Below are 115343 nucleotides of genomic sequence, written 5' to 3'. Positions count from 1 at the left end.
GTTTCAGCGCGGCGCGGAAGGCGAGACTCGCTTCCTGCCACTCGCCGTGTTTCATCAGCGACTGGCCCAGCGTGCTCCACAGCAGTGGACGATCGCCCACGCTCTTAATCTGTTGGCGCAGCATTTTTTCCAGCTGTTCCGGGTTATTGGTGCGCAGACGCGGGATCAACAACACCAGACGATCGTCATACTGACGTTTCAGCCCGTCGATGATGATCTGCTGCGCGGTGTCATGATCGTCACACTCAATGAGGTGCTCAGCCATCGCCACCTGAAGCGGCACTTCGTGGCGCGTTTTCCGGCTCTGGTTTTTCCACCAGTTCCGCAACCCTTCGCTGCCCTCGTCGGCACGCGCTTTATCCATCAGGCCAATCCATGCCTGTTGCTCCAGCGCCGCGCGATGAGCTTCATCACTTACGTTGGCTTTTGCCATCGACGGGATGATATCCAGCAGCGAACTCCATGCACCGGTGCGAATATATGCCTGCTCGGCGAGACGCAGTACTTCCGGATGACGTGGGGTAATTTCCAGTAACTTATCGACGCCGTGGCGAGCGGCGTGATCTTCATTACGCGCGAGCTGTAAACGTACGCGGGTGATTTCGACCGGAATCAAATCATTGCCGGCGTTCTCTTCCGCGCGTTGCAGATGCTGGTTGGCGCGCGCTTCATCACCGCGCTGTTGTGCGGCCTCGGCGGCCAGCAGATAGTTAACCACCGGCTGTTCCGCGTGATCGGCATTTTTCGCCATCAGCTTCTCAACCTGCTGATAATCACCTTCCGCCAGTTTGAGCAGTGCCTGTTCCGTTTGCTTACGCGCACGGCGACGTTTGCGGCCGACGAACCAGCCGCGCGTATGCGCACCGGTGCGGAAGATGCGGCGCAGCACCCATTCGAGGGCAAACAGCACCACCATGATAAGGATCATGATGATCACTAACCCGGTGACGCTGGTTTCGACGTTGTAGTTATCCGTCTGGATCAGCACGTACCCCTGGTGCCCGGCGATCATTGGGCCGACGACAATCCCGGCGATCAGCAGTGCGAAGAGTAATAAGACTTTCAACATAATTACTCTCCTTGAGCCGCGGCAGGGGCGGGCGCGGGCGTTTCAGCCTGTGGAGCCGGTGCCGCCGCAGCGGGCTGCGCCATCAGATTACGCACGCGCGTCTGCATCAGTTTTTCCAGAATCGACTGGCTTTGCAGCGTTTCCGGCACGTTCATGGTGATGCTCTGCTGGCTAAGTTTGTCCACGTCATCGAGGAAGCTCTTGGTGGTGGCATCGTCGGTGTCGTAGTAGGCGCGAACCCACGTCGAAACGTTATCCAGCGCCTGTTTGTAGGTCTCTTCCTGATGACGCGGTACGGCCTGCGCGGCAACCAACAGACGTGAGCGAATGTTTTCACGCAGGTAGATATCCTGATTGGGCGCTAACAGCGGTACGGCGGTTTCATCACGACGGCGGATGGTAATAAAGCTGTCCATAAAGTTCTGCCAGCTTTTTTGCAGATTTACGCGCCACTCGCCAATTGAGCTGGAGAGCTCATCGCTATCGGAATCCATCGGGGAATCATCGGTGTTGTTATCCGCCAGACGTAGGTTATCCACCTGATTTGCTAACTGATTTACTTTCAGGATGATGCCGTCGTAGTCCACCTGAGAAACCGCGCCAAGGCTTGCGATATCTTCGGTGATGGCGCGACGGGCGCTAATCAGGCTTGGGTCGTTCATGTCGGCCAGGCTGGCGTCGGCGCTTTTCAGCAGCGCGGCGGCGGTAGTGACATCCTGATCGCTCCACAGCTTGCGGCCCGCCAGCTTCACGAGGAAGTCAGACTGCGCCAGCAGCCAGGTTTTGGCATCGGTACCGGAGATGGCCGCCACTTTTTGCTGCACTTCATCGAGCTGTTTCGCCAGCGTATCGCGCTGGTTCTGCGCCTCGGCAAGCTGTGCGGCCTGCTGTTTCAGCAAGGTGTCGAACTGCGTTTTCTGGTCGTCCTGTGCTTTTTGCAGCGCGACGAGTTGATTCGCCAGCGTGTCATTGGCGGTGGTTTGATTTACGGCCTGCTGTTTCCCCCAGCCATACAGCCCCACGCCCGCCGCCAGCGCAATCGCGATCGCCACGGCGCTCAGCACCAGGCTGGTTTTCGCGCCGCCGGTTTTCTTTTCGGCGTCAGTGGGTTTTTGTGCTTCTGGCTGTGGCGTGGTCTCCACGGCCTCCCTGGTCTCTTCAACCACGGCGGAGTTTTCTTTTTGATCCGTCATTATGGCTTCCAGTTTTGAAGTTATTGTAGTGCGCGCAGCAGCGCATCGTTGTCAGCGCTATCGGCAACCTGAATTTCCTGCCAGCCCAGCTCCCGGGCCAGTTGTGCAAGACGCTCACTGACAACCAGCAAACGGCAGCGCAGCAGCCAGTGCTCGCGATACCATTGCGGAATGAGTGCCCAAAGTTGGTGTAACATTTCCCCGCTGGTGACGACGAGGGTCGACACCTCACGTTTCTGCCAGCGCATGGCTTCTTCCGCCCCATCATAATGGACAGCACTGCGTTGATAACATTCACAGAATGTGACTTCAGCGCCGCGTGCGGCCAGCGTTTCGCCTAACAGTTCTCGCCCGCCATTGCCGCGTAAGATGAGCGCTTTCTTACCCGCAATATTTTGTAATTCAGGTAATTGTAGCAAGACTTCGCTGATTTCCCGATCCAAAGGATACCGCACCTGGCAACCACTCACCTGATGCAACGCCAGCGCGGTGCTGCGCCCAATAGCGAAACAGGCCGCCTGCTGCGGCCAGTGCTGGCCCTGTTGCTGCAATTGTGACTGGGCAAATGACACAGCGTGCGGCGATAACGCGAAGAGCAAATCGCCAGAGCTTAGGGCGTTCAGTGCGGGAGAGAGGCGCGCAAGTTCGCGACCGGGGGTGATTTCAATCAGCGGAAAGCTCCAGGCCACTCGCCCCAGTGCGCGCAAACGGCTCACTAATTCTTCTCCTTTTGGAGACGGGCGGGTGACCAGGATACTCATTCGGGCTTCTCTCCGTTGTAGACGGCGGTGAGGATCTCGCGTGCACCGTTGTTCAATAGCTCCTCAGCGAGCTCAACGCCCATGCGTTCAGCGTCTTCCGGCTTGCCGCGTCGTTCGCCGCGCACCATCTGAGAACCATCCGGCGCGCCAACCAGCGCACGCAGCCACAGTTCGCCGTCAGTCAGTTCGGCGTAGCTGCCAATCGGCACCTGACAGCCGCCTTCCAGACGCGTGTTCATGGCGCGTTCCGCCTGTACGCGCGTGGCCGTTTGCGCATCGTTGAGCGGTGCAAGCAGCGTCCGCGTAACGTCATCATCCAGGCGACATTCGATGCCGACGGCACCCTGGCCGACAGCCGGTAATGATTGCTCAGGCGGCATCGCCTGTCGAATGCGATCGTCAAGTTTCAGACGTTTCAGACCGGCGACGGCCAGAATAATAGCGTCGTAATCGCCGTTATCCAGTTTTCCAAGACGCGTGCCGACGTTGCCGCGCAGAGAACGAATCTCTAAATCGGGACGATATTCCGCAATCTGGCACTGGCGACGCAGGCTGGAGGTGCCGACGATGCTGCCTGCCGGTAAATCGTCCAGCGAGGCATAGTGGTTGGAGACGAATGCATCACGAGGGTCTTCACGCTCACAAATGGTCACCAGCCCCAGGCCTTCAGGGAAATCGACGGGAACATCTTTCATGGAGTGAACGGCGATATCGGCCCGGTTTTCCAGCAATGCCAGCTCAAGCTCTTTTACAAAGAGCCCTTTACCGCCCACTTTTGCCAGCGGGGTATCCAGGATCACATCGCCGCGCGTCACCAGCGGCACGAGTTCAACCGTCAGCCCTGGATGACAGGCCATCAGGCGGTCTTTAACATAGTGTGCCTGCCAAAGTGCAAGAGGACTTTGGCGTGTGGCAATTCTCAAAACTTTGTCTAACATGCTTGTTACCGTCATTGTCGTCCACGGACCATCCTAACATTGTTGCTTTAATGATGTTAGTTTTCACGGTGTTTGGCTAATGTCTGGGTGGCCCGTATTTTCTGGAAGTTTCCAATATAGACCTAAACGTATTGTGGAATTTACAGATAACAAACGATGCTACACTTGTATGTAGTGCAACTTTCTTTACGGTCAACCAGCAAGGTGTTAAATTGATCACGTTTTAAACCATTTGTTCGTCCGCACCACCATAATCATAAGGACGGGCGACAAAGGCCACGATTCTTGTTGAAATTCTAAAAACCTCCGTACTTCCCTTCACGGGCGCTACGCCAGGTTTTGAACATCAGGCGATATGTCTTGTACCTCTATATTGAGACACTGAAACAGAGACTGGATGCCATTAATCAACTGCGTGTGGATCGCGCGCTTGCTGCCATGGGACCTGCGTTCCAACAGGTTTACAGTCTGCTGCCGACATTATTACATTATCATCACCCACTAATGCCGGGTTACCTCGACGGTAACGTTCCCAAAGGCATTTGCCTCTACACGCCTGATGAAACCCAACGCCACTACCTCGACGAACTTGAACTGCACCGTGGTATGCCGCCGCAGGTCTCGCCAAAAGGCGAGCTGCCGATAACCGGCGTCTACTCAATGGGCAGCACCTCGTCCGTGGGGCAAAGCTGCTCTTCTGACCTCGATATCTGGGTTTGTCACCAGTCCTGGCTCGATAACGACGAACGTCAACTTCTGCAACGCAAATGCAGCCTGCTGGAAAGCTGGGCTGCCTCGCTGGGCGTGGAAGTCAGCTTCTTCCTGATCGACGAAAACCGCTTCCGTCATAACGAAAGCGGCAGCCTGGGCGGCGAAGACTGCGGCTCCACGCAGCACATCTTGCTGCTGGATGAATTTTATCGCACCGCCGTGCGCCTCGCGGGGAAACGTATTCTATGGAATATGGTGCCGTGCGAAGAAGAAGAGCATTACGACGACTACGTCATGACGCTTTACGCGCAGGGCGTGCTGACGCCGAACGAGTGGCTCGACCTTGGCGGGTTGAGTTCGCTGTCGGCGGAAGAGTACTTTGGCGCCAGCCTGTGGCAGCTGTATAAGAGTATCGACTCACCCTACAAAGCGGTGCTGAAAACCCTGCTGCTGGAAGCCTACTCCTGGGAATACCCCAATACGCGCCTGCTGGCGAAAGATATCAAACAGCGCCTGCACGATGGCGAGATCGTCTCCTTCGGTCTCGATTCCTACTGCATGATGCTGGAACGCGTTACCGACTACCTCAAAGCGATTGACGATGAGACGCGTCTTGACCTTGTACGCCGCTGCTTCTATCTGAAAGTGTGCGAAAAGCTGAGCCGCGAACGTGCGTGCGTCGGCTGGCGTCGTGAAGTGGTCAGCCAACTGGTGAAAGAGTGGGGTTGGGACGAAGCGCGTCTCGCCAAACTGGATAACCGGGCGAACTGGAAAATCGATCAGGTGCGCGAGGCGCACAACGAATTGCTCGACGCGATGATGCAGAGCTACCGTAACCTGATCCGCTTCGCGCGTCGCAACAACCTGAGCGTCTCCGCCAGCCCGCAGGATATCGGTGTACTGACCCGTAAACTGTACGCGGCGTTTGAAGCGCTGCCGGGTAAAGTGACGCTGGTTAACCCGCAGATTTCACCGGATCTCTCCGAGCCTAACCTGACCTTCATCCACGTGCCGCCGGGCCGTGCCAACCGTACCGGTTGGTATCTCTATAACCGCGCGCCAAATATGGAAGCTATCGTCAGCCATCAGCCACTGGAATATAACCGCTATCTTAATAAGCTGGTGGCGTGGGCCTGGTTTAACGGCCTGCTGACCTCACGCACCCGCCTGTTTATTAAAGGCAACGGTATTGTCGACCTGGCAAAATTGCAGGAGATGGTGGCGGATGTTTCCCATCACTTCCCGCTGCGTCTGCCTGCACCGACGCCAAAAGCGCTCTACAGCCCGTGCGAAATTCGCCATCTGGCGATTATCGTCAACCTCGAATATGACCCGACGGCGGCTTTCCGCAATCAGGTCGTCCATTTCGACTTCCGTAAGCTCGACGTCTTCAGCTTTGGTGAAGAGCAAAACTGTCTCGTCGGCAGCGTTGACCTGCTGTATCGCAACTCGTGGAACGAGGTGCGTACGCTGCACTTCAACGGCGAGCAGGCGATGATTGAAGCGCTGAAAACGATTCTCGGCAAAATGCACCAGGACGCTGCTCCGCCGGATAGCGTGGATGTGTTCTGCTACAGCCAGCATTTACGCGGCCTGATTCGTACCCGCGTCCAGCAGCTGGTGTCGGAATGTATCGACCTGCGCCTTTCCAGCACGCGCCAGGAAACCGGGCGTTTCAAAGCGCTGCGCGTATCCGGCCAGACCTGGGGCCTGTTCTTTGAACGCCTGAACGTGTCGGTGCAGAAACTGGAAAACGCCATCGAATTCTACGGCGCTATCTCGCACAACAAACTGCATGGTTTGTCGGTGCAGGTGGAAACCAACCACGTCAAACTGCCGCAGGTGGTGGACGGCTTTGCCAGCGAAGGGATCATTCAGTTCTTCTTTGAAGATTCCGGCGAAGAGCAGGGCTTTAACATCTATATTCTGGATGAAACCAACCGCGCGGAAGTGTATCACCACTGTGAAGGCAGCAAAGAGGAGCTGGTGCGCGACGTCAGCCGCTTCTACTCGTCTTCGCACGATCGCTTTACCTACGGCTCAAGCTTTATCAACTTCAACCTGCCGCAGTTCTACCAGATTGTGAAAGTGGATGGCCGCGCGCAGGTTATTCCTTACCGCAGCCAGGCGATTGGCACGATCCCGCCGAGTAACCAGGATAACGACACGCCGCTGTTGCAGCAGTATTTTTCGTAATACCGGATAGCAATACCTGTCGGTTTTCCCGCCATGCACTTCACGCAGACTTCATTTTTCCGCATTAATGTCACTCTCTGAAACGGGTCAGGGGGGGAGAATAATGCGTAACGGTTTCGGCGGTGACGCGCTATGCGCGATTCTGCTTTTTATTGTCGCAGGGTGGGTCAGAATCGTTGTTGCCGCTGTGAGCTCGCTTGCCGGATGGCGACGCTAGCGCGTCTTATTCGGCCTACTGATCGCATTTGTAGGCTGGATAAGGCGTAGCCGCCATCCGGCAACAAACCTCAGCGGAAGCTCACCGCTTCACCCGCCTGCTGCGTCGCGGCCTGTTCCAGTAAATCCCAGAAGGTTTCACCGCTGCGATCGCAAATCCATTCGCCGCCTTTCATGTCAAAATGGTAGCCGCCCTGTTTGGTTGCCAGCCATACCTGGTGCAGCGGCTCCTGGCGGTTGATAATGATTTTACTGCCGTTCTCAAAGGTAATGGTCAGCACGCCGCCGTTGATTTCACAGTCGATATCGCTGTCACCATCCCAGTCGTCAAGGCGCTCTTCGATGGTCATCCACAGGGTGTCGGCAAGGCGATGAAATTCACTGTCGTTCATTGTTGTATCCTGTTTTTAAGTGATGGCGGCAGTATAGCGGCATGGGGTCAGGGCTTCAAAGTTTGCTCAATGTCTGGTGTTTTGCGGCACTCTTCCTCCGTCTTCAAGATGATGATGTCATCATTGGATGAAAACATGTTCTGATCCAGATTACGTGTCCTGGCCGGACAGGGCGATGCGGTTCGATAAAGTTGGCTACCTATCCAGGTATAAACATAGCGATTGTCATAAGCGAAACGTTCGGTGGTCTTCAGTGGTCCATCAATGGCAAAAATTTGAATATCGTCGCGTAATCGGGAAGATCGCATAAAGTAGCCATGGTCTTTCCCGGCGTTAATTCGTTGTTTCAGGAAAGGTGCAGAAGAGTCGAGCGTTATGATTTCCAGGGTGTCTTCACCAAAAGGAGACAATTTCGCAATGTACAGATGATTTTTGTACTGCGCGACACGATCGGTGATGGGATGAAATGCTTTTGGGTCAATATCGGGGAGTTTCTCCCATTGACTCCATTCCTGGTCTGTAGAGCGAAGCTTACGCCAGCTAACATCGGTTTCGCCGACGAGAAAAGAGCTTTCGCCATCAGAGTATTGAGCAATGTTAACGGATGAGTTATAGGGGATTCCCGTTGGAATAAACGCACCATCCTCAAGAAGTCTGCCGTCCAACTCTCCACTACGGTAGTCTGCCCAGTAGCCATAACCTGAATGTTCGGTTTTCCATTTCACCCGCACGGCTTTGGTATTGGGTGTTGGGTAGCGCCACAGCTGTGAGCCATCGAATGCGTAAACATAACGATCGTCGTGTGCATACCATTTCTTGTAATGGGGGCTATCGCCAAGGTGAGCCTCATGCTCATCGGGAACACGATAATCCATCAGGATAAGCGGCCCGGAAGACTCGAATACCTGGAGACCATCTTCTTCTTCACCATTAGCTTGTAATTTGGTCAGTAAATAGCCGTGAGTTCTTCCCGCGTTAAAGCGTTTATCTATCACCAAACCAGGATTATCCAGCGTGACGATATCCAGCCTATTTTCGCCAAATTCCGTTTTTTTGAAGGTGAACAGCTTGTCCTGATACTGAGCAACGGTATTACTAAGAGGGTGAAATTGTTCTGGATCGAGGCCGGGTAGGACTTCTTGCTGGCATTCTGGCCCTTTACGCCATGAAACGTAGTGTTCCTGTAAATTGAACGCTGCGCAGCTATTTGCCCTATCTTGGTCCAGATTTCCCTGATTCAGCACCTTCCGGTGCAGGCCGCTTTTATCTCGCCAGCTCAATAGCGAACCGGGCATCCAGCGCACGACAGCGAATGTCTCCGGGTCGGCATCAAGCTGTTCGCCGTTGATCATAATTTCCGTGTGTGTACGGGCTAATGTATCCCAGGGGCCGAACGGCACAGCAACGCAGGGGTTAAAAGCGGTGGAAAACTTTCCTCGCCGATCCCAGGGCTTTTGCGCCAGCACGCGGAAACTATCGGGGTCAGCGAGGCGATGACCATTGACATACAAGAAGTTAGCGTCACGTAATATCAGTCCGAGAAAGTCAGGTTTCCAGGGTAAATGGAATTTCACCTGATGCAGCGTTTTAATATCTAAACTATTTTCTCCGCCATAGTCATCGGTGCGCTTGCCTTCGAAATAGAGACTGTGTTTATCCGCGGCAAAATCACCCCATGCCTTGAACGAGGCGACATCGACGGGAGGTTTGTCTGGCGGGTTTTGCACTACTTCACCCGCGTAGAGGATATAGCGACCATCGCTATGCCAGGAATAATGAGGATACCAGGCCTGTGCGCCCTCATAGAGGTAGTCGGTTGTCAAATCAGTCAGAGGCGGTTCTTTATCCCATTCGTCTAGTGTTGCCGGGTCTATTAATAAATTGGGTAACCGACGCAATCTCTTGTAATTCACGCCAGGTAGAGAAAGATTTGTTTCCTGATAAGGGCGCAGGTACACCACGCCTTTGCCTTGTTTCTGGTAAATATTATGCTCAGGCGCGGAAAGCCGACATCCCCATGCCGATGATAAGAACAACGAACAAGACAACAAACAAACCACATTGCGATAGTGCATAAAGCCATCCTGGCGCGAGGTGTTGATCATGAAACTACCCGTAAAAAATAATGACCCATTTTACGGCGTGCGGTGGCACTCTGATGCTTCGGTCTTAATGACTATGCCATCATCCTGCTCAACGGTTTGCTCCGGACATGGCGACTCAGTTCTGGCAGGACGCTGGCCCCGCCAGGTATATACATAGCGATCGTCCCAGGCGAAACTCTCAGCCATGGTGAGTGGACCGTGGGTGGCAATCACATGAACATCCTGCACCCACGTTCTGTCCTTGATAATATAAATGTGCTTTTTCCCACCATTGAAGACGTGATCAACCACTAAATCAGGGGTATCCAGGGTGATAACGTTAAGCTGGTCTTCGCCAACTGGCGACAGTTTGACGATATACAGACGATCCTGATACTGCGCGATGCGGTCAGTAATCAGATGGAACTGTTCCGGATCAACATTGGGAATATCCTGCCAGGCCCCCCATATGACATCCCACGAGAGTTGTGTGGGCCAGGCGTCATCCCGCGCGAGTTGCCTGCGCCAGCGGACGGTTTTTTCACCGATTTCAAACGAATTCGCATCATCGGTCGTTGCCATTTTTCCTGCCGGGTTGCCATAGGCGTAACGGTGCTCACCATGTTTGTCGCGGTAGACCAATAATGAATTGGGGATCCATCGAATGATGTGAAAGGTGTCAGCATCAACGTCTGCAATGCGCTGACCATTGAGAAACACATCCTGGCGATGACGAATAAGCAGGTCGCGGGAGGTAGCCCCTTCATTGCGTGGGCGGAACCGCTCGATATCCCCCCACAATTTACTTTGTAGTACGCTGAAATCGTCGCTACTGGCCTGCCTGCGTCCCAATAAATAAAGGTTATGTCGGTCAACCAGCGTGCTGCTGTTATCTTCGATAGCTTTTAGGGTTGCCAGGTCCACCTTCGAAGCGCCGCTATTGCTTTCGGTGCGCTGACCGTCAAAATAGAGACTGTATTTATCGACGGCGAAGCGGCCCAGAGCCTTAAAGCTGGCAACATCGACCGTTGGCGTACCGGGAGGATTACTCACGATTTTCCCTCGCCAGAGAATGACGTGACCGTTCGTTATCCAGTGGTACTCCTCTTTAATTGTGGTGACTTCATCTTCGATAATATATCGTTCCTGCTCGCCAGAGATATTTTCCACAGGGTACAAATCGCGGCTGTTAATTCCCGTAAACTTGGCAATGATTTTCTTTTGTCCCCCGAAGTTTGAACCGTAAACCAGGGCACCCTGGCTAGAGTAGTATTCGTACCCTTCAGCCTGGACGGCCGGAATTGCCACCGTGTACCCCAGCAGGATGAGCGCCAGTGAGATACTTTTTTTCATCACTTTCATTTTTTAGCCTCATCGCGCGGAGTGGGTATAAACTCGCCATCACCGTTAATTTTGCCATCGAGTTGATCGTTCACGACGCGCACGGCTCGGGGATCTGCGGTGTGATAGCGCCAGAGCTGCATGCCATCGAAGCGATAAACATATTTGTCGTCGCGGGCTAACCATTTTTGGATATAAGGGTTGCTGCTACCCTGATGCGCTTCCCGTTCGCTGGGGATGTGGTTATCAAATAAAATGAGTGGCCCGGCGGATTCAAACACCTGTAAACCAGAATCCCCAAACTCGTCTCCCTTTCTTGTGAGCAAGTAACCGTGACGCTTCCCGGCGTTGAAGCGTTTATTAATAATCAGTTTCGGGTCATCAAGCGTAACAATATTCAGCTTGAGCTCGTCGAATGGCGTTGTTTCGATGACGTACAGCTTGTCCTGATACTGCGCGACAGCATCGCTAATTGGGTGAAACTGTTCAGGATCGAGGCCGGGAATCTCTTCTTGTTGGCATTCTGCTCCCTTACCCGGGAAGCTACTACGCCAGGTGACGCGGTGTTCCTTTACATTGAAACTACCGCAGCTATATTCCTCATTGCTGTCCAGGGCATATTGATCCAGTACCTTTCGGTGAAAGCCGTTTTTATCTCGCCAGCTTATTAATGCTTCAGGTATCCAGCGCACAACGGTGAAGGTATCCGGGTCGGCATCCAGTTGTTCGCCGTTGAGCATAATCTTCGTCTGTGTACGAGCCAGCGTATCCCAGGGGCCGAATGGTTTGCGAATGCAGCTAAACTTCATGGAAAATTTTCCGTGCTTATCCCAGGACTTTTGCGCCAGCACGCGGAAACTATTGGTCTCAGCAATACGATGCCCGTTGATATACAGGAAGTTAGCATCACGCAATATCAGCCCGAGGACGTCAGGTTCCCATGGCGGCGGTAAATTCATCTGATGCAGTGTTTTGCTATCTAAAGGCTTGTCACCACCATTGTCATCCGTGCGTTCGCCTCTGAAATAGAGGCTATTTTTATCAGCGGCAAAATCGCCCCAAGCCTTGAATGACGTGACGTCAACCGGCGGTGTACCCGCAGGATTTTGCACTATCTTGCCAGCGTAAATAATATAGCGACCATCGCTATGCCAGGAGTAATGAGGATACCAGGCATTTGCGCCCCTCACATCATAATCAGTAGACAGATCGGTTAACGGCGGTATTTCCTCCCAATCTTCCAGTGTCGCTGGGTCAATTAACAAATTCGCCAACCGACGCAGGCGCTTGTAATTCACGTTCGGTAGCGAAAGATTGGTGTTTTGATTAGGGCGCAGGTACACCACGCCTTTTCCCTGTTGCTGATACTCATTGGGATCCACAGATGAAAGCTTACATCCCCAGGCAGGCGATAAGAACAATGAACAAGCCAACAAACAAACCACATTGCGATAGTGCATAAAGCCATCCTGGCGCGAGGTGTTGATCACGAAACTACCAGCAGAACATAAATCTCCGCACGTAAGCGTAACTTTCGCGGCAAATCGTCACTTTTCAGAATCCATAAAGGCCATCGCTATTTTCTGATAGCCGCTGGGGTAAACGTGATGTTTTCATCGTTGCGGCGATACACACCTTCGTGGGTAACCAAATCAAAATCGTCGTTGATATAGGCTTCTGTGGGTACCGCTGATTTGTAGCGCCACATCCTACCGTTCAGGAAGGCATAGATATAACGTGAGTCATGGCTGAAATAGGTGGAATTTTCGCCATCTGATTCTTTTATCGGCACCATTTTGTCAACGGTGTGCACAGTCTGAATGGCGCCATAGCTAACAACGTAAGCCCGATTATCACTGGCAACGTTGATGCCATATTCCAGGGAGATGTCTGCGTCGGCAATTGAGACGATTTTCAGGTGCTGGTCCAGTAGCTCAGTGTCCTCGACGATATAAACACGATCCCGGTACTGCGCCATGGTACGAGTGATCACGTTAAAATGTTCCGGGTTGACGTCAGGAAGGGTTTCAATGCGGCAATCATTGCCACGCGGCGAAGGCGCGCGGGTACGCCACGTAACGCTACCCAGTTGTCGCGTAAAAATAGTGTTGCAGCTCCGGCCAAATAAATGCTGCTTTTCTCCGTTTTTATCGCGATAAATAAGCCGCGAGCCGGGCATCCAGCGCACGACCTGGAAGGTATCAGGATCGGCTGGAATGGGAGCGCCATTAAGAAAAACTTGCCGGGTATTGCGTATCAGCGTATCCCACGGCCCGGCGTTGGTGGCAGATTCGCAAGAACTATAATCAATGAGCGAACCACGTTGATCCCACGATTTTAGCCCTAAAAGCGCAAAGCCCGTGGCATCCCCAATGCGGCGACCGTGATAATAGAGACTGTGCCTGTCTTTCACGACGTCACTGGCATCGCCTCTTGCATTTTTGCCGCCGATCTCTTCCAGCGTTGCCATATCAACAGGGCTTTGCCGGGGATTATCGTCAGTGCGTTCACCATCATAATAGAGACTGTATTTATCGGCAGCAAACCGCCCCCATGCATGAAAACTGGTGGCATCAACAGCCGGTGTATTGGGAGGATTACGCACGATTTTTCCCGCCCACAAAATATGCCGACCGTCCGTCATCCAGTTGAAATACCAGCCTGCATATTCCCGGTACGACAGCATAATGTCATCAACCAAACCATCTCTGCGTTCCGAGTCCGGTTTTGCCTGGTTCGGAACAGGGCGTAACCGATGAAAAGGCACGTCAGGTAATTGCGAGACATAACGGGCAACCACTGTTTTTTCAAGGTCACGGTCATAGTCCACCGTTGCATAGGCGCTGCCTTTGCCCACTTTGCGGTATTCAAACGAGGTTCCTCCGCGCCCGGAGCAGGCCAGCGCGTTGGCGGATAGCAGTAAAACTATCCCTGCGGATAATAGGGTTCTCTTCAACATAAAATCATCCTTGATTGCGCTGTGCTGGCTGCCACTGTTTGTTGATGGGATCGTATTGCTCTTCAATTGCATCCATCTTTTTGCGCGTCGCGTCATCATCAGGATTTACGCTGCCCGGCGCAGGCAACAGGTAACGAAAAAGCTGGTCCCCCGGTTCGAAGGCGTAAACGTAGCGATCATCGTGGGCGTAGATATAGCCATAGTAGGGTAGCTTTTTTCCCATCACGGTTAACCTGCTGAAAGTGGCGACCTCCCACAGCGCATCGTGGGCGATAAAATAGCCGTGATGCTTGCCACCATTGATGCGTTTATCTATAACCAGTTGCGGGTCATCCAGAGCGATAGTGGTAAGTTGCTGGTCCTGGGCTGCGGAAGCTTTCACCTGCCAGAACCACCCTGGCGATGAAGCCATGGAGGCTTTGACCCGGTAGAAATGTTCGGGATCAACGCCCGTCAGCGTCTCAACCTGACAGTTCTTATACTCACTGACAGGGCGTCGACGCCATGTCACCTGGCGGGACTGAATATCAAAAATAACGCTACAATCTTGTTCTTCGTTGCCGATGGGATAATGGTGCTCGCCATGTTTATCGCGATAAATCAATAAGGTTCCCGGTAGCCAACGTACAATCTTGAAGGTTCTGGTATCAGCGGCGATAGGTTTACCGTTCACGAAAATATGTTCTGCGGTGTGGACAATAAAATCTACTCCCCTGCGGGTGCGTAACGGATTCGCTTCCCGCGTGTCATTGCTGCTCCAGCTTTTCTGGCCCAGTACGCGAAAGCCCTCTGCGTGACCAATCCAGCGGCCTTCGTAATAGAGATTACGCTTATCTTTCAGCAGATCCTCGACATCCGTTTCGGTCAGCGTTGCCATATCGACGAGTTTAAAATCGTGATTCGTATCGGTACGTTTGCCGTCAAACCAGAGGCTGTCTTTATCTGCCGCAAATCTACCGAAGGCGCGAAAACTGGCGACGTCAGGGTTATCCATTTTTTTCCCGGCCCAGAGGATCTGTTTTCCATCAGTGAGCCAGGCGTAATGGTTATTACAGGATGAGATTACTCCGCTGAAGCTTTCCCGGCAGGCGCGGGTGTCGGTATTGATTGTGGTAAGCGCCGTGGACTCTTCGGATTGTGAGAGATCCCGGATGCGCTGCAATTTGGGAAAATCGACGTCCGTTATCCGGGAAAGTATCTCAGGAGATTTAGCTTCGGTAACGTAAAGCGTTACCTCCCCTTGTTGCTGATAGTTGAGTTTCTCTGCAAAAGCTGTGGGGGCTATAAGCGGCAGGAGTAAGACCGCGAGGTTGACACCGCGTGATGGTAATAACAGATTGCGATAGTGCATAAAGCCATCCTGGCGAGGTACATGACCCACAAAACCCCTAGTAAACCCTATTTCTCCACCTGAATACGTTACAATCATGACAATCCGCTGCTTTTCGGATTCCATAAAGAGGTGCTAAACGCTTGCTTTTACGCCTTCTCCTGCGATGATAGAAAGCAGAAAGTCTTGAACTACAGGTACCCTGGAATGAAGAACATTTTCCGACCGCTGGCCGTGTTGGCTGTGCTGTTTAGCCTTACCGGTTGCGGCCTTAAAGGCCCGCTCTATTTCCCACCGGCTGATAAAACGGCGCCGACGCCAACCAAGCCCGTGGATAGCCAGATCCAAACGGATTCGCCGGATCGTAACGATCGCGGTGATGACGGCGGCCCGACGCAAGTCAACTATTGATATCACCGTTCTGTTCCGCGTAACTGGAGTAGATAATGCAGTTCTCTAAAATGCATGGCCTTGGCAACGATTTTATGGTCGTCGACGCGGTGACGCAGAATGTGTTTTTCTCGCCGGAATTGATTCGTCGTCTGGCGGACAGGCATCTGGGCGTCGGCTTCGACCAACTGCTGGTCGTCGAGCCGCCCTACGATCCCGATCTCGATTTCCACTATCGCATCTTTAATGCCGACGGCAGCGAAGTGTCGCAGTGTGGCAACGGGGCGCGCTGCTTTGCGCGTTTCGTGCGTCTGAAAGGCCTGACCAATAAACGTGATATTCGCGTCAGTACCGCCAACGGGCGTATGGTATTAAGCGTGACGGACGACGATCTGGTTCGCGTGAATATGGGCGAGCCGAATTTCGAGCCTTCGCAGGTGCCGTTCCGCGCCAACAAAGCGGAAAAGACCTATATTATGCGAGCGGCCGAGCAGACAGTATTGTGCGGCGTGGTCTCGATGGGTAACCCGCACTGCGTGATTCAGGTCGATGATGTTGAAACGGCGGCGGTTGAGTCGCTGGGCCCGGTGATGGAAAGCCACGATCGCTTTCCGGAACGCGCCAATATCGGTTTTATGCAGGTGGTTAAACGCGATCACATCCGTTTGCGCGTCTATGAGCGCGGCGCGGGTGAGACGCAGGCTTGCGGCAGCGGCGCTTGTGCGGCGGTGGCTGTGGGTATCCAGCAGGGGCTACTGGACGAAGAGGTTCGCGTGGAGTTACCGGGCGGACGTCTGGATATCGCCTGGAGAGGCCCGGGTCAACCGTTGTATATGACTGGCCCGGCGGCACACGTCTATGACGGATTTATTCACTTATGAAACAAGTCGGGGAAGAACAGCAGGAAGCATTAAGCGCGCTCGACGATCGCGCCGTCGTGGATTATCTGTTGCAACATCCTGAATTCTTTATACGTAATGCCGCGGTCGTGGAACAGATGCGTGTTCCACACCCGGTGCGCGGTACCGTGTCGCTGGTTGAGTGGCACATGGCGCGCGCGCGTAATCATATTCATACGCTTGAAGAGAACATGTCGCTGCTGATGGAGCAGGCCACGGCCAACGAAGGGCTGTTCTACCGTTTGCTGCATCTGCAAAATCGCCTGGCGAGCGCGGAAAGTCTTGACGATTTGCTGCTGCGTTTTCATCGCTGGGCGCGCGATCTGGGCCTTGCGGGCGCGTCGATTCGTCTCTTTGCCGATCGCTGGCGTCTGGGCGCGCCGTCGAAATACACCCAACTGGTGCTGTCACGCCAGGCGTTTGAACCGCTGCGTATTCAGCGTCTTGGTCAGGAGCGCCACTATCTGGGCACGTTGAACGGCCCTGAATTGCTGGTGGTGCTGCCAGAAGCGAAAGCCGTTGGCTCGGTGGCGATGTCGATGATGGGCAGCGATGCTGACCTCGGCGTGATTCTGTTCACCAGCCGCGATGCGCATCACTATGAAGCCGGGCAGGGTACGCAGCTTCTGCAGGAAGTGGCATTGATGTTGCCAGGTCTGCTGGAGCGCTGGATTGAGCGCGCATGAATGACGAACTTCTCTCTGCGGCAGTAACGCGTTTTCTGCGTTATCTGGGCGTCGAGCGCCAGCTTAGCCCGATTACGCTCCTCAATTATCAGCGTCAGCTTGATGCCATCATTGAACTGGCCCAGCAGATGGGCCTGAAGCGCTGGCAACAATGTGATGCTGCCATGGTGCGCAGCTTTGCCACCCGCAGTCGCCGAAAAGGGCTGGGGGCGGCCAGCCTGGCGTTACGCTTATCGGCGTTGCGCAGCTTTTTTGACTGGATGGTGAGCCAGGGCGAGCTGCCCGCGAATCCGGCAAAAGGGATCTCCGCACCAAAAGCGCCGCGTCATCTGCCGAAAAATATCGACGTCGATGACGTCAATCGCCTGCTGGATATCGATATTAACGATCCGCTGGCGGTACGCGACCGCGCGATGCTCGAAGTGATGTACGGCGCCGGTCTGCGTCTTTCTGAACTGGTGAACCTGGATATCAAACACCTCGACCTCGACACCGGGGAGGTGTGGGTGATGGGCAAGGGCAGCAAAGAGCGCCGCCTGCCCATTGGCCGCAACGCGGTGGCGTGGATTGAGCACTGGCTCGATTTACGTGGGCTGTTTGGTAGCGACGATGACGCGCTGTTTCTTTCCAAACTGGGGAAACGTATCTCGGCGCGTAACGTCCAAAAACGGTTTGCCGAGTGGGGCATCAAGCAGGGGCTGAACAGCCACGTGCATCCGCACAAGCTGCGCCACTCCTTTGCGACCCACATGCTGGAGTCGAGCGGCGATCTGCGCGGTGTGCAGGAGCTTTTGGGGCACGCCAATCTCTCGACCACCCAAATCTATACCCATCTCGATTTTCAACACCTCGCCTCGGTGTACGATGCCGCGCATCCACGCGCTAAACGGGGGAAATAATGCGTTTTTACCGACCACTGGGCCACATCGCCGCACTGACGTTTGACCTGGACGACACCCTTTACGACAACCATCCGGTGATTGATCGCACCCAGCAGGAATCGCTGGCGTTTGTGCGCAGCTATCATCCGGCGCTGTGCAATTTTGAAAACCGCGATTTACAGCAACTGCGCGACGCGCTGCGCAAAGCGGAGCCGGAAATTTATCACGATGTCACCGAATGGCGTCGCCGCGCGCTGGAACTGGGCATGCTCAACGCGGGCTTAACCGCGCAGGAAGCGGCGATTGGCGCAAATGCGGCGATGGCCAATTTCGCCCAATGGCGCAGCCGAATTGATGTTCCGCAGGAAACCCACGATACGCTGGCACAGCTTGCGGAAAAATGGCCGCTGGTGGCGATCACCAATGGTAATGCCCAGCCAGAATTATTCGGCCTGAACGACTATTTTAAGTTTGTGCTGCGCGCCGGGCCGGATGGGCGCTCGAAGCCGTTTGCCGATATGTATCATCTGGCCGCTGAAAAGCTGGATGTGCCGCTTAGCGCCATTCTGCACGTGGGCGATGACCTGACGACGGACGTCGCGGGCGCGATTCGCAGCGGCTTGCAGGCATGCTGGATCAAACCACAAGACGCCGACCTGATGCAGGTGGCTGATAGCCGTTTACTGCCGCATATCGAAATTTCCCGGTTGGCATCGCTGACCTCGCTGATATAATCCTCAATAGTTCTGTATAAAATTCCAGGGTTTTGGCGGATGGCGCTACGCTTATCCGCCCTACGGTAACGTAGACCCGGTAAGCGAAGCGCCACCGGGCATTTCGCAGTTTATCTATTCTTAACGCGGCGGTGCCATCAATGGACGTTTCTTACCTGCTCGACAGCCTTAATGACAAACAGCGCGAAGCCGTCGCCGCTTCGCGCACCAACATGCTGGTGCTGGCTGGGGCGGGCAGTGGTAAGACGCGCGTACTGGTTCACCGTATCGCCTGGCTGATGACCGTGGAAAACTGTTCACCGTACTCCATTATGGCGGTGACGTTTACCAACAAAGCGGCGGCAGAGATGCGCCACCGTATCGGGCAACTGATGGGCACCACCCAGGGCGGCATGTGGGTCGGCACCTTCCACGGGCTGGCGCACCGCTTACTGCGCGCGCACCACCTGGACGCCAATCTGCCGCAGGATTTCCAAATTCTTGATAGCGAAGATCAGCTGCGCCTGCTCAAACGTCTGATCAAAGCGATGAACCTCGACGAGAAGCAGTGGCCGCCGCGCCAGGCGATGTGGTACATCAACAGCCAGAAAGACGAAGGGCTGCGTCCGCACCACATTCAAAGCTATGGCAATCCGGTTGAGCAAACCTGGCAGAAGGTTTATCAGGCCTATCAGGAAGCATGCGACCGCGCAGGGCTGGTGGATTTCGCCGAGCTGCTGCTGCGCGCGCATGAACTGTGGCTTAACAAGCCGCACATTCTTCAGCATTATCGCGAGCGCTTCACCAATATCCTGGTGGACGAATTCCAGGATACCAACAACATTCAGTACGCATGGATCCGCCTGCTGGCGGGCGACACTGGTAAAGTGATGATCGTCGGCGATGATGACCAGTCAATCTACGGCTGGCGCGGCGCGCAGGTGGAAAACATCCAGCGCTTCCTCAACGATTTCCCCGGTGCTGAAACTATCCGTCTGGAACAGAACTACCGTTCTACCAGCAATATTCTGAGCGCGGCGAACGCCCTGATTGAGAACAATAACGGTCGTCTCGGTAAGAAACTGTGGACCGACGGTGCAGACGGCGAGCCGATTTCGCTCTACTGCGCCTTCAACGAACTCGACGAAGCGCGTTTCGTGGTTAACCGTATCAAAACCTGGCAGGACAACGGCGGCGCGCTGGACCAGTGCGCCATTCTCTATCGTAGCAACGCCCAGTCGCGCGTGCTGGAAGAGGCGTTACTGCAGGCGAGTATGCCGTACCGTATTTACGGCGGTATGCGCTTCTTCGAACGTCAGGAAATCAAAGATGCGCTCTCGTATCTGCGCCTGATTGCCAACCGCAACGACGACGCGGCGTTTGAGCGCGTGGTGAATACCCCGACGCGCGGCATCGGTGACCGCACGCTGGATGTGGTGCGCCAGACCTCGCGCGATCGCCAGCTTACGCTGTGGCAGTCGTGCCGCGAGCTGTTGCAGGAAAAAGCGCTGGCAGGACGCGCGGCGAGCGCGTTGCAGCGCTTTATGGAACTGATTGACGCGCTGGCCCAGGAAACGGCGGATATGCCGCTGCACGTGCAGACAGACCGCGTGGTGAAAGACTCCGGCCTGCGCATGATGTACGAGCAGGAAAAGGGCGAAAAGGGCCAGACGCGAATCGAAAACTTAGACGAACTGGTGACGGCGACGCGCCAGTTTGCGTACAACGAAGAAGACGAAGATTTAATGCCGTTGCAGGCGTTCCTGTCTCATGCCGCGCTGGAAGCGGGCGAAGGGCAGGCGGATACCTGGCAGGACGCGGTACAGCTGATGACGCTGCACTCGGCGAAAGGGCTGGAATTCCCGCAGGTGTTTATCGTCGGCATGGAAGAGGGCATGTTCCCGAGCCAGATGTCGCTGGAGGAAGGCGGGCGTCTGGAAGAGGAACGCCGTCTGGCCTACGTTGGCGTGACGCGTGCGATGCAGAAACTGACGCTGACCTACGCCGAAACGCGTCGCTTGTACGGTAAAGAGGTGTATCACCGTCCTTCTCGTTTTATCGGCGAGCTGCCGGAAAACTGTGTGGAAGAGGTACGCCTGCGTGCCACCGTCAGCCGTCCGGTGAGCCATCAGCGCATGGGGACGCCGATTTCCGAAAACGACACCGGTTATAAACTTGGCCAGCGCGTGCGCCACGCTAAGTTTGGCGAAGGTACGATCGTCAATCTGGAAGGTAGCGGCGAGCACAGCCGCTTGCAGGTCGCGTTCCAGGGGCAGGGGATCAAATGGCTGGTTGCGGCGTATGCGAAGCTGGAAACAGTCTAACTGTCCGAAAAGTATCGTGATTTTTTGAGAGTCTGCTAGCCTTACAGTGAATGAGGTAAATCTTACCATTTAGCCTTCCGTTGCGTGTTGACGCGGTTTTTTTGCTGGCGTAACATGCGCGCACGATTACGCTAAGAGGACAAATGCCTTGGACACACCCAGTAGATGCTGGCTCACTCTCCTGTCATTCAGGAACAACTCCTAAGGCTATCCTCTTATGCTGATAGCCTTAGCGGTTGTCGGCGACTCGTGTCATTTCCCCGTCGCAATGAGTCAGGCTGTTTAATGGTCTGAAACCCAATTTGTTTCTGTGTGCCCACCGGCTGTCCGATAATTTTTTGCATTGGGAGTCCCGGTCATGCTGAGCGCATTTCAACTGGAAAAAAATCGTTTAACGCGTCTTGAAGCGGACGAAATCAGCCATCTCGCCAGTTCGGTGTGGGTTGATTTAGTCGAACCCGACGATGAAGAACGAAACCGTGTGCAAAAGGAATTGGGCCAGAACCTGGCCACGCGCCCTGAACTGGAAGACATCGAAGCATCCGCGCGTTTCTTTGAAGACGAAGACGGTTTGCACATCCACTCCTTCTTCTTCTATGAAGATGCAGACGATCACGCAGGTAACTCCACCGTGGCGTTCACCATCCGCGAAGGGCGACTCTTCACCCTGCGCGAACGCGAACTGCCGGCGTTTCGTCTCTATCGTATGCGCGCCCGTAACCAGTCAATGGTGGACGGTAACGCCTATGAGCTGCTGCTCGATCTCTTTGAAACCAAGATTGAACAGCTGGCGGATGAAATTGAAAACATCTACAGCGATCTGGAAAAACTGAGCCGCGTCATCATGGAAGGTCATCAGGGCGATGAATATGACGAGGCGCTTTCCACACTGGCAGAGCTGGAAGATATCGGCTGGAAGGTGCGTTTGTGTCTGATGGATACCCAGCGCGCGCTTAACTTCCTGGTGCGTAAAGCGCGTTTACCGGCGGTGCAGCTGGAGCAGGCGCGTGAAATTCTGCGAGATATCGAATCCCTGCTGCCGCATAACGAATCGCTGTTCCAGAAGGTCAACTTCCTGATGCAGGCGGCGATGGGCTTTATCAACATCGAGCAGAACCGCATCATCAAGATCTTCTCGGTGGTTTCCGTGGTCTTCCTGCCGCCGACGCTGGTGGCCTCCAGCTATGGGATGAACTTCGAGTTTATGCCGGAGCTGAAGTGGAGCTTCGGCTACCCCGGCGCGATTATCTTTATGATGCTCGCCGGGCTGGCGCCATATCTGTACTTTAAACGGAAGAACTGGCTATAGAAATCCAGGGGCTGGCGATAAAACCGCTGGCCCCGGCATTGCTTCATGCTGAAGAATGTTCCTGCCTGACAGAAGAAATAACTGAGAGCAATAATGTCGTGAGAATTATCCAGGCGACATTGAGTTGTATACCAATGTTATCACAATCTGCTCCATGTAGTGCGACGCTGGCAGTACAAAAGATATTTACACCAATAGACAACGCGATAAAAAAACGTGCTCTGCAGCCTGAATCTCTGATTCTTTTAGCACCGATATTAATATGAATATATGTGTTGATGAAAATAAATATTAAATGAATAATTGTATTTTCAGTCATTAATGAAAGCAATATTATCCATGATAATGATGTATAAATAACAAAGCGCATTCGCTTCAATGTGTCGGTTGTGGATGGATAAAAAATATCTCTGATCAACGTCTTCATATACACTCTTTTTTATTAATAAGTAATGATGATTTTCTCGCATAAATTTATATTACACTGAATTGCCTGATGACACACATGTCGGATAATGGCATGATAAACGGGCTATACAGCAAGAAATAGATATAAGACTTTACAATTAATATGTTTAATGAATGGAACTCATAAAATGCAAGAGAAAAGTTTTTGGCAAGTTTTTTTTGGTAATAAACCTTTTTCTAAGTCTGAGTATATTAAAGCCTGGATTGGATGGTGGGTGATTAGTATCGTCCTTCTGTTTGTTCTGTGGTCTTGTACTACTCTGAATTTGAGGGGGATTGGAATAGGGTTAAGCTTCGGGTTCTGCCAGATCAATGCGCGCTATCTGATGTCCATTGGTTGGAATAAATTTATTGGTGTGCTGGGCGTATTTCCAGTAACTAATATTATATTATTTATTGTCTTGCTGTTTACCCACAAAAAATAACATTAAAGGGTAGCTAAATAATAGCTACCCTTTTCGTTTTTAACGTTTTCGCCGCTGTGTATACACCGCATCCATAATAAAGATCGCCAGTGCTACCCAGATAAAGGCAAATGTCACCATTTTATCGGCACCCGGCATTTCGCCGTAGAAGGTCACCGCCAGGATAAACATCAGGGTTGGGCCGATATACTGGAAAAAGCCCAGCGTTGATAAGCGTAAACGGGTTGCCGCGCCGGTGAAACAGAGCAACGGAATCGTCGTCACCACGCCTGCGGCAATCAGCAGCAGATTCAGCGACCAACTGTTGCTGCCCATATGGCTGGTGGCGCTGTCGGCAATGCCAAACAGATAAATGGCCGCGACAGGCAGCAGCCACAGGGTTTCAAACAGCATGCCGGTTTGTGCATCGACAGCGATTTTTTTGCGCACCAGGCCATAGAAGGCGAAGCTGAATGCCAGACCCAGAGCGATGATTGGCAGCGAGCCAAACGTCCACAGTTGCACCAACACGCCGCAGGCGGCGAGAGCCACAGCCAGCCACTGCATCCGGCGGAAGCGCTCACCGAGGAACAGCATCCCCAGCAGAATATTCACCAGCGGGTTAATAAAGTAACCCAGGCTCGCTTCCAGCATATGGTGGTTGTTCACCGACCAGATAAACAGCAGCCAGTTACCGCCAATTAGCACGGCGGAGAGCGCCAGCATGAAGATTTTCTTCGGCGTTTGCAGCAGCGTTTTCACCGCCGACCACTGACGGCTGATGCTGATCAGCGCCACCATGAAGAAGAAGGACCAGATCACGCGGTGCGTCAGGATTTCATCGGCAGGCACATAGTAGATAAGTTTGAAGTACGCCGGAGCGATACCCCAAATAAAATAGGCGGCGAGAGCGAGAAGCACGCCCTGCCGCGTCTGTTTGGCATCCATCGGAGTCATCCGTTACAAAAAAGTAAACTGATTTTACCCGATTTTACTGTTTATCCCACCATATATGTCGCGGTTGCGCTGGCGATGTGGACCTGCTCTTCGTTGTGCAGCTCCACGCGCGCGACGGCGACTTTATTGCCTGCGCGCAGCAGGGTGCTGGTGGCGGTGAAGCGATTGCCGCGCCCTGGACGTAAATAGTCAACGCGTAAATCGATGGTGCCCATCCGTGAGAGACGCTGACGCAGCTCTTCTTCGTTGATGGTGTCGTGGCGCGTCAATGTGCTGCCGACGCAGACCAGGCCTGCCGCGACATCCAGCGCTGAAGCGATCACACCGCCGTGCAGAATACTTTGCGCCCAGTTACCGACCATCATTGGCTGGTTATTAAAGTTGAGTTTGGCGAAGTCTTTCTCATAACGTTCCAGCTCCAGGCCAAGCGCCCGGTTGAACGGCATGTGATAAACAAAGATTTCACCGACCAGCTTCAGCGCGGCATCGGCAGTGAGTTCAGCAGACATAACAACCCTTTCATTCGTTAACTAAATGTTGATTTTATGCCTATGAAATGTTGTTTTCTACATTAGAAATGGATTACTGAGCATTAAATGCCTAAGTATGTAAAATGAGTGACATTCAAACATTCATCATAATAATTTATTTGTTCAGGAGAACATGACTGATGCAGCTCACCCGGAGTTGGTTATTGGCGGCAGTGCTGCCTGTTTCAGCGTTCGCGCAGGAAGCGACAATTAAATCGGTTCACGACACGCCTGCCGTAAAAGGCAGTATCATGGCTAACCTGCTGCAGGAACATGATAATCCGTTCACGCTCTATCCTTATGAAAGCAACTACCTGCTTTATACCTGGACCAGCGATCTCAATAAAGAAGCGATCAGTTCCTACGACTGGGCCGAGCACGCGCGCAAAGATGAAGTGAAGTTTCAGCTCAGCCTGGCCTTCCCGTTATGGCGCGGCATTCTGGGTGATAACTCGGTGCTGGGCGCGTCGTATACCCAGCGTTCCTGGTGGCAGTTGTCGAACAGTGGTGAATCTTCGCCGTTTCGCGAAACCAACTATGAACCGCAGTTGTTCCTTGGCTTTGCCACCGATTACTCATGGGAAGGCTGGACGTTGCGCGATGTTGAATTTGGTTTCAACCATGATTCAAACGGTCGCTCAGACCCCACGTCTCGTAGCTGGAACCGTCTTTACACGCGCCTGATGGCGCAGAATGGCAACTGGCTGGTCGAGGTGAAACCCTGGTATGTGGTGGGGAACTCCAACGATAACCCGGATATCACCAAATATATGGGCTACTATCGTCTGAAAGTCGGTTATCAACTGGGTGACGCGGTACTGAGCGCGCAGGGCCAGTATAACTGGAACACCGGTTACGGCGGCGCGGAAGTGGGCGTCAGCTACCCTATCAGCAAGCATGTTCGCCTTTATACCCAGGTTTACAGCGGCTACGGCGAATCGCTGATTGACTACAATTTCAATCAAACGCGTGTGGGCGTGGGTGTCATGCTTAACGATCTGTTTTAACGCGGGCTTTCCCATGATGTTGCGAGCATGGCCGAAGGAATTCGTCTAAAACGTTGCAGTTTAGAACGCAGGCGCTGAAAATAGCGCCTGTTTTTATTTTTTCGGTAAACGGAGTCAATGTGGCACAGGCGGAAGTATTGAATCAGGAATCGCTGGCTAAACAGGTTTTGCAGGAAACCTTTGGCTACCAGCAGTTCCGCCCGGGCCAGGAAAACATCATTGATACCGTGCTGGAAGGGCGCGATTGCCTGGTGGTGATGCCGACAGGCGGTGGCAAATCGCTCTGTTATCAAATCCCGGCGCTGGTGCTGAATGGCCTGACGGTGGTGGTATCGCCGCTGATCTCGCTGATGAAAGACCAGGTCGATCAATTGATCGCCAACGGCGTGGCGGCGGCCTGCATCAACTCAACGCAGAGCCGCGAGCAGCAGCAGGAAGTGATGGCGGGCTGTCGTAGCGGGCAGATTCGCTTGCTCTACATCGCTCCGGAACGCCTGATGCTGGATAACTTCCTGGAGCATCTCGCCCACTGGAATCCGGTGATGCTGGCGGTCGATGAAGCGCACTGTATTTCGCAATGGGGCCATGATTTCCGCCCGGAATACGCTGCATTAGGCCAGCTGCGTCAGCGCTTCCCGGCGCTGCCGTTTATGGCGCTTACCGCCACGGCTGACGACACGACACGCCGCGACATTGTTCGCCTGCTGGGGCTGAACGACCCGCTTATTCAAATCAGCAGCTTCGATCGTCCCAACATTCGCTACATGCTGATGGAGAAGTTCAAACCGCTCGATCAACTGATGCGCTACGTGCAGGAGCAGCGCGGCAAGTCCGGCATTATCTACTGTAACAGCCGGGCGAAAGTAGAAGACACCGCCGCACGCCTGCAAAGCCGGGGGATTAGCGCTGGAGCGTATCACGCCGGGCTGGATAACGCCGTGCGGGCCGATGTGCAGGAGAAATTCCAGCGCGATGACCTGCAAATTGTGGTCGCCACCGTGGCGTTCGGGATGGGTATCAACAAGCCTAACGTACGTTTTGTGGTCCACTTCGACATCCCGCGCAATATTGAATCCTACTATCAGGAAACGGGCCGCGCCGGGCGTGATGGCCTGCCTGCGGAAGCGATGCTGTTTTACGATCCGGCGGATATGGCATGGCTGCGCCGTTGCCTGGAAGAGAAGCCTGCCGGGCCGTTACAGGATATCGAACGTCATAAGCTCAACGCGATGGGCGCGTTTGCCGAAGCGCAAACCTGCCGCCGTCTGGTGTTGCTGAACTACTTTGGCGAAGGGCGTCAGGAGCCATGTGGTAACTGCGATATCTGCCTCGACCCGCCTAAGCAGTACGATGGGTTGAATGACGCACAGATCGCGCTCTCGACGATTTACCGGGTGAATCAACGCTTCGGGATGGGTTACGTGGTTGAAGTGATTCGCGGCGCCAACAACCAGCGTATTCGCGAGTTTGGCCACGACAAGCTCAAGGTCTACGGCATGGGGCGTGAAAAGAGCCATGAGCACTGGGTGAGCGTGATCCGCCAGTTGATTCATCTGGGCTTTGCGATGCAGAACATCGCCCAGCACTCCGCTCTGCAACTGACTGACGCCGCACGGCCCATTGTTCGTGGAGAGATTCCGTTGATGCTGGCGGTGCCGCGTATTGTCGCCCTGAAACCGCGCGTGATGCAGAAAGCCGCAGTGGGTAACTACGACCGTAAACTGTTTTCCAAACTGCGCAAGCTGCGTAAAGCCATCGCCGATGAAGAGAACATCCCGCCTTACGTGGTCTTCAACGATGCGACGCTGATTGAAATGGCGGAGCAGATGCCGGTTTCCGCCAGCGAAATGCTCAGCGTCAACGGCGTGGGGACGCGTAAACTGGAACGCTTTGGTAAAGAGTTTATGGCGCTGATCCGCGCACATGTGGATGGCGACGATGATGAGTAGTCAACCGCGCTAAAAAGTGCCAATATAGTTACTCACTGAATTATTCCCCGCGAGTACGTTATGTTAACTCTGTTTCTGACAGTGGCGCTGGTGCACATCATTGCGCTGATGAGCCCGGGCCCGGACTTCTTTTTCGTGTCGCAGACCGCGATCAGTCGCTCCCGCAAAGAAGCGATGATGGGCGTACTCGGCATCACCTGTGGCGTGATGGTCTGGGCGGGCGTGGCGCTGCTTGGTCTGAACCTGATCATCGAAAAAATGGCGTGGCTGCACACCATTATTATGGTCGGTGGTGGCTTGTACCTGTGCTGGATGGGTTACCAGATGCTGCGCGGTGCGCTGAAAAAAGAGAACCACGCCGCACCGGAACCGCAGGTTGAGCTGGCGAAAAGTGGCCGTAGCTTTATGAAAGGGCTGCTGACTAACCTGGCGAACCCGAAAGCGATTATCTACTTCGGTTCGGTCTTCTCGCTGTTTGTCGGCGATAATGTCGGCGCGGACGCACGTTGGGGCATCTTCCTGATGATCATTCTCGAAACCCTCGCCTGGTTTACCGTGGTGGCGAGCCTGTTCGCGCTGCCGACCATGCGTCGCGGATACCAGAAAGCCGCGAAGTGGATCGACGGCTTTGCCGGCACGCTGTTTGCGGGCTTCGGCATTCATTTGATTATTTCGCGCTAACCCATTGACCCACTCCGAACATACTGGGGTGGGTAGCCTTCTTAGTGCTGAAGCTGCTTAAGGTCATCCTGCGAAAGGCCGGTCATTTCCATGATTGTCTGAAAATCAAACCCGCGTTGCAGCATGGTTTTCGCGACGTCGAGAAGGGCTATTTGTTTGCCTTCTTTACGGCCTTCTTTACGCCCTTCCCGTCTTCCATCACTCAATAATTTTTCCGCCAGAGTCATCAGTTCTTCTCCATGTTGCGGCACGCGCTGTGCCAGCCCATACAGTAATGTTTGAACGTCTTTTTCTTCACCTGCCAGCATCATGTATTTTACCAGGGTGCGGATTTGTTGTCCGCTCATCTGCTCTAACGTTAATATCTGCGCCAGTTTATCCAGCAGAGTCGCCATGTCGCGCTGGCGGATATGCTTCTGAACCAGCGTCAGAGCCGCCATGCTGCGGTGCTGCATGATTTCGTCATCGGGGATCAGGGTGATGTCGACCAGGGGAAATGCGTGAAAATAGAGCTCGCGCGCGGTGTCCGGATCCGGAAAAGCATCGAGCCAGTTCATTGACCAGGGGTAAGGGCTGCGCTTGCCCTGATAAAACAGAATCGGAATCACCAGCGGCAGGGTTTTGTTTCCCGCTTCCAGATGTCGCTGCATGGTGGCGATGGCATAGCGAAGCAAACGAAAGGCCATATTCTCATCCGGTGAGCTTTGGTGCTCAATCAAAACATACACATATCCGCTTCCCTTACTGGTTTCCAGCGAATAGAGCACGTCGTTGTAGTACTGGCGGAGATTCTCTTCAACAAAACTGCTGGCTTCCAGGTGGAGCGTGTCGAGGCGACAGAGTTTTACCAGCGCAGGCGGCAGATGAATTTCCATAAAGTCGCGCGCCGTTTCTGGCCGGGATAAGAATGCCTTAAAGACTGCATCATGAGGAGTGGTTGCATCCGCCATTTTCCATCGTCCGTGTGTGAAGTCTGGCGGCATTCTGGCACCGAGATGAGTACGGTAACAGCGCGAAAAAAAAGTTTCAGCGCAGATTCCGAGCCGCCTCGAATGCGGGAGTTAACGTCTTTATCTGTTCACTAAAATTTGCGGGCGCGCTTCCATTTCACGCATGCCTCGCCGACGCCAGCAGCGCGCCAACCAGCATAAACAACGAACCAAAGACTTTGTTCAGCGCCTTCATCTGGCGCGGGCCTTTAATCCAGCTCGCGATGCGTTGCGCGAGGGTGGCATAGCCAATCATCACAATAATATCGACCACAATGGTGGTGATGCCGAGCACCACGTACTGCATCACCTGCGGCTGATGGGGCACGATAAACTGCGGGAACAGCGCCGCCAAAAAGACGATGCTTTTCGGGTTGGTCAGATTCACAAATACCGCCCGTCGATAGAGTTTTGAGCGTGACTGTGATTGCGCGAGGGTGTTGAGGTCAATTGCCCCCGCCGCGCGCCATTGCTGGATGCCGAGCCAGATAAGATAGGCTGCGCCCGCCCATTTCAGCACTTCGAAAGCGAGCACGGAACGGGAGAACAGCGTCCCCAGCCCGACCCCTACCAGCACAATATGAATCGCGAGCCCGGTCTGTAACCCGGCGATAGAAGCGACCGCGCCGCGATAGCCGTGGCTAATGGATGTGGTCATGGTATTGATCGCGCCGGAGCCCGGTGAAAGGCTGAGAATTATGGATGTCAGCAGGTAGGCGAACCACCACTCAAAGGTCATGAGAATCTCCCTGGTTATCTGTTTTTTATGCCACAATACGCTATTGTATGAGTGTTGTGTCAGGCCTCACAAAAAAACGATTTTCAGCGGTTAGCAGGGGTGGAAGCCCGATGTTTCAGCAGCAAAAGGACTGGGAAACAAGAGAAAACGCGTTTGCCGCGTTTGCGATGGGGCCGCTGACGGATTTCTGGCGTCAGCGCGAAGAAGCGGAATTTCGCGGCGTGGATAACGTTGCGGTGCGCTTCGTGCGTTTTTGCTCTGCGCATCACGATCGCGTGGTGGTCATTTGCCCAGGCCGTATCGAAAGCTACGTGAAGTATGCCGAACTGGCCTACGACCTCTTCCACAGTGGGTTTGATGTATTAATTATCGACCACCGTGGGCAGGGGCGTTCAGGCCGGATGCTGTCGGATACCCATCGCGGTCATGTGGTAAAATTCAGCGACTACGTTGACGATCTGGCGGCATTCTGGGAACAGGAAGTCGCGCCCGGTCATTGGCGTAAGCGGTTTATTCTCGCGCACTCGATGGGCGGCGCGATTGCCACGCTTTTTTTGCAGCGTTATCCGCATCAGTGTGACGCACTCGCGCTTTGTGCGCCGATGTTCGGTATTATCATGCGCCTGCCTGAATGGATGGTTCGTCATATTCTCGATTGGGCTGAGGGCCATCAGCGTCTTCGGGAAGGGTATGCCATTGGTACCGGGCGCTGGCGAGCGCTGCCGTTTAGCCTTAACGTTCTGACGCACAGCCGCCAGCGTTATCGGCGCAACCTGCGTTTTTATGCCGATGAGCCGCGTCTGCGCGTGGGCGGGCCAACGTATCACTGGGTCCGTGAAGGGATCATTGCCGGTGAGCAAATCATCGCCGGTGCGCCCAACGATACGTTGCCGACGCTTATTATTCAGGCGGAAGAAGAGCGTGTCGTAGATAACCGCATGCACGACCGTTATTGTGAACTTCGCGCAATGGCGGGGCATCCCTGTGATGGGGATAAACCGCTTGTCATACAGGGCGCGTACCATGAGATCCTTTTTGAAAAGGACGCCATGCGCTCGGTCGCACTCAATGCTATCGTCGATTTTTTCTATCGACATACTTAAACCGGCATTTATGCCGCCAGGCTTAAAGGTAGAATTCTCTTATGTACCAGGTTGTTGCATCTGATTTAGATGGCACGCTCCTCGCTCCCGACCACCGCTTAACGCCGTATGCGAAAGAGACACTGAAATTATTGACCCAAAAAGGGCTTCATTTTGTGTTTGCGACCGGCCGTCATCATATTGACGTAGGGCAGATCCGCGATAATCTCGGGATTCAGGCCTATATGATCACTTCCAACGGCGCGCGTGTGCACGACACTGACGGCAATCTGCTGTTTGCTCACAATCTCGATCGCGATATTGCCGCCGATCTCTTTGGCGTAATGCACAGCAGCCCCGATATCATCACCAACGTTTATCGCGACGACGAGTGGTTTATGAACCGCCATCGCCCGGAAGAGATGCGTTTTTTCAAAGAAGCGGTGTTCAACTACCAGCTTTTTGAGCCAGGCCTGCTGGAGCCGGAGGGCGTCAGCAAAGTCTTCTTCACCAGCAGTAACCATGAGGTCTTACTGCCGCTGGAGCAGGCGATTAACGCGCGCTGGGGCGATCGCGTGAACGTCAGTTTCTCCACGCTGACCTGCCTGGAAGTAATGGCGGGCGGCGTCTCCAAAGGCCACGCGCTGGAAGCGGTTGCGAAGAAACTGGGTTATAGCCTGCAAGACTGTATCGCTTTTGGTGATGGCATGAACGATGCCGAAATGCTGTCGATGGCGGGTAAAGGCTGCATCATGGCCGGGGCGCATCAGCGCCTGAAAGATTTGCATCCGGAACTGGAAGTGATTGGCTCAAACGCGGATGACGCGGTGCCGCACTACCTGCGTAAGCTCTATCTTGATTAAAAAATGACGACTGAGTATTTATTGCTCAGTTGTCAACCGTTCTCTTCGCTACAATGCGTGTTCATCTTCCTGAGAGACATTCATTGTGGCGCTACTCATTATCACCACTATTCTGTGGGCCTTCTCTTTTAGCTTTTACGGTGAGTACCTTGCCGGTCACGTCGACAGCTATTTTGCCGTACTGGTGCGCGTTGGCCTGGCAGCACTCGTATACCTGCCGTTTCTGCGTACCCGTGGCAACAGCCTGAAAACGGTCGGCTTGTATATGCTGGTGGGTGCGATGCAGCTTGGCGTGATGTATATGCTGAGCTTCCGCGCGTATCTCTACCTGACGGTGTCCGAACTGTTGCTGTTCACCGTGCTGACGCCGCTCTATATCACACTGATTTATGACCTGATGAGCAAGCGTCGCCTGCGCTGGGGCTATGCATTCAGCGCCTTGCTGGCGGTGATTGGCGCCGGGATTATCCGTTACGATCAGGTGACGGACCATTTCTGGACCGGCCTGCTGCTGGTGCAGCTCTCTAATATCACCTTTGCGATTGGCATGGTGGGCTACAAACGTCTGATGGAAACCCGCCCGATGCCGCAGCATAACGCCTTTGCGTGGTTCTATCTCGGCGCGTTCCTGGTGGCGATTGTGGCGTGGTCGCTGCTGGGCAACGCTCAGAAGATGCCGGAGACCACGCTGCAATGGAGCATTCTGGTCTTTCTTGGCGTGGTGGCTTCCGGGATTGGCTACTTCATGTGGAACTACGGCGCGACCCAGGTGGATGCCGGAACGCTGGGCATCATGAACAACATGCACGTGCCGGCGGGGCTGCTGGTTAACCTGGCTATCTGGCATCAACAGCCGCACTGGCCGACATTCATTACAGGCGCGCTGGTGATCCTGGCGTCGCTGTGGGTACATCGAAAGTGGGTCGCTCCGCGCTCTTCACGAACGGAAGATGATCGCACGCGTGGTTCCGCGCTGAACGAATAAACGCCTCCGTGACCGGCTGACGCTGCTCGCCATCGCGCACGGCGGCGTACAGTCGGCTCCACAAGCCTTCACCCAGGGTTTTGGTGACCACCAGACCCTGGCGTTCGAAACTCTCCACCACCCAATGCGGCAGCGCAGCAATCCCCATGCGGGCGGCAACCATCTGAATCAACAATAACGTGTTATCGACGCTTTTCAGCGATGGGCTGATGCCCGCCGGTTGCAGGAAGTGACGCCAGATATCCAGACGCGAGCGCTGCACCGGATAAATCAGCAGCGTTTCGCTGGCGAGATCTTCCGGCGTAATGCGCGTTTTTGCTGCCAGCGGATGGTCAGGCGCGATAACCAGACGCACCTCATAATCAAACATCGGCGAATAATGCAGCCCGCTGCGCGGCAGAATATCGGAGGTCATGACCAGATCCAGCTCGCCCTGCTGCAGCGCGGGTTGCGGGTCAAAGGTGACGCCGGATTTAAAATCCATCTCGACCTGCGGCCAGTTTTTATGGAAGTTTTCCAGTGCAGGCGTCAGCCATTGAATGCAGCTATGACACTCAATGGCGATGCGCAGACGCGTCTGCTGCGGCTCGTTGCAGGCCTGAAGCGCCTGACTGATTTGCGGCAGTACCTGGTTTGCCAACTGGAGCAGGATCTCGCCCTGCGGCGTAAAGCGCAGCGGCTGACTCTTGCGTATAAATAGCCGAAAGCCAAGGCGCTGTTCCAGATCGCTGAACTGGTGGGAAAGGGCGGATTGGGTCTGATGCAGCGTGGCCGCCGCAGCGGCGAGCGACCCGCAGTTCCGCAACGCTTGTAGCGTCTTCAGATGTTTAACTTCGATCATGAAAGTCCTTCACTTCGGCATGAACAATTTGCGCTTGAGGAATATACAGTAACCGCCAATTATGGATGTGTAAACATCTGGACGTCTAAAACATGAAAAATCCATAAGGGGCTTACCATGACAATTCTTAATCACACCCTCGGTTTCCCTCGCGTTGGCCTGCGTCGCGAGCTGAAAAAAGCGCAAGAAAGTTACTGGGCGGGGAACTCGACTCAGGAAGCGCTGCTGTCGGTTGGGCGCGAGCTACGCGCGCGTCACTGGGATCAACAAAAACAGGCCGGTATCGACCTGCTGCCGGTGGGCGATTTCGCCTGGTACGACCATGTTCTGACGACCAGCCTGATGCTGGGTAACGTTCCGGCTCGTCATCAGAACAGCGATGGATCGGTGGATATCGACACCCTGTTCCGCATTGGCCGTGGGCGCGCACCTACCGGTGAACCGGCGGCAGCAGCGGAAATGACCAAATGGTTTAACACCAACTATCACTATATGGTGCCGGAGTTCGTGAAAGGCCAGCAGTTCAAACTAACCTGGACACAACTGCTTGAAGAAGTGGACGAAGCGCTGGCGCTGGGCCATAAAGTGAAGCCCGTTCTGCTGGGGCCGGTGACCTGGCTGTGGTTGGGTAAAGTCAAAGGCGAGGCATTTGACCGTCTGAACCTGCTCAAAGACATTCTGCCGGTGTATCAGCAGGTGCTGAGTGAGCTGGCAAAACGCGGTATTGAGTGGGTACAAATTGATGAACCGGCGCTGGTGCTGGAGCTGCCGCAGGCGTGGCGGGAAGCTTATCAAGCTGCCTATGACGCTCTTCAGGGGCAGGTGAAATTGCTGCTGACCACCTATTTTGAAGGTGTCACGCCTAATCTGAATACCATTACTGCTCTGCCGATTCAGGGCCTGCATGTTGACCTGGTTCATGGCAAAGATGATGTTGCCGAACTGCATAAGCGCTTGCCTGCCGACTGGCTGCTCTCCGCCGGGTTGATTAACGGACGTAACGTCTGGCGCGCCGATCTTACGGAAAAATATGCACAAATTCGCGAGATCGTCGGTAAACGCTCGCTGTGGGTGGCTTCGTCCTGCTCATTACTGCACAGCCCAATCGATCTGAGCGTGGAAACGCGTCTTGATGCAGAAGTGAAAAGCTGGTTTGCCTTCGCTTCGCAAAAATGTGAAGAACTGGCGCTGCTGCGCGATGCGCTCAATAGCGGTAATACGTCTGCGCTGGCAGCGTGGAGCGCCCCAATCCAGGCGCGCCGTCACTCAACCCGCGTTCATAATGCGGCGGTAGCAAAACGTCTGGCGGCCATTACCGCGCAGGATAGCCAGCGTGCAAATGCGTATGACGTGCGCGCACAAGCCCAACGTGCGCGTTTTAACCTGCCCGCCTGGCCGACCACCACGATTGGTTCCTTCCCGCAAACCACGGAAATTCGCACCCTGCGCCTGGATTTCAAAAAGGGTAATCTCGATGCCAACAACTACCGCACGGGCATTGCGGAACAGATTAAGCAGGCCATTGTGGAGCAGGAACGTTTAGGGCTTGATGTGCTGGTCCACGGCGAAGCGGAGCGTAACGATATGGTGGAATACTTTGGCGAACATCTGGACGGTTTTGTCTTTACGCAAAACGGCTGGGTGCAGAGCTACGGCTCCCGCTGTGTGAAACCGCCGATTGTTATTGGTGACGTGAGCCGCCCGGCACCGATCACCGTAGAGTGGGCATCGTTCGCGCAATCGCTGACCGACAAGCCGGTGAAAGGGATGCTGACCGGCCCGGTGACGATTCTCTGCTGGTCCTTCCCGCGCGAAGATGTCAGCCGTGAAACCATCGCCAAACAGATTGCGCTGGCGCTGCGCGATGAAGTGGCCGATCTGGAAGCCGCTGGAATTGGCATCATCCAGATTGACGAACCGGCGCTGCGCGAAGGTTTACCGCTGCGTCGCAGTGACTGGGACGCGTACCTCCAGTGGGGCGTGGAAGCTTTCCGTATCAACGCCGCTGTGGCGAAAGATGACACGCAAATCCACACCCACATGTGTTATTGCGAGTTCAACGACATCATGGATTCGATTGCGGCGCTGGATGCGGACGTGATCACCATCGAAACCTCGCGTTCCGACATGGAGTTGCTGGAATCGTTTGAAGAGTTTGACTACCCAAACGAAATCGGCCCGGGCGTCTATGACATTCACTCGCCAAACGTACCGAGCGTGGAATGGATTGAAGCGCTGCTGAAGAAAGCCGAACAGCGCATCCCGGCTGAACGCCTGTGGGTCAACCCGGACTGCGGCCTGAAAACCCGTGGCTGGCCAGAGACCCGCGCGGCGCTGGCGAACATGGTGCAGGCGGCGCAGAATTTGCGCCAGGGGTAAAGGTAGAGGCCCGGTAAGCGAACGCATTACCGGGCAAAATGTTTATTTCTTCCCGCCATGCTGCGCAAACCACGCCAGCATGCGCTGCCAGCCATCTTTCGCTGATTCTTCATGATAGCTTGGACGATAATCCGCATTGAACGCATGCCCGGCATCCGGATAAACAATAATATCCGCTTTGGCATTGGCGGCGCGCAGTGCCTGGCGCATGGTTTCTACGGTATCAACCGGGATACCGGTGTCCTGACCACCGTATAAACCCAGTACCGGTGCATTGAGATCGACGGCGATATCGACAGGATGTTTCGGTGAATTCAGTGACTTATCGCCCAGCAATTTTCCATACCATGCGACGGCGGCTTTTAACTGCGGGTTATGTGCAGCATACAGCCAGGCGATGCGGCCACCCCAGCAGAAGCCGGTGATCATCAGGCGACTGGCATCCCCACCATTGCGTGATGCCCAGTTGGCAACGTGGTCAAGATCGGCCAGCACCTGTGCATCAGGTACTTTCGTGACCAGGTTATTAAAGAGGGTCGGGATATCGGCATAGTCGTTCGGATCGCCCTGACGGAAATAGAGCTCTGGCGCGATGGCCAGATAGCCTTCTAAGGCCAGGCGGCGACAAACATCGCGAATGTGTTCATGGACGCCAAAAATCTCCTGCACTACGATTACCACCGGAAGAGGGCCATCGCTCTGTTTTGGGCGTGCGTGATACGCGGGTAGCTGATCGCCCTGAGAGGGGATCGATGTTTCGCCAGCGGTAATTTCGGCCTCTGATGTGCGAACAGCGGTCGTTGCGTGAGGGGATGCGGCAGGTGCAAATCCAGATTGGTTGTTGGTGGTCATGGCATTCTCCGTACCTTTAAGTGAGCTTTTAGCGCTTCTGTAATGCTTTTTAATATAGACAAATCACAGTGCCTGAAGACGGGCGATTTTTGTGCAACAACGGAAGATATAACTTGTTAATGTGATGTGAATCACTTTTTACGTGGAATATTATGCAATATTTTTGGTTCCTGGTGACGGTGGTCACGAAATGTTGTCTTCGTCTTCTGTAAAGTGGCTTTTTGCTTCTTCTGACAAAACCGATCCACAGAGGAGTTTTCTATGTCTAAGTCTGATGTTTTTCATCTCGGCCTCACCAAAAACGATTTACAAGGGGCTACGCTCGCTATCGTCCCTGGCGATCCGGAGCGTGTGGAAAAGATCGCCGCGCTGATGGAAAAGCCGGTCAAACTGGCATCCCATCGCGAATTTACCTCCTGGCGTGCTGAGCTTGATGGCAAGCCGGTGATTGTGTGCTCTACCGGTATCGGCGGCCCGTCTACTTCTATTGCCGTTGAAGAGCTGGCGCAGCTGGGTATCCGCACTTTCCTGCGCGTCGGTACTACCGGGGCGATTCAGCCGCATATCAATGTAGGCGACGTGCTGGTCACCACCGCATCCGTTCGTCTGGACGGCGCGAGCCTGCACTTTGCACCGATGGAATATCCGGCGGTTGCTGATTTCGACTGCACCACCGCGCTGGTTGCGGCGGCTAAAGAGATTGGTGCGACCACGCACGTTGGCGTAACCGCGTCTTCCGACACCTTCTATCCTGGTCAGGAACGCTACGATACCTTCTCTGGCCGCGTGGTTAGCCGCTTTAAAGGCTCCATGGAAGAGTGGCAGTCGATGGGCGTAATGAACTACGAGATGGAATCCGCGACGCTGCTGACCATGTGTTCCAGCCAGGGGCTGCGCGCAGGGATGGTTGCGGGCGTAATTGTGAACCGTACTCAGCAGGAGATCCCGAACGCTGAGACGATGAAACAAACCGAAAGCCACGCGGTGAAAATCGTTGTGGAAGCGGCCCGCCGCCTGCTGTAAACCTTCTTCTCTTCTTAAAGGCCGACACGTTCGGCCTTTTTCTTTTTGCGTACCTCCTCGCAGGAAAAACCTTTCCAACTGGACATCTATACAGCACAATTCTATTTTTGCCGTAAGTCGTTCATGCAGGGGGCATTGTGGATATCGCCATTCTTATTTATTTTCTGGTTGCACTGGCGGGCGTTGCGCTGGGTTGGCTGGCCGCGAGCTATCGCGTCGCGCAGCAGCGGGCGGAACAACTGGCCGAAGAGCGTGATATCTACGGCGAACTGAGCGCTGCGAAGCAACAGCTGGCGCAGAACGCGCACTGGCGCGAGGAGTGCGAGCTGCTGAATAATGAACTGCGCAGCCTGCGTGAAATCAATACCTCGCTGGAAGCAGACTTGCGTGAAGTAACCACGCGGCTGGAAGCCACGCAGCATCATGCGGAAGACAAAATTCGCCAGATGATCAACAGCGAGCAGCGCCTGAGCGAGCAGTTCGAAAATCTGGCTAACCGTATCTTTGAGCACAGTAATCGTCGGGTGGATGAGCAAAACCGTCAAAGCCTCAACAGTTTGCTTACCCCGTTGCGCGAGCAGCTTGACGGCTTTCGCCGTCAGGTGCAGGACAGTTTTGGCCAGGAAGCGAAAGAGCGCCATACGCTGGCCCATGAAATTCGCAATCTGCAACAGCTGAATGAACAGATGACGCGCGAAGCCGTCAACCTGACGCGCGCGTTAAAAGGCGACAATAAAACTCAGGGCAACTGGGGCGAAGTGGTGCTGACGCGCGTGCTTGAAGCCTCTGGCTTGCGTGAAGGTTACGAATACGAAACTCAGGTAAGTATCGAAACCGATACTCGCGCCCGCATGCAGCCGGACGTTATCGTTCGCCTGCCACAGGGAAAAGATGTGGTGGTCGATGCCAAAATGACGCTGGTGGCCTATGAACGTTACTTCAATGCCGAAGACGACTACACCCGCGAACTGGCGCTCCAGGAGCATATCGCCGCGGTGCGAAACCATATTCGCCTGCTGGGGCGCAAAGATTATCAACAGCTTCCGGGGCTGCGAACGCTGGACTACGTCCTGATGTTTATCCCTGTTGAACCCGCCTTTTTGCTGGCATTAGACCGACAGCCCGAACTGATCAATGAAGCTTTAAAAAATAACATTATGCTGGTAAGTCCTACTACTTTATTGGTAGCGCTGCGCACAATTGCCAATCTCTGGCGCTATGAGCACCAGAGCCGCAATGCGCAGCAAATCGCCGAGCGGGCCAGCCGTCTTTACGACAAAATGCGCCTGTTTATTGATGATATGTCCGCTATTGGGCAAAGCCTGGATAAAGCGCAGGACAACTATCTTCAGGCGATGAAGAAACTCTCTTCCGGGCGCGGGAATCTGCTGGCGCAAACGGAAGCTTTCCGTCACCTCGGCGTAGAGGTGAAACGCGAGATTAATCCGGATTTAGTCGAGCAGGCTACGGCGCAGGATGATGAGTTTCGTTTACGGCAAGGGGCTGATTCTGACGATGATGATCCTCTGGCTGTGAAAAACGGTTAACCCTGTTTGAGGGAGTGTGACGGGGTTGAATCGTAGGGCAATTGCGCCCAATCTGTTACACTCCATGAACATTTTCTTTATAAGCAGGCTTAGAGATGGCTGAGGAATCACAAGACACGACGCACTTTGGCTTTAAGACAATCGCCAAATCCCAGAAGGAAGACATGGTTGCCCACGTTTTCCACTCTGTGGCCGCAAAATACGATGTGATGAACGACCTGATGTCGTTTGGTATTCACCGTTTATGGAAGCGTTTTACCATTGACTGTAGCGGCGTACGTCGTGGGCAAACCGTCCTCGATTTGGCAGGCGGTACGGGCGATTTAACGGCGAAATTCTCCCGCATGGTGGGTGAAACCGGCCGCGTCGTGCTGGCTGATATCAACGACTCTATGCTGAAAATGGGGCGCGAAAAGCTGCGCAACCACGGTGTTATCGGCAACGTGGAGTATGTGCAGGCGAACGCCGAAGCGCTGCCGTTCCCGGATAACACCTTCGACTGCATTACTATCTCTTTCGGCCTGCGCAACGTCACCGACAAAGAGAAAGCGCTGCGCTCGATGTATCGCGTACTGAAACCGGGTGGCCGCCTGCTGGTGCTTGAGTTCTCGAAACCGATTATCGAACCGCTGAGCAAAGCCTACGATGCTTACTCTTTCCACATCCTGCCGCGCATTGGTGAAATGGTGGCGAATGATGCAGAAAGCTACCGCTATCTGGCGGAATCCATCCGTATGCACCCCGATCAGGAAACCCTGAAAGCGATGATGCAGGATGCCGGAATGGACAGCGTTGAGTACTTCAACCTGACGGCAGGCATCGTGGCGCTGCATCGCGGTTATAAGTTCTGACAGGAGGGCCTGATGCCTTTAAAACCCTTAGTGACTGCCGGCGTCGAAACGGCACTGAATACTTTTCTGTGGCGTGAGCGGGCGCTTAAGCCTGCCCGGCAACGTCTGGTGGGAAAAGTGCTGCGCGTTGAACTCAAAGAGTTCACGTCGCCGCTGGTGCTGGTGTTTAGCGAGCGGCAGGTCGATGTGCTGGGGGCGTGGGAAGGCGAGGCCGACTGTACTGTCGCGACGCGTGTCGGCGTACTGCCGCAACTGCGTAATCGTCAGCAACTGACGGCGCTCATCCGCAACGGTGACCTCGAAGTGCAGGGCGACATCCAGGTCGTGCAAAACCTTGTCGCACTGGCCGACCTGGCCGAATTTGACCCGGCAGAACTGCTGGCACCCTATACCGGCGATATCGCCGCTGAAGGCGTCAGTAAAGTTCTGCGTGGCGGCGCGAAATTCCTGCGGCAGGGCTTTGCGCGTCAGCAGCATTACGTGGCGGAGGCTGTCACCGAAGAGTGGCGACTGGCCCCCGGCGCGCTGGAATTAGCCTGGTTTGCTGAAGAGACAATGGCCGTGGAACGCGCCGTTGACGCGCTGACGAAGCGGCTGGAAAAACTGGAGGGGAAATGACGCCAGGAGAATTACGGCGCCTGTATTTTATCATCCACACCTTTTTGAGTTACGGGCTTGATGAGCTCATTCCCAAAATGCGCATCACCCTGCCGCTGCGAATCTGGCGTCGGATGTTGTTCTGGATGCCGAATCGCCACAAAGATCGCCCGTTGGGTGAACGCATGCGTCTGGCATTGCAGGAGCTGGGCCCGGTTTGGATCAAACTCGGCCAGATGCTCTCTACCCGCCGCGATCTCTTCCCGCCGCATATCGCCGACCAGCTCAGTATGTTGCAGGACCGCGTTGCGCCGTTTGACGGCTTACAGGCGCAAAAGCTGATGGAAAAAGCGATGGGGGATATCCCTATCGAAAGCTGGTTTGACGATTTCGATATTAACCCGCTGGCATCCGCGTCGATTGCCCAGGTGCACACCGCGCGCCTGAAAGAGAACGGCAAAGAGGTGGTGATCAAGGTCATTCGCCCGGATATCCTGCCGGTTATCAAAGCGGATATGAAACTCATCTACCGTCTGGCGCGCTGGGTTCCCCGCCTGCTGCCGGATGGCCGTCGTCTGCGCCCGGTTGAAGTGGTGCGCGACTATGAAAAAACGCTGATTGATGAGCTGAATTTGCTGCGCGAAGCGGCGAACGCCATCCAGCTGCGCCGCAATTTCGAAGACAGCCCGATGCTCTATGTGCCGGAGGTTTACTCCGACTATTGCAGCGAAAACATGATGGTGATGGAGCGCATCTACGGCATTCCTGTGTCAGACACCGAAGCGTTGCTGAAGCAAAACACCAACATGAAATTGCTGGCCGAGCGTGGCGTGCAGGTCTTCTTCACCCAGGTATTCCGCGACAGCTTTTTCCATGCGGACATGCACCCAGGCAATATTTTTGTCAGCTATGAGCACCCGGAAGATCCGCAATATATCGGCATCGACTGTGGGATTGTCGGCTCGCTGAACAAAGAAGATAAGCGCTATCTGGCGGAGAACTTCATCGCCTTCTTTAACCGCGACTATCGCAAAGTGGCCGAACTGCACGTTGATTCTGGCTGGGTACCGCCGGACACCAATGTTGAAGATTTCGAGTTCGCGATTCGTACGGTGTGTGAACCTATCTTCGAGAAACCGCTGGCGGAAATCTCCTTCGGGCATGTGTTGCTAAACTTATTTAACACCGCGCGTCGTTTCAACATGGAAGTTCAGCCACAGTTGGTGCTGCTGCAAAAAACGCTGCTTTACGTGGAAGGCGTGGGGCGACAGCTCTATCCGCAGCTCGATTTATGGCAAACGGCGAAGCCGTTCCTTGAGTCCTGGCTGAAAGATCAGATAGGCATTCCGGCGCTGGTTCGTGCGTTGAAAGCAAAAGCGCCGTTCTGGATCGAAAAAATGCCCGAATTACCGGAACTGGTGTACGACAGTTTGCGCCAGAGCAAACATTTACAGAGCAGTTTGGATAAGCTTGCCGGCGACATCACCGTGCATCGTACCCGTCAGGGTCAGTCACGGTATCTCTTTGGTATAGGTGCTGTTTTATTATTGAGCGGTACACTACTGCTAATAAATCGACCGGAATGGGGCTTCATGCCCGCGTGGCTCATGGGCGCGGGGCTGGTGGTATGGTTCGCCGGCTGGCGTAAAACGCGCTGAATTTTGCATCGCTATCACGAGGGCGCATAACGTATAATGCGTCAATGGTTATTTCATCATCTATCACAGAGGAAGATGTATGGGTGGTATTAGTATTTGGCAGTTGCTGATTATCGTCGTTATCGTGGTTCTGCTTTTCGGGACTAAAAAGCTGAGCTCACTGGGGTCCGATTTGGGTGCGTCCATCAAAGGCTTTAAGAAAGCCATGGGTGATGAAGACGACAAGAAAGACAAGTCTACTCAGGATGCGGATTTCACTGCAAAATCAATCACTGACAAGCAGGAAGACGCTAAAAAAGACGAAGCGAAACGCCACGACAACGAGCAGGTGTAATTCGTGTTTGATATTGGTTTCAGTGAACTGCTGCTGGTATTCGTGATTGGCCTTGTTGTACTCGGGCCAAAACGTCTGCCGGTTGCGGTTAAAACGGTTGTTGGCTGGATTCGCGCGCTGCGCTCGCTGGCGACAACGGTGCAAAACGAGCTGACCCAGGAGCTTAAACTTCAGGAATTTCAGGACAGCCTGAAAAAAGTGGAGAAAGCGAGCCTGGACACCCTATCGCCAGAGCTGAAGGCGTCGATGGACGAGCTGCGTGAAGCGGCGGAATCCATGAAGCGCTCTTACTCTATTCACGATCCTGAAAAGGCGAGTGATGAAGCTAACACTATCCATAATCCGATAGTGAAGGACAGCGAGGAGCAGCGCGCCGGGGTTACCCCGTCGACGGCCGAACATCAGGCCAGTACCGACGAGCAGGTTCCATCCCCCGCTGAAACCCACACGCCAGAAGCGGCGGCGGTTAGCGACTCTGAAAAAGAGAAAAAAACCGCTTCCGTTCCTGATTCATCCCCTGCATCAAGTGATAAATCGTAAACATGGGCGTAGAAGATACTCAACCGCTGGTGTCGCACCTGATTGAACTGCGTAAGCGTCTGCTTAACAGCATCATGGCGGTGTTCATCATTTTTCTGGCGTTAGTCTATTTCGCCAACGATATCTATCAACTGGTCTCTGCGCCGCTGATCCGGCAGATGCCTGTTGGGGCGACGATGATTGCGACCGATGTCGCGTCACCGTTCTTTACCCCCATCAAGCTGACCTTCATGGTGTCGATTATCCTGTCGGCGCCGGTGATTCTTTATCAGGTGTGGGCTTTTGTTGCGCCTGCGCTGTATAAGCATGAACGCCGTCTGGTGGTACCGCTGCTGGTTTCCAGTACGCTGCTGTTCTATACCGGTATGGCTTTTGCCTATTTCGTGGTGTTCCCTCTGGCGTTCGGCTTCCTGACGCATGCCGCGCCTGCGGGCGTGCTGGTCTCGACCGACATCAAGAGCTACCTCGATTTTGTGATGTCGCTGTTCATCGCTTTCGGGGTCTCCTTCGAAGTACCGGTGGCGATTGTGCTGCTTTGCTGGGTGGGCGTGACCACCCCGGAAGACTTGCGCAAAAAACGTCCGTACGTGCTGGTTGGCGCATTTGTGGTTGGCATGCTGCTGACCCCGCCGGATGTTTTCTCGCAAACGCTGCTGGCGATACCGATGTACTGTTTGTTTGAGGTTGGCGTCTTCTTCGCCCGCTTCTATACCGGCAAGCGAGCGACGCGTGACGAAGACGCGGAAGCCGAAGCTGAAGCCGATAAAAACGAAGAATAAAATCACCGCCCGTCAGGGCGGTTTTCGTATGGAGCCGAGATGTTTGATATTGGCGTAAACCTTACCAGCTCGCAGTTTTCCCACGATCGTGACGATGTTATCGCCCGCGCTCAGGCCGCAGGCGTCAACGGGATGCTGCTGACCGGTACCAATCGAAATGAGAGCGAACAAGCGCAACAGTTCGCACAGCGGTTTGCCGGGTGCTGGTCCACTGCGGGTGTGCATCCGCACGATAGCAGCAGCTGGAACCCGGAGGTGGAAGCGAGCATCCGTAAACTGGCGCAGCAGTCGGAAGTAGTGGCGATTGGCGAATGCGGGCTGGACTTCAACCGCAATTTCTCCACGCCAGCAGAGCAGGAGGCGGCGTTTAGCGCGCAGCTGGCACTGGCAGCGGAGCTATCGATGCCGGTCTTTATGCACTGTCGCGATGCCCACGCGCGTTTTCTGGCATTGCTCGACCCGTGGCTGGATAAACTGCCGGGTGGGGTTTTACACTGCTTCACCGGTACACGTGAAGAGATGCAGGCCTGCGTCGATCGCGGCCTGTATATCGGCATTACCGGCTGGGTTTGCGATGAGCGTCGCGGGCTGGAACTGCGTGAGCTGCTGCCATTTATTCCGGCCGAGCGATTGCTGATTGAAACGGATGCGCCTTATTTGCTGCCGCGCGACCTGTCGCCAAAACCGAAATCACGACGCAATGAACCTGCATTTGTGACGCACATCCTGACGCAAATTGCCCACTGGCGCGGCGAAGAGGCGCAGTGGCTGGAATCCGTCACGGATAATAACGTCAAGACACTGTTTAATATTACGTTTTAGTCGTTATCGGTTTTGCGAAAGTCGGTGTTCTTCACGCTTTGCATAACCTGCTTGTTGAGCAGATTGAGCAGCAGCATCGAGCGGGCTTCGCCGTCAGGCTCAGAGAAAATCGCCTGCAGGCCTTCAAACGCGCCCTCGGTGATCACCACGCTGTCGCCAGGATACGGTGTGCTGGGGTCGGTAACGCCTTCGGGCTTATACACCGAAAGCTGATGAATAACGCTGGAAGGCACCGTGGCTGGATGCATACCAAAACGCACGAAATGGCTGACGCCACGGGTCGCATTAATGGTAGTGGTATGAATCACTTCCGGGTCAAATTCAACAAACAGGTAGTTGGGGAAAAGCGGTTCACTGACTGAAGTACGCTTACCGCGTACGATTTTCTCCAGGGTGATCATCGGCGTCAGGCAACTCACCGCCTGCCGTTCGAGATGTTCCTGAGCGCGCTGAAGTTGACCGCGTTTGCAGTACAGTAAATACCAGGCTTGCATAATGACTCGTTTCCACAATGTAGCGTGCAAGCATATCAAAAGAGTGATGCGATCGCGATGATAACTGATAGCGATAAGTCGAGCGTATTGGTTCACGTGATTTTAACAAAAATACAGCATCACAGCCGCATTCGCCGTATAATGAGGCGCTTACCAGGAGGCCATTAATTTCCCCATGAAATACCACGATCTACGCGACTTTCTGACATTGCTGGAGCAACAAGGTGAACTGAAACGTATTACGTTGCCTGTTGATCCTCACCTGGAAATCACCGAAATTGCCGATCGCACCCTGCGTGCTGGCGGCCCGGCGTTACTGTTTGAGAACCCAACGGGTTACGACATGCCGGTGCTGTGTAACCTGTTCGGTACGCCAAAGCGCGTGGCGATGGGGATGGGGCAGGAGGATGTCAGCGCACTGCGCGAAGTGGGGAAACTGCTGGCCTTTCTGAAGGAGCCTGAACCACCGAAAGGGTTCCGCGATCTCTTCGATAAACTCCCTCATTTCAAGCAAGTGCTTAACATGCCGACTAAGCGTCTGCGTGGCGCGCCGTGCCAGCAAAAAATTATCTCCGGTGATGATGTCGATTTATCGCGTATTCCGGTGATGACCTGCTGGCCGGAAGATGCGGCACCGTTAATCACCTGGGGGCTGACGGTCACACGCGGCCCGCACAAAGAGCGGCAGAACCTGGGCATTTATCGCCAACAGGTGATCGGCAAGAACAAACTGATTATGCGCTGGCTGTCGCATCGCGGCGGCGCGCTCGATTTTCAGGAGTGGTGCGCGGCGCATCCGGGCGAGCGATTCCCGGTATCCGTGGCGCTGGGTGCCGATCCTGCGACGATTCTGGGCGCGGTTACCCCGGTGCCGGATACGCTGTCGGAATACGCGTTTGCGGGTTTGCTGCGCGGCACAAAAACTGAAGTGGTGAAGTGCGTTTCTAACGACCTGGAAGTGCCTGCCAGCGCGGAAATCGTGCTGGAAGGGTATATCGAGATCGGTGAAATGGCACCGGAAGGGCCATATGGCGACCATACCGGTTACTACAACGAAGTGGATAACTTCCCGGTGTTTACCGTCACGCATATTACCCAGCGCGATGATGCCATTTATCACTCGACCTACACCGGACGTCCGCCGGATGAACCGGCGGTGCTGGGTGTGGCGTTAAACGAAGTCTTCGTACCGATTCTGCAAAAGCAGTTCCCCGAAATCGTCGATTTCTATCTGCCGCCGGAAGGGTGTTCTTACCGTCTGGCGGTTGTTACGATGAAAAAACAGTACGCCGGGCACGCGAAACGGGTGATGATGGGCGTATGGTCGTTTTTACGCCAGTTTATGTACACCAAGTTTGTTATCGTCTGCGATGACGATGTGAATGCGCGTGACTGGAATGATGTTATCTGGGCGATTACCACCCGTATGGACCCCGCGCGGGACACGGTACTGGTGGAAAACACGCCGATAGATTATCTGGATTTTGCCTCGCCGGTTTCCGGTCTGGGGTCAAAAATGGGGCTGGATGCCACCAATAAATGGCCAGGAGAAACCCAACGTGAATGGGGGCGTCCGATCAAAAAAGATCCGGCGGTTACGGCGCGTATCGACGCTATCTGGGATGAGCTGGCCATTTTTAGCGACAGCAAACGCGATTAACGCGGCTGTTCTGCCTGTTCAGGCACTGACGATTGGGGCAGTATTCAGACCCTGAAATGACTATAAGATCCGACAGAGGGAGCGCATGACAATTTTAAGCTGTAAAGTGACCTCGGTAGATGCCATCACCGACACTGTATATCGCGTCCGTTTAGTACCCGAAGCCCCATTCTCGTTCCAGGCGGGTCAGTATTTAATGGTCGTGATGGATGAGCGTGATAAGCGCCCGTTCTCCATGGCCTCCACGCCGGATCAGCAGGACTATATCGAACTGCATATTGGCGCATCGGAGCTCAATCTGTACGCGATGGCGGTTATGGATCGCATTCTGAAGGATCGCGAAATTGTCGTTGATATTCCTCATGGCGAAGCCTGGCTGCGCGACGATGAAGAACGTCCGCTGATTCTGATTGCGGGCGGTACTGGCTTCTCCTACGTGCGCTCCATTCTGCTGACTGCGCTGAAGCGTAACCCGAACCGGGATGTCACCATTTACTGGGGTGGGCGTGAAGAGAAACATCTGTATGACCTGGCTGAGCTTGAAGCGTTAACGGTTAATCATCCGAAGCTGAATGTTATCCCGGTTGTTGAGCAGCCTGATGACGCGTGGCGTGGCCGCTCCGGTACCGTGCTGACGGCGGTATTGCAAGATTACGGTACGCTGGCGGAGCATGATATCTATATTGCTGGCCGTTTCGAGATGGCGAAAATCGCCCGTGACCTGTTCTGCAACGAACGTCAGGCGCGTGAAGACCGACTGTTTGGCGATGCGTTTGCGTTTATTTAAGCAATAAAAAACCCGCCCCTGACAGGCGGGAAGAACGGCAACTAATCTTTTAATTTGTAGGCCGGGGACCCGGCCTACATGCACTTATACGCGTTCAAATACGGTCGCAATCCCCTGACCTAGCCCGATACACATCGTCGCCAGACCAAACTGGGCGTCTTTGCGTTCCATCAGGTTCAGCAGCGTGGTACTGATGCGCGCCCCTGAACATCCCAATGGGTGACCCAGGGCGATCGCCCCGCCGTTGAGGTTGATCTTCTCGTCTATCTGTTCTGTCAGCCCCAGATCTTTAATACATGGCAGGATCTGAGCGGCAAACGCTTCGTTCATTTCAAACAGGTCGATATCGCTTACCGACAGGCCCGCTTTTTTCAGCGCCAGCTTAGACGCCGGAACCGGGCCATAACCCATGATAGACGGATCGCAGCCGACAACCGCCATTGAGCGAATGCGCGCGCGCGGTGTGAAGCCCAGTTCGCGGGCGCGGCTTTCGCTCATGACCAGCATGGCGGAAGCGCCATCGGAAAGCGCGGAAGAGGAACCGGCGGTAACCGTGCCGGTGACCGGATCGAATGCCGGTTTCAGCGTCGCGAGCGCTTCAACGGTGGTTTCCGGTCGAATCACCTCATCGTAGTTAAACTGCTTCAGAACGCCGTCGGCATCGTGACCCCCGGTTGGGACTATCTCATTTTTAAACGCGCCGGACTGGGTTGCGGCCCAGGCACGCGCGTGAGAGCGGGCGGCAAAGGCATCCTGCATCTCACGGCTGATGCCGTGCATCCGCGCCAGCATTTCGGCGGTTAAACCCATCATGCCCGCCGCTTTGGCGACGTTACGGCTTAAGCCTGGGTGGAAATCGACGCCGTGGCTCATCGGCACGTGGCCCATATGTTCAACACCGCCGATGAGACAGGCGTGTGCATCGCCGGTCATGATCATACGTGCGGCGTCGTGCAACGCCTGCATCGACGAGCCACACAGGCGGTTAACGGTGTTGGCAGGCACCGAGTGCGGTACTTCCGCCAGCAGGGCGGCGTTACGCGCAATGTTAAAACCCTGCTCCAGCGTCTGCTGCACGCAGCCCCAGTAAATATCATCAAGAGACGCCGCTTCCAGCGCCGGGTTGCGCGCCAGCAGGCTACGCATCAGGTGCGCGGAGAGATCTTCCGCACGCACGTGACGGAAGGCGCCGCCTTTTGAACGGCCCATCGGGGTACGAATTGCATCGACAATGACAACCTGTTCCATTGTGACTCCTTAAGCCGTTTTCAGCGTGCCAACCGGACGGGCGGGCTCCACTGCGGGATAATACGGTTCGTTATGACGCGCTTTATTGCGCAGACCTTCCGGCACGTCATACAACGGACCGAGGTGCTGATACTGCTGCGCCATATCGAGATATTTCGCGCTACCCAGCGTATCCAGCCAGCGGAATGCACCGCCGTGGAACGGAGGGAAGCCCAGGCCGTAGACCAGCGCCATGTCTGCTTCTGCCGGGCTGGCAATGATGCCCTCTTCCAGGCAGCGCACTACTTCGTTGACCATCGGGATCATCATGCGGGCGATGATCTCTTCGTCGCTGAAGTCACGCTTCGGCTGGGAAACGTCGGCCAGCAGGCTGTCGGTTTGTGCGTCTTCTTCTTTTTTCGGTTTGCCTTTGCTGTCTTCTTTATAGCGCCAGAAGCCAAGGCCATTTTTCTGCCCGAAGCGGCTGGCATCAAACAGGGCGTCGATGGCGTCGCGATAATCTTTCTGCATGCGCTGCGGGAAACCTGCTGCCATCACGGCTTGTGCGTGATGTGCGGTGTCGATACCGACCACGTCCAGCAGATAAGCCGGGCCCATCGGCCAGCCAAACTGTTTCTCCATTACTTTGTCGACTTTGCGGAAATCCGCGCCGTCGCGCAGCAACTGGCTAAAACCGGCGAAGTAGGGGAACAGCACGCGGTTAACGAAGAAGCCGGGGCAGTCGTTGACCACGATCGGCGTTTTGCCCATCTGGCTGGCCCAGGAAACCACTTTGGCGATGGTTTGCTCACTGGTCTTTTTGCCGCGAATGATCTCAACCAGCGGCATGCGGTGCACCGGGTTGAAGAAGTGCATGCCGCAGAAGTTTTCCGGACGCTCCAGCGCGTCGGCCAGTTCGCCGATCGGAATGGTTGAAGTGTTGGAGGCCAGCACAGCATCCGGGCGGACTTTTTGCTCGGTTTCCGCCAGCACCGCTTTTTTCACCTTCGGATTTTCAACAACCGCTTCCACAACCACATCGACACGGTCGAACCCGGCGTAATCCAGCGTAGGCTGGATGGTGGAAATGACGCCTGCCAGTTTCAGACCATCAATTTTTCCGCGCTCCAGCTGCTTATTTAGCAGTTTGCTGGCCTCTGTCATGCCAAGCGTCAGCGATTTCTCGTTGATATCTTTCATGATCACCGGCACGCCTTTCCAGGCCGATTGATACGCGATACCGCCGCCCATAATACCCGCGCCCAGAACGGCGGCGTGTTTCGGCGCATCGGTGGTTTTGGCGAGTTTTTTCGCCAGACCTTTTACGTATTGATCGTTCAGGAAGATACCAACCAGCGCGCGCGCTTCGTTGGTGTGCGCCAGCGGGACAAAGCTTTGGTTTTCCAGCTTCAAGGCTTCATCGCGCCCCAGACGTGCAGCGGCTTCAATGGTTTTCACGGCGGTAATGGGGGCAGGGTAATGTTTGCCTGCGGTTTGCATTACCATGCCTTTGGCGATAGTGAAGCTCATGGTGGCTTCCACTTTACTAAGCTTCAGCGGTTCCAGTTTCGGACGACGCTTCGCGCGCCAGTCGAGATCGCCATTTATCGCCTGGCGCAATACGGACAGCGCACCATCGATCAGTTTCTCGTGTTTAACAACGCCATCCACCAGGCCGATTTTCAGCGCCTGCTCCGCACCAACATCTTTCCCGGCGGCGATAATTTCCAGCGCGCTGTCCGCGCCCAACAGGCGTGGCATACGCACGGAACCGCCAAAGCCGGGCATGATCCCCAGTTTGGTTTCCGGCAGGCCGATGCGCAGGTCTGGCGTGGCTAAACGGTAATCGGTCGCCAGTACGCATTCGCAGCCGCCGCCCAGCGCGTAGCCGTTAACGGCGGCGATGGTCGGAACCGGTAAATCTTCCAGACGGTTGAAGACGCTGTTGGCGAAATGCAGCCATTCGCTGAGCTGTTCTTCTGGCACCAGGAACAGCGAGAGGAATTCGGTAATGTCTGCGCCGACGATAAACGCCGCTTTTTCAGAGCGCAGCAGCAGCCCTTTCAGCTCTTTTTGTTTTTCGAGGACATCGAGCGCGTGACCGAGGCTGGCTACGGTCGCCGTATCTAATTTATTCACCGAGCCGGGGGCGTCGAACACCAGTTCGGCAATGCCATCTTCCAGCCAGTTGAGGTACAGGGTATCGCCTTTGTAGAGCATGTCAGTCTCCTGAATCCAGCAGTGTAATCTGGTCGTACCAGATGAGGCTGAGTGTGGTTTTTATGTTAATAAAATGCAAATTACTCTTTAAATATTTGCTGGGGAGATCACGACTGGTGGAGATCACGCAGGTTCGGCGAGGTGTGCTAAGATGCGAAAACTTGAGGGCAAAAATGTACAAGGACTAAAAATGGAATCACTGGCTGCACTCTATAAAAATCATATCGCCACCCTGCAGGAGCGCGCGCGTAACGCGCTGGACCGCTTCAAGCTGGACGCGCTGTTAATTCATTCCGGCGAACTGATGAACGTGTTCCTCGATGATCACCCGTATCCGTTCAAGGTCAACCCGCAGTTTAAAGCCTGGGTGCCCGTGACGCAGGTGCCAAACTGCTGGCTGCTGGTGGATGGCGTCAATAAACCGAAGCTGTGGTTCTATCTGCCGGTCGATTACTGGCACAACGTTGAGCCGTTGCCGACCTCTTTTTGGACAGAAGAAGTTGAGGTGATTGCGCTGCCGAAAGCAGACGGTATTGGTAGCCAACTGCCAGCGGCTCGCGGAAATATCGGTTATATTGGTCCGGTTCCGGAGCGTGCGATTGGCCTGGGCATTGCTGCCGATAAGATCAACCCGAAAGGGGTGATTGATTACCTGCACTACTATCGTTCTTATAAAACGGATTACGAACTGGCCTGTATGCGCGAAGCGCAGAAAACGGCGGTCAACGGCCATCGCGCAGCGGAAGAAGCTTTCCGTTCCGGGATGAGCGAGTTCGACATCAATCAGGCGTATCTGACGGCGACCGGGCATCGCGATACCGATGTACCGTATGGCAACATCGTGGCGCTGAATGAACACGCCTCTGTATTGCACTACACCAAACTGGATCACCGCGTGCCGTCTGAAGTGCGTAGCTTCCTGCTGGACGCTGGCGCAGAATATAACGGTTATGCCGCTGACCTCACTCGCACCTGGGCGGCGCACAGCGACAATGATTTCGCCCATCTGATTAAAGACGTGAATGACGAGCAGCTGGCGCTGATCGCCACCATGAAAGCGGGTGTCAGCTACGTGGATTACCATATCCAGTTCCATCAGCGCATCGCAAAAATTCTGCGTAAACATCAAATCCTCACCGATATGAGCGAAGAGGCGATGGTTGAAAATGACCTGACCGGGCCATTTATGCCGCACGGTATTGGTCACCCGTTGGGATTACAGGTTCATGATGTCGCGGGCTTTATGCAGGATGACACCGGCACGCACCTGGCTGCGCCGTCGAAATATCCGTACCTGCGCTGCACCCGCGTGTTGCAACCGCGCATGGTGCTGACCATCGAACCGGGCATTTACTTCATTGAATCTCTGCTGGCGCCGTGGCGTGAAGGGCAGTTCAGCAAGCACTTCAACTGGCAGAAAATTGAAGCGCTGAAACCGTTCGGCGGGATTCGTATCGAAGATAACGTCGTGATCCACGAAAATAACGTTGAGAACATGACGCGCGATCTGAAACTGGCGTAATGGAAAGCTGGCCGATACCGGCGTCGCCGGTCACGTTTACTGAAGAGATTAAAAAGAGCCGTTTCATCACCCTGCTGGCGCATACCGACGGGGTGGAGGCGGCGAAAGCGTTTGTTGAGTCGGTGAGGGCGGAACATCCTGATGCCCGTCACCACTGCGTCGCCTGGGTTGCCGGACGGCCAGATGACTCACAGCAGCTTGGCTTTTCAGATGATGGTGAACCGGCGGGAACGGCGGGTAAGCCCATGCTGGCGCAGCTTATGGGAAGCGGCGTCGGCGAAATTACCGCCGTGGTGGTTCGCTACTACGGCGGCGTGCTGTTGGGAACTGGCGGCCTGGTGAAAGCCTATGGCGGTGGTGTCCAGCAGGCGCTAAATCAACTCACAACACAAATCAAAACGCCATTAACCGAATATACTCTGTTGTGTGAATATGGTCAGTTGTCGGGGATAGAAACGCTGCTGGGGCAATTCTCTGGCGTCATTGTAACCAGTGACTATCAGGCATCGGTACAGCTACGCGTGGCGCTTCCGCAAGCGAAAGTGGATGCTTTTACAGCAAAACTGGCTGATTTTAGTCGTGGTTCATTGCAATTGTTAGCGATTGAAGAATAATCCCCCTCCTTACTTTTATACCAAAGGAAGCGCCAGAGATGCATTTTCGTGCCATAACCCGAATCGTCGGACTTCTGGTCATCTTGTTTTCGGGAACCATGATCCTTCCCGGCCTGGTGGCATTGATTTACCGCGATGGCGCCGGGCGGGCATTTACCCAAACCTTTTTTGTCGCGCTGGTGATTGGCTCATTACTGTGGTGGCCGAACCGTCGCGAGAAGGGCGAACTCAAATCGCGCGAAGGATTTTTGATTGTGGTCCTGTTCTGGACCGTACTGGGCAGCGTGGGTGCGCTTCCCTTTATCTTCTCTGAGCAGCCAAACCTCACGATAACCGACGCTTTTTTTGAATCCTTTTCCGGGCTGACAACGACCGGCGCGACGACGCTGGTGGGCCTCGATTCGCTGCCGCATGCGATTCTCTTTTATCGACAGATGCTGCAATGGTTCGGCGGTATGGGGATCATCGTGTTAGCCGTGGCGATTCTGCCTATCCTCGGCGTCGGGGGGATGCAGCTTTATCGTGCTGAAATGCCAGGGCCGCTGAAGGATAACAAGATGCGGCCGCGTATTGCGGAAACGGCAAAAACCCTGTGGCTCATCTATGTATTGCTGACCGTCGCCTGTGCGCTGGCGCTGTGGTTTGCGGGTATGCCGGCGTTCGACGCTATCGGTCACAGTTTCGCGACTATCGCGATTGGTGGCTTCTCGACGCATGATGCCAGCGTGGGCTATTTCGACAGCCCAACGATTAACACTATTATTGCTATCTTCTTACTGATCTCCGGGTGTAACTACGGTCTGCACTTCTCGTTACTGAGTGGGCGGAGCCTGAAGGTTTACTGGCGCGATCCGGAATTCAGAATGTTTATTGGCGTTCAATTGACGCTGGTCTTTATCTGTACGCTGGTGCTCTTTTTCCATAACGTTTACAGCTCGGCGCTGACGACGCTAAACCAGGCCTTCTTCCAGGTGGTGTCGATGGCGACGACGGCGGGCTTTACGACGGACAGCATCGCTCGCTGGCCGCTCTTCCTGCCGGTGCTGTTACTCTGCTCCGCGTTTATCGGCGGTTGCGCCGGGTCGACGGGCGGTGGTCTGAAGGTGATTCGTATCCTGCTGCTGTTCAAGCAGGGGAACCGCGAACTAAAGCGTCTGGTGCATCCGAATGCGGTGTATAGCATCAAACTGGGCAACCGTGCGCTGCCGGAACGTATTCTTGAAGCGGTATGGGGATTCTTCTCTGCGTATGCGCTGGTGTTCATTATCAGTATGCTGGCGATTATCGCGACCGGCGTGGATGACTTCTCTGCCTTTGCCTCGGTAGTGGCAACGCTGAATAACCTTGGACCAGGGCTTGGCGTAGTGGCGGATAACTTTGCCAGCATGAACCCGGTGGCGAAGTGGATCCTGATTGCGAACATGCTGTTTGGTCGTCTGGAAGTCTTTACGCTGCTGGTGTTGTTTACCCCAACCTTCTGGCGCGAATAAGTGGAGCTTGCGTTGAAAACATTAATTCTCTTCTCTACCCGTGATGGTCAGACGCGTGAAATTGCAGCGTATCTCTCTTCCGAGCTTAAAGAGCTGGGTATTGATTCTGAGCTGGTGAATCTGAATCGCACTCAGGACGTTGAGTGGGAACTGTATGACCGCGTTGTGGTGGGGGCGTCGATTCGCTATGGACACTTCCATTCTGCGGTCGATCGTTTTGTGAAAAAGCACGCCGCGCAAATGCAGGCGTTGCCGAGCGCTTTCTTCTCGGTGAACCTGGTGGCGCGTAAACCCGAGAAGCGCTCGCCGCAGACTAATAACTACACGCGTAAGTTTCTGCTGGCCTCGCCGTGGCAGCCGGATGCCTGCGCTGTTTTTGCCGGGGCGCTGCGTTACCCGCGTTATCGCTGGTATGACCGTTTTATGATCCGCCTGATTATGAAGATGACGGGCGGCGAAACGGATACCCGTAAAGAAGTGGTTTATACGGACTGGCAGCAGGTAGCCCATTTCGCGCGTGAAATTGCGCACATTCCGCGCAAATAGCGCACGAAAGTAGCGTGTTGCCTGGAAAGTGAGCGAATGAAAAGTTTTTTGTATTTTATGCTTGCGAGATCTCAATTACTCCCTATAATGCGCCTCCACTGACACGGAACAACGGCCTCTAAGCCGCCGGATTAGCAGGCTTCCTTCGGGAACGCCGCCAGAGAAAAGCGAAAATAAGCGCTTGACTCTGAAGGAGGAAAGCGTATTATGCGCACCTCGCAACGGTGAGCTTCATGCCGCGTTGCACTGCTCTTTAACAATTTATCAGACAATCTGTGTGGGCACTCAATGATACGGATTCTTAACGTCGCAAGACGATAAATGAATACCAAGTCTCTGAGTGAACACGTAATTCATTACGAAGTTTAATTCACGAGCATCAAACTTAAATTGAAGAGTTTGATCATGGCTCAGATTGAACGCTGGCGGCAGGCCTAACACATGCAAGTCGAACGGTAACAGAAAGCAGCTTGCTGCTTTGCTGACGAGTGGCGGACGGGTGAGTAATGTCTGGGAAACTGCCTGATGGAGGGGGATAACTACTGGAAACGGTAGCTAATACCGCATAACGTCGCAAGACCAAAGAGGGGGACCTTCGGGCCTCTTGCCATCGGATGTGCCCAGATGGGATTAGCTAGTAGGTGGGGTAACGGCTCACCTAGGCGACGATCCCTAGCTGGTCTGAGAGGATGACCAGCCACACTGGAACTGAGACACGGTCCAGACTCCTACGGGAGGCAGCAGTGGGGAATATTGCACAATGGGCGCAAGCCTGATGCAGCCATGCCGCGTGTATGAAGAAGGCCTTCGGGTTGTAAAGTACTTTCAGCGAGGAGGAAGGTGTTGTGGTTAATAACCACAGCAATTGACGTTACTCGCAGAAGAAGCACCGGCTAACTCCGTGCCAGCAGCCGCGGTAATACGGAGGGTGCAAGCGTTAATCGGAATTACTGGGCGTAAAGCGCACGCAGGCGGTTTGTTAAGTCAGATGTGAAATCCCCGGGCTCAACCTGGGAACTGCATTTGAAACTGGCAAGCTTGAGTCTCGTAGAGGGGGGTAGAATTCCAGGTGTAGCGGTGAAATGCGTAGAGATCTGGAGGAATACCGGTGGCGAAGGCGGCCCCCTGGACGAAGACTGACGCTCAGGTGCGAAAGCGTGGGGAGCAAACAGGATTAGATACCCTGGTAGTCCACGCTGTAAACGATGTCGACTTGGAGGTTGTGCCCTTGAGGCGTGGCTTCCGGAGCTAACGCGTTAAGTCGACCGCCTGGGGAGTACGGCCGCAAGGTTAAAACTCAAATGAATTGACGGGGGCCCGCACAAGCGGTGGAGCATGTGGTTTAATTCGATGCAACGCGAAGAACCTTACCTACTCTTGACATCCACGGAACTTTTCAGAGATGAATTGGTGCCTTCGGGAACCGTGAGACAGGTGCTGCATGGCTGTCGTCAGCTCGTGTTGTGAAATGTTGGGTTAAGTCCCGCAACGAGCGCAACCCTTATCCTTTGTTGCCAGCGGTTAGGCCGGGAACTCAAAGGAGACTGCCAGTGATAAACTGGAGGAAGGTGGGGATGACGTCAAGTCATCATGGCCCTTACGAGTAGGGCTACACACGTGCTACAATGGCATATACAAAGAGAAGCGACCTCGCGAGAGCAAGCGGACCTCATAAAGTATGTCGTAGTCCGGATTGGAGTCTGCAACTCGACTCCATGAAGTCGGAATCGCTAGTAATCGTAGATCAGAATGCTACGGTGAATACGTTCCCGGGCCTTGTACACACCGCCCGTCACACCATGGGAGTGGGTTGCAAAAGAAGTAGGTAGCTTAACCTTCGGGAGGGCGCTTACCACTTTGTGATTCATGACTGGGGTGAAGTCGTAACAAGGTAACCGTAGGGGAACCTGCGGTTGGATCACCTCCTTACCTTAAAGAACCGTTCCTTGAAGTGTCCACACAGATTGTCTGATGAAAAGTAAATAGCAAGGCGTCTTGCGATTGAGACTTCAGTGTCCCCTTCGTCTAGAGGCCCAGGACACCGCCCTTTCACGGCGGTAACAGGGGTTCGAATCCCCTAGGGGACGCCACTTGCTGGTATGTGTGAGTGAAAGTCGCCGACCGTCATATCTCAAAACTCATCTTCGGGTGACGTTTGAGATATTTGCTCTTTAAAAATCTGGATCAAGCTGAAAATTGAAACGACACACTTTAAGTGTGTTCGAGTCTCTCAAATTTTCGCAACACGATGGTGTTTTACGAAACATCTTCGGGTTGTGAGGTTAAGCGACTAAGCGTACACGGTGGATGCCCTGGCAGTCAGAGGCGATGAAGGACGTGCTAATCTGCGATAAGCGTCGGTAAGGTGATATGAACCGTTATAACCGGCGATTTCCGAATGGGGAAACCCAGTGTGATTCGTCACACTATCATTACGTGAATACATAGCGTAATGAAGCGAACCGGGGGAACTGAAACATCTAAGTACCCCGAGGAAAAGAAATCAACCGAGATTCCCCCAGTAGCGGCGAGCGAACGGGGAGCAGCCCAGAGTCTGAATCAGCATGTGTGTTAGTGGAAGCGTCTGGAAAGTCGCACGATACAGGGTGAAAGTCCCGTACACCAAAATGCATATGTTGTGAACTCGAAGAGTAGGGCGGGACACGTGGTATCCTGTCTGAATATGGGGGGACCATCCTCCAAGGCTAAATACTCCTGACTGACCGATAGTGAACCAGTACCGTGAGGGAAAGGCGAAAAGAACCCCGGCGAGGGGAGTGAAAAAGAACCTGAAACCGTGTACGTACAAGCAGTGGGAGCCTACTTGTTAGGTGACTGCGTACCTTTTGTATAATGGGTCAGCGACTTATATTCTGTAGCAAGGTTAACCGAATAGGGGAGCCGAAGGGAAACCGAGTCTTAACTGGGCGTTAAGTTGCAGGGTATAGACCCGAAACCCGGTGATCTAGCCATGGGCAGGTTGAAGGTTGGGTAACACTAACTGGAGGACCGAACCGACTAATGTTGAAAAATTAGCGGATGACTTGTGGCTGGGGGTGAAAGGCCAATCAAACCGGGAGATAGCTGGTTCTCCCCGAAAGCTATTTAGGTAGCGCCTCGTGAACTCATCTTCGGGGGTAGAGCACTGTTTCGGCTAGGGGGTCATCCCGACTTACCAACCCGATGCAAACTGCGAATACCGAAGAATGTTATCACGGGAGACACACGGCGGGTGCTAACGTCCGTCGTGAAGAGGGAAACAACCCAGACCGCCAGCTAAGGTCCCAAAGTCACAGTTAAGTGGGAAACGATGTGGGAAGGCTCAGACAGCCAGGATGTTGGCTTAGAAGCAGCCATCATTTAAAGAAAGCGTAATAGCTCACTGGTCGAGTCGGCCTGCGCGGAAGATGTAACGGGGCTAAACTGTGCACCGAAGCTGCGGCAGCGACACTAAGTGTTGTTGGGTAGGGGAGCGTTCTGTAAGCCGTCGAAGGTGTGTCGTGAGGCATGCTGGAGGTATCAGAAGTGCGAATGCTGACATAAGTAACGATAAAGCGGGTGAAAAGCCCGCTCGCCGGAAGACCAAGGGTTCCTGTCCAACGTTAATCGGGGCAGGGTGAGTCGACCCCTAAGGCGAGGCCGAAAGGCGTAGTCGATGGGAAACAGGTTAATATTCCTGTACTTGGTGTTACTGCGAAGGGGGGACGGAGAAGGCTATGTTGGCCGGGCGACGGTTGTCCCGGTTTAAGCGTGTAGGTGGGAAGTTTAGGTAAATCCGGACTTCTGTTAACACTGAGACGTGATGACGAGGCACTACGGTGCTGAAGTAACAAATGCCCTGCTTCCAGGAAAAGCCTCTAAGCTATAGGTAACATTGAATCGTACCCCAAACCGACACAGGTGGTCAGGTAGAGAATACCAAGGCGCTTGAGAGAACTCGGGTGAAGGAACTAGGCAAAATGGTGCCGTAACTTCGGGAGAAGGCACGCTGATATGTAGGTGAAGTGATTTACTCATGGAGCTGAAATCAGTCGAAGATACCAGCTGGCTGCAACTGTTTATTAAAAACACAGCACTGTGCAAACACGAAAGTGGACGTATACGGTGTGACGCCTGCCCGGTGCCGGAAGGTTAATTGATGGGGTTAGCGGCAACGCGAAGCTCTTGATCGAAGCCCCGGTAAACGGCGGCCGTAACTATAACGGTCCTAAGGTAGCGAAATTCCTTGTCGGGTAAGTTCCGACCTGCACGAATGGCGTAATGATGGCCAGGCTGTCTCCACCCGAGACTCAGTGAAATTGAACTCGCTGTGAAGATGCAGTGTACCCGCGGCAAGACGGAAAGACCCCGTGAACCTTTACTATAGCTTGACACTGAACATTGAGCCTTGATGTGTAGGATAGGTGGGAGGCTTTGAAGTGTGGACGCCAGTCTGCATGGAGCCAACCTTGAAATACCACCCTTTAATGTTTGATGTTCTAACGTAGACCCGTGATCCGGGTTGCGGACAGTGTCTGGTGGGTAGTTTGACTGGGGCGGTCTCCTCCCAAAGAGTAACGGAGGAGCACGAAGGTTAGCTAATCCTGGTCGGACATCAGGAGGTTAGTGCAATGGCATAAGCTAGCTTGACTGCGAGCGTGACGGCGCGAGCAGGTGCGAAAGCAGGTCATAGTGATCCGGTGGTTCTGAATGGAAGGGCCATCGCTCAACGGATAAAAGGTACTCCGGGGATAACAGGCTGATACCGCCCAAGAGTTCATATCGACGGCGGTGTTTGGCACCTCGATGTCGGCTCATCACATCCTGGGGCTGAAGTAGGTCCCAAGGGTATGGCTGTTCGCCATTTAAAGTGGTACGCGAGCTGGGTTTAGAACGTCGTGAGACAGTTCGGTCCCTATCTGCCGTGGGCGCTGGAGAATTGAGGGGGGCTGCTCCTAGTACGAGAGGACCGGAGTGGACGCATCACTGGTGTTCGGGTTGTCATGCCAATGGCATTGCCCGGTAGCTACATGCGGAAGAGATAAGTGCTGAAAGCATCTAAGCACGAAACTTGCCCCGAGATGAGTTCTCCCTGACTCTTTAAGAGTCCTGAAGGAACGTTGAAGACGACGACGTTGATAGGCTGGGTGTGTAAGTGCAGCGATGCATTGAGCTAACCAGTACTAATGAACCGTGAGGCTTAACCTTACAACGCCGAAGATGTTTTGGCGAAGAGACATCGATAAGTAAGCTTGATAACAGATTAGATTAACCGGCGATAAGCGGGTTAATGCAACAGAATTTGCCTGGCGGCACTAGCGCGGTGGTCCCACCTGACCCCATGCCGAACTCAGAAGTGAAACGCCGTAGCGCCGATGGTAGTGTGGGGCCTCCCCATGCGAGAGTAGGGAACTGCCAGGCATCAAATAAAACGAAAGGCTCAGTCGAAAGACTGAGCCTTTTGTTTTATCTGTTGTTTGTCGGTGAACGCTCTCCCGAGTAGGACAAATCCGCCGGGAGCGGATTTGAACGTTGCGAAGCAACGGCCCGAAGGGTGGCGGGCAGGACGCCCGCCATAAACTGCCAGGCATCAAATAAAGCAGAAGGCCATCCGCAAGGATGGCCTTTTTGCGTTGGTGCAAAAAACAACGCCGGATGGCGGCTGCGCCTTATCCGGCCTGCGGGTGCGGTGCACACTGTAGGCCCGGTAAGCGCAAGCGCCACCGGGCGATACCGCGCGCACAATCCCCTCATATACGGTAAACTAGCGACGTTTTTGCATCAGGAAAGCAGCTATGAACCATTCCCTAAAACCCTGGAACACCTTCGGCATTGATCATCATGCGAAGCACATTGTATGCGCGGAAAACGAACAACAACTACTGAGCGCCTGGCAGCATGCGACCGCAGAAAGTCTGCCAGTTCTTATTCTGGGTGAAGGAAGCAACGTTCTCTTCCTGGAAGATTACGCCGGAACCGTCATCGTTAACCGGATTAAAGGTATCGATGTCACAGAGTCGGCAGATGCCTGGCATCTTTATGTCGGGGCGGGTGAAAACTGGCATCAATTGGTTTGTTATACACTTGATAACAACATGCCGGGTCTGGAAAACTTAGCGTTGATCCCTGGCTGTGCCGGTTCATCACCCATTCAAAATATCGGAGCCTATGGCGTCGAGCTTCAACAGGTCTGTGAATTTGTCGACTGTGTCGAACTGGCGACCGGTAAACACCTGCGTTTATCGGCAGCAGAATGTCGCTTTGGTTATCGCGATAGCATCTTTAAACATGAGTATCAGGACAAATTCGCTATTCTGGCCGTGGGTTTTCGCCTGGCGAAAGCATGGAAGCCAGTGCTGACGTACGGCGATCTGACGCGATTAGATCCGCAGACCGTTACGCCGCGTGATGTTTTTGATTCCGTATGCCATATGCGAATGACGAAACTCCCGGACCCTAAAGTTAACGGTAACGCGGGAAGCTTCTTCAAGAACCCGGTCGTTGATCGCGAGCACGCCGATGCGCTACTGGCTTTATTCCCCAATGCGCCGCATTACCCGCAGCGTGATGGAACCGTGAAACTGGCGGCGGGCTGGCTTATCGACCAGTGTCAGTTGAAAGGCTATATTCACGGTGGTGCGGCGGTACATCAACAGCAGGCGCTGGTCCTCATCAATCAGGGTAATGCGACCAGTAATGATGTGGTTGGCCTGGCCCACCATGTTCGGGCGGAGGTTGGCGAGAAATTTAATGTCTGGCTGGAGCCTGAAGTGCGATTTATGGGGCCAACGGGCGAAGTGAACGCGGTAGAGGTCATTGCATGAAAGACAACACGGTACCCTTAACGCTGATAGCCATCCTATCCGACGGTGAATTCCATTCCGGCGAACAGTTGGGCGAAAAACTGGGCATGAGCCGCGCGGCGATTAACAAACATATCCAGACCTTGCGTGATTGGGGCGTGGATGTTTTCACTGTTCCCGGCAAAGGTTACAGCTTGCCAGAGCCTATCCAGTTACTGGAAGAAGAACGCATTCGTCAGCAAATTGAATATGGCAACGTAGCGGTCTTACCGGTTATTGATTCCACTAACCAGTATCTGCTCGATCGTATTCACGACCTGCATTCCGGTGATGCCTGCGTGGCAGAGTATCAAACCGCAGGGCGTGGCCGCCGTGGCCGTAAATGGTTCTCTCCGTTCGGGGCGAATCTCTATCTTTCGATGTACTGGCGGCTGGAGCAGGGGCCTGCGGCGGCAATTGGTTTGAGTCTGGTGATTGGCATTGTCATGGCCGAAGTATTGCAAAGCCTGGGCGCCGATCAGGTACGCGTGAAATGGCCGAATGACCTGTACCTTAATGACCGTAAACTTGCCGGGATCCTGGTGGAATTAACCGGAAAAACGGGTGATGCTGCGCAAATTGTCATTGGCGCGGGGATTAACCTCGTCATGCGCCACGTTGAAAATGATGTCATTAATCAAGGCTGGATTAACCTTCAGGAAGCGGGGATCTCCATCGATCGCAACACGCTTGCCGTCCGCCTGATTAAAGAGTTGCGTGATTCGCTACGTCTGTTTGAGCAGGAAGGGCTGACACCGTATCTGACACGCTGGAAAAGACTCGATAACTTTATTGATCGCCCGGTGAAGTTAATTATCGGCGACAAAGAGATCTTCGGTGTATCACGTGGTATTGATTCGCAAGGCGCATTATTACTTGAGCAGGATGGGGTGATTAAGCCCTGGGTCGGTGGCGAAATTTCGTTGCGTAGTGCAGAATGAAAAAAAGGGAGCCGAGGCTCCCTTTTCTATAAAAGTATTTATTTTCTCAGGCGGACCTGCTCAACCGAGTGATTTGCGCTTTTCGTCAAAATCAGGCTCGCGCGCTCGCGCGTAGGCAAGATATTTTCCTTAAGATTCACAAGGTTAATCTCATTCCACAAATTAGTCGCTACGTTTACCGCTTCATCTTTTGAAAGCTGCGCATAGTTATGGAAATAAGAATCCGGGTCGGTAAATGCACCTTCACGGAATTTCAGGAAGCGGTTGATATACCACGATTGAAGTAGTTTTTCCGGCGCATCAACATATATTGAGAAGTCGACGAAATCGGAAACAAATACATGATGTGGATCGTGTGGATAATCCATCCCGCTTTGCAGAACATTTAATCCTTCAAGAATTAAAATATCAGGATGCGTAACCGTTTTATCGCCGTCCGGGATGACATCATAAATCAGATGCGAATAGACAGGCGCCGTCACATCAGGCACGCCGGATTTCAGGTCTGAAACGAATTTCACCAGGCGATGCATATCATAAGATTGCGGGAAGCCTTTCTTCTTCATCAGCCCACGTTCTTTCAGCACCTCATTAGGGTGCAGGAAGCCATCGGTGGTAATCAGCTCTACGCGACGATGTTCAGGCCAGCGGCTTAGTAATGCCTGCAAAACGCGCGCGGTGGTGCTTTTCCCCACGGCGACGCTGCCGGCGATACTAATGATATAAGGAATACGTTGCCCGTTGGTGCCCAGGAACTGTTCCAGCACAGCCTGGCGACGCAGGTTAGAGCTGATATAGAAGTTGAGCAAACGCGATAAAGGCAAATAGATCTCGGCGACCTCTTCCAGCGACAGATCTTCGTTGATACCTTTCAACCGTTTGATTTCCCCTTCAGTCAGGGTCATCGGCACGGAATCACGAAGTGCAGCCCACTGGCTACGATTAAACTGTAGGTAAGGTGTCATTAACGTTTGCTCTTTTTTTCTCATAAGCATGTTCTGACCGCCGCCTTAACGAACACACGACGCATCAACATTCAGTTAATCAGGACAATGGGCAGGAGGTTAACACCAGATGGAAGAGAATAAGAAGAAAAAATCTAAATCAGTGGCGCTTTCGTGCGCAAACGCAACACATCACGACTCCCTTTCGAAGCGTTATTAACACACCCTTAAGCGGCAAATACCCGTTAAGGCAGATAACACGGTAAAATGCCCATTTCGTGGCGCGTTAAAAATGTCCATTTTCTGCTCTCATATTCGCCATCTTGCCGTGTTTTTACGCAGTTGCGCACAAAATATGAGCAAGAGAACATTTTATGCAAATTTTTAGTTGCATGCAGGCGCAGGTCTCCCTAGAATGCGCGCTACTTGATGCCGACTTAGCTCAGTAGGTAGAGCAACTGACTTGTAATCAGTAGGTCACCAGTTCGATTCCGGTAGTCGGCACCATCAAGTGCCTGGTGGGGTTCCCGAGCGGCCAAAGGGAGCAGACTGTAAATCTGCCGTCATCGACTTCGAAGGTTCGAATCCTTCCCCCACCACCATCTTCGGTTACGCGAAAGCGCAGCCAGAGTCGGAAGCTGTATCCACCGGCTCAAACAGGAGAGTGTTCTTCTCCTTAAACAGAAAGAACTGGGTAGCCGAGTTTCAGGATGCGGGCATCGTATAATGGCTATTACCTCAGCCTTCCAAGCTGATGATGCGGGTTCGATTCCCGCTGCCCGCTCCAGACGTGCTGATATGGCTCAGTTGGTAGAGCGCACCCTTGGTAAGGGTGAGGTCCCCAGTTCGACTCTGGGTATCAGCACCACTTCACTTCTCCTTCCCGTTTCTCTCTGTTTACTTTTAAATGCATTCAACAAGTCGGGCGTGTTGCCTGGTTGATGTGGTGATATCACCGATTTATCCGTGTCTTAGAGGGACAATCGATGTCTAAAGAAAAGTTTGAACGTACAAAACCGCACGTTAACGTCGGTACTATCGGCCACGTTGACCATGGTAAAACAACGCTGACCGCTGCCATCACTACCGTACTGGCTAAAACCTACGGCGGTGCTGCTCGCGCATTCGATCAGATCGATAACGCGCCGGAAGAAAAAGCTCGTGGTATCACCATCAACACTTCCCACGTTGAATATGACACCCCGACTCGCCACTACGCGCACGTAGACTGCCCAGGCCACGCCGACTATGTTAAAAACATGATCACCGGTGCTGCGCAGATGGACGGCGCGATCCTGGTTGTTGCTGCGACTGACGGCCCGATGCCGCAGACTCGTGAGCACATCCTGCTGGGTCGTCAGGTAGGCGTTCCGTACATCATCGTGTTCCTGAACAAATGTGACATGGTTGATGACGAAGAGCTGCTGGAACTGGTAGAAATGGAAGTTCGTGAACTTCTGTCTCAGTACGACTTCCCGGGCGACGACACTCCGATCGTTCGTGGTTCTGCTCTGAAAGCGCTGGAAGGCGAAGCAGAGTGGGAAGCGAAAATCATCGAACTGGCTGGCTTCCTGGATTCTTACATCCCGGAACCAGAACGTGCTATCGACAAGCCGTTCCTGCTGCCGATCGAAGACGTATTCTCCATCTCCGGTCGTGGTACCGTTGTTACCGGTCGTGTAGAACGCGGTATCATCAAAGTTGGTGAAGAAGTTGAAATCGTTGGTATCAAAGAGACTGCTAAGTCTACCTGTACTGGCGTTGAAATGTTCCGCAAACTGCTGGACGAAGGCCGTGCTGGTGAGAACGTTGGTGTTCTGCTGCGTGGTATCAAACGTGAAGAAATCGAACGTGGTCAGGTACTGGCTAAGCCGGGTTCCATCAAGCCGCACACCAAATTCGAATCTGAAGTTTATATCCTGTCCAAAGACGAAGGCGGTCGTCATACTCCGTTCTTCAAAGGCTACCGTCCGCAGTTCTACTTCCGTACTACTGACGTGACTGGTACCATCGAACTGCCGGAAGGCGTAGAGATGGTAATGCCGGGCGACAACATCAAAATGGTTGTTACCCTGATCCACCCGATCGCGATGGACGACGGTCTGCGTTTCGCAATCCGTGAAGGCGGCCGTACCGTTGGCGCGGGCGTTGTTGCTAAAGTAATGAGCTAATTGCTGATAACATTTGACGCAATGCGCAATAAAAGGGCATCATTTGATGCCCTTTTTGTACGCTTTCGAAGCAGAACCTGGCTCATCAGTGATTTTTTTTGTCATAATCATTGCTGAGACAGGCTCTGAAGAGGGCGTTAGTCCGAAACTTACTTTCGGTTTGGATCGCCTCGCACCCGCGGGGTGAAAATGTTTGTAGAATTCTTCTGACAGGTTGGTTTATGAGTGCGAATACCGAAGCTCAAGGGAGCGGGCGCGGCCTGGAAGCGATGAAGTGGGTTGTGGTTGCGGTGCTGCTGATTGTGGCTATCGTTGGCAACTATCTTTATCGTGACATGATGCTGCCATTGCGCGCGCTGGCCGTAGTAATTCTTATTGCTGCAGCGGGTGGTGTCGCGCTGTTAACGACAAAAGGAAAAGCGACCGTTGCGTTTGCACGTGAAGCGCGTACTGAAGTTCGCAAGGTTATCTGGCCGACTCGCCAGGAAACACTGCATACTACGCTTATCGTTGCTGCGGTTACCGCGGTAATGTCGCTGATCCTGTGGGGACTGGATGGTATTCTGGTTCGCCTGGTCTCTTTTATCACTGGCCTGAGGTTCTAAGATGTCTGAAGCACCTAAAAAGCGCTGGTACGTCGTTCAGGCGTTTTCCGGTTTTGAAGGCCGCGTAGCCACTTCGCTGCGTGAGCACATCAAATTACACAACATGGAAGAGCTGTTTGGCGAAGTCATGGTCCCGACTGAAGAAGTCGTTGAGATCCGTGGCGGCCAGCGTCGCAAAAGCGAGCGCAAATTCTTCCCGGGTTACGTTCTGGTCCAGATGGTCATGAACGACGCGAGCTGGCACCTTGTGCGCAGCGTGCCGCGCGTAATGGGCTTCATCGGCGGTACTTCTGACCGTCCGGCGCCGATCAGCGACAAAGAAGTGGATGCGATTATGAACCGCCTGCAGCAGGTTGGTGATAAGCCGCGTCCGAAAACGCTGTTCGAACCGGGTGAGATGGTTCGCGTTAACGACGGTCCGTTTGCCGACTTTAACGGTGTCGTTGAAGAAGTCGATTACGAGAAGTCTCGCCTGAAAGTTTCTGTTTCTATCTTCGGTCGTGCGACCCCGGTAGAACTGGACTTCGCGCAGGTAGAAAAAGCGTAACGCAGCGATCAAAAAAGCAGCGATTTAATCGTTGCATGGGGCGCGAAATTGGCATACAATTTCGCGCCTTTTGTTTTTACGGGCACGGCCCGTAAAACGATATTTATCACGGGGAGCCTCATCGAGGCGCTATTACCCACTTAGAGGAAATTGCAATGGCTAAGAAAGTACAAGCCTACGTTAAGCTGCAGGTTGCAGCTGGTATGGCAAACCCGAGTCCGCCGGTTGGTCCAGCACTGGGTCAGCAGGGTGTGAACATCATGGAATTCTGCAAAGCGTTCAACGCAAAAACTGATTCCATCGAAAAAGGTCTGCCGATTCCGGTTGTTATCACCGTTTACGCTGACCGTTCTTTCACCTTCATCACCAAGACTCCGCCGGCAGCAGTTCTGCTGAAAAAAGCGGCTGGTATTAAGTCTGGTTCCGGTAAGCCGAACAAAGAGAAAGTTGGTAAAATTTCTCGCGCTCAGCTGCAGGAAATCGCGCAGACCAAAGCTGCCGACATGACTGGCGCCGACATTGAAGCGATGACTCGCTCCATTGAAGGTACTGCACGTTCCATGGGCCTGGTAGTGGAGGATTAAGAAATGGCTAAACTGACCAAGCGTATGCGCGTGATCCGTGAAAAAGTTGATGCAACTAAACAGTACGACATCAACGAAGCTATTGCTCTGCTGAAAGAGCTGGCCACTGCTAAATTCAACGAAAGCGTTGACGTTGCTGTTAACCTCGGCATCGACGCTCGTAAATCTGACCAGAACGTACGTGGTGCAACTGTACTGCCGCACGGTACTGGCCGTTCCGTTCGCGTAGCCGTATTTACCCAGGGCGCAAACGCTGAAGCTGCTAAAGCTGCAGGCGCTGAGCTGGTAGGTATGGAAGATCTGGCTGACCAGATCAAAAAAGGCGAAATGAACTTCGACGTTGTTATTGCTTCCCCGGATGCAATGCGCGTTGTTGGCCAGCTGGGTCAGGTTCTGGGCCCGCGCGGCCTGATGCCAAACCCGAAAGTGGGTACTGTAACTCCTAACGTTGCTGAAGCGGTTAAGAACGCTAAAGCAGGTCAGGTTCGTTATCGTAACGACAAAAACGGCATCATCCACACCACCATCGGTAAAGTGGACTTTGACGCTGACAAACTGAAAGAAAACCTGGAAGCTCTGCTGGTTGCGCTGAAAAAAGCAAAACCGACTCAGGCGAAAGGCGTGTACATCAAGAAAGTTAGCATCTCCACTACCATGGGTGCAGGTGTTGCAGTTGACCAGGCTGGCCTGAGCGCTGCTGCAAACTAATGCCTTTACGTGGGCGGTGATTTTGTCTACAATCTTACCCCCACGTATTCTGCTAATTGCAGACGTATATCCGAGATATTCAGGCTGTGGCAAGGCGACAACTGAGTGAAGCGCCAGGAGCATAGTTTACTATGTGACTGGTGTGAACGAAGGCAGTCAACGCCGCCACAGATTGAATAGCGACGGATAGACAAGATTTGTTCGTTGGAGCCTGGCCTATCCAGGCCTCCGTCGAAGACCGCAGGAGTTTCGCAAGAAACTTAATCCCCTGCGTAGACGGTGACAGAACGCTAAGATTATTTTTTAAAGTACTCTTTGGCTTGTTTCTGCTCACCGTATTTAAGACGCTCTCTCCGTTTGGAAGAGTGAAGTGAGTTCCAGGGCATGAGCCCTGGCAAACATCCAGGAGCAAAGCTAATGGCTTTAAATCTTCAAGACAAACAAGCGATTGTTGCTGAAGTCAGCGAAGTAGCCAAAGGCGCGCTGTCTGCAGTAGTTGCGGATTCCCGCGGCGTAACTGTAGACAAAATGACCGAACTGCGTAAAGCAGGTCGCGAAGCCGGCGTATACATGCGTGTTGTTCGTAACACCCTGCTGCGTCGTGCTGTTGAAGGTACTCAGTTTGAGTGCCTGAAAGACGCGTTCGTTGGTCCGACCCTGATTGCATACTCTATGGAACACCCGGGCGCTGCTGCTCGTCTGTTCAAAGAGTTCGCGAAAGCGAATGCAAAATTTGAGGTCAAAGCTGCAGCCTTTGAAGGTGAGTTGATCCCGGCATCGCAAATCGATCGCCTGGCAACCCTGCCGACCTACGAAGAAGCAATTGCACGCCTGATGGCAACCATGAAAGAAGCTTCGGCTGGCAAACTGGTTCGCACTCTGGCTGCTGTTCGCGATGCGAAAGAAGCTGCTTAATCGCAGTTATCTTTATCAAGTATTCGCTTACGTATAAACTTATTCTGATTTTCAGGAACAATTTAAATGTCTATCACTAAAGATCAAATCATTGAAGCAGTTGCCGCTATGTCCGTAATGGACGTTGTAGAACTGATCTCTGCAATGGAAGAAAAATTCGGTGTTTCCGCTGCTGCTGCTGTAGCTGTAGCTGCTGGCCCGGCTGAAGCTGCTGAAGAAAAAACTGAATTCGACGTAATTCTGAAAGCTGCTGGCGCTAACAAAGTTGCTGTAATCAAAGCAGTACGTGGCGCAACTGGCCTGGGTCTGAAAGAAGCGAAAGACCTGGTTGAATCTGCTCCGGCCGCTCTGAAAGAAGGCGTGAGCAAAGACGACGCAGAAGCACTGAAAAAATCCCTGGAAGAAGCTGGCGCTGAAGTTGAAGTTAAATAAGCCAACCCTTCCGGTTGCAGCCTGAGCAATTAGGCTGATGGCTGGTGACTTTTTAGTCACCAGCCTTTTTGCGCTGTAAGGCGCCAGTAGCGTTTCACACTGTTTGACTACTGGTTGTCCTGACAATGCTTGTTTCTATCGACGACTTAATATACTGCGACAGGGTGCTCGCTCTGTGTAAATCGCAACGAAATGATTTAAGCGTGATAGCAACAAGCATTGCGGAAAGTGTTCCATTTTCCGGTCAACAAAATAGTGTTGCACAAACTGCCATTCAATTGGGCAGATGGGTCGACTTGTCAGCGAGCTGAGGAACCCTAATGGTTTACTCCTATACCGAGAAAAAACGTATTCGTAAGGATTTTGGTAAACGTCCACAAGTACTGGATGTGCCTTATCTCCTTTCTATCCAGCTTGACTCGTTTCAGAAGTTCATCGAGCAAGATCCTGAAGGGCAGTATGGTCTGGAAGCAGCCTTCCGTTCCGTATTCCCGATTCAGAGCTACAGCGGTAATTCCGAGCTGCAATACGTCAGCTACCGCCTTGGCGAACCGGTGTTTGACGTCCAGGAATGTCAGATCCGTGGCGTGACCTATTCCGCACCGCTGCGCGTAAAACTGCGTCTGGTGATCTACGAGCGCGAAGCGCCGGAAGGCACCGTAAAAGACATTAAAGAACAAGAAGTCTACATGGGTGAAATTCCGCTCATGACGGACAACGGTACCTTTGTTATCAACGGTACTGAGCGTGTTATCGTGTCTCAGCTGCACCGTAGTCCGGGCGTCTTCTTTGACTCCGACAAAGGTAAAACCCACTCTTCGGGTAAAGTGCTGTATAACGCGCGCATCATTCCTTACCGTGGTTCCTGGCTGGACTTCGAATTCGATCCGAAGGACAACCTGTTCGTACGTATTGACCGTCGCCGTAAACTGCCTGCGACCATTATTCTGCGTGCGCTGAACTACACCACTGAGCAGATCCTTGACCTGTTCTTTGAGAAAGTTGTTTTCGAAATTCGCGACAACAAGCTGCAGATGGAACTGGTGCCGGAACGCCTGCGTGGTGAAACCGCATCCTTTGACATCGAAGCTAACGGCAAAGTGTACGTTGAGAAAGGCCGCCGTATTACTGCGCGCCACATTCGTCAGCTGGAAAAAGACGATATCAAACATATCGAAGTTCCGGTTGAGTACATTGCTGGCAAAGTTGCGTCCAAAGACTACGTTGACGAATCGACTGGCGAGCTGATCTGCCCGGCTAACATGGAGCTGAGCCTGGATCTGCTGGCTAAGCTGAGCCAGTCTGGCCACAAACGTATCGAAACGCTGTTCACCAACGATCTGGACCACGGTCCGTACATTTCTGAGACTGTACGCGTCGACCCAACCAACGATCGTCTGAGCGCGCTGGTAGAAATCTACCGCATGATGCGCCCGGGTGAGCCGCCGACTCGTGAAGCAGCTGAAAGCCTGTTCGAGAACCTGTTCTTCTCCGAAGACCGCTATGACCTGTCTGCGGTTGGTCGTATGAAGTTCAACCGTTCTCTGCTGCGCGACGAAATTGAAGGTTCCGGTATCCTGAGCAAAGAAGACATCATCGAAGTGATGAAAAAGCTCATTGATATCCGTAACGGTAAAGGCGAAGTCGATGATATCGACCACCTCGGCAACCGTCGTATCCGTTCCGTTGGCGAAATGGCGGAAAACCAGTTCCGCGTTGGCCTGGTACGTGTAGAGCGTGCGGTGAAAGAGCGTCTGTCTCTGGGCGATCTGGATACCCTGATGCCTCAGGATATGATCAACGCCAAGCCGATTTCCGCAGCAGTGAAAGAGTTCTTTGGTTCCAGCCAGCTGTCTCAGTTTATGGACCAGAACAACCCGCTGTCTGAGATTACGCACAAACGTCGTATCTCCGCACTCGGCCCAGGCGGTCTGACCCGTGAACGCGCAGGCTTTGAAGTTCGAGACGTACACCCGACTCACTACGGTCGCGTATGTCCAATCGAAACGCCTGAAGGTCCGAACATCGGTCTGATCAACTCCCTGTCCGTGTACGCACAGACTAACGAATATGGCTTCCTCGAGACGCCGTATCGTAAAGTGACCGACGGTGTGGTAACTGATGAAATTCATTACCTGTCCGCTATCGAAGAAGGCAACTACGTTATTGCTCAGGCGAACTCCAACCTGGACGATGAAGGCCACTTCGTAGAAGACCTGGTAACCTGCCGTAGCAAAGGCGAATCCAGCTTGTTCAGCCGCGACCAGGTTGACTACATGGACGTATCCACCCAACAGGTGGTATCCGTCGGTGCGTCCCTGATCCCGTTCCTGGAACACGATGACGCCAACCGTGCATTGATGGGTGCGAACATGCAACGTCAGGCGGTTCCGACCCTGCGCTCTGATAAGCCGCTGGTTGGTACCGGTATGGAACGTGCTGTTGCCGTTGACTCCGGTGTTACCGCAGTTGCTAAGCGTGGCGGTACCGTTCAGTACGTGGATGCTTCCCGTATCGTTATCAAAGTTAACGAAGACGAGATGTACCCGGGCGAAGCAGGTATCGACATCTATAACCTGACTAAATACACCCGTTCTAACCAGAACACCTGTATCAACCAGATGCCTTGCGTATCTCTGGGTGAGCCGGTTGATCGTGGTGATGTGCTGGCTGATGGCCCGTCCACTGACCTTGGTGAACTGGCGCTGGGTCAGAACATGCGCGTGGCATTCATGCCATGGAACGGTTACAACTTCGAAGACTCCATCCTCGTATCCGAGCGTGTTGTTCAGGAAGACCGTTTCACTACCATCCACATTCAGGAACTGGCATGTGTGTCTCGTGACACCAAGCTGGGGCCGGAAGAGATCACCGCTGACATCCCGAACGTGGGTGAAGCTGCGCTCTCCAAACTGGATGAATCCGGTATCGTATACATCGGTGCAGAAGTGACCGGTGGCGACATTCTGGTTGGTAAGGTAACGCCGAAAGGTGAAACCCAGCTGACCCCAGAAGAGAAGCTGCTGCGTGCGATCTTCGGTGAGAAAGCGTCTGACGTTAAAGACTCTTCTCTGCGCGTGCCGAACAGCGTGTCTGGTACCGTTATCGACGTTCAGGTCTTTACCCGCGATGGCGTGGAAAAAGACAAACGTGCGCTGGAAATCGAAGAAATGCAGCTCAAACAGGCGAAGAAAGACCTGTCTGAAGAACTGCAGATCCTCGAAGCTGGCCTGTTTAGCCGTATTTACGCTGTTCTGGTTGCCGGTGGCGTTGAAGCTGAGAAGCTCGACAAACTGCCTCGCGATCGCTGGCTGGAACTCGGCCTGACCGACGAAGAGAAACAAAATCAGCTGGAACAGCTGGCTGAGCAGTATGACGAACTGAAACACGAGTTCGAGAAAAAACTCGAAGCGAAACGCCGCAAAATCACCCAAGGCGACGATCTGGCACCGGGCGTGCTGAAAATCGTCAAGGTATACCTGGCCGTTAAACGCCGTATCCAGCCTGGTGACAAAATGGCAGGTCGTCACGGTAACAAGGGTGTAATTTCTAAGATCAACCCGATCGAAGATATGCCGCACGATGCTAACGGTACGCCGGTAGATATCGTACTGAACCCGCTGGGCGTACCGTCTCGTATGAACATCGGTCAGATCCTCGAAACCCACCTGGGTATGGCTGCGAAAGGTATCGGCGATAAGATCAACGCCATGCTGAAACAGCAGCAGGAAGTCGCGAAACTGCGCGAATTCATCCAGCGTGCGTACGATCTGGGCGCCGACGTTCGTCAGAAAGTTGACCTGAACACCTTCAGCGATGAAGAAGTTCTGCGTCTGGCAGAGAACCTGCGTAAAGGTATGCCGATCGCAACGCCGGTCTTCGACGGTGCGAAAGAGTCTGAAATCAAAGAGCTGTTGCAGCTGGGTGGCCTGCCGACTTCCGGTCAGATCACACTGTTCGACGGCCGTACGGGTGAGCAGTTCGAGCGTCAGGTAACCGTTGGTTACATGTACATGCTGAAACTGAACCACCTGGTTGACGACAAAATGCATGCGCGTTCTACCGGTTCTTACAGCCTGGTTACTCAGCAGCCGCTGGGTGGTAAGGCGCAGTTCGGTGGTCAGCGCTTTGGGGAGATGGAAGTGTGGGCGCTGGAAGCATATGGCGCGGCATACACCCTGCAGGAAATGCTCACCGTTAAGTCTGATGACGTGAATGGCCGTACTAAGATGTATAAAAACATCGTAGACGGTAACCATCAGATGGAACCGGGCATGCCGGAATCCTTCAACGTACTGTTGAAAGAGATCCGTTCGCTGGGTATCAACATCGAGCTGGAAGACGAGTAACTCTCGCTCAAACAGGTCACTGGTGCTGGCGTAACAGCCAGCACCAGATTGTGCTAACTCCGACGGGAGCAAATCCGTGAAAGATTTATTAAAGTTTCTGAAAGCGCAGACTAAAACCGAAGAGTTTGATGCGATCAAAATTGCTCTGGCATCGCCAGACATGATCCGTTCATGGTCTTTCGGTGAAGTTAAAAAGCCGGAAACCATTAACTACCGTACGTTCAAACCTGAGCGTGACGGCCTTTTCTGCGCCCGTATCTTTGGGCCGGTAAAAGACTACGAGTGCCTGTGCGGTAAGTACAAGCGCCTGAAACACCGTGGCGTTATCTGTGAGAAGTGCGGCGTTGAAGTGACCCAGACTAAAGTACGCCGTGAGCGTATGGGCCACATCGAGCTGGCGTCTCCGACTGCGCACATCTGGTTCCTGAAATCTCTGCCATCCCGTATCGGCCTGCTGCTGGATATGCCGCTGCGCGATATCGAACGTGTTCTGTACTTCGAATCCTATGTGGTTATCGAAGGCGGTATGACGAACCTGGAACGTAACCAGATTCTGACCGAAGAACAGTATCTGGACGCGCTGGAAGAGTTCGGTGACGAATTCGACGCGAAGATGGGTGCGGAAGCTATTCAGGCCCTGCTGAAAAGCATGGATCTGGAGCAAGAGTGTGAAACTCTGCGTGAAGAGCTGAACGAAACCAACTCCGAAACCAAGCGTAAAAAGCTGACCAAGCGTATCAAACTGCTGGAAGCGTTCGTTCAGTCTGGTAACAAGCCAGAGTGGATGATCCTGACCGTTCTGCCGGTACTGCCGCCAGATCTGCGTCCGCTGGTTCCGCTGGATGGTGGTCGTTTCGCGACTTCTGACCTGAACGATCTGTATCGTCGCGTCATTAACCGTAACAACCGTCTGAAACGTCTGCTGGATCTGGCTGCGCCGGACATCATCGTACGCAACGAAAAACGTATGCTGCAGGAAGCGGTCGACGCCCTGCTGGATAACGGTCGTCGCGGTCGTGCGATCACCGGTTCTAACAAACGTCCTCTGAAATCTTTGGCCGACATGATCAAAGGTAAACAGGGTCGTTTCCGTCAGAACCTGCTCGGTAAGCGTGTTGACTACTCCGGTCGTTCTGTTATCACCGTAGGTCCATACCTGCGTCTGCATCAGTGCGGTCTGCCGAAGAAAATGGCACTGGAGCTGTTCAAACCGTTCATCTACGGCAAGCTGGAACTGCGTGGCCTGGCCACCACCATCAAAGCCGCTAAGAAAATGGTTGAGCGCGAAGAAGCAGTCGTTTGGGATATCCTGGACGAAGTTATCCGCGAACACCCGGTTATGCTGAACCGTGCACCAACACTGCACCGTTTGGGTATCCAGGCGTTTGAACCGGTTCTGATCGAAGGTAAAGCAATTCAGCTGCACCCGCTGGTTTGTGCGGCATACAACGCCGACTTCGATGGTGACCAGATGGCTGTTCACGTACCGCTGACGCTGGAAGCCCAGCTGGAAGCGCGTGCGCTGATGATGTCTACCAACAACATCCTGTCCCCTGCGAACGGCGAGCCAATCATCGTTCCGTCTCAGGACGTTGTATTGGGTCTGTACTACATGACCCGTGACTGTGTTAACGCCAAAGGCGAAGGCATGGTGCTGACTGGCCCGAAAGAAGCTGAGCGTATTTATCGCGCTGGCCTGGCCTCTCTGCATGCGCGCGTTAAAGTGCGTATCACCGAATACGAAAAAGATGAAAACGGCGAGTTTGTTGCTAAAACCAGCCTGAAAGACACGACCGTTGGCCGTGCCATTCTGTGGATGATCGTACCTAAAGGTCTGCCGTTCACCATCGTGAACCAGGCTCTGGGTAAGAAAGCGATCTCCAAAATGCTGAACACCTGCTACCGTATTCTGGGCCTGAAACCGACCGTTATTTTTGCGGACCAGACGATGTACACCGGCTTTGCTTATGCAGCGCGTTCAGGTGCATCCGTTGGTATCGATGACATGGTCATCCCGGAGAAAAAATACGAAATCATCAGCGAAGCGGAAGCGGAAGTTGCTGAGATTCAGGAACAGTTCCAGTCTGGTCTGGTGACCGCGGGCGAACGCTACAACAAAGTTATCGATATCTGGGCTGCGGCGAACGATCGTGTATCCAAAGCGATGATGGATAACCTGCAAACCGAAACCGTGATTAACCGTGACGGTCAGGAAGAGCAGCAGGTTTCCTTCAACAGCATCTACATGATGGCCGACTCCGGTGCGCGTGGTTCTGCTGCACAGATTCGTCAGCTGGCAGGTATGCGTGGTCTGATGGCGAAGCCAGATGGCTCCATCATCGAAACGCCAATCACCGCGAACTTCCGTGAAGGTCTGAACGTACTCCAGTACTTCATCTCGACCCACGGTGCTCGTAAAGGTCTGGCGGATACCGCACTGAAAACAGCGAACTCCGGTTACCTGACCCGTCGTCTGGTTGACGTGGCGCAGGATCTGGTGGTTACCGAAGACGATTGTGGCACGCTGGAAGGCATCACCATGACCCCGGTTATCGAGGGTGGTGACGTTAAAGAGCCGCTGCGCGATCGCGTTCTGGGTCGTGTAACTGCGGAAGACGTTCTGAAGCCGGGTACCGCGGACATTCTGGTTCCACGCAACACGCTGCTGCACGAGCACTGGTGTGACCTGCTGGAAGAGAACTCTGTTGACTCCGTCAAAGTTCGTTCCGTCGTATCCTGTGACACCGACTTTGGTGTATGTGCGCACTGCTATGGTCGTGACCTGGCGCGTGGCCACATCATCAACAAAGGTGAAGCTATCGGCGTTATCGCGGCACAGTCCATCGGTGAACCGGGTACACAGCTGACGATGCGTACGTTCCACATCGGTGGTGCGGCATCTCGTGCGGCTGCTGAATCCAGCATCCAGGTGAAAAATAAGGGTAGCATCAAGCTCAGCAACGCGAAATCGGTTGTGAACTCCAGCGGTAAACTGGTTATCACTTCTCGTAATACCGAGCTGAAACTGATCGACGAATTCGGTCGTACCAAAGAAAGCTATAAAGTACCTTACGGTTCTGTTATGGCGAAAGGTGATGGCGAACAGGTTGCCGGCGGCGAAACCGTTGCAAACTGGGATCCGCACACTATGCCGGTTATCACCGAAGTAAGCGGTTTTGTTCGCTTCACTGACATGATCGACGGCCAGACCATTACGCGTCAAACCGACGAACTGACCGGTCTGTCTTCTCTGGTGGTTCTGGATTCTGCTGAACGTACTACCGGTGGTAAAGATCTGCGTCCGGCACTGAAAATCGTTGATGCTCAGGGTAACGACGTTCTGATCCCTGGCACCGATATGCCTGCGCAGTACTTCCTGCCGGGTAAAGCGATTGTTCAGCTGGAAGATGGCATCCAGATCAGTTCTGGTGACACCCTGGCGCGTGTTCCGCAGGAATCTGGCGGTACCAAGGATATTACCGGTGGTCTGCCGCGCGTAGCGGACCTGTTCGAAGCACGTCGTCCGAAAGAGCCGGCAATCCTGGCTGAAATCAGCGGCATCATTTCCTTCGGTAAAGAAACCAAAGGGAAACGTCGTCTGGTTATCACCCCGGTAGACGGTAGCGATCCGTACGAAGAGATGATTCCGAAATGGCGTCAGCTCAACGTGTTCGAAGGTGAACGTGTAGAACGTGGTGACGTGGTTTCCGACGGTCCGGAAGCGCCGCACGACATTCTGCGTCTGCGTGGTGTTCATGCTGTGACGCGTTACATCGTTAACGAAGTGCAGGATGTATACCGTCTGCAGGGCGTTAAGATTAACGATAAGCACATTGAAGTTATCGTTCGTCAGATGCTGCGTAAAGCCACCATCGAAAACGCAGGTAGCTCCGACTTCCTGGAAGGCGAACAGGTTGAATACTCTCGCGTCAAGATCGCTAACCGCGAACTGGAAGCGAACGGTAAAGTTGCGGCGACATTCTCCCGTGACCTGCTGGGTATCACCAAAGCGTCTCTGGCAACAGAGTCCTTCATCTCTGCCGCATCGTTCCAGGAGACAACTCGTGTCCTGACCGAAGCAGCCGTTGCGGGTAAACGCGACGAACTGCGTGGCCTGAAAGAGAACGTTATCGTAGGTCGTCTGATCCCGGCCGGTACCGGTTATGCGTACCACCAGGATCGTATTCGCCGCCGTGCAGCAGGTGAAGTCCCTGCTACTCAGCAGGTGAGTGCGGAAGAAGCGTCTGCCAGCCTGGCAGAACTGCTGAACGCAGGCCTGGGCGGTTCCGATAACGAGTAATCGTTAAGGTAGCGCTTAAAAAGCCAGTCGGGTTTCCCGGCTGGCTTTTTTTATATCTGTAAAAAATCAATGGCTAAAAATTCTACGCATATCAAAAAACCACATTTATAAAGTGGATATAGTCGAAGCACCATAGCAATCAAATGAATGATTTATAGAACCGGCACAGTCACGCCGGGCGGGTTTTGTTTGACTTAAAAAGGGCGAGGGAGGAAAGCTAAAAACAAGAATTAACGCACGACAATATAACGGATATTAACGGACAGGATTTGGGGGATGCATGGAATTTGCTATACAACTCATTATCATCTTGATTTGTTTGTTCTACGGTGCGCGAAAAGGCGGTATCGCGCTGGGGCTTTTGGGCGGTATCGGGCTGGTTATTCTGGTCTTTGTTTTTCATCTTCAGCCAGGTAAACCGCCTGTCGATGTGATGCTGGTGATTATTGCCGTGGTGGCCGCATCGGCAACGCTTCAGGCTTCTGGCGGCTTAGATGTGATGCTGCAAATTGCTGAAAAGCTGCTGCGGCGCAATCCGAAGTATGTCTCTATTGTTGCGCCTTTCGTGACCTGCACGCTAACCATTCTCTGCGGTACCGGGCATGTGGTGTATACCATTTTGCCGATTATCTACGATGTGGCGATCAAAAATAATATCCGGCCTGAACGTCCTATGGCGGCGAGTTCTATCGGCGCGCAGATGGGCATTATTGCCAGCCCGGTCTCGGTTGCCGTGGTGTCATTAGTGGCGATGCTCGGTAATTTCACCTTCAACGGCAAGCATCTCGAATTCCTCGATCTCTTATCCATTACTATCCCCTCAACGCTACTCGGCATTCTGGCGATTGGTATTTTCAGCTGGTTCCGCGGAAAGGATTTAGATAAAGACCAGACCTTCCAGGAATTTATTGCTGTACCGGAAAACCGTCACTATGTGTATGGTGATACGGCGACGCTTTTAGATAAAAAACTGCCCACCAGTAACTGGGTGGCGATGTGGATCTTCCTGGCATCCATTGCCGTTGTGGCACTACTGGGAGCATTCTCTGAACTGCGTCCGGCCTTTGATGGCAAGCCGTTGTCGATGGTGCTGGTCATCCAGATGTTTATGCTGCTCTCCGGCGCGCTGATCATCATCATCACCAAAACTAACCCGGCGTCGATTTCTAAAAACGAAGTGTTCCGTTCGGGCATGATTGCGATTGTTGCGGTGTACGGCATCGCCTGGATGGCGGAAACCATGTTCGGCGCGCACATGTCTGAAATTAAAGGCGTGTTAGGCGAAATGGTGAAGGAGTATCCGTGGGCCTATGCGATTGTACTGCTGCTGGTCTCGAAATTCGTGAACTCACAGGCGGCAGCGCTGGCAGCGATCGTTCCGGTCGCGCTGGCGATTGGCGTGGATCCCGCGTATATCGTGGCATCAGCGCCTGCCTGCTACGGTTACTATATTCTGCCAACCTATCCCAGCGACCTGGCGGCGATTCAGTTTGACCGTTCAGGCACCACGCACATTGGTCGTTTCGTGATTAACCACAGCTTTATTCTGCCGGGCTTGATTGGTGTGAGTGTCTCGTGCGTATTTGGTTGGGTATTTGCCGGGCTGTACGGTTTTCTGTAATAAAAAAGCAGGTGCCCTACGGCACCTGCTTTAATAGGTTGGGTTACGCGGTGCGACGATAGAGTTCGATCATATCCGTCGCTAAATCCTGAATCACCATCGCGTTCATCAGATGGTCCTGAGAGTGAACGGTAATCAGGTTAACCGGCAATTTACCGGTGCCTTCATCCAGACCAATAAGCTGGGTCTGAATGGTGTGTGCGTGCTTCACGTAGTCGTGTGACTCCGCCATCGCTTTTTCTGAACCGGTGAAATCGCCTTTACGCGCCAGCTGCAACGCGGTTAATGCAGCACTACGCGCAGCGCCAGCGTTCACCAGCAGCTCCATAATGGTGGTTTCCAAATCTTCCATGCCAACTTACTCCATCAGTTTGAGGGCTTTTTCCAGAACGGCATCACCTTTCATCATGCCGTAATCCATCATGTCGATAACCGCCACTTTTTTGCCCAGCGGATCGGCCTGCGCCTGCAGCTTAGCTTGCTCATACTTGACCTGTGGGCCAAGCAGGATGATGTCGGCTTCATTGAGATTGTCTTTAAACTCCGCGACCGGCACGGCCTTGATGGAAACCTCAATACCTTTCTTCTGAGCTGCGTCTTTCATACGTTGAACCAGCATACTGGTGGACATACCTGCAGCACAGCATAAAACGATGTTCTTCATAATTCGCCCTCATGTTCCTTGATGTCACATCTTTATCGCGGGAGAGAGGGTTCAACAACTGCTTTGCGGCGATTGTGTGTAAGCCATCACAAAGAAAGGCTGAAAAAACTGAAACCGGTTACATTTTTGCGAGTTAAGTGAAATGAAGACAACCATAAATCGGCAATTTTCTCCCCTGATAGGGAATGTGTCATTTATCTACCTGCCTGTGTTATGAATGCAATAACTGCATTTTTTTCAGGAATATAAATGTATTCCTAAAGTATGCCATTCTTGCTTTCCTCTCTCATTTTTACCCTCCTGTTACCTTTAAAGTGCAGCATCAGGGAGGTTGTCAGCGGTATTTCTGACAGCTGGATGTTGTGCAATACAGGGAGTTCGTATCATGAGCGGAAAACCCGCGGCGCGTCAGGGCGATATGACCCGGTACGGCGGCCTGATTGTTCAGGGGTCGGCAGGCGTACGTATAGGCGCACCCACCGGCGTGGCCTGCTCGGTATGCCCCGGCGGATACACATCCGGTAACCCGGTGAATCCGCTGCTGGGCGCAAAAGTACAGCCCGGCGAAACCGATTTTGCGCTGCCCGGCCCGTTGCCTTTCATCCTCTCCCGTACCTACAGCAGCTACCAGACAAAAACACCCTCTCCCGTCGGTATCTTCGGCCCTGGCTGGAAAATGCCGGCGGATACCCGCTTACAGATACGCGATAACGAACTGATACTCAATGATAACGGCGGCAGAAGCATTCATTTTGAGCACCTGTTTCCCGGAGAAGACGGCTACAGCCGCAGTGAATCATTCTGGCTGGTACGCGGCGGTGTGCTGAAACTGGATAAAAACCACCGGCTTGCCCCGCTCTGGCAGGCACTACCGGAATATATTCGAACCAGTCCGCATATTTATCTGGCGACCAACAGCCCACTGGGGCCGTGGTGGATTCTCGGCTGGAGTGAGCGGGTGCCGGGCGTGGATGAGGTGCTGCCTGCCCCGTTGCCGCCGTACCGGGTGCTGACCGGTCTGGTGGACCGTTTCGGGCGCACGCAGACTTTCCACCGTGAGGCGGCAGGTCAGTTTGCCGGGGAAATCACCGGTGTGACTGATGGCGCAGGCCGTCAGTTCCGGCTGGTGCTGACCACCCAGGCACAGCGGGCAGAAGAGGCCCGGCAGCAGGCAATTGTTGCTGGAGCAAAACAGCCGGATATTCCGGATTCGCTGCCTGGCTACACGGAATATGGCCGGGATAACGGCATTCGCCTTTCGTCGGTGTGGCTGATACATGACCCGGAATATCCGGAGAATTTACCCGCCGCGCCGCTGGTGCGATACGACTGGACGCCACGCGGTGAACTGGCTGCCGTCTGTGACCGCAGCGGCACGCAGATTCGCAGCTTTACTTACGATGATAAATACCGGGGCCGGATGGTGGCGCACCGTTACGCGGGCAGACCGGAGATGCGCTACCGCTACGATGACATCGGGCGCGTGACGGAACAACGTAATCCGGCAGGCTTAAGCTACACCTATCAGTATGAGAAAAACCGTATCACCATCACCGACAGCCTGAACCGGCGTGAGGTACTGCATACGCAGGACGAAGCCGGGCTGAAGCGGGTGGTGAAAAAAGAGCAGGCTGACGGCAGCATTATCCAGAATCGGTTTGACGCTGTGGGTCGCCTTCAGTCACAGACGGATGCGGCAGGCCGGATAACAGAATACCACTCCAGTGTGGTGACGGGGCTCGTCACGTGCATCACCACACCGGACGGCAGGGAGTCGACATTCTGTTACGACGACCAGAACCAGTTAACCTCAGCCACCGGGCCCGACGGACTGGAAATACGCCGGAAATATGATGAGTACGGGCGGATGATGCAGGAAACCGCCCGCAACGGCGATGTCACCCGCTACAGCTATGATAATCCACACAGTGAATTACCGACCGCAACAGCGGACGCAACGGGCAGCGTCCGGCAGATGACCTGGAGCCGCTACGGGCAGTTGCTGGCGTTCACCGACTGCTCGGGCTACCAGACCCGCTATGAATATGACCGCTTCGGCCAGATGACGGCGGTGCACCGCGAGTTAGGACTGAGCCAGTATCGCGCATACGACAACCGTGGGCGCGTCATCTCGGACAGAGATGTCCAGGGTCAGGAAACCCGTTACGAATACAACGCCGCAGGCGACCTGACAGCGGTCATTTCTCCGGACGGCAACCGGAGCGAGACACAGTACGATGCGTGGGGAAAGGCGGTCAGCACCACGCGGGGCGGGCTGACGCGCAGCATGGAGTACGACATTGCCGGACGCGTCACCACGCTCACCAACGAGAACGGCAGTCACAGCGACTTCGGTTACGATGCGCTGGACCGCCTGGTACAGCAGAGCGGCTTTGACGGACGGACACAACGTTACCGTTATGACCTGACCGGAAAACTCACGCAGAGCGAGGATGAGGAACTCATCACCCTCTGGTACTACGATGAATCGGACCGTATCACGCACCGCACGGTGAACGGTGAACCGGCAGAACAGTGGCAGTATGACAGCCACGGCTGGCTGACAGAAATCAGCCATCTGAGCGAAGGCCACCGTGTTGCCGTCCACTATGGCTATGATGATAAAGGCCGCCTCACCGGCGAGCGCCAGACGGTGCATAACCCTGAGACGGGGGAACTGCTGTGGCAGCATGAGACGAAACACGCATACAACGAGCAGGGGCTGACAAACCGCGTCACGCCGGACAGCCTGCCGCCGGTGGAGTGGCTGACGTATGGCAGCGGTTATCTGGCGGGAATGAAGCTGGGCGGAACGCCGCTGCTGGAATTCACGCGCGACAGGCTGCACCGCGAGACGGTGCGCAGCTTCGGCGATAACGCATATGAACTGAGCAGCACCTACAACCCGGCAGGTCAGTTACAGAGCCAGCGCCTGAACAGCCTGGTGTATGACCGTGACTACAGCTGGAATGACAATGGCGACCTGGTGCGCATCAGCGGCCCGCGACAGACGCGGGAATACGGCTACAGCGTCACGGGCAGACTGGCGAGCGTACGCACGACCACATCAGACCTGGACATCTGCATCCCGTATGCCACCGACCCTGCGGGCAACCGGCTGCCCGACCCGGAGCTGCATCCTGACAGCACGCTCAGGGCGTGGCCGGATAACCGCATCGCGGAAGATGCGCACTATGTCTATCGCTACGATGAGTACGGCAGGCTGACGGAGAAGACGGACCGCATCCCGGAAGGGGTTATCCGGATGTACGACGAGCGGACGCACCACTACCATTATGATAATCAGCACCGCCTGGTGTTCTGTACGCGGATACAGCATGGCGAGCCACTGGTCGAGAGCCGCTACCTCTACGACCCGCTGGGCCGCCGGACAGGGAAACGGGTGTGGCGTCGCGAGCGTGACCTGACGGGGTGGATGTCACTGTCGCGTAAACCGGAGGTGACATGGTACGGCTGGGACGGCGACCGCCTGACGACGATACAGACCGACACCACACGTATCCAGACTGTCTACCAGCCGGGGAGCTTCACACCGCTCATCCGTATCGAAACAGAGAATGGTGAGCTGCATAAAGCGCAGCGCCGCAGCCTGGCGGAGAAGCTCCAGCAGGAAGGCAGCGAGGACGGTCACGGCGTGGTCTTCCCGGCTGAACTGGTGCGGCTGCTGGACAGGCTGGAGGAGGAAATCCGGGCAGACCGCGTGAGTCACGAAAGCCGCCAGTGGCTGGCACAGTGCGGGCTGACGGTGGAGCAACTGGCCAGACAGGTAGAGCCGGAGTACACACCGGCACGCTCACTGCATCTGTATCACTGCGACCACCGTGGACTGCCGCTGGCGCTCATCAGCGAAGATGGCAATACGGTGTGGAGTGCAGAATACGATGAATGGGGCAACCAGCTGAACCAGGAGAACCCGCATCATCTGTATCAGCCATACCGTCTGCCGGGACAGCAGTACGATGAAGAGTCGGGGCTGTGCTATAACCGGAATCGATACTATGACCCGTTGCAGGGGCGGTATATCACCCAGGATCCCATTGGGCTGAATGGAGGGATAAACCTTTACACTTATCCGTTAAATCCATTATCAGGTATAGATCCATTAGGTTTGTGTCTGGAAGATCTGTGTATAATGGAGAGTGCTATAGGTTTATCTATTCTTTGGGGAATGGGATCTTCGTATTATGCGACGCAGGCACAACAATCAGGTAATAAGACTAGTACAGCAACGACTACTAGCTTGCCTGCGTGTAATACAGCAGGTCAATGCCCTCCTTGTGACCCGCCAGTGGGAGAGAAATTCAATAAAACAACACATTATGATCATAATCATGCTGAATGCTTACAGAGAACTGGTTCGAAAGTGCATTGGCATTATCAGACACATAACCAAATGCCTTATCCTGATTGCACATGTAAACTTCAAAAACATGCATTTGGTGGCTGTGGAGTTGCGCCACCATAAATTATCAATCTATACTTTAAAATCATAATGGATTCTTATATTTCTATTATGCTGGTTGTATGTGCAGTGGTGAGTGTAGATGTAATGAATATTAAATTTTCTCTCGCCATTTAATATTCGGTGAGTATAATCTATAGTAGATAAATATGTTTTATGTGGCGATGTTAATATGAAAAAACTAGTTGAGAAAGATTTTATAGATCAAATACATGATAATAAAATGTGGGCAATTAACTTCAATTTCGATGGGAGGCAGTTCTTAATTAAAGATTATCTTGAACTTGATATTGATTATGTTATGAATGTTGATTCATCCATCGGAGATGGAATCGTGTTTCACATATGCCCTGCAAAGATAATTTTTGAATGCGTCAGTAGCTTTAATATTCAATTGTCTTCCGATACTGAATCGGAAGGCTATTTTAATGCGGATTGTTTATACATCTTGGAAATAAATAAGAAATTCATTAAGAATAGCAAATCACATTACAGTATAATTTTTTGCAATAATGTTGGATATATTGAATTTTATGCAGCCAAAGCATCATTATATATTAGTGATGAGAAGGTGTATAAAGTTGGTGATTCTGATTCTATACCTATTGAAAAAAGAATTAAGTAATTTAGAAAATACCATGTCCCGGTTAATGAATGTCCATGTTGTAATTAGTTATTTATTGAGGATGCGATCTGCCTCTGAGATAACAAATGAAATGAACAGCTAGAGATTTTTACACAGAACTATAGTGGTCTTTTGCAATATCTGGCATTGTGTATACTCTAAATAATTCAAGTCGCAGCACATGCAACTTAAAGTATAACGAATATAATACATATTCAGTCACGCATTAATTAAAATATTACCTGTTTAATGTGAATTCTTATCTGAAAGTAAATATTCCCCCAGATTAAAATAAACTCTCACCGGAAAAGTAAGAGGAAATAAAACATGACCGAAAAACCAGCGGCGCGCCAGGGGGACATGACCCAGGAGGGCGGCCCGATAGTCCAGGGTTCATCTGGGGGGCTGATAGGCGTGCCGACCGGCGTGGCGTGTTCGGTGTGTCCGGGCGGTATCACCTATTCTAAGATGATGAGGAGTCGAGAATGTACTATAACCGGAACCGGTACTATGACCCGTTGTTGGGAAGGTATATCACACAGGATCCTATTGGGCTGAAAGGGGGGATGAATTTATATCAATATCCTTCAAATCCTGTTGGATATGCAGATCCATTGGGATTGTCTGGATTATCGGGATTTGGTTCGGGATTTAGCAATTACATGCAATCAGCAAGATCGTTAGCTATGTCGATGGCCGAACAAGGAGCATCCCCCGAAGAGATTTCTGCTTCATTAGAACATTTGGCAGAAGGAGATTTGCCAAAACAGGCAAAGCAATATGTGGAAGGCTTGGTTTATGGTTCTGCCACCTTAGCATCTATATCGGTATGCCCCTCGGCATCATATGCTGTATCTGGTTCTTTAACTGGTGGAGCTAAGGCATTAAATCAGATATTTAATGGTGGAGATTTCAGTTTCAGCGATGTGTATGTAGCAACGAATGCGGGGATTCTAACTGAAGGTCGTAGTTTGATGGCAACGATAGGAATCAATGTTGCGGGGTACTCTGCCAGTAATTTGCTAAAAGGAACAACACAAACAAATGAAGGTGTCGTTTCGACAATTATAGGCACAATAACAGGTTTTGGTACAATGAAGGGGGCGGGGGCAGTAACGTTGCCACGGGAGTTGGCGCTGTTGTAACAGAGGTCACAACAAGTAAAACCAATGAAAAACTTAGTGAGTAAAAATAGAATGAATGCCAAAAAAAATGTATATAAATTTATTTTTATTTCAATGCTCAAGTGCTGTTTTGGATGTGCGTTTGCTATATATATAGGTCTACTTGGGATTGCTGTTTATCTTGGATTTAAGTCCGGGGTATTTGATTTTGATTTTTATGGCGATTTTATTATCTCTCTTAAAAAAGGTTTTCTTCTGGGTGGGGTATATGGTATGCGTGAAGCGATATTTTGGAAAAGGAAAGTTATTGGTAAGGAGTAAAATGATAAAGATAAACATTTTATAAAAAACTAATCTTGAATAAATATTGCTAACTAAAGCTTTTTTGCAATAAGCATTCAATGGAATTGATAATATGGATGTTCATCCGGTTGAATTAATTTTTAGATCATTAAGCGGCATTATTTTTCCTTACATGGATGAGCCAGAAATAGTTCAGAAAACATGTTCATGCTGTGGGCGATCTGCAAGTGAATTTAATTATGAGGGTTACAAATTTAAGAATAGCTATCAGCAATCTGTCATGCATTGTCCACAATGTCAGAGTTTTTTTGCATCTGGACCGGATATTTTAGGCACCGAAAGTCCTAAAAGACCAACCACAAGCCAGAAATTCAGTATGTGGCCGTAGGGCAAGACCCGGCAGGGGTTATCCGGATGTACGACGAGCGGACCCATCACTACCACTACGACAGTCAGCACCGCCTGGTGTTCTACACGCGGATACAGCACGGCGAGCCGCAGGTCGAGAGCCGCTACCTCTATGACCCGCTGGGCCGCCGGACAGGCAAACGGGTGTGGCGGCGAGAGCGTGACCTGACGGGGTGGATGTCACTGTCGCGTAAACCGGAGGTGACGTGGTACGGCTGGGACGGCGACCGCCTGACGACGATACAGACCGACACCACACGTATCCAGACTGTCTACCAGCCGGGGAGCTTCACACCGCTCATCCGTATCGAAACAGAGAATGGTGAGCTGCATAAAGCGCAGCGCCGCAGCCTGGCGGAGAAGCTCCAGCAGGAAGGCAGCGAGGACGGTCACGGCGTGGTCTTCCCGGCTGAACTGGTGCGGCTGCTGGACAGGCTGGAGGAGGAAATCCGGGCAGACCGCGTGAGTCACGAAAGCCGCCAGTGGCTGGCACAGTGCGGGCTGACGGTGGAGCAACTGGCCAGACAGATGGAGCCGGAATATACACCCGTGCGAAACGTTCATCTGTATCACTGCGACCACCGTGGACTGCCGCTGGCGCTCATCAGCGAAGACGGCAATACGGTGTGGAGTGCAGAATACGATGAATGGGGCAACCAGCTGAACCAGGAGAACCCGCATCACCTGTATCAGCCGTACCGTCTGCCGGGACAGCAGCATGATGAGGAGTCAGGGCTGTACTACAACCGTCATCGGTACTATGACCCGATACAGGGGATGTATATCACCCAGGACCCGACAGGGCTGGCGGGTGGATGGAACTTATATCAATATCCATTAAATCCAGTGTTATTTGTAGACCCGATGGGGTTGAATGCTGAAAAATGTGCATCGATTGAAAGAAGAATTGAAAACTTGCAGAAAGAAATTTGGGATAAACGCTATCCAGATTTGAAGAATGATCCTCGTGGATTGCCTTACAAGGCATGGCCTGGTTCTGCATTAAGAGATACCGTGCAAGGTCATGAAATATTGATAACAATTGCGCTACGTAATTTAGATAATGCTTGGAAAGAATGGCATGATAATGGATGTGGTGGCAACCCACCGGCTTCTCCAACTAACTGCCCGGCTACAGAGGAAAAGGAGAATAAGTCCGTTGAAAATGTAGCAAAAACAGGAGCAGTTGCTGTTGGCCTTTATGTTGGGTACAAAATAGTCAGAGCTGCTCTTGTCTCTGTTGTGGCCACCCCAGTGGCTGGTGCGGCTAGCCTTGCTGTTCCATAATGAAGTAACAGATTATTCTTGATTTCTAATTGAACGAGGTCGTGTATGAGCGGAAAAGATATTTTGTTAAAAAATGAAATTGAAATGATTTTACAGGGGGGGAGTATTGGTGGGGATTTAAAGTTGTATTTTGAGAGCCTTGATGATAATAATCTAAGAAGGGCTCTTTTTATATTATCAAGAATGTATCCGGTCAAGTTGATTGTTTCAGATGATGAAGTTGATTTTATTAGTTCTATGCTTTCTAGTGAGAGGATTACAAAACAAAATAATTTCTTTGAGTTTGTTCGTTCAATTAGCATTGTTGATTTTAATTGTGAGCAGAAAAATGTTATTGGTCGCGTGATAAAATCTCATTTTACAAATTTGTGTGAGAGATGTAGTTTTGAATTAGATGAGTTGTTGATGCGCATATTTAGCTCAGTGGAATTAATGGAATACATGAAGGCATTGGTTGAAAGTAGTGATGATTTGGCGGTGTTGCAGCATATATCAGACATTCTAAGGGATGAGTACTTTTATAATTCAAATGTAACTAATGAGATACTTCAGATATTAACAAAAAAAATACCAAACCTGGCAGCTAAGGAAAATAAATAAAAGACATCTCCATGACTTCTATTAATATTGCGCTCAGTCGTGACGCAGAACAGAGTGGTGTGAAATTGCGGTGCAGGAAAATAATAATTCATGCCGCAGATGCAAAGATGCAAAATAATACATTTTGTATGTAATAAGCATAAGCTTTTGAAGAGGTGGTGGCAGACCCACCAAGATCTGCTGTCGGACGTCGGTTCCAAACAACCCCGACTACTTAAGACAACCGTGGGCGGTTAATCTCGACAAAGGATACGCAGGGCCATGAAACCCGTTACGAATACAACGCCGCAGGCGACCTGACAGCGGTCATTTCTCCGGACGGCAACCGGAGCGAGACACAGTACGATGCGTGGGGAAAGGCGGTCTCCCAGCCGGGGAGCTTCACGCCGCTCATCAGAATTGAAACAGAGAATGGTGAGCTGCATAAAGCGCAGCGCCGCAGCCTGGCGGAGAAGTTACAGCAGGAAGGGAGCGAGGACGGCCACGGTGTGGTGTTCCCGGCTGAACTGGTGCGGCTGCTGGACACGCTGGAGGAGGAAATCCGGGCAGACCGCGTGAGCAGTGAAAGCCATGCGTGGCTGGCACAGTGCGGGCTGACGGTGGAGCAACTGGCCAGACAGATGGAGCCGGAATATACACCAGTGCGAAACGTTCATCTTTATCACTGCGACCACCGTGGACTGCCGCTGGCGCTCATCAGCGAAGACGGTAATACGGTGTGGCGCGGGGAGTATGATGAATGGGGCAACCAGCTGAATGAGGAGAACCCGCATCATCTGTTCCAGCCATACCGCCTGCCGGGCCAGCAGCACGATGAGGAGTCGGGACTGTGCTATAACCGGAACCGGTACTATGACCCGTTGTTGGGAAGATATATCACACAGGATCCGATAGGGCTGAAAGGTGGATGGAATTTTTATAGTTATCCGTTGAATCCGATTAAATATACAGACTCATTAGGTTTGTGTGTGGAGGATCTTTGTATAATTGAAGGTGGAATATTTCTTTCTTTTCTTTTAGGGGCGGGTTCAACAATTCAGGCTCTACAATCTCGACAGACTGATAATCGTCCGAATACTCAGGAAGATGCGAGGAATGAAGCAGAATTGCAGAAGGATCGAGAATATAAGAAGGCGAAAACCTTTTGTGATAATAAGCAGCCAGATCCATTCAGAAAGCGTTATGAGAATCGTTGTGCATTTTTATCTGATACAATTAACCATGCTCAGAAATGTATTGATTTATATAATGACTGGGATTATAAATGGTTTCCTGGTCGTCATGATGATAAAATTTCCTCTTGGGAGAATCGGATAAACAATTTCAAGGGAGAATATAATAAAACCTGTATAGATAAATCGAACAAACTTAACTAAAGAGGTAATGTAATGGGTGGGAAAACATTTCAAGAGTTAATGTCTATCAAGAAAAAAGCATCTGATATTAACTCGAAAGAAATTTTTGAGAAATATCAAAAAAGCAGTGAATTTTGGGATGTGCAAATAATAGATGTAAATCAGCATGGGTTATCTGGTGATACCATGCTGCATATTGCCGCATGGCAAGGAAGTACAGAAGATATGAATAAATTAATTTTATTAGGATCCGATGTAAACTCAGTTGGCGATTTGGGTAATACTCCATTGCATCATGCAGTGCTATTCGATCAAATGGAGTCAATTAAACTGCTATTAAATCATAACGTAAATGTAGATATAAAAAATGAATCAGGAGAAAAGCCGCTTGATATAGCAAAAAGAAATAACCGAAAAGAAATTATAAATTTAATCATAAAGAAATCTAATAAAAACACATAGAGACATAAACAGCGAAGGTACAACGGAATGGCGTGGGGAGTTGTCCTTGGAGCAGCGTCTTCTATGATGGCCGCTTCTGCTGAGGGTTTCGCTATATCAGCAGTCGATCTAGTTGGTGGGGATAAAATTCAAAATGGAACGTTTTGCATTAACCCGTCGACTTCCAATTCCATTACGGTAGGAAATCTATTAAAGGAAAAAAGATAATACAGCGTGAGTTAGTGGGTACATATAATTACGACATTAACAATCATGCGCAGCTTCGGCAATAGCACATCCCCCCCCCGCCGGGACAACTACTGTAGTGGCACAATACAACCGGCCACTACAATAACTGAACAGAGAATCATGCAGCAGTCGTGCGCAAAATCCTGTTTTTCCCCTGCTGTTTTGCTTTATAAAGCGCTTCATCAACGCTAACAATCAGCTGTTCCAGCGATTCCATATTCCATTCGCCCAGTCCGCCGCTGAAGGTCACGGTGAGCCCCTCTTCACGCCACGTGCGTTGCGCGACTTTCTCACGCCAGTTTTCCAGCAGGGTACGGGCAGAATCGATATACGTTGCCGGGAAAATTACGGCAAACTCTTCGCCGCCATAGCGATAAATCGAAATCTCATGCGGTTGCAGAATTTGTATCCCTTCGCGTGCGACGTTACGCAGTACGATATCGCCGTTCAGGTGGCCCCAGGTATCATTGATCGACTTGAAGTTATCGATATCTACCAGCGCCAGTGCGAAAGGTTGATGATCGTTCATCAGCGCGGCGATATCGCTGTCGAAGGCGCGACGGTTTTTACAGCCGGTCAGGGCATCGATTGTGGCCTGGCGGACGTAGGCAATTTCGCGTTCTTTGTTGGTTTCAATGGCTTTGCTTAACATCGCTTCAAGCTTCGGCGCGCGGTTAACGTCGCCCGTTTTGATAGCATTGATGATGTTCATCAGCACGGTACGCGAGGCGTGGCGCAAATAGAGGGCAAAGACGATGATGACAAAGGCGGCGACGGCAAATCCCCAGGCCACAATCACTGTCTCGTGATGGGCGAGGTCGGCGAGCGTATGGTCGGAGACTTTATAAATGACGAACCAGTCGGGATTGGTGAACGAGTAATAGTAGAGCCAGGTTTTACTCTTACCGTCGTGGATTTCCCCTTCCGCATTGGTCATTTGGTCCATCAGCTTTTCAGGCACCATATTACTGAACAGGCGGGTGGTATCCGGGTGAAGCACGGCCTTACCGTCGCGGTTAACCACAAAAAATTCCCCGCTGACCGGTGATTGCATTTGTCGCAGGGTATAACTCATTGACGGCAAATCCAGGTGAAATGCCAGCGTTCCTTTCAATTTCCCATCCGGAGAAACGACAGGCTTGGCCATAGTGATGGTGGTTTCGCGGGTAAAGTAGTCCGTATAAGGCTGCGTATAGCGCGCAAATAACCCAGAGTCACCCTGCGCCCGGAACCAGGGACGCGTTGTGGCATTGAACTCCCCACTGTCGGACGTCGCCATCACCTGTGGGACGCGCAAATAATTCCCATTAGGGTCGGCGACAGAGATGGACGTTACCGTCGGCATCAGCGCCAGCAGGTGCATCATCAGCTCGGTGCCTTTCTCCGGATCGCGATTAACGACGTTATCCAGCTGTTCATTGTTCGATAGAAAGGTTGTCGCGCGGCTTAAAATATAATCATCTTCGCGCAGGATCGATTCCATGTAATTCACCGCCATGTTGTGGGTGAAGTTACGGTTGATATGGTGGTAATCCTCAATGATATCTTTACGCTGATTGAGCATCACCAGGGTGGCAATAACCAGGAAGCTCAAAAGGATACCGGCGAAACTGATGATTATCGGCGTGGTAAACGACAGTTTCCTGCTATGAGTACTCATAACGTTTTCTTCGTTCCAGAAGGTGAATGGCAAAAGTATAAGGGGCCAGGAGGTGTTGTGCGGCGATATATAAAAGTTATGCTTTCCTTATTGTTTATAGGGTAATCAAATCAGAGACGCAAAAATAGTTGCCGATTATCTTAAAAGCGTAAGAGAGGCAGGGCGGTAGAGGAAGGAAGAGCCGCCCTGGTCAACATCCTGCTGACGAGGGCTAGCGTATTCCGCCACGTGCTTTTCAACAACGCGCAATGTGCTGCGCTGCGAGTCTCTTCGCAGACAAAATCATGCCCTTACATCGCTCTCTTCAGGGTTGCGAGACGCGTCCCAGCCAGCCGTCCCAGTCTTTCCACACCGGCTGTAAACCACGCTCGCGCAAGGCATCCGCCACCGCTTCCGGTCGGCGGGCATCGTGCGGGGCAAATTGCTCCAGTTCCGGATGATCGTCAGCGTATCCGCCGGGCTGCGTTTTAGAAAAGGCGCTCACGTTGTTGATTGCCAGCGGGATCACGTTGTCGCGGAACCATGGCGATTCGCGGGTGGAGAGCGACAGCTCAATTTCCGGTGAGAAAAGGCGAAACGCGCAAATCACCTGTACCAGCTGCTTTTCATCCATCAGGGACGCGGGTTCTACGCCGCCCGCACACGGACGCAGGCGGGGGAAGGAGACAGAGTAGCGGCTTTGCCAGTAGTGGTGCTGAAGCCACAGCAAATGCTCGGCCACCATAAAGCAATCCACCCGCCAGCTGTCCGACAGGCCAATCAGCGCGCCGAGGCCGATTTTATCAATCCCTGCCTGGCCCAGGCGGTCCGGTGTATCCAGCCGCCAGAAGAAATCCTGCTTTTTGCCTTTCAGATGATGATGGGCGTACTGCGCCTCGTGGTAAGTCTCCTGATACACCATCACCCCATCCAGCCCCAGCGTTTTCAGTTCCGCGTACTCTTCGGTAGAGAGCGGCTGCACTTCCATTTGTAGCGAGGAAAACTGGCTGCGGATGGCGGGAAGATGGCGGCGAAAATAGTCCATCCCGACTTTACTCTGATGCTCGCCGGTCACCAGCAGCAGGTGCTCGAAATTCATGGCGCGGATGGCGGCACATTCGCGGGCGATTTCAGTTTCGTCCAGCGTCTTACGCTTGATGCGATTACTCATGGAGAAACCACAGTAAGTGCAGTCGTTGGCGCAGAGGTTCGAAAGATAAAGCGGCACGTAAAAACTGACGGTGTTGCCGAAGCGTTGACGGGTGAGTTGCTGCGCGCGCTGCGCCAGTGGTTCGAGATAATCGGCGGCGGCGGGAGAGAGTAGCGCCATCATATCGTCGCGCGTCAGATGACGGGCGGCCAGCGCGCGTTCAACGTCGGCCGCGGTTTTACTGCTGATTTTCAGGCGCAGATCGTCCCAGTTGAGCTCGCGCCAGCGATCGCTAAAGGCGCTCATACGCTGGCCTCCAGAAAACCGGTTAACGGGCTGGTGGCGACGGCGTGCGTGCGGCGTGCGCCCGGTACTGCCTGGCGTGCCAGAATACCGGCATCGACCGCCATACGAAACGCGTGCGCCATCATCACCGGATCATCGGCAACGGCAATGGCGGTATTTACCAGCACCGCGTCGGCGCCCATCTCCAGCGCCTGCGCGGCGTGGCTTGGCACACCAATGCCCGCATCAACCACTACCGGAACATTCGCCTGAGCGATAATAATCTCTAACATCGCGCGGGTTTCCAGCCCCTGATTCGAACCAATCGGCGCCCCCAGCGGCATCACAGCGGCGCATCCCGCTTCTTCAAGACGCTTACACAATACCGGATCTGCGCCACAGTACGGCAGCACCACAAAACCCTCTTTCACCAGCAGTTCAGCGGCTTTCAGGGTTTCGATCGGGTCGGGTAACAGCCAGCGTGCGTCAGGGTGAATTTCCAGCTTCAGCCAGTTTGTGCCCAGCGCTTCGCGGGCTAACTGCGCGGCGAATACTGCTTCTTCCGCCGTTTTCGCGCCGGAGGTATTCGGCAGCAGCGTGACGCCCGCTTCGCGCAGCGGTTCCAGAATGGCATCGTTATTCTGGCGTAAATCGACGCGCTTCATCGCCAGCGTGACAAGCTGACTGCCCGATGCGCGAATGGCATCGACCATCACTTTTGATGATGCAAATTTCCCGGTACCCGTAAACAAATGAGAATCAAAGATTTTATCGGCAATGCGTAACATGTCAGCCCCCGGCTATAACCTGAAAAAGCAGGATCCGATCGCCGTCCTGCACAATGTGATGTTCCCAACGCTCGCGCGGAAGGATTTGCTGATTGAGCGCCAGCGCGACGCCCGGCTTTAACTGTTCCAGTTGGGTGAGCAGGGCGCTGACGGAGAGCCCGTCCGCACACTGCATCGATTCGTCATTAAACTGAATCTGCATGACGGCCTCCACAAACCGGGCAGCCCGCCGCGCGATGCAGCGCCAGGTTTCGCCACTGGTGGGTGCGTGCGTCAAACAGACGCAAGGTATTGCTGGTGGGCATCCCGCTCAACAGCTTGATGGCTTCCAGCGCCTGCAATGTGCCCATGACGCCCACGACCGGGCCGACGACGCCTGCCGTGCGACAGTTGCGTTCCGGTTCGGCGTCATCGGGCCACAGGCAGCGGTAACAGCCTTGCGTCCACGGCGGCGTCAGTACCATCATCTGCCCGCCAAAGCCCACCGCGCTGGCGGTAATCAGCGGCGTTTTCAGCGCCACGCAGGCGGCGTTAATCGCCTGACGCGTCGCCATGTTATCGGTGCAATCAAGCACCAGGTCCGCGTTTTGCACCGCCTGCTTTAGCGCATCGCCCGCCAGCCGCTGGGTGATTGTTTTAAGAGTGATATCCGGGTTTAACGCCGCCAACCGCGCGCGCGTTGCCTCTGCTTTTGAGCGCGCGATGTCGGGCATGGTAAAGGCAATCTGACGATGCAGATTGCTCAGATGCACCTCGTCATCGTCGGCAAGCACCAGCGTGCCGACACCCGCACCGGCAAGATACAGCGCCGCAGGCGCGCCTAAGCCGCCGAGTCCGACGATAAGCACCCGGCTGGCGAGCAGTTTTTGCTGGCCCTCCACGGCGATATCCTCCAGTAACATCTGGCGGCTGTAGCGCATGAAATCGCGATCATTCATCGCCCACTCCCGCCAGCGCCAGCAGTTTCGCGGTGGCATCGCGCCAGTCTGCGGCTTGCGTAATCGCGCTCACGACGGCGATACTGCCGACACCGGTCGCCAGCACGGCCGGAGCGCGTTCAAGGCTAATCCCGCCAATGGCGACGGTGGGGTAATCGTCCAGGCGTTTAATATGCGCGGCGAGCTGTTCCAGCCCCTGCGGCGCGGAGGGCATCTGCTTGGTTTGCGTTGGGAACACGTGACCCAGCGCGATGTACGAAGGCTGCGCCGCCAGCGCTACGTCAATTTCCATATCATCGTGGGTTGATACGCCAAGCCGTAAGTTGGCCGCGCGAATCGCATCGAGATCGGTGGTTTCCAAATCTTCCTGCCCCAGGTGTACGCCGTAAGCCTGGTGTTTAATCGCCAGACGCCAGTAGTCGTTGATAAACAGCCGCGCGTTATAGCGGCGCCCGAGTTCAATCGCGGCCACCACATCGGCCTCTACCTCGTCGTCTTTTTTGTCCTTAATGCGTAACTGAATGGTGCGTACGCCCGCTTCCAGCAAACGCGCGATCCACTCCACGCTATCAACAACCGGGTAGAGGCCCAAACGGAAAGGAACCGGGGGGAAATGAGGCTGGTACATTATAAATTCTCCTGAGGGATATAGAGTTCGCCACCCCGGGCGCGGAACTGACCGGACATCTCGTTCATCCCGGTCTCTGCGGCCTGTTTCGCCGCGTAATCGCGCACTTCCTGGGTGATTTTCATGGAGCAGAATTTGGGCCCGCACATCGAGCAGAAATGGGCAACTTTGCCCGATTCCTGCGGCAGCGTTTCATCGTGATAGGCGCGGGCGGTGAAGGGGTCGAGCGCCAGGTTAAACTGATCTTCCCAGCGGAATTCAAAGCGCGCTTTCGACATGGCGTTATCGCGGATCTGCGCGCCGGGGTGACCTTTTGCCAGGTCTGCCGCGTGGGCGGCGATCTTGTAAGTGATAAGTCCTTGCTTCACATCGTCTTTATTCGGTAAGCCGAGGTGCTCTTTTGGCGTGACGTAGCAGAGCATCGCGCAGCCGAACCAGCCAATCATCGCCGCGCCAATCCCGGAGGTGAAATGGTCGTAGCCTGGGGCAATATCGGTAGTGAGCGGCCCCAGTGTGTAAAACGGCGCTTCGTGGCAGTGCTCCAGCTCTTCAGTCATATTGCGGCGGATCATCTGCATCGGCACATGGCCGGGCCCTTCAATCATCACCTGCACGTCATATTCCCAGGCGATTTTGGTCAGCTCGCCCAACGTGTGAAGCTCGGCGAACTGGGCTTCATCGTTGGCGTCCTGAATCGAGCCAGGACGCAGGCCGTCGCCCAGCGACAGCGACACATCATAGGCGGCGCAGATTTCACAAATTTCGCGGAAGTGCTGATAAAGAAAGTTTTCCTGATGATGCGAGAGGCACCATTTCGCCATGATTGAGCCGCCGCGTGACACAATACCGGTCAGGCGTTTAGCGGTCATTGGCACGTAACGCAGCAGCACGCCCGCGTGGATGGTGAAGTAGTCTACGCCCTGTTCAGCCTGTTCCAGCAACGTGTCGCGGAACGCTTCCCAGCTCAGATCCTCGGCGATCCCGTTAACCTTCTCCAGCGCCTGGTAGATCGGCACGGTGCCGATCGGTACCGGGCTGTTACGCAGGATCCACTCGCGGGTTTCGTGGATGTAACGCCCGGTGGAGAGGTCCATCACCGTGTCGGCGCCCCAGCGCGTCGCCCACACCAGTTTTTCCACCTCTTCTTCAATCGAGGAGCTCACTGCGGAGTTACCAATATTGGCGTTCACCTTCACCAGGAAGTTACGCCCGATGATCATCGGTTCCGATTCCGGATGATTTATATTGGCCGGGATAATCGCCCGGCCTGCCGCCACTTCGGCACGGACAAACTCAGGCGTGATGTTTTGCGGTAGCAGTGTGTCGAAGCTTTGCCCCGGATGCTGCTGGCGCAATACTTCGCTGCGAATACGCTCGCGCCCCATGTTTTCGCGCAGGGCGATAAATTCCATTTCCGGGGTGATGGTTCCCTGTCGCGCATAGTGCAGCTGGGTGACGCGTTTGCCGGGTAATGCGCGTTTTGGCGTCAGCAGGCTGTTGAAGCGCAGTTCGTCGAGGAAGTCGTCCGCAAGGCGGGCCTGAGTATAGGCGGAGCTGCGGGCCGTTAAGGTTTCGCTATCGGCGCGCGCGTCAATCCACGGCTGGCGCAGTTTGGCCAGGCCCTGGCGGATATCGATTTTTTCGGCTGGATCGCCATAGGGGCCAGAGGTGTCATACACTGGAATTGCTTCGTTCTCTTCGTACTGCGGATTATCCTCGCTGCCGCCAGTGAACGTGGGGCTAAGCTGAATTTCGCGCATGGGCACGCGTACGCCAGGCTGTGTACCGGCGAGATAAATACGGCGCGAGTTAGGGAAAGCGGTGCCTTCCAGAGTATGAATAAAGCGTTGAGCCTGTTCGCGTTGTTCGCGGCGAGTCAGTTTTGTTGTAGACATAGCGCATACCAAATAAAAAAGGATATGGCTTGTCAGACGACGGATGGAGTAATGGATGCACAGCGCCCGTGAGGGCAGAGGCATAAAGCTGAATTACTCTTGTTCCCTTCGCAGGTATTAGCCTGATCAGGTTCCGCGGATCCCGAATTAACGGTCTCAGCCTGTGTTTTCACACGTGGCACTCCGACAAGATGTAGCCCCATAAATGGGACGATGAATGTAAACTACGCGTTAATGCGTAAAATCTCAAGCGGGACGTTTGATCCCGGCATTCTCATGCATTGCATCCAGCACGAGCATAATAAGCTTATCTTCGAGCACGAAACGTGCCTCCAGCGCTTCGCCAATATCCGACAATGCTTGTTGAAATTCAAAGCAATTATCGTGATCGATGGCCGTCTCCAAGCTGGAATCGTAGGCGTCCATGATCAACTGGGTGTTGGCTTCCAGCTTGGGCCAAATTTTGGTGGCGGTTAAAAGCGCGGCGTCACCTTCCAATTTATGGAGAATGCGTTCATAAATACTGAAGTGGCAGGAGGAGAGGTAGTCCACCAGTCGCTGACAAAAATCATCCAGTGCTTTTTCATTCAGCCGTATAAACGATTCTTTGCCAGGCTTAATCCCAATCAGGTTGGAATATGCGATAAGCAATTGCTTGCGAATGTTGAGCCATCGGTCGACCAGTTTGTTACTGCCTCCAACATGCTCCGTCAGGCTTTCGAGCTGGTTTAACATGTGATTGACTCCGCACAAGTGGATTTAAAGACTGCGCACTAAGATGTAACGACAATGTAAACAACATGCCAGTGAAGCAAAGGTAGTGCAATAGATATGGATCGTATAATTGAAAAATTAGACATCGGCTGGTGGGTTGTCAGCCATGAACAAAAATTATGGCTGCCGGGCGGAGAATTACCCTGGGGCGAAGCGGGAAATTTCGATCTTGCGGGGCAACGCGCGCTGCTGATTGGTGAATGGCAGGGCTCGCCGGTGTGGCTGATTCAGCAACAGCGTCGTCATGATATGGGCTCGCTGCGGCAAATTCTCGACCAGGATGTGGGGCTTTTTCAACTTGCCGGGCGCGGCGTGCAGCTGGCCGAGTTTTATCGTTCGCATAAATTCTGCGGTTACTGCGGGCATACCATGCATCCCAGTAAAACCGAATGGGCGATGCTGTGCGACCACTGCCGCCAACGCTACTATCCGCAGATCGCGCCCTGTATCATCGTTGCCATTCGTCGCGATGACACCATTCTGCTGGCACAGCATACGCGTCATCGCAACGGCGTTCACACCGTGCTGGCCGGGTTCGTTGAAGTGGGCGAAACGCTGGAGCAGGCCGTTGCGCGCGAAGTGATGGAAGAGAGCAGTATCAAAATCAAAAATCTGCGTTATGTCACCTCTCAACCATGGCCGTTCCCGCAATCGTTGATGACCGCGTTTATGGCCGAGTATGACAGCGGCGATATCGTGATCGACCCCAAAGAGCTGCTGGAAGCCAACTGGTATCGCTATGACGATTTACCGTTACTGCCGCCGCCGGGAACCGTCGCCCGTCGACTGATTGAAGATACTGTCGCACTCTGCCGGGCAGAGTATGAGTGACACTCATGTTACACTGGCGTGAAAGAGCTCAAGGAATGGAAAAATGACCGAACTGAAAAACGATCGTTACCTGCGTGCGCTGCTGCGTCAGCCTGTAGATGTCACCCCTGTCTGGATGATGCGCCAGGCGGGCCGCTATTTACCGGAATATAAAGCGACCCGTGCCCAGGCCGGGGATTTTATGTCCCTGTGCAAAAACGCCGAGCTGGCTTGCGAAGTCACCCTTCAGCCGCTGCGCCGTTACCCGCTGGATGCGGCCATTCTGTTCTCCGATATTCTGACCATCCCGGATGCAATGGGCCTCGGGCTCTATTTTGAAGCGGGCGAAGGCCCACGCTTTACCTCGCCGATCGCCAGCAAAGCAGATGTTGATAAGCTGCCGATTCCGGACCCGGAAGGCGAACTGGGTTATGTGATGAACGCGGTGCGTACAATCCGCCGCGAACTGAAAGGCGAAGTGCCGCTGATTGGTTTCTCCGGCAGCCCGTGGACGCTGGCGACCTACATGGTCGAAGGCGGTAGCAGCAAAGCGTTTACCGTTATTAAAAAGATGATGTATGCCGAGCCACAAACGCTTCATCTGTTGCTCGATAAACTGGCGAAAAGCGTCACGCTCTATCTGAATGCGCAGATTAAAGCCGGCGCGCAGTCGGTGATGATTTTCGACACCTGGGGCGGTGTGCTCACCGGTCGTGATTATCAGCAGTTCTCTCTGTATTACATGCACAAAATTGTCGATGGCCTGCTGCGTGAAAACGACGGTCGCCGCGTGCCGGTGACGCTGTTCACCAAAGGCGGCGGGCAGTGGCTGGAAGCGATGGCGGAAACCGGCTGTGATGCGTTGGGTCTCGACTGGACCACCGATATCGCCGATGCGCGTCGCCGCGTGGGCGACAAAGTGGCGCTGCAGGGCAATATGGACCCATCTATGCTTTACGCACAGCCTGCGCGCATCGAGGAAGAAGTGGCGTCTATTCTGGCGGGCTTTGGCAAGGGTGAAGGCCATGTCTTCAACCTCGGTCACGGCATCCATCAGGATGTACCGCCGGAACATGCCGGGGCGTTTGTCGAGGCGGTACATCGCCTCTCTGCGCCTTATCATCAGTAAGGAGTGATTATGGATCTCGCGTCGCTACGCGCTCAACAAATCGAACTCGCTGCTTCGGTGATCCGTGAGGATCGCCTGGATAAGGATCCGCCGGAGCTGATCGCCGGGGCTGACGTGGGTTTTGAGCAGGGCGGTGAAGTGACGCGCGCGGCGATGGTGCTGTTGAAGTATCCATCGCTTGAGCTGGTGGAGTATCAGGTGGCGCGCATTGCGACCACCATGCCCTACATTCCCGGCTTCCTGTCATTTCGTGAATACCCGGCGCTGCTGGCGGTGTGGGAAAAGCTGTCGCAAAAACCGGATCTCGTGTTTGTCGACGGCCACGGTATCTCGCATCCACGCCGTCTTGGCGTTGCCAGCCATTTTGGCTTGCTGGTGGACGTCCCGACGATCGGCGTGGCGAAAAAGCGCCTCTGCGGCACGTTTGAGCCGCTCGATAGCGAACCCGGCGCGTTATCACCGCTGATGGATAAAGGCGAACAGCTGGCGTGGGTTTGGCGCAGTAAAGCGCGCTGTAATCCGTTGTTTATCGCGACGGGGCACCGCGTGAGCACTGACAGTGCGCTTTCATGGGTGCAACACTGTATGAAAGGCTACCGTCTGCCGGAGCCAACACGCTGGGCGGATGCCGTCGCTTCTGAACGCGCCGCCTTTATGCGCCTTACAGCAAAATAACCACAATTCAGGTAAACTGCGGCTAATTTCCGCATTTGAGAACTCATCATGTTACAAAACCCGATTCACCTGCGTCTGGAGAAGCTGGAAAGCTGGCAGCACGTCACCTTTATGGCCTGCCTGTGCGAGCGTATGTATCCGAACTACGCCATGTTCTGCAAAGAGTCAGAGTTTGGCGACCCGCACGTTTATCGTCGTATTCTGGATCTCATCTGGGAAACGCTGACGGTAAAAGATGCCAAAGTGAATTTCGACAGCCAGCTCGAAAAGCTGGAAGAAGCGATCCCGGCGGCGGACGATTTCGACATGTACGGCGTTTATCCGGCGATCGATGCCTGCGTCGCATTGAGCGAACTGGTGCATTCTCGTTTGAGCGGTGAAACCCTGGAACACGCCATCGAAGTGAGTAAGAGTTCTATTACCACCGTCGCGATGCTGGAGATGACTCAGGCTGGTCGCGAAATGACCGATGAAGAGCTTAAAGAGAACCCGGCAGTGGAACAGGAATGGGACATTCAGTGGGAAATTTTCCGAGTTTTAGCCGATAGCGAAGAACGGGATGTTGAACTGATAAAAGGCCTGCGCGCAGACCTCAAAGAGGCTGGCGAGAGCAATATTGGTATAAATTTTAAGCAATGAGACAACAAAACGTGATTTACCGCCTGAATTGTCGTGCCTGAAGGCTTCCCTTCCGCCCCCCGTCTGGTCTACATTTGGGGGGCGAAAAAAAGTGGCTATCGGTGCGTGTATGCAGGAGAGTGCTTTTCTGGCATTTTCGTCGCACTCGATGCTTAGCAAGCGATAAACACATTGTAAGGATAACTTATGAACAAGACTCAACTGATTGATGTAATTGCAGACAAAGCAGAACTGTCCAAAACCCAGGCTAAAGCTGCTCTGGAATCCACTCTGGCTGCTATTACTGAGTCTCTGAAAGAAGGCGATGCTGTACAACTGGTTGGTTTCGGTACCTTCAAAGTGAACCACCGCGCTGAGCGTACTGGCCGCAACCCGCAGACCGGTAAAGAAATCAAAATCGCCGCAGCTAACGTGCCGGCATTTGTTTCTGGCAAAGCACTGAAAGACGCAGTTAAGTAAGACCGCGTGGCAGTGAACAGTTTTAGCGAAGGGGTGGTCTCACCCCTTTTGTCTATCTGGTGCTCCGTGGCGGCGTTGGGTGGCGTACTGTTGCTGTCTGCCTGTAGCCATAACAGCGCGTTGCCGCCATTTACCGCCAGCGGCTATGCCGACGACCAGGGGGCTGTACGCATCTGGCGCAAAGACTCCGGCGGAGAAACCCATCTTCTGGCTGTTTCCAGCCCGTGGCACAATGGGGCCACTACAACCAGCGAATATCGCTGGCAGGGCGATCAGCTGTCGCTGATTGAACTGAATATCTACAGCAAACCTTCCGAACACATTCGTGCCCGTTTTGACAGCCGCGGTGAACTGAGCTTCATGCAGCGGGAAGTCGACGGACAGAAACAGCAGCTCTCCAGCGACCAGGTGGCCCTTTATCGCTACCGTGCTGAGCAAATCCACCAGACCAGCGACGCGTTGCGTCAGGGGCGCGTGGTGCTGCGTCAGGGGCGTTGGCATGCGGATCATAGCGTAACGACCTGCGAAGGCGAGGTGGTGAAGCCTGACCTCGATAGCCGCGCGCTGGCGCATGTTGAGAATCGCCAGCGTTGTTCATCGGTAGAGGTGAGCATTGCCTGGCTGGAGTCGTCTGAAGGGACACAACTGCTGCTGGTGGCTAACCAGGACTACTGTACCTGGCAGCCAGTGGAAAAGAGCTTCTAGCGAACCTGAAGAGGTTCCTCTCCCTTGCGGGAGAGGGTGTGGGTAATTACTCGCCTTGCTCGCGCGCAATTGCTCGGTAACCGATATCCGAGCGGCTGAAACTGCCATCCCAGTGAATATCGCTCATCAGCGCGTAGGCACGTTTCTGCGCTTCTGCCACGGTGTGACCCAATGCGGTCACGCACAGTACGCGCCCGCCGTTGGTCAGTACCTGCTCATCCGCAGAAAGCGTAGTACCCGCCTGGAACACTTTCCCGCCTTCGACTTCTTCCAGTGGTAGGCCATGAATAACATCACCCTTGCGGTAATCCCCCGGATATCCACCCGCAGCCATCACCACGCCGAGAGAAGCGCGTTCATCCCACTCTGACGTTTTCTCGTCCAGTTTGCCTTCACAGGCCGCCAGGCAGAGCTCAACCAGATCGGACTTCATACGCAGCATGATTGGCTGGGTTTCCGGATCGCCAAAGCGGCAGTTAAATTCAATAACCTTCGGATTGCCCTGTTTGTCGATCATCAGGCCCGCATAGAGAAAACCGGTGTAGGTGTTGCCTTCCGCCGCCATGCCTTTCACGGTTGGCCAGATGATACGTTCCATGGTGCGCTGATGAACTTCATCGGTTACTACCGGCGCGGGGGAGTAAGCGCCCATCCCGCCGGTGTTTGGTCCGGTATCTTTATCGCCTACGCGTTTGTGATCCTGGCTGGTAGCCATCGGCAGCACATGCTCGCCGTCCACCATCACGATAAAGCTCGCTTCTTCGCCATCGAGGAACTCTTCGATAACGATGCGATGACCCGCGTCGCCGAAAGCGTTGCCCGCCAGCATATCGTGAACAGCCGCTTCGGCTTCTTCCAGCGTCATCGCCACGATAACGCCTTTCCCGGCTGCCAGACCGTCAGCTTTAATGACGATTGGCGCGCCTTTCTCACGTAGATACGCCAGCGCAGGTTCTACCTCGGTGAAGTTCTGGTATTCCGCCGTAGGGATCTTATGGCGGGCCAGGAAATCTTTGGTAAACGCTTTTGAGCCTTCCAGTTGGGCCGCACCTGCGGTTGGGCCGAAGATTTTCAGCCCGGCGGCGCGGAAGGTATCGACCACGCCTTTCACCAGCGGCGCTTCCGGGCCGACGATGGTCAGATCAATCTTTTCGTTTTGTGCGAAATCCAACAGCGCCGGGATATCGGTCACGCCGATAGCGACGTTTTGCAGTGCAGGCTCCAGCGCAGTGCCTGCATTACCCGGAGCAACAAAAACAGTCTCAACCAGCGGCGACTGGGCCGCTTTCCAGGCCAGCGCGTGCTCGCGCCCGCCGTTACCAATCACTAATACTTTCATCTATCGCTCCATTAATGGCGGAAGTGGCGCATGTCGGTGAAGAGCATCGCAATACCGTGCTCGTCGGCAGCGGCAATCACTTCGTCATCACGGATAGAACCGCCAGGCTGGATTACACAGGTCACGCCCGCAGCGGCAGCGGCATCAATACCGTCGCGGAACGGGAAGAACGCGTCAGAAGCCATCGAGGAACCTTTCACTTCCAGACCTTCATCGGCGGCTTTAATACCGGCGATTTTCGCGGAGTACACGCGGCTCATCTGGCCCGCGCCAATCCCAATGGTCATATTGTTTTTGGCATAGACGATAGCGTTGGATTTCACGAACTTCGCCACTTTCCAGCAGAACAGCGCATCACGCAGTTCCTGTTCGCTCGGCTGACGTTGGGTGACAACGCGCAGTTCTTCTGCACCGACCATCCCCAGATCGCGATCCTGAACCAGCAGACCGCCGTTAACGCGTTTGAAATCAAGACCCGGAACGCGCTCGCCCCACTGACCGCAGGTCAGAACGCGAACGTTCTGCTTAGCGGCGGTGATTTTCAGGGCTTCTTCGCTGGCGGACGGCGCAATGATTACTTCAACAAACTGACGAGAAATGATGGCCTGCGCGGTTTCCGCATCCAGCTCGCGGTTAAAGGCAATAATGCCGCCGAATGCGGAGGTTGGGTCGGTTTTGTACGCGCGATCGTAAGCATCAAGAATGGAATTGCCGATAGCCACGCCGCAAGGGTTGGCGTGCTTCACAATCACACATGCCGGCTCGGCGAACTCTTTCACGCACTCCAGCGCCGCATCGGTATCGGCGATGTTGTTATAAGAGAGGGCCTTACCCTGAACCTGGGTTGCGGTGGCAACGGACGCTTCTTTCACATTCTCTTCTATATAGAAGGCAGCCTGCTGGTGGCTGTTCTCGCCGTAGCGCATATCCTGCTTCTTAATGAAGTTCAGGTTCAGCGTACGCGGGAAGCGACCGGCGGCTTCTTTGCTTTCACCGTGGTAAGCCGGAACCATGGTGCCGAAGTAGTTGGCAATCATGCTGTCGTAGGCGGCGGTGTGTTCGAAGGCTTTGATGGCGAGGTCGAAACGGGTTGCAAGCGTCAGCGATCCTTCGTTGGCATCCATCTCTTTAATAATGGCGTCGTAGTCGCTGCTCTTCACCACGATTGCGACATCTTTATGGTTCTTGGCGGCGGAGCGCACCATGGTTGGGCCGCCGATATCGATGTTTTCAACCGCATCTTCCAGCGAGCAGCCTTCACGGGCCACGGTCTGGGCGAACGGATACAGGTTAACAACCACCATATCGATAGGCTGGATGTGGTGCTGCTCCATAATGGCATCGTCCTGGCCGCGACGGCCCAGAATGCCACCATGTACTTTCGGATGCAGGGTCTTCACGCGTCCATCCATCATCTCCGGGAAACCGGTGTAATCGGAAACTTCGGTTACCGGCAGACCTTTTTCTGCTAACAGACGGGCAGTGCCCCCTGTAGACAGCAGCTCCACACCGCGTGCGGAAAGTGCCTGGGCGAATTCGACGATACCGGCTTTGTCAGAAACACTGAGCAGAGCGCGGCGGACTGGACGACGTTGTTGCATGGTAAATCCCCTGGATTTGACTATTACAGAGAGCGTTAGCTGAATTTTTCGCGAAAAACTCAGCTAACGCCCCTTACGGGGCATCCTTGTTTTGCGGTGGCATTGTAACGAAAACGTTTGCGCAACGCTCGCGAATTTTTCTTTTTCATTCGAGCTATCCGGATTATTCGCTCACGATACCCTTTATAGAGAGAAAAGATCTGCCAGGTTGTGGATAACTCTGTGGTTAAGTTGGTATAAAATGGGGTTTTGCTGTGGATTTCAGCAGTCGGTAAAATTACCGCATATTTAGGGTTGCAGCCTCACGAGAACTCCCTATAATGCGCTCCCACTGACACGGCAACAGCCGCTTCGGTTGAAGAGAAAAATCCTGAAAATCAGGGTTGACTCTGAAAGAGGAAAGCGTAATATACGCCACCTCGCGACAGTTCGCTAAAGCGCGTCGCAACTGCTCTTTAACAATTTATCAGACAATCTGTGTGGGCACTCAATGATACGGATTCTTAACGTCGCAAGACGATAAATGAATACCAAGTCTCTGAGTGAACACGTAATTCATTACGAAGTTTAATTCACGAGCATCAAACTTAAATTGAAGAGTTTGATCATGGCTCAGATTGAACGCTGGCGGCAGGCCTAACACATGCAAGTCGAACGGTAACAGGAAGCAGCTTGCTGCTTTGCTGACGAGTGGCGGACGGGTGAGTAATGTCTGGGAAACTGCCTGATGGAGGGGGATAACTACTGGAAACGGTAGCTAATACCGCATAACGTCGCAAGACCAAAGAGGGGGACCTTCGGGCCTCTTGCCATCGGATGTGCCCAGATGGGATTAGCTAGTAGGTGGGGTAACGGCTCACCTAGGCGACGATCCCTAGCTGGTCTGAGAGGATGACCAGCCACACTGGAACTGAGACACGGTCCAGACTCCTACGGGAGGCAGCAGTGGGGAATATTGCACAATGGGCGCAAGCCTGATGCAGCCATGCCGCGTGTATGAAGAAGGCCTTCGGGTTGTAAAGTACTTTCAGCGAGGAGGAAGGTGTTGTGGTTAATAACCACAGCAATTGACGTTACTCGCAGAAGAAGCACCGGCTAACTCCGTGCCAGCAGCCGCGGTAATACGGAGGGTGCAAGCGTTAATCGGAATTACTGGGCGTAAAGCGCACGCAGGCGGTTTGTTAAGTCAGATGTGAAATCCCCGGGCTCAACCTGGGAACTGCATTTGAAACTGGCAAGCTTGAGTCTCGTAGAGGGGGGTAGAATTCCAGGTGTAGCGGTGAAATGCGTAGAGATCTGGAGGAATACCGGTGGCGAAGGCGGCCCCCTGGACGAAGACTGACGCTCAGGTGCGAAAGCGTGGGGAGCAAACAGGATTAGATACCCTGGTAGTCCACGCTGTAAACGATGTCGACTTGGAGGTTGTGCCCTTGAGGCGTGGCTTCCGGAGCTAACGCGTTAAGTCGACCGCCTGGGGAGTACGGCCGCAAGGTTAAAACTCAAATGAATTGACGGGGGCCCGCACAAGCGGTGGAGCATGTGGTTTAATTCGATGCAACGCGAAGAACCTTACCTACTCTTGACATCCACGGAACTTAGCAGAGATGCTTTGGTGCCTTCGGGAACCGTGAGACAGGTGCTGCATGGCTGTCGTCAGCTCGTGTTGTGAAATGTTGGGTTAAGTCCCGCAACGAGCGCAACCCTTATCCTTTGTTGCCAGCGGTTAGGCCGGGAACTCAAAGGAGACTGCCAGTGATAAACTGGAGGAAGGTGGGGATGACGTCAAGTCATCATGGCCCTTACGAGTAGGGCTACACACGTGCTACAATGGCATATACAAAGAGAAGCGACCTCGCGAGAGCAAGCGGACCTCATAAAGTATGTCGTAGTCCGGATTGGAGTCTGCAACTCGACTCCATGAAGTCGGAATCGCTAGTAATCGTAGATCAGAATGCTACGGTGAATACGTTCCCGGGCCTTGTACACACCGCCCGTCACACCATGGGAGTGGGTTGCAAAAGAAGTAGGTAGCTTAACCTTCGGGAGGGCGCTTACCACTTTGTGATTCATGACTGGGGTGAAGTCGTAACAAGGTAACCGTAGGGGAACCTGCGGTTGGATCACCTCCTTACCTTAAAGAACCGTTCCTTGAAGTGTCCACACAGATTGTCTGATGAAAAGTAAATAGCAAGGCGTCTTGCGATTGAGACTTCAGTGTCCCCTTCGTCTAGAGGCCCAGGACACCGCCCTTTCACGGCGGTAACAGGGGTTCGAATCCCCTAGGGGACGCCACTTGCTGGTATGTGTGAGTGAAAGTCGCCGACCGTCATATCTCAAAACTCATCTTCGGGTGACGTTTGAGATATTTGCTCTTTAAAAATCTGGATCAAGCTGAAAATTGAAACGACACACTATTTAAGTGTGTTCGAGTCTCTCAAATTTTCGCAACACGATGGTGTTTTACGAAACATCTTCGGGTTGTGAGGTTAAGCGACTAAGCGTACACGGTGGATGCCCTGGCAGTCAGAGGCGATGAAGGACGTGCTAATCTGCGATAAGCGTCGGTAAGGTGATATGAACCGTTATAACCGGCGATTTCCGAATGGGGAAACCCAGTGTGATTCGTCACACTATCATTACGTGAATACATAGCGTAATGAAGCGAACCGGGGGAACTGAAACATCTAAGTACCCCGAGGAAAAGAAATCAACCGAGATTCCCCCAGTAGCGGCGAGCGAACGGGGAGCAGCCCAGAGTCTGAATCAGCATGTGTGTTAGTGGAAGCGTCTGGAAAGTCGCACGATACAGGGTGAAAGTCCCGTACACCAAAATGCACATGTTGTGAACTCGAAGAGTAGGGCGGGACACGTGGTATCCTGTCTGAATATGGGGGGACCATCCTCCAAGGCTAAATACTCCTGACTGACCGATAGTGAACCAGTACCGTGAGGGAAAGGCGAAAAGAACCCCGGCGAGGGGAGTGAAAAAGAACCTGAAACCGTGTACGTACAAGCAGTGGGAGCCTACTTGTTAGGTGACTGCGTACCTTTTGTATAATGGGTCAGCGACTTATATTCTGTAGCAAGGTTAACCGAATAGGGGAGCCGAAGGGAAACCGAGTCTTAACTGGGCGTTAAGTTGCAGGGTATAGACCCGAAACCCGGTGATCTAGCCATGGGCAGGTTGAAGGTTGGGTAACACTAACTGGAGGACCGAACCGACTAATGTTGAAAAATTAGCGGATGACTTGTGGCTGGGGGTGAAAGGCCAATCAAACCGGGAGATAGCTGGTTCTCCCCGAAAGCTATTTAGGTAGCGCCTCGTGAATTCATCTTCGGGGGTAGAGCACTGTTTCGGCTAGGGGGTCATCCCGACTTACCAACCCGATGCAAACTACGAATACCGAAGAATGTTATCACGGGAGACACACGGCGGGTGCTAACGTCCGTCGTGAAGAGGGAAACAACCCAGACCGCCAGCTAAGGTCCCAAAGTCACAGTTAAGTGGGAAACGATGTGGGAAGGCTCAGACAGCCAGGATGTTGGCTTAGAAGCAGCCATCATTTAAAGAAAGCGTAATAGCTCACTGGTCGAGTCGGCCTGCGCGGAAGATGTAACGGGGCTAAACTGTGCACCGAAGCTGCGGCAGCGACACTATGTGTTGTTGGGTAGGGGAGCGTTCTGTAAGCCGTTGAAGGTGTGTCGTGAGGCATGCTGGAGGTATCAGAAGTGCGAATGCTGACATAAGTAACGATAAAGCGGGTGAAAAGCCCGCTCGCCGGAAGACCAAGGGTTCCTGTCCAACGTTAATCGGGGCAGGGTGAGTCGACCCCTAAGGCGAGGCCGAAAGGCGTAGTCGATGGGAAACAGGTTAATATTCCTGTACTTGGTGTTACTGCGAAGGGGGGACGGAGAAGGCTATGTTGGCCGGGCGACGGTTGTCCCGGTTTAAGCGTGTAGGTGGGAAGTTTAGGTAAATCCGGACTTCTGTTAACACTGAGACGTGATGACGAGGCACTACGGTGCTGAAGTAACAAATGCCCTGCTTCCAGGAAAAGCCTCTAAGCTATAGGTAACATTGAATCGTACCCCAAACCGACACAGGTGGTCAGGTAGAGAATACCAAGGCGCTTGAGAGAACTCGGGTGAAGGAACTAGGCAAAATGGTGCCGTAACTTCGGGAGAAGGCACGCTGATATGTAGGTGAAGTGATTTACTCATGGAGCTGAAATCAGTCGAAGATACCAGCTGGCTGCAACTGTTTATTAAAAACACAGCACTGTGCAAACACGAAAGTGGACGTATACGGTGTGACGCCTGCCCGGTGCCGGAAGGTTAATTGATGGGGTTAGCGGCAACGCGAAGCTCTTGATCGAAGCCCCGGTAAACGGCGGCCGTAACTATAACGGTCCTAAGGTAGCGAAATTCCTTGTCGGGTAAGTTCCGACCTGCACGAATGGCGTAATGATGGCCAGGCTGTCTCCACCCGAGACTCAGTGAAATTGAACTCGCTGTGAAGATGCAGTGTACCCGCGGCAAGACGGAAAGACCCCGTGAACCTTTACTATAGCTTGACACTGAACATTGAGCCTTGATGTGTAGGATAGGTGGGAGGCTTTGAAGTGTGGACGCCAGTCTGCATGGAGCCAACCTTGAAATACCACCCTTTAATGTTTGATGTTCTAACGTAGACCCGTGATCCGGGTTGCGGACAGTGTCTGGTGGGTAGTTTGACTGGGGCGGTCTCCTCCCAAAGAGTAACGGAGGAGCACGAAGGTTAGCTAATCCTGGTCGGACATCAGGAGGTTAGTGCAATGGCATAAGCTAGCTTGACTGCGAGCGTGACGGCGCGAGCAGGTGCGAAAGCAGGTCATAGTGATCCGGTGGTTCTGAATGGAAGGGCCATCGCTCAACGGATAAAAGGTACTCCGGGGATAACAGGCTGATACCGCCCAAGAGTTCATATCGACGGCGGTGTTTGGCACCTCGATGTCGGCTCATCACATCCTGGGGCTGAAGTAGGTCCCAAGGGTATGGCTGTTCGCCATTTAAAGTGGTACGCGAGCTGGGTTTAGAACGTCGTGAGACAGTTCGGTCCCTATCTGCCGTGGGCGCTGGAGAATTGAGGGGGGCTGCTCCTAGTACGAGAGGACCGGAGTGGACGCATCACTGGTGTTCGGGTTGTCATGCCAATGGCATTGCCCGGTAGCTACATGCGGAAGAGATAAGTGCTGAAAGCATCTAAGCACGAAACTTGCCCCGAGATGAGTTCTCCCTGACTCCCTGAGAGTCCTGAAGGAACGTTGAAGACTACGACGTTGATAGGCTGGGTGTGTAAGTGCAGCGATGCATTGAGCTAACCAGTACTAATGAACCGTGAGGCTTAACCTTACAACGCCGAAGATGTTTTGGCGAAGAGACATCGATAAGTAAGCTTGATGACAGATTAAATTAACCGGCGATAAGCGGGTTAATAAACAGAATTTGCCTGGCGGCACTAGCGCGGTGGTCCCACCTGACCCCATGCCGAACTCAGAAGTGAAACGCCGTAGCGCCGATGGTAGTGTGGGGCCTCCCCATGCGAGAGTAGGGAACTGCCAGGCATCAAATAAAACGAAAGGCTCAGTCGAAAGACTGGGCCTTTTGTTTTATCTGTTGTTTGTCGGTGAACGCTCTCCCGAGTAGGACAAATCCGCCGGGAGCGGATTTGAACGTTGCGAAGCAACGGCCCGAAGGGTGGCGGGCAGGACGCCCGCCATAAACTGCCAGGCATCAAATAAAGCAGAAGGCCATCCGAAAGGATGGCCTTTTTGCGCTGGAGCGAAAAAACAATGCCGGATGGCGGCTGCGCCTTATCCGGCCTACGGGTACGATGCACATTGTAGGCCCGGTAAGCGCAAGCGCCACCGGGCAACACAGCGCGCACTACCCCTTCAAATACGCCAGGTTCAACAACGGATACGGCTTCCCGAGATCGTCCACCTCGCTGCGTCCTGTCACCCTAAACCCCATCCTCTTATAAAACCCAACCGCCTGCTCGTTCTGCTCATTCACATTGGTCGTTAACGCTGGTGCCTGAGAAAGCGCATGTTCAACCAACAAACGGCCAACTCCCATCCCACGCACATCAGGATCCACAAACAATGCATCCATATGCTGCCCGCTCAACAACATAAAACCCACCGGCTCATCCTGCGCATTGGCTGCAACCCATAACGGTGCCTCCGGTAAAAATGAGCGTACCAGCGTCTCCAGCTCAGCCCGATACTCAGCAGACAAAAAATGGTGCGTGGCATCAACAGAACGGCACCAGACAGCAACCAGTTTTTCCCCTTCATCGTGCCGTGAACGGCGAATACTAATAACCATAGATACTCCTTTTATTAATTCTTATATTCTACGGTAATGTTGTCGGTGAAACTTTCTCACCTTTCACATGCAGACTCGACATTTCACCTATTCCTGGTTATTGTCAGCTATCTGGATGTCTAAACGTTTATACGTATGTTGTGAGGTAACAAGGTTATGCCGATTCGGGTACAGGACGAGCTACCAGCCGTCAATTTCTTGCGTGATGAAAATGTGTTTGTTATGACCGCATCACGCGCAACAGGTCAGGAAATCCGTCCGCTTAAGGTCCTGATTCTTAACCTGATGCCGAAGAAAATCGAAACGGAAAACCAGTTCCTGCGTCTTCTCTCTAACTCGCCGTTGCAGGTGGATATCCAGCTGTTACGCATTGACGCGCGGGAATCACGCAATACACCTGCCGAGCACCTGAACAACTTCTACTGTAATTTTGACGAGATCCGCGATCAGAACTTCGATGGCTTGATTGTCACCGGTGCGCCGTTGGGGCTGGTCGAATTTAACGATGTCGCCTACTGGCCGCAGATAAAGCAGGTGCTGGAGTGGGCGAAAGATCACGTTACCTCCACGCTGTTTGTCTGTTGGGCCGTCCAGGCCGCGCTGAACATTCTGTATGGCATCCCCAAACAGACCCGCAACGACAAACTCTCTGGCGTCTATGAGCACCACATTCTTCAGCCACACGCCTTGCTTACGCGCGGGTTTGATGACAGTTTCCTCGCCCCACACTCACGCTATGCCGATTTCCCGGCAGCGTTGATACGCGACTATACCGACCTCGATATTCTGGCGGAAACAGACGGCGGAGATGCTTATCTCTTTGCCAGCAAAGACAAGCGTATCGCATTTGTGACGGGCCACCCTGAGTACGACGCGAATACGCTGGCAGGTGAATTTTTCCGTGACGTGGATGCCGGTCTCAATCCGGAAGTGCCGCACAATTACTTCCCGAAAAACGACCCGCAGAACAAACCGCGCGCCACCTGGCGTAGCCACGGTAATCTGCTGTTTGCCAACTGGCTCAACTATTACGTCTACCAGATCACGCCATACGATCTGCGGAATATGAATCCAACGCTGGATTGATCGTCTACGACTCTCGATCCTAAAGCGTTTCAGCACTCTTCCTCAGGCACCTTCGGGTGCCTTTTTTATTTCCGAAAAGCACCTCAATCAATTAAGAAATTTTAATTCCAGTTTAATCATCACGTTAC

General features: G+C 53.4%; 90 protein-coding genes, 6 tRNA genes, 6 rRNA genes, 4 pseudogenes and 1 riboswitch (1 of these 107 only partly in view). Of the genes and pseudogenes, 72 read left to right on the top strand and 34 right to left on the bottom strand.

The features are described 5' to 3' along the window. The 4 genes in view from hemY to hemC are tightly spaced (at most 20 nt apart) and all read right to left on the bottom strand, a layout consistent with a single transcriptional unit that may run on beyond the window. On the bottom strand, window positions 1-1069 hold the 5' portion of the coding sequence (gene hemY, locus G163CM_RS17070; protein ID WP_231825719.1) for a protoheme IX biogenesis protein HemY. Its footprint begins 128 nt before the window's first position; 1069 of the gene's 1197 nt are visible here — the first part of the coding sequence; its start codon is at window positions 1067-1069; its stop codon lies beyond the left edge, outside the window. Between the two features lie 2 nt (window positions 1070-1071). Then, a complete protein-coding gene (hemX, locus tag G163CM_RS17065) occupies window positions 1072-2262 on the bottom strand; it encodes a uroporphyrinogen-III C-methyltransferase (RefSeq protein WP_231825718.1) in 1191 nt (396 codons plus the stop codon). A 20-nt stretch (window positions 2263-2282) separates the two neighbouring features. Further along, the gene (hemD, locus tag G163CM_RS17060) at window positions 2283-3023 is read right to left on the bottom strand and encodes a uroporphyrinogen-III synthase (protein ID WP_231825717.1); all 741 of its coding nucleotides are present in this window, start codon (window positions 3021-3023) and stop codon (window positions 2283-2285) included. Then, complete coding sequence (gene hemC / locus G163CM_RS17055; RefSeq protein ID WP_231825716.1) at window positions 3020-3961, bottom strand: hydroxymethylbilane synthase; 942 nt, start codon at window positions 3959-3961, stop codon at window positions 3020-3022. Before hemC ends, hemD begins: the two co-directional genes overlap by 4 nt. A 360-nt stretch (window positions 3962-4321) precedes the next feature. Between hemC and cyaA the strand changes: the two genes are divergently transcribed. Further along, complete coding sequence (gene cyaA, locus G163CM_RS17050) at window positions 4322-6868, top strand: class I adenylate cyclase (protein WP_231825715.1); 2547 nt, start codon at window positions 4322-4324, stop codon at window positions 6866-6868. A gap of 287 nt (window positions 6869-7155) precedes the next feature. Here cyaA and cyaY read toward each other — a convergent pair whose 3' ends face one another. The 6 genes from cyaY to G163CM_RS17020 all read right to left on the bottom strand — a co-directional run bounded on the left by cyaY (window position 7156) and on the right by G163CM_RS17020 (window position 15211). Further along, a complete protein-coding gene (cyaY, locus tag G163CM_RS17045) occupies window positions 7156-7476 on the bottom strand; it encodes an iron donor protein CyaY (protein WP_231825714.1) in 321 nt (106 codons plus the stop codon). Window positions 7477-7523: 47 nt separating this feature from the next. Further along, window positions 7524-9551: a hypothetical protein gene (locus tag G163CM_RS17040; RefSeq protein ID WP_231828392.1), complete on the bottom strand. Its 2028-nt coding sequence runs from the start codon at window positions 9549-9551 to the stop codon at window positions 7524-7526. A gap of 60 nt (window positions 9552-9611) precedes the next feature. Beyond that, a complete protein-coding gene (locus G163CM_RS17035; protein ID WP_338050178.1) occupies window positions 9612-10922 on the bottom strand; it encodes a DKNYY domain-containing protein in 1311 nt (436 codons plus the stop codon). Continuing rightward, window positions 10919-12361, bottom strand: a complete 1443-nt coding sequence (locus tag G163CM_RS17030) for a DKNYY family protein (RefSeq protein WP_231825712.1) — start codon at window positions 12359-12361, stop codon at window positions 10919-10921. Before G163CM_RS17030 ends, G163CM_RS17035 begins: the two co-directional genes overlap by 4 nt. Before the next feature lie 116 nt (window positions 12362-12477). After that, window positions 12478-13860: a hypothetical protein gene (locus tag G163CM_RS17025; protein ID WP_231825711.1), complete on the bottom strand. Its 1383-nt coding sequence runs from the start codon at window positions 13858-13860 to the stop codon at window positions 12478-12480. 4 nt (window positions 13861-13864) lie between these two features. Then, window positions 13865-15211, bottom strand: a complete 1347-nt coding sequence (locus G163CM_RS17020) for a hypothetical protein (RefSeq protein ID WP_231825710.1) — start codon at window positions 15209-15211, stop codon at window positions 13865-13867. Between the two features lie 186 nt (window positions 15212-15397). Here G163CM_RS17020 and lptM point away from each other — a divergent pair, with 186 nt between their 5' ends. The 8 genes from lptM (at window position 15398) to corA (ending at window position 22392) form a co-directional block, all read left to right on the top strand. Beyond that, window positions 15398-15601, top strand: a complete 204-nt coding sequence (gene lptM / locus G163CM_RS17015) for an LPS translocon maturation chaperone LptM (RefSeq protein WP_015966433.1) — start codon at window positions 15398-15400, stop codon at window positions 15599-15601. Between the two features lie 35 nt (window positions 15602-15636). Continuing rightward, the gene (dapF, locus tag G163CM_RS17010; protein WP_015966432.1) at window positions 15637-16461 is read left to right on the top strand and encodes a diaminopimelate epimerase; all 825 of its coding nucleotides are present in this window, start codon (window positions 15637-15639) and stop codon (window positions 16459-16461) included. Further along, window positions 16458-17165 (top strand): DUF484 domain-containing protein, encoded by a 708-nt coding sequence (locus tag G163CM_RS17005; protein WP_015966431.1) that lies wholly within the window; start codon window positions 16458-16460, stop codon window positions 17163-17165. The genes dapF and G163CM_RS17005 overlap by 4 nt, the downstream gene beginning before the upstream one ends. Then, window positions 17162-18064, top strand: coding sequence for a tyrosine recombinase XerC (gene xerC, locus G163CM_RS17000; protein ID WP_149464884.1), 903 nt, complete (start codon window positions 17162-17164; stop codon window positions 18062-18064). The genes G163CM_RS17005 and xerC overlap by 4 nt, the downstream gene beginning before the upstream one ends. Continuing rightward, on the top strand, window positions 18064-18780 hold the full coding sequence (gene yigB / locus G163CM_RS16995) for a 5-amino-6-(5-phospho-D-ribitylamino)uracil phosphatase YigB (RefSeq protein ID WP_015966429.1): 717 nt from the start codon (window positions 18064-18066) through the stop codon (window positions 18778-18780). Before xerC ends, yigB begins: the two co-directional genes overlap by 1 nt. A 140-nt stretch (window positions 18781-18920) precedes the next feature. Next, the gene (uvrD, locus tag G163CM_RS16990) at window positions 18921-21083 is read left to right on the top strand and encodes a DNA helicase II (protein WP_015966428.1); all 2163 of its coding nucleotides are present in this window, start codon (window positions 18921-18923) and stop codon (window positions 21081-21083) included. A gap of 148 nt (window positions 21084-21231) precedes the next feature. Further along, window positions 21232-21288, top strand: a complete 57-nt coding sequence (gene ysgD, locus G163CM_RS23575) for a YsgD/CorL family protein (protein ID WP_350435819.1) — start codon at window positions 21232-21234, stop codon at window positions 21286-21288. A 153-nt stretch (window positions 21289-21441) separates the two neighbouring features. Next, window positions 21442-22392 (top strand): magnesium/cobalt transporter CorA, encoded by a 951-nt coding sequence (corA, locus tag G163CM_RS16985; protein ID WP_015966427.1) that lies wholly within the window; start codon window positions 21442-21444, stop codon window positions 22390-22392. 43 nt (window positions 22393-22435) lie between these two features. Here corA and G163CM_RS16980 read toward each other — a convergent pair whose 3' ends face one another. Continuing rightward, window positions 22436-22819, bottom strand: a complete 384-nt coding sequence (locus G163CM_RS16980) for a hypothetical protein (RefSeq protein WP_231825709.1) — start codon at window positions 22817-22819, stop codon at window positions 22436-22438. A 169-nt stretch (window positions 22820-22988) separates the two neighbouring features. Here G163CM_RS16980 and G163CM_RS16975 point away from each other — a divergent pair, with 169 nt between their 5' ends. Next, window positions 22989-23285 carry a hypothetical protein gene (locus G163CM_RS16975; RefSeq protein WP_231825708.1) on the top strand — a complete coding sequence of 99 codons (297 nt, stop codon included), beginning with the start codon at window positions 22989-22991 and terminating at the stop codon, window positions 23283-23285. Between the two features lie 39 nt (window positions 23286-23324). Here G163CM_RS16975 and rarD read toward each other — a convergent pair whose 3' ends face one another. Together rarD and yigI are read right to left on the bottom strand one after the other, a co-directional pair. Further along, a complete protein-coding gene (rarD, locus tag G163CM_RS16970) occupies window positions 23325-24212 on the bottom strand; it encodes an EamA family transporter RarD (protein ID WP_231825707.1) in 888 nt (295 codons plus the stop codon). 50 nt (window positions 24213-24262) lie between these two features. Continuing rightward, complete coding sequence (gene yigI, locus G163CM_RS16965) at window positions 24263-24730, bottom strand: acyl-CoA thioesterase YigI (protein WP_015966425.1); 468 nt, start codon at window positions 24728-24730, stop codon at window positions 24263-24265. Window positions 24731-24891: 161 nt separating this feature from the next. Between yigI and pldA the strand changes: the two genes are divergently transcribed. The 3 genes from pldA to rhtC all read left to right on the top strand — a co-directional run bounded on the left by pldA (window position 24892) and on the right by rhtC (window position 28388). Beyond that, the gene (gene pldA, locus G163CM_RS16960) at window positions 24892-25758 is read left to right on the top strand and encodes a phospholipase A (RefSeq protein ID WP_015966424.1); all 867 of its coding nucleotides are present in this window, start codon (window positions 24892-24894) and stop codon (window positions 25756-25758) included. Window positions 25759-25877: 119 nt separating this feature from the next. Continuing rightward, complete coding sequence (gene recQ, locus G163CM_RS16955; RefSeq protein ID WP_231825706.1) at window positions 25878-27707, top strand: ATP-dependent DNA helicase RecQ; 1830 nt, start codon at window positions 25878-25880, stop codon at window positions 27705-27707. A 60-nt stretch (window positions 27708-27767) separates the two neighbouring features. Beyond that, window positions 27768-28388, top strand: coding sequence for a threonine export protein RhtC (gene rhtC, locus G163CM_RS16950; protein ID WP_015966422.1), 621 nt, complete (start codon window positions 27768-27770; stop codon window positions 28386-28388). Between the two features lie 41 nt (window positions 28389-28429). Here rhtC and G163CM_RS16945 read toward each other — a convergent pair whose 3' ends face one another. Both G163CM_RS16945 and rhtB read right to left on the bottom strand, forming a co-directional pair. Then, on the bottom strand, window positions 28430-29338 hold the full coding sequence (locus G163CM_RS16945) for an Rpn family recombination-promoting nuclease/putative transposase (protein WP_231825705.1): 909 nt from the start codon (window positions 29336-29338) through the stop codon (window positions 28430-28432). 157 nt (window positions 29339-29495) lie between these two features. Further along, a complete protein-coding gene (gene rhtB / locus G163CM_RS16940) occupies window positions 29496-30116 on the bottom strand; it encodes a homoserine/homoserine lactone efflux protein (RefSeq protein ID WP_108476899.1) in 621 nt (206 codons plus the stop codon). Window positions 30117-30226: 110 nt separating this feature from the next. Between rhtB and pldB the strand changes: the two genes are divergently transcribed. The 3 genes from pldB (at window position 30227) to bioP (ending at window position 33046) form a co-directional block, all read left to right on the top strand. Further along, window positions 30227-31219 (top strand): lysophospholipase L2, encoded by a 993-nt coding sequence (gene pldB, locus G163CM_RS16935; RefSeq protein WP_015966419.1) that lies wholly within the window; start codon window positions 30227-30229, stop codon window positions 31217-31219. Between the two features lie 41 nt (window positions 31220-31260). Further along, the gene (gene yigL / locus G163CM_RS16930; RefSeq protein ID WP_015966418.1) at window positions 31261-32061 is read left to right on the top strand and encodes a sugar/pyridoxal phosphate phosphatase YigL; all 801 of its coding nucleotides are present in this window, start codon (window positions 31261-31263) and stop codon (window positions 32059-32061) included. Between the two features lie 85 nt (window positions 32062-32146). Beyond that, window positions 32147-33046, top strand: coding sequence for a biotin transporter (gene bioP / locus G163CM_RS16925; RefSeq protein ID WP_231825704.1), 900 nt, complete (start codon window positions 32147-32149; stop codon window positions 33044-33046). Here the strand turns inward: bioP and metR are convergent. Further along, the gene (gene metR / locus G163CM_RS16920) at window positions 32934-33887 is read right to left on the bottom strand and encodes an HTH-type transcriptional regulator MetR (protein ID WP_231825703.1); all 954 of its coding nucleotides are present in this window, start codon (window positions 33885-33887) and stop codon (window positions 32934-32936) included. The two genes, bioP and metR, sit on opposite strands and share 113 nt — an antisense overlap. A gap of 117 nt (window positions 33888-34004) precedes the next feature. On the opposite strand from metR, the gene metE reads away from it, so the two are divergent. Beyond that, entirely contained in the window at window positions 34005-36266 is a 2262-nt protein-coding gene (gene metE, locus G163CM_RS16915; RefSeq protein ID WP_231825702.1) for a 5-methyltetrahydropteroyltriglutamate--homocysteine S-methyltransferase, read from the top strand. 42 nt (window positions 36267-36308) lie between these two features. Here the strand turns inward: metE and G163CM_RS16910 are convergent, their stop codons facing one another. Beyond that, entirely contained in the window at window positions 36309-37118 is an 810-nt protein-coding gene (locus G163CM_RS16910) for a dienelactone hydrolase family protein (protein WP_231825701.1), read from the bottom strand. A 261-nt stretch (window positions 37119-37379) separates the two neighbouring features. Between G163CM_RS16910 and udp the strand changes: the two genes are divergently transcribed. The 9 genes from udp to tatD all read left to right on the top strand — a co-directional run bounded on the left by udp (window position 37380) and on the right by tatD (window position 45269). Continuing rightward, on the top strand, window positions 37380-38141 hold the full coding sequence (udp, locus tag G163CM_RS16905) for a uridine phosphorylase (protein ID WP_015966413.1): 762 nt from the start codon (window positions 37380-37382) through the stop codon (window positions 38139-38141). A gap of 137 nt (window positions 38142-38278) precedes the next feature. Continuing rightward, a complete protein-coding gene (rmuC, locus tag G163CM_RS16900) occupies window positions 38279-39688 on the top strand; it encodes a DNA recombination protein RmuC (protein WP_231825700.1) in 1410 nt (469 codons plus the stop codon). 95 nt (window positions 39689-39783) lie between these two features. Further along, window positions 39784-40539 (top strand): bifunctional demethylmenaquinone methyltransferase/2-methoxy-6-polyprenyl-1,4-benzoquinol methylase UbiE, encoded by a 756-nt coding sequence (gene ubiE, locus G163CM_RS16895; protein WP_015966411.1) that lies wholly within the window; start codon window positions 39784-39786, stop codon window positions 40537-40539. Between the two features lie 12 nt (window positions 40540-40551). Continuing rightward, the gene (ubiJ, locus tag G163CM_RS16890; RefSeq protein WP_015966410.1) at window positions 40552-41157 is read left to right on the top strand and encodes a ubiquinone biosynthesis protein UbiJ; all 606 of its coding nucleotides are present in this window, start codon (window positions 40552-40554) and stop codon (window positions 41155-41157) included. Further along, a complete protein-coding gene (gene ubiB / locus G163CM_RS16885) occupies window positions 41154-42794 on the top strand; it encodes a ubiquinone biosynthesis regulatory protein kinase UbiB (RefSeq protein WP_231825699.1) in 1641 nt (546 codons plus the stop codon). Before ubiJ ends, ubiB begins: the two co-directional genes overlap by 4 nt. A 79-nt stretch (window positions 42795-42873) precedes the next feature. Continuing rightward, window positions 42874-43128, top strand: coding sequence for a Sec-independent protein translocase subunit TatA (gene tatA / locus G163CM_RS16880; RefSeq protein ID WP_015966408.1), 255 nt, complete (start codon window positions 42874-42876; stop codon window positions 43126-43128). Between the two features lie 3 nt (window positions 43129-43131). Beyond that, window positions 43132-43668 (top strand): Sec-independent protein translocase protein TatB, encoded by a 537-nt coding sequence (tatB, locus tag G163CM_RS16875; RefSeq protein ID WP_231825698.1) that lies wholly within the window; start codon window positions 43132-43134, stop codon window positions 43666-43668. A 2-nt stretch (window positions 43669-43670) separates the two neighbouring features. Further along, a complete protein-coding gene (gene tatC, locus G163CM_RS16870) occupies window positions 43671-44447 on the top strand; it encodes a Sec-independent protein translocase subunit TatC (protein WP_015966406.1) in 777 nt (258 codons plus the stop codon). A 39-nt stretch (window positions 44448-44486) separates the two neighbouring features. Further along, entirely contained in the window at window positions 44487-45269 is a 783-nt protein-coding gene (tatD, locus tag G163CM_RS16865) for a 3'-5' ssDNA/RNA exonuclease TatD (protein WP_231825697.1), read from the top strand. On the opposite strand, the gene rfaH is transcribed toward tatD, so the two are convergent. Further along, the gene (rfaH, locus tag G163CM_RS16860) at window positions 45266-45763 is read right to left on the bottom strand and encodes a transcription/translation regulatory transformer protein RfaH (protein WP_015966404.1); all 498 of its coding nucleotides are present in this window, start codon (window positions 45761-45763) and stop codon (window positions 45266-45268) included. The genes tatD and rfaH overlap by 4 nt on opposite strands. Before the next feature lie 175 nt (window positions 45764-45938). Here rfaH and ubiD point away from each other — a divergent pair, with 175 nt between their 5' ends. Together ubiD and fre are read left to right on the top strand one after the other, a co-directional pair. Further along, the gene (gene ubiD / locus G163CM_RS16855; RefSeq protein WP_015966403.1) at window positions 45939-47423 is read left to right on the top strand and encodes a 4-hydroxy-3-polyprenylbenzoate decarboxylase; all 1485 of its coding nucleotides are present in this window, start codon (window positions 45939-45941) and stop codon (window positions 47421-47423) included. Between the two features lie 85 nt (window positions 47424-47508). Next, window positions 47509-48210, top strand: a complete 702-nt coding sequence (gene fre, locus G163CM_RS16850; RefSeq protein ID WP_015966402.1) for an NAD(P)H-flavin reductase — start codon at window positions 47509-47511, stop codon at window positions 48208-48210. Window positions 48211-48294: 84 nt separating this feature from the next. Here the strand turns inward: fre and fadA are convergent, their stop codons facing one another. Together fadA and fadB are read right to left on the bottom strand one after the other, a co-directional pair. After that, entirely contained in the window at window positions 48295-49458 is a 1164-nt protein-coding gene (gene fadA / locus G163CM_RS16845) for an acetyl-CoA C-acyltransferase FadA (protein ID WP_231825696.1), read from the bottom strand. Window positions 49459-49467: 9 nt separating this feature from the next. Continuing rightward, entirely contained in the window at window positions 49468-51657 is a 2190-nt protein-coding gene (fadB, locus tag G163CM_RS16840; RefSeq protein ID WP_231825695.1) for a fatty acid oxidation complex subunit alpha FadB, read from the bottom strand. Between the two features lie 190 nt (window positions 51658-51847). Between fadB and pepQ the strand changes: the two genes are divergently transcribed. The 10 genes from pepQ to birA all read left to right on the top strand — a co-directional run bounded on the left by pepQ (window position 51848) and on the right by birA (window position 63591). Then, window positions 51848-53179, top strand: a complete 1332-nt coding sequence (gene pepQ / locus G163CM_RS16835) for a Xaa-Pro dipeptidase (protein WP_015966399.1) — start codon at window positions 51848-51850, stop codon at window positions 53177-53179. Further along, a complete protein-coding gene (locus G163CM_RS16830; protein ID WP_231825694.1) occupies window positions 53179-53793 on the top strand; it encodes an IMPACT family protein in 615 nt (204 codons plus the stop codon). The genes pepQ and G163CM_RS16830 overlap by 1 nt, the downstream gene beginning before the upstream one ends. A 38-nt stretch (window positions 53794-53831) precedes the next feature. Further along, complete coding sequence (gene trkH / locus G163CM_RS16825) at window positions 53832-55283, top strand: Trk system potassium transporter TrkH (protein ID WP_015966397.1); 1452 nt, start codon at window positions 53832-53834, stop codon at window positions 55281-55283. 12 nt (window positions 55284-55295) lie between these two features. Further along, window positions 55296-55829, top strand: coding sequence for a menaquinone-dependent protoporphyrinogen IX dehydrogenase (gene hemG / locus G163CM_RS16820; RefSeq protein ID WP_231825693.1), 534 nt, complete (start codon window positions 55296-55298; stop codon window positions 55827-55829). A gap of 387 nt (window positions 55830-56216) precedes the next feature. After that, a 16S ribosomal RNA gene (locus tag G163CM_RS16815) occupies window positions 56217-57758 on the top strand. An 85-nt stretch (window positions 57759-57843) separates the two neighbouring features. Continuing rightward, window positions 57844-57919: transfer RNA gene (locus G163CM_RS16810), tRNA-Glu, on the top strand. 190 nt (window positions 57920-58109) lie between these two features. Beyond that, window positions 58110-61016: ribosomal RNA gene (locus G163CM_RS16805) — 23S ribosomal RNA — on the top strand. 97 nt (window positions 61017-61113) lie between these two features. Next, a 5S ribosomal RNA gene (gene rrf / locus G163CM_RS16800) occupies window positions 61114-61229 on the top strand. The 16S, 23S and 5S rRNA genes sit together here with 1 tRNA gene alongside, the layout of an rRNA operon. Window positions 61230-61603: 374 nt before the next feature. Further along, the gene (gene murB, locus G163CM_RS16795; RefSeq protein WP_231825692.1) at window positions 61604-62632 is read left to right on the top strand and encodes a UDP-N-acetylmuramate dehydrogenase; all 1029 of its coding nucleotides are present in this window, start codon (window positions 61604-61606) and stop codon (window positions 62630-62632) included. Beyond that, a complete protein-coding gene (birA, locus tag G163CM_RS16790) occupies window positions 62629-63591 on the top strand; it encodes a bifunctional biotin--[acetyl-CoA-carboxylase] ligase/biotin operon repressor BirA (protein ID WP_231825691.1) in 963 nt (320 codons plus the stop codon). Before murB ends, birA begins: the two co-directional genes overlap by 4 nt. 38 nt (window positions 63592-63629) lie before the next feature. On the opposite strand, the gene coaA is transcribed toward birA, so the two are convergent. Then, window positions 63630-64580, bottom strand: a complete 951-nt coding sequence (coaA, locus tag G163CM_RS16785) for a type I pantothenate kinase (protein WP_231828391.1) — start codon at window positions 64578-64580, stop codon at window positions 63630-63632. A 386-nt stretch (window positions 64581-64966) separates the two neighbouring features. Here coaA and G163CM_RS16780 point away from each other — a divergent pair. The 14 genes from G163CM_RS16780 (at window position 64967) to dcuB (ending at window position 80767) form a co-directional block, all read left to right on the top strand. Next, window positions 64967-65042 (top strand) — tRNA-Thr (locus G163CM_RS16780). Between the two features lie 10 nt (window positions 65043-65052). Next, a tRNA-Tyr gene (locus G163CM_RS16775) sits at window positions 65053-65137 on the top strand. A gap of 110 nt (window positions 65138-65247) precedes the next feature. Then, window positions 65248-65322, top strand: a tRNA-Gly gene (locus G163CM_RS16770). 5 nt (window positions 65323-65327) lie between these two features. Next, window positions 65328-65403 (top strand) — tRNA-Thr (locus G163CM_RS16765). 118 nt (window positions 65404-65521) lie between these two features. Then, window positions 65522-66706 carry an elongation factor Tu gene (tuf, locus tag G163CM_RS16760; RefSeq protein WP_003031109.1) on the top strand — a complete coding sequence of 395 codons (1185 nt, stop codon included), beginning with the start codon at window positions 65522-65524 and terminating at the stop codon, window positions 66704-66706. A gap of 221 nt (window positions 66707-66927) precedes the next feature. Next, entirely contained in the window at window positions 66928-67311 is a 384-nt protein-coding gene (gene secE, locus G163CM_RS16755; RefSeq protein ID WP_003862342.1) for a preprotein translocase subunit SecE, read from the top strand. A gap of 1 nt (window position 67312) precedes the next feature. Next, the gene (nusG, locus tag G163CM_RS16750; RefSeq protein WP_003862341.1) at window positions 67313-67858 is read left to right on the top strand and encodes a transcription termination/antitermination protein NusG; all 546 of its coding nucleotides are present in this window, start codon (window positions 67313-67315) and stop codon (window positions 67856-67858) included. Between the two features lie 155 nt (window positions 67859-68013). Then, the gene (rplK, locus tag G163CM_RS16745; RefSeq protein ID WP_015966392.1) at window positions 68014-68442 is read left to right on the top strand and encodes a 50S ribosomal protein L11; all 429 of its coding nucleotides are present in this window, start codon (window positions 68014-68016) and stop codon (window positions 68440-68442) included. Window positions 68443-68445: 3 nt separating this feature from the next. Next, window positions 68446-69150, top strand: a complete 705-nt coding sequence (gene rplA / locus G163CM_RS16740; protein ID WP_015966391.1) for a 50S ribosomal protein L1 — start codon at window positions 68446-68448, stop codon at window positions 69148-69150. Window positions 69151-69567: 417 nt separating this feature from the next. Further along, the gene (gene rplJ, locus G163CM_RS16735) at window positions 69568-70065 is read left to right on the top strand and encodes a 50S ribosomal protein L10 (protein WP_015966390.1); all 498 of its coding nucleotides are present in this window, start codon (window positions 69568-69570) and stop codon (window positions 70063-70065) included. 66 nt (window positions 70066-70131) lie between these two features. Further along, window positions 70132-70497 carry a 50S ribosomal protein L7/L12 gene (gene rplL, locus G163CM_RS16730; protein WP_006176746.1) on the top strand — a complete coding sequence of 122 codons (366 nt, stop codon included), beginning with the start codon at window positions 70132-70134 and terminating at the stop codon, window positions 70495-70497. 320 nt (window positions 70498-70817) lie between these two features. Beyond that, a complete protein-coding gene (gene rpoB / locus G163CM_RS16725) occupies window positions 70818-74846 on the top strand; it encodes a DNA-directed RNA polymerase subunit beta (RefSeq protein ID WP_015966389.1) in 4029 nt (1342 codons plus the stop codon). 76 nt (window positions 74847-74922) lie between these two features. Continuing rightward, window positions 74923-79146 carry a DNA-directed RNA polymerase subunit beta' gene (gene rpoC, locus G163CM_RS16720; RefSeq protein ID WP_015966388.1) on the top strand — a complete coding sequence of 1408 codons (4224 nt, stop codon included), beginning with the start codon at window positions 74923-74925 and terminating at the stop codon, window positions 79144-79146. 280 nt (window positions 79147-79426) lie between these two features. After that, window positions 79427-80767, top strand: a complete 1341-nt coding sequence (dcuB, locus tag G163CM_RS16715) for an anaerobic C4-dicarboxylate transporter DcuB (RefSeq protein ID WP_015966387.1) — start codon at window positions 79427-79429, stop codon at window positions 80765-80767. Between the two features lie 43 nt (window positions 80768-80810). Here dcuB and G163CM_RS16710 read toward each other — a convergent pair whose 3' ends face one another. Both G163CM_RS16710 and G163CM_RS16705 read right to left on the bottom strand, forming a co-directional pair. Beyond that, window positions 80811-81119 (bottom strand): PTS lactose/cellobiose transporter subunit IIA, encoded by a 309-nt coding sequence (locus tag G163CM_RS16710; protein ID WP_015966386.1) that lies wholly within the window; start codon window positions 81117-81119, stop codon window positions 80811-80813. Between the two features lie 6 nt (window positions 81120-81125). Continuing rightward, complete coding sequence (locus G163CM_RS16705; protein ID WP_108477138.1) at window positions 81126-81431, bottom strand: PTS sugar transporter subunit IIB; 306 nt, start codon at window positions 81429-81431, stop codon at window positions 81126-81128. 385 nt (window positions 81432-81816) lie between these two features. Between G163CM_RS16705 and G163CM_RS16700 the strand changes: the two genes are divergently transcribed. From G163CM_RS16700 to G163CM_RS16665, 9 genes and pseudogenes are all read left to right on the top strand, one after another. Then, window positions 81817-85917, top strand: a complete 4101-nt coding sequence (locus tag G163CM_RS16700) for an RHS element core protein (protein WP_231825690.1) — start codon at window positions 81817-81819, stop codon at window positions 85915-85917. 169 nt (window positions 85918-86086) lie between these two features. After that, complete coding sequence (locus tag G163CM_RS16695) at window positions 86087-86539, top strand: hypothetical protein (RefSeq protein ID WP_231825689.1); 453 nt, start codon at window positions 86087-86089, stop codon at window positions 86537-86539. A 327-nt stretch (window positions 86540-86866) separates the two neighbouring features. After that, a pseudogene (locus G163CM_RS23495) lies at window positions 86867-86998 on the top strand (type IV secretion protein Rhs); the annotation flags it as partial. Between the two features lie 11 nt (window positions 86999-87009). Then, window positions 87010-87684, top strand: a pseudogene (locus tag G163CM_RS23570) (RHS repeat domain-containing protein); the annotation flags it as partial. Between the two features lie 24 nt (window positions 87685-87708). Then, the gene (locus tag G163CM_RS16685; RefSeq protein WP_231825688.1) at window positions 87709-87984 is read left to right on the top strand and encodes a hypothetical protein; all 276 of its coding nucleotides are present in this window, start codon (window positions 87709-87711) and stop codon (window positions 87982-87984) included. A gap of 378 nt (window positions 87985-88362) precedes the next feature. Beyond that, a pseudogene (locus G163CM_RS16680) lies at window positions 88363-89661 on the top strand (RHS repeat-associated core domain-containing protein); the annotation flags it as partial. 45 nt (window positions 89662-89706) lie between these two features. Continuing rightward, a complete protein-coding gene (locus tag G163CM_RS16675; protein ID WP_231825687.1) occupies window positions 89707-90261 on the top strand; it encodes a hypothetical protein in 555 nt (184 codons plus the stop codon). Between the two features lie 278 nt (window positions 90262-90539). Continuing rightward, window positions 90540-91637: pseudogene (locus G163CM_RS16670) on the top strand (RHS repeat-associated core domain-containing protein); the annotation flags it as partial. A gap of 12 nt (window positions 91638-91649) precedes the next feature. Beyond that, window positions 91650-92078, top strand: coding sequence for an ankyrin repeat domain-containing protein (locus G163CM_RS16665; protein WP_231825686.1), 429 nt, complete (start codon window positions 91650-91652; stop codon window positions 92076-92078). 346 nt (window positions 92079-92424) lie between these two features. Here G163CM_RS16665 and G163CM_RS16660 read toward each other — a convergent pair whose 3' ends face one another. From G163CM_RS16660 to G163CM_RS16625, 8 genes are all read right to left on the bottom strand, one after another. Then, window positions 92425-93966: a sensor domain-containing diguanylate cyclase gene (locus G163CM_RS16660; RefSeq protein WP_231825685.1), complete on the bottom strand. Its 1542-nt coding sequence runs from the start codon at window positions 93964-93966 to the stop codon at window positions 92425-92427. Window positions 93967-94270: 304 nt separating this feature from the next. Beyond that, window positions 94271-95401, bottom strand: a complete 1131-nt coding sequence (gene thiH / locus G163CM_RS16655; protein WP_231825684.1) for a 2-iminoacetate synthase ThiH — start codon at window positions 95399-95401, stop codon at window positions 94271-94273. After that, window positions 95398-96168 carry a thiazole synthase gene (gene thiG / locus G163CM_RS16650; RefSeq protein WP_231825683.1) on the bottom strand — a complete coding sequence of 257 codons (771 nt, stop codon included), beginning with the start codon at window positions 96166-96168 and terminating at the stop codon, window positions 95398-95400. Before thiG ends, thiH begins: the two co-directional genes overlap by 4 nt. A gap of 1 nt (window position 96169) precedes the next feature. Next, entirely contained in the window at window positions 96170-96370 is a 201-nt protein-coding gene (thiS, locus tag G163CM_RS16645; RefSeq protein ID WP_015966381.1) for a sulfur carrier protein ThiS, read from the bottom strand. After that, window positions 96354-97106 (bottom strand): HesA/MoeB/ThiF family protein, encoded by a 753-nt coding sequence (locus tag G163CM_RS16640; protein WP_231825682.1) that lies wholly within the window; start codon window positions 97104-97106, stop codon window positions 96354-96356. The genes thiS and G163CM_RS16640 overlap by 17 nt, the downstream gene beginning before the upstream one ends. Continuing rightward, a complete protein-coding gene (gene thiE, locus G163CM_RS16635) occupies window positions 97099-97734 on the bottom strand; it encodes a thiamine phosphate synthase (protein ID WP_231825681.1) in 636 nt (211 codons plus the stop codon). The genes G163CM_RS16640 and thiE overlap by 8 nt, the downstream gene beginning before the upstream one ends. Continuing rightward, the gene (thiC, locus tag G163CM_RS16630; protein WP_231825680.1) at window positions 97734-99629 is read right to left on the bottom strand and encodes a phosphomethylpyrimidine synthase ThiC; all 1896 of its coding nucleotides are present in this window, start codon (window positions 99627-99629) and stop codon (window positions 97734-97736) included. Before thiC ends, thiE begins: the two co-directional genes overlap by 1 nt. Window positions 99630-99715: 86 nt before the next feature. Then, a riboswitch (TPP riboswitch) is annotated at window positions 99716-99825 on the bottom strand. A 50-nt stretch (window positions 99826-99875) separates the two neighbouring features. Next, window positions 99876-100364, bottom strand: a complete 489-nt coding sequence (locus G163CM_RS16625) for an Rsd/AlgQ family anti-sigma factor (RefSeq protein ID WP_015966377.1) — start codon at window positions 100362-100364, stop codon at window positions 99876-99878. Window positions 100365-100460: 96 nt separating this feature from the next. On the opposite strand from G163CM_RS16625, the gene nudC reads away from it, so the two are divergent. The 6 genes from nudC to G163CM_RS16595 all read left to right on the top strand — a co-directional run bounded on the left by nudC (window position 100461) and on the right by G163CM_RS16595 (window position 104820). Continuing rightward, window positions 100461-101234, top strand: coding sequence for an NAD(+) diphosphatase (nudC, locus tag G163CM_RS16620; RefSeq protein WP_015966376.1), 774 nt, complete (start codon window positions 100461-100463; stop codon window positions 101232-101234). Window positions 101235-101277: 43 nt separating this feature from the next. Then, window positions 101278-102342 carry a uroporphyrinogen decarboxylase gene (gene hemE / locus G163CM_RS16615; protein ID WP_231825679.1) on the top strand — a complete coding sequence of 355 codons (1065 nt, stop codon included), beginning with the start codon at window positions 101278-101280 and terminating at the stop codon, window positions 102340-102342. A gap of 9 nt (window positions 102343-102351) precedes the next feature. Continuing rightward, complete coding sequence (gene nfi, locus G163CM_RS16610; protein WP_231825678.1) at window positions 102352-103017, top strand: deoxyribonuclease V; 666 nt, start codon at window positions 102352-102354, stop codon at window positions 103015-103017. A 48-nt stretch (window positions 103018-103065) separates the two neighbouring features. Further along, window positions 103066-103656 carry a YjaG family protein gene (locus G163CM_RS16605; RefSeq protein ID WP_015966373.1) on the top strand — a complete coding sequence of 197 codons (591 nt, stop codon included), beginning with the start codon at window positions 103066-103068 and terminating at the stop codon, window positions 103654-103656. Between the two features lie 186 nt (window positions 103657-103842). Further along, window positions 103843-104115, top strand: coding sequence for a nucleoid-associated protein HU-alpha (gene hupA / locus G163CM_RS16600; RefSeq protein WP_001044509.1), 273 nt, complete (start codon window positions 103843-103845; stop codon window positions 104113-104115). Window positions 104116-104127: 12 nt separating this feature from the next. Next, on the top strand, window positions 104128-104820 hold the full coding sequence (locus G163CM_RS16595) for a DUF1481 domain-containing protein (protein ID WP_231828389.1): 693 nt from the start codon (window positions 104128-104130) through the stop codon (window positions 104818-104820). Between the two features lie 46 nt (window positions 104821-104866). Here the strand turns inward: G163CM_RS16595 and purD are convergent, their stop codons facing one another. Both purD and purH read right to left on the bottom strand, forming a co-directional pair. Continuing rightward, the gene (gene purD / locus G163CM_RS16590) at window positions 104867-106159 is read right to left on the bottom strand and encodes a phosphoribosylamine--glycine ligase (protein WP_231825677.1); all 1293 of its coding nucleotides are present in this window, start codon (window positions 106157-106159) and stop codon (window positions 104867-104869) included. Between the two features lie 11 nt (window positions 106160-106170). Further along, window positions 106171-107760 carry a bifunctional phosphoribosylaminoimidazolecarboxamide formyltransferase/IMP cyclohydrolase gene (gene purH / locus G163CM_RS16585; protein WP_231825676.1) on the bottom strand — a complete coding sequence of 530 codons (1590 nt, stop codon included), beginning with the start codon at window positions 107758-107760 and terminating at the stop codon, window positions 106171-106173. A 589-nt stretch (window positions 107761-108349) separates the two neighbouring features. Here purH and G163CM_RS16580 point away from each other — a divergent pair. The 4 genes from G163CM_RS16580 (at window position 108350) to rrf (G163CM_RS16565) (ending at window position 113363) form a co-directional block, all read left to right on the top strand. Next, a 16S ribosomal RNA gene (locus G163CM_RS16580) occupies window positions 108350-109891 on the top strand. 85 nt (window positions 109892-109976) lie between these two features. Further along, a tRNA-Glu gene (locus tag G163CM_RS16575) sits at window positions 109977-110052 on the top strand. 192 nt (window positions 110053-110244) lie between these two features. Further along, window positions 110245-113151: ribosomal RNA gene (locus G163CM_RS16570) — 23S ribosomal RNA — on the top strand. A 96-nt stretch (window positions 113152-113247) separates the two neighbouring features. Next, a 5S ribosomal RNA gene (rrf, locus tag G163CM_RS16565) occupies window positions 113248-113363 on the top strand. Window positions 113364-113685: 322 nt separating this feature from the next. Here the strand turns inward: rrf (G163CM_RS16565) and G163CM_RS16560 are convergent. Further along, window positions 113686-114129 (bottom strand): acetyltransferase, encoded by a 444-nt coding sequence (locus tag G163CM_RS16560; protein ID WP_231825675.1) that lies wholly within the window; start codon window positions 114127-114129, stop codon window positions 113686-113688. Window positions 114130-114285: 156 nt separating this feature from the next. On the opposite strand from G163CM_RS16560, the gene metA reads away from it, so the two are divergent. After that, window positions 114286-115215, top strand: coding sequence for a homoserine O-acetyltransferase MetA (gene metA, locus G163CM_RS16555; RefSeq protein ID WP_231825674.1), 930 nt, complete (start codon window positions 114286-114288; stop codon window positions 115213-115215). Window positions 115216-115343 lie beyond the last annotated feature (128 nt).

Source organism: Pseudocitrobacter corydidari (assembly GCF_021172065.1).
Taxonomy (GTDB): domain Bacteria; phylum Pseudomonadota; class Gammaproteobacteria; order Enterobacterales; family Enterobacteriaceae; genus Pseudocitrobacter; species Pseudocitrobacter corydidari.
This window is presented reverse-complemented; position numbering and strand designations above follow the sequence as displayed.

Coding starts and splice junctions, on each gene's coding strand:
- hemX (WP_231825718.1), bottom strand. CDS start 2,262: ATGACGGATCAAAAAGAAAACTCCGCCGTGGTTGAAGAGACCAGGGAG.
- hemD (WP_231825717.1), bottom strand. CDS start 3,023: ATGAGTATCCTGGTCACCCGCCCGTCTCCAAAAGGAGAAGAATTAGTG.
- hemC (WP_231825716.1), bottom strand. CDS start 3,961: ATGTTAGACAAAGTTTTGAGAATTGCCACACGCCAAAGTCCTCTTGCA.
- cyaY (WP_231825714.1), bottom strand. CDS start 7,476: ATGAACGACAGTGAATTTCATCGCCTTGCCGACACCCTGTGGATGACC.
- G163CM_RS17040 (WP_231828392.1), bottom strand. CDS start 9,551: ATGCACTATCGCAATGTGGTTTGTTTGTTGTCTTGTTCGTTGTTCTTA.
- G163CM_RS17035 (WP_338050178.1), bottom strand. CDS start 10,922: ATGAAAGTGATGAAAAAAAGTATCTCACTGGCGCTCATCCTGCTGGGG.
- G163CM_RS17030 (WP_231825712.1), bottom strand. CDS start 12,361: ATGCACTATCGCAATGTGGTTTGTTTGTTGGCTTGTTCATTGTTCTTA.
- G163CM_RS17025 (WP_231825711.1), bottom strand. CDS start 13,860: ATGTTGAAGAGAACCCTATTATCCGCAGGGATAGTTTTACTGCTATCC.
- G163CM_RS17020 (WP_231825710.1), bottom strand. CDS start 15,211: ATGCACTATCGCAATCTGTTATTACCATCACGCGGTGTCAACCTCGCG.
- lptM (WP_015966433.1), top strand. CDS start 15,398: ATGAAGAACATTTTCCGACCGCTGGCCGTGTTGGCTGTGCTGTTTAGC.
- dapF (WP_015966432.1), top strand. CDS start 15,637: ATGCAGTTCTCTAAAATGCATGGCCTTGGCAACGATTTTATGGTCGTC.
- G163CM_RS17005 (WP_015966431.1), top strand. CDS start 16,458: ATGAAACAAGTCGGGGAAGAACAGCAGGAAGCATTAAGCGCGCTCGAC.
- xerC (WP_149464884.1), top strand. CDS start 17,162: ATGAATGACGAACTTCTCTCTGCGGCAGTAACGCGTTTTCTGCGTTAT.
- yigB (WP_015966429.1), top strand. CDS start 18,064: ATGCGTTTTTACCGACCACTGGGCCACATCGCCGCACTGACGTTTGAC.
- uvrD (WP_015966428.1), top strand. CDS start 18,921: ATGGACGTTTCTTACCTGCTCGACAGCCTTAATGACAAACAGCGCGAA.
- corA (WP_015966427.1), top strand. CDS start 21,442: ATGCTGAGCGCATTTCAACTGGAAAAAAATCGTTTAACGCGTCTTGAA.
- G163CM_RS16980 (WP_231825709.1), bottom strand. CDS start 22,819: ATGAAGACGTTGATCAGAGATATTTTTTATCCATCCACAACCGACACA.
- G163CM_RS16975 (WP_231825708.1), top strand. CDS start 22,989: ATGCAAGAGAAAAGTTTTTGGCAAGTTTTTTTTGGTAATAAACCTTTT.
- rarD (WP_231825707.1), bottom strand. CDS start 24,212: ATGGATGCCAAACAGACGCGGCAGGGCGTGCTTCTCGCTCTCGCCGCC.
- yigI (WP_015966425.1), bottom strand. CDS start 24,730: ATGTCTGCTGAACTCACTGCCGATGCCGCGCTGAAGCTGGTCGGTGAA.
- pldA (WP_015966424.1), top strand. CDS start 24,892: ATGCAGCTCACCCGGAGTTGGTTATTGGCGGCAGTGCTGCCTGTTTCA.
- rhtC (WP_015966422.1), top strand. CDS start 27,768: ATGTTAACTCTGTTTCTGACAGTGGCGCTGGTGCACATCATTGCGCTG.
- G163CM_RS16945 (WP_231825705.1), bottom strand. CDS start 29,338: ATGGCGGATGCAACCACTCCTCATGATGCAGTCTTTAAGGCATTCTTA.
- rhtB (WP_108476899.1), bottom strand. CDS start 30,116: ATGACCTTTGAGTGGTGGTTCGCCTACCTGCTGACATCCATAATTCTC.
- pldB (WP_015966419.1), top strand. CDS start 30,227: ATGTTTCAGCAGCAAAAGGACTGGGAAACAAGAGAAAACGCGTTTGCC.
- yigL (WP_015966418.1), top strand. CDS start 31,261: ATGTACCAGGTTGTTGCATCTGATTTAGATGGCACGCTCCTCGCTCCC.
- metR (WP_231825703.1), bottom strand. CDS start 33,887: ATGATCGAAGTTAAACATCTGAAGACGCTACAAGCGTTGCGGAACTGC.
- metE (WP_231825702.1), top strand. CDS start 34,005: ATGACAATTCTTAATCACACCCTCGGTTTCCCTCGCGTTGGCCTGCGT.
- G163CM_RS16910 (WP_231825701.1), bottom strand. CDS start 37,118: ATGACCACCAACAACCAATCTGGATTTGCACCTGCCGCATCCCCTCAC.
- udp (WP_015966413.1), top strand. CDS start 37,380: ATGTCTAAGTCTGATGTTTTTCATCTCGGCCTCACCAAAAACGATTTA.
- ubiE (WP_015966411.1), top strand. CDS start 39,784: ATGGCTGAGGAATCACAAGACACGACGCACTTTGGCTTTAAGACAATC.
- ubiJ (WP_015966410.1), top strand. CDS start 40,552: ATGCCTTTAAAACCCTTAGTGACTGCCGGCGTCGAAACGGCACTGAAT.
- ubiB (WP_231825699.1), top strand. CDS start 41,154: ATGACGCCAGGAGAATTACGGCGCCTGTATTTTATCATCCACACCTTT.
- tatA (WP_015966408.1), top strand. CDS start 42,874: ATGGGTGGTATTAGTATTTGGCAGTTGCTGATTATCGTCGTTATCGTG.
- tatC (WP_015966406.1), top strand. CDS start 43,671: ATGGGCGTAGAAGATACTCAACCGCTGGTGTCGCACCTGATTGAACTG.
- tatD (WP_231825697.1), top strand. CDS start 44,487: ATGTTTGATATTGGCGTAAACCTTACCAGCTCGCAGTTTTCCCACGAT.
- rfaH (WP_015966404.1), bottom strand. CDS start 45,763: ATGCAAGCCTGGTATTTACTGTACTGCAAACGCGGTCAACTTCAGCGC.
- ubiD (WP_015966403.1), top strand. CDS start 45,939: ATGAAATACCACGATCTACGCGACTTTCTGACATTGCTGGAGCAACAA.
- fre (WP_015966402.1), top strand. CDS start 47,509: ATGACAATTTTAAGCTGTAAAGTGACCTCGGTAGATGCCATCACCGAC.
- fadA (WP_231825696.1), bottom strand. CDS start 49,458: ATGGAACAGGTTGTCATTGTCGATGCAATTCGTACCCCGATGGGCCGT.
- fadB (WP_231825695.1), bottom strand. CDS start 51,657: ATGCTCTACAAAGGCGATACCCTGTACCTCAACTGGCTGGAAGATGGC.
- pepQ (WP_015966399.1), top strand. CDS start 51,848: ATGGAATCACTGGCTGCACTCTATAAAAATCATATCGCCACCCTGCAG.
- G163CM_RS16830 (WP_231825694.1), top strand. CDS start 53,179: ATGGAAAGCTGGCCGATACCGGCGTCGCCGGTCACGTTTACTGAAGAG.
- trkH (WP_015966397.1), top strand. CDS start 53,832: ATGCATTTTCGTGCCATAACCCGAATCGTCGGACTTCTGGTCATCTTG.
- murB (WP_231825692.1), top strand. CDS start 61,604: ATGAACCATTCCCTAAAACCCTGGAACACCTTCGGCATTGATCATCAT.
- birA (WP_231825691.1), top strand. CDS start 62,629: ATGAAAGACAACACGGTACCCTTAACGCTGATAGCCATCCTATCCGAC.
- coaA (WP_231828391.1), bottom strand. CDS start 64,580: ATGAGAAAAAAAGAGCAAACGTTAATGACACCTTACCTACAGTTTAAT.
- tuf (WP_003031109.1), top strand. CDS start 65,522: ATGTCTAAAGAAAAGTTTGAACGTACAAAACCGCACGTTAACGTCGGT.
- secE (WP_003862342.1), top strand. CDS start 66,928: ATGAGTGCGAATACCGAAGCTCAAGGGAGCGGGCGCGGCCTGGAAGCG.
- nusG (WP_003862341.1), top strand. CDS start 67,313: ATGTCTGAAGCACCTAAAAAGCGCTGGTACGTCGTTCAGGCGTTTTCC.
- rplK (WP_015966392.1), top strand. CDS start 68,014: ATGGCTAAGAAAGTACAAGCCTACGTTAAGCTGCAGGTTGCAGCTGGT.
- rplA (WP_015966391.1), top strand. CDS start 68,446: ATGGCTAAACTGACCAAGCGTATGCGCGTGATCCGTGAAAAAGTTGAT.
- rplJ (WP_015966390.1), top strand. CDS start 69,568: ATGGCTTTAAATCTTCAAGACAAACAAGCGATTGTTGCTGAAGTCAGC.
- rplL (WP_006176746.1), top strand. CDS start 70,132: ATGTCTATCACTAAAGATCAAATCATTGAAGCAGTTGCCGCTATGTCC.
- rpoB (WP_015966389.1), top strand. CDS start 70,818: ATGGTTTACTCCTATACCGAGAAAAAACGTATTCGTAAGGATTTTGGT.
- dcuB (WP_015966387.1), top strand. CDS start 79,427: ATGGAATTTGCTATACAACTCATTATCATCTTGATTTGTTTGTTCTAC.
- G163CM_RS16710 (WP_015966386.1), bottom strand. CDS start 81,119: ATGGAAGATTTGGAAACCACCATTATGGAGCTGCTGGTGAACGCTGGC.
- G163CM_RS16705 (WP_108477138.1), bottom strand. CDS start 81,431: ATGAAGAACATCGTTTTATGCTGTGCTGCAGGTATGTCCACCAGTATG.
- G163CM_RS16700 (WP_231825690.1), top strand. CDS start 81,817: ATGAGCGGAAAACCCGCGGCGCGTCAGGGCGATATGACCCGGTACGGC.
- G163CM_RS16695 (WP_231825689.1), top strand. CDS start 86,087: ATGAAAAAACTAGTTGAGAAAGATTTTATAGATCAAATACATGATAAT.
- G163CM_RS16685 (WP_231825688.1), top strand. CDS start 87,709: ATGAAAAACTTAGTGAGTAAAAATAGAATGAATGCCAAAAAAAATGTA.
- G163CM_RS16675 (WP_231825687.1), top strand. CDS start 89,707: ATGAGCGGAAAAGATATTTTGTTAAAAAATGAAATTGAAATGATTTTA.
- G163CM_RS16665 (WP_231825686.1), top strand. CDS start 91,650: ATGGGTGGGAAAACATTTCAAGAGTTAATGTCTATCAAGAAAAAAGCA.
- G163CM_RS16660 (WP_231825685.1), bottom strand. CDS start 93,966: ATGAGTACTCATAGCAGGAAACTGTCGTTTACCACGCCGATAATCATC.
- thiH (WP_231825684.1), bottom strand. CDS start 95,401: ATGAGCGCCTTTAGCGATCGCTGGCGCGAGCTCAACTGGGACGATCTG.
- thiG (WP_231825683.1), bottom strand. CDS start 96,168: ATGTTACGCATTGCCGATAAAATCTTTGATTCTCATTTGTTTACGGGT.
- thiS (WP_015966381.1), bottom strand. CDS start 96,370: ATGCAGATTCAGTTTAATGACGAATCGATGCAGTGTGCGGACGGGCTC.
- G163CM_RS16640 (WP_231825682.1), bottom strand. CDS start 97,106: ATGAATGATCGCGATTTCATGCGCTACAGCCGCCAGATGTTACTGGAG.
- thiE (WP_231825681.1), bottom strand. CDS start 97,734: ATGTACCAGCCTCATTTCCCCCCGGTTCCTTTCCGTTTGGGCCTCTAC.
- thiC (WP_231825680.1), bottom strand. CDS start 99,629: ATGTCTACAACAAAACTGACTCGCCGCGAACAACGCGAACAGGCTCAA.
- G163CM_RS16625 (WP_015966377.1), bottom strand. CDS start 100,364: ATGTTAAACCAGCTCGAAAGCCTGACGGAGCATGTTGGAGGCAGTAAC.
- nudC (WP_015966376.1), top strand. CDS start 100,461: ATGGATCGTATAATTGAAAAATTAGACATCGGCTGGTGGGTTGTCAGC.
- hemE (WP_231825679.1), top strand. CDS start 101,278: ATGACCGAACTGAAAAACGATCGTTACCTGCGTGCGCTGCTGCGTCAG.
- nfi (WP_231825678.1), top strand. CDS start 102,352: ATGGATCTCGCGTCGCTACGCGCTCAACAAATCGAACTCGCTGCTTCG.
- G163CM_RS16605 (WP_015966373.1), top strand. CDS start 103,066: ATGTTACAAAACCCGATTCACCTGCGTCTGGAGAAGCTGGAAAGCTGG.
- hupA (WP_001044509.1), top strand. CDS start 103,843: ATGAACAAGACTCAACTGATTGATGTAATTGCAGACAAAGCAGAACTG.
- purD (WP_231825677.1), bottom strand. CDS start 106,159: ATGAAAGTATTAGTGATTGGTAACGGCGGGCGCGAGCACGCGCTGGCC.
- purH (WP_231825676.1), bottom strand. CDS start 107,760: ATGCAACAACGTCGTCCAGTCCGCCGCGCTCTGCTCAGTGTTTCTGAC.
- G163CM_RS16560 (WP_231825675.1), bottom strand. CDS start 114,129: ATGGTTATTAGTATTCGCCGTTCACGGCACGATGAAGGGGAAAAACTG.
- metA (WP_231825674.1), top strand. CDS start 114,286: ATGCCGATTCGGGTACAGGACGAGCTACCAGCCGTCAATTTCTTGCGT.